88 protein-coding genes, 1 tRNA gene, 6 pseudogenes and 1 riboswitch (2 of these 96 only partly in view) are annotated in these 115343 nt (G+C 71.4%); of the genes and pseudogenes, 41 read left to right on the top strand and 54 right to left on the bottom strand.

Annotated features, from left to right (window positions below):
* The 6 genes and pseudogenes from ACIQM0_RS31195 to ACIQM0_RS31170 all read left to right on the top strand — a co-directional run.
* Nucleotides 1-884, top strand: the 3' portion of a protein-coding gene (locus ACIQM0_RS31195) for an ABC transporter permease (protein WP_401293057.1). Its footprint begins 283 nt before the window's first position; 884 of the gene's 1167 nt are visible here — the last part of the coding sequence; its start codon lies beyond the left edge, outside the window; its stop codon occupies nucleotides 882-884.
* Entirely contained in the window at nucleotides 881-1852 is a 972-nt protein-coding gene (locus tag ACIQM0_RS31190) for a carbohydrate ABC transporter permease (RefSeq protein ID WP_401293054.1), read from the top strand. The genes ACIQM0_RS31195 and ACIQM0_RS31190 overlap by 4 nt, the downstream gene beginning before the upstream one ends.
* Before the next feature lie 56 nt (nucleotides 1853-1908).
* A pseudogene (locus ACIQM0_RS31185) lies at nucleotides 1909-2917 on the top strand (WD40/YVTN/BNR-like repeat-containing protein).
* A gap of 15 nt (nucleotides 2918-2932) precedes the next feature.
* On the top strand, nucleotides 2933-4909 hold the full coding sequence (locus ACIQM0_RS31180) for a beta-galactosidase (RefSeq protein WP_401293052.1): 1977 nt from the start codon (nucleotides 2933-2935) through the stop codon (nucleotides 4907-4909).
* Complete coding sequence (locus ACIQM0_RS31175) at nucleotides 4906-7158, top strand: glycosyl hydrolase family 95 catalytic domain-containing protein (protein ID WP_401293049.1); 2253 nt, start codon at nucleotides 4906-4908, stop codon at nucleotides 7156-7158. Before ACIQM0_RS31180 ends, ACIQM0_RS31175 begins: the two co-directional genes overlap by 4 nt.
* A 38-nt stretch (nucleotides 7159-7196) precedes the next feature.
* Complete coding sequence (locus ACIQM0_RS31170; protein ID WP_401293047.1) at nucleotides 7197-7910, top strand: hypothetical protein; 714 nt, start codon at nucleotides 7197-7199, stop codon at nucleotides 7908-7910.
* Between the two features lie 63 nt (nucleotides 7911-7973).
* Here the strand turns inward: ACIQM0_RS31170 and ACIQM0_RS31165 are convergent, their stop codons facing one another.
* The 6 genes from ACIQM0_RS31165 to ACIQM0_RS31140 form a co-directional block, all read right to left on the bottom strand.
* Entirely contained in the window at nucleotides 7974-8981 is a 1008-nt protein-coding gene (locus tag ACIQM0_RS31165; protein WP_401293045.1) for a LacI family DNA-binding transcriptional regulator, read from the bottom strand.
* A 595-nt stretch (nucleotides 8982-9576) separates the two neighbouring features.
* Nucleotides 9577-9987, bottom strand: a complete 411-nt coding sequence (locus ACIQM0_RS31160) for an LLM class flavin-dependent oxidoreductase (RefSeq protein ID WP_401293042.1) — start codon at nucleotides 9985-9987, stop codon at nucleotides 9577-9579.
* Nucleotides 9988-10054: 67 nt separating this feature from the next.
* Nucleotides 10055-11311, bottom strand: coding sequence for a cytochrome P450 (locus ACIQM0_RS31155; RefSeq protein WP_401293039.1), 1257 nt, complete (start codon nucleotides 11309-11311; stop codon nucleotides 10055-10057).
* Nucleotides 11308-12603 (bottom strand): cytochrome P450, encoded by a 1296-nt coding sequence (locus ACIQM0_RS31150; protein ID WP_401293037.1) that lies wholly within the window; start codon nucleotides 12601-12603, stop codon nucleotides 11308-11310. The genes ACIQM0_RS31155 and ACIQM0_RS31150 overlap by 4 nt, the downstream gene beginning before the upstream one ends.
* 221 nt (nucleotides 12604-12824) lie before the next feature.
* The gene (locus ACIQM0_RS31145; protein WP_401293034.1) at nucleotides 12825-13217 is read right to left on the bottom strand and encodes a hypothetical protein; all 393 of its coding nucleotides are present in this window, start codon (nucleotides 13215-13217) and stop codon (nucleotides 12825-12827) included.
* Nucleotides 13218-13266: 49 nt separating this feature from the next.
* Nucleotides 13267-13376: riboswitch (SAM riboswitch) on the bottom strand.
* A 142-nt stretch (nucleotides 13377-13518) separates the two neighbouring features.
* Nucleotides 13519-15585 (bottom strand): phosphocholine-specific phospholipase C, encoded by a 2067-nt coding sequence (locus ACIQM0_RS31140; RefSeq protein ID WP_401293031.1) that lies wholly within the window; start codon nucleotides 15583-15585, stop codon nucleotides 13519-13521.
* Nucleotides 15586-15910: 325 nt separating this feature from the next.
* Here ACIQM0_RS31140 and ACIQM0_RS31135 point away from each other — a divergent pair, with 325 nt between their 5' ends.
* Entirely contained in the window at nucleotides 15911-16495 is a 585-nt protein-coding gene (locus tag ACIQM0_RS31135) for a hypothetical protein (protein ID WP_401293027.1), read from the top strand.
* A gap of 70 nt (nucleotides 16496-16565) precedes the next feature.
* Nucleotides 16566-17183, top strand: a complete 618-nt coding sequence (locus ACIQM0_RS31130; protein WP_363024961.1) for a hypothetical protein — start codon at nucleotides 16566-16568, stop codon at nucleotides 17181-17183.
* Between the two features lie 204 nt (nucleotides 17184-17387).
* Here ACIQM0_RS31130 and ACIQM0_RS31125 read toward each other — a convergent pair whose 3' ends face one another.
* Nucleotides 17388-18131 (bottom strand): TetR/AcrR family transcriptional regulator, encoded by a 744-nt coding sequence (locus tag ACIQM0_RS31125; RefSeq protein ID WP_401293023.1) that lies wholly within the window; start codon nucleotides 18129-18131, stop codon nucleotides 17388-17390.
* Nucleotides 18132-18304: 173 nt separating this feature from the next.
* Here ACIQM0_RS31125 and ACIQM0_RS31120 point away from each other — a divergent pair, with 173 nt between their 5' ends.
* From ACIQM0_RS31120 to ACIQM0_RS31110, 3 genes are all read left to right on the top strand, one after another.
* The gene (locus ACIQM0_RS31120; RefSeq protein WP_401293020.1) at nucleotides 18305-19201 is read left to right on the top strand and encodes an NmrA family NAD(P)-binding protein; all 897 of its coding nucleotides are present in this window, start codon (nucleotides 18305-18307) and stop codon (nucleotides 19199-19201) included.
* Between the two features lie 223 nt (nucleotides 19202-19424).
* Entirely contained in the window at nucleotides 19425-19904 is a 480-nt protein-coding gene (locus ACIQM0_RS31115; RefSeq protein WP_401293017.1) for a hypothetical protein, read from the top strand.
* A 113-nt stretch (nucleotides 19905-20017) separates the two neighbouring features.
* Nucleotides 20018-21832 carry a hypothetical protein gene (locus ACIQM0_RS31110; protein WP_401293014.1) on the top strand — a complete coding sequence of 605 codons (1815 nt, stop codon included), beginning with the start codon at nucleotides 20018-20020 and terminating at the stop codon, nucleotides 21830-21832.
* 6 nt (nucleotides 21833-21838) lie between these two features.
* On the opposite strand, the gene ACIQM0_RS31105 is transcribed toward ACIQM0_RS31110, so the two are convergent.
* Nucleotides 21839-24004, bottom strand: coding sequence for a tetratricopeptide repeat protein (locus tag ACIQM0_RS31105; protein WP_401293012.1), 2166 nt, complete (start codon nucleotides 24002-24004; stop codon nucleotides 21839-21841).
* 126 nt (nucleotides 24005-24130) lie between these two features.
* On the opposite strand from ACIQM0_RS31105, the gene ACIQM0_RS31100 reads away from it, so the two are divergent.
* Entirely contained in the window at nucleotides 24131-24892 is a 762-nt protein-coding gene (locus tag ACIQM0_RS31100) for an AAA family ATPase (RefSeq protein ID WP_401293009.1), read from the top strand.
* Nucleotides 24893-24921: 29 nt separating this feature from the next.
* On the opposite strand, the gene ACIQM0_RS31095 is transcribed toward ACIQM0_RS31100, so the two are convergent.
* Nucleotides 24922-25734, bottom strand: a complete 813-nt coding sequence (locus ACIQM0_RS31095; RefSeq protein WP_401293006.1) for a maleylpyruvate isomerase family mycothiol-dependent enzyme — start codon at nucleotides 25732-25734, stop codon at nucleotides 24922-24924.
* A 180-nt stretch (nucleotides 25735-25914) separates the two neighbouring features.
* Here ACIQM0_RS31095 and ACIQM0_RS31090 point away from each other — a divergent pair, with 180 nt between their 5' ends.
* From ACIQM0_RS31090 to ACIQM0_RS31075, 4 genes are all read left to right on the top strand, one after another.
* On the top strand, nucleotides 25915-26640 hold the full coding sequence (locus tag ACIQM0_RS31090) for a response regulator transcription factor (RefSeq protein ID WP_401293004.1): 726 nt from the start codon (nucleotides 25915-25917) through the stop codon (nucleotides 26638-26640).
* On the top strand, nucleotides 26627-28741 hold the full coding sequence (locus ACIQM0_RS31085) for an ATP-binding protein (protein WP_401293001.1): 2115 nt from the start codon (nucleotides 26627-26629) through the stop codon (nucleotides 28739-28741). The genes ACIQM0_RS31090 and ACIQM0_RS31085 overlap by 14 nt, the downstream gene beginning before the upstream one ends.
* Before the next feature lie 131 nt (nucleotides 28742-28872).
* Nucleotides 28873-29295, top strand: coding sequence for a sortase-dependent protein (locus ACIQM0_RS31080; RefSeq protein WP_401292998.1), 423 nt, complete (start codon nucleotides 28873-28875; stop codon nucleotides 29293-29295).
* A gap of 90 nt (nucleotides 29296-29385) precedes the next feature.
* Nucleotides 29386-30054 (top strand): class F sortase, encoded by a 669-nt coding sequence (locus tag ACIQM0_RS31075; protein WP_401292995.1) that lies wholly within the window; start codon nucleotides 29386-29388, stop codon nucleotides 30052-30054.
* 133 nt (nucleotides 30055-30187) lie between these two features.
* Here ACIQM0_RS31075 and ACIQM0_RS31070 read toward each other — a convergent pair whose 3' ends face one another.
* Nucleotides 30188-30379 (bottom strand): hypothetical protein, encoded by a 192-nt coding sequence (locus ACIQM0_RS31070; RefSeq protein ID WP_401292992.1) that lies wholly within the window; start codon nucleotides 30377-30379, stop codon nucleotides 30188-30190.
* Between the two features lie 78 nt (nucleotides 30380-30457).
* Here ACIQM0_RS31070 and ACIQM0_RS31065 point away from each other — a divergent pair, with 78 nt between their 5' ends.
* Nucleotides 30458-30715 (top strand): hypothetical protein, encoded by a 258-nt coding sequence (locus ACIQM0_RS31065; RefSeq protein WP_401292989.1) that lies wholly within the window; start codon nucleotides 30458-30460, stop codon nucleotides 30713-30715.
* A gap of 158 nt (nucleotides 30716-30873) precedes the next feature.
* Here ACIQM0_RS31065 and ACIQM0_RS31060 read toward each other — a convergent pair whose 3' ends face one another.
* The 5 genes from ACIQM0_RS31060 to ACIQM0_RS31040 all read right to left on the bottom strand — a co-directional run bounded on the left by ACIQM0_RS31060 (nucleotide 30874) and on the right by ACIQM0_RS31040 (nucleotide 43414).
* A complete protein-coding gene (locus ACIQM0_RS31060) occupies nucleotides 30874-31593 on the bottom strand; it encodes a DNA sulfur modification protein DndB (RefSeq protein WP_401292986.1) in 720 nt (239 codons plus the stop codon).
* Between the two features lie 21 nt (nucleotides 31594-31614).
* Complete coding sequence (locus ACIQM0_RS31055) at nucleotides 31615-33138, bottom strand: CBS domain-containing protein (RefSeq protein ID WP_401292983.1); 1524 nt, start codon at nucleotides 33136-33138, stop codon at nucleotides 31615-31617.
* Between the two features lie 86 nt (nucleotides 33139-33224).
* The gene (locus ACIQM0_RS31050; RefSeq protein ID WP_401292980.1) at nucleotides 33225-35582 is read right to left on the bottom strand and encodes a UvrD-helicase domain-containing protein; all 2358 of its coding nucleotides are present in this window, start codon (nucleotides 35580-35582) and stop codon (nucleotides 33225-33227) included.
* Nucleotides 35579-42805: a DEAD/DEAH box helicase gene (locus ACIQM0_RS31045; RefSeq protein ID WP_401292977.1), complete on the bottom strand. Its 7227-nt coding sequence runs from the start codon at nucleotides 42803-42805 to the stop codon at nucleotides 35579-35581. Before ACIQM0_RS31045 ends, ACIQM0_RS31050 begins: the two co-directional genes overlap by 4 nt.
* 147 nt (nucleotides 42806-42952) lie before the next feature.
* On the bottom strand, nucleotides 42953-43414 hold the full coding sequence (locus ACIQM0_RS31040) for an ATP-binding protein (protein ID WP_401292974.1): 462 nt from the start codon (nucleotides 43412-43414) through the stop codon (nucleotides 42953-42955).
* A gap of 185 nt (nucleotides 43415-43599) precedes the next feature.
* On the opposite strand from ACIQM0_RS31040, the gene ACIQM0_RS31035 reads away from it, so the two are divergent.
* Both ACIQM0_RS31035 and ACIQM0_RS31030 read left to right on the top strand, forming a co-directional pair.
* A complete protein-coding gene (locus ACIQM0_RS31035; RefSeq protein WP_401292971.1) occupies nucleotides 43600-44463 on the top strand; it encodes a Scr1 family TA system antitoxin-like transcriptional regulator in 864 nt (287 codons plus the stop codon).
* Nucleotides 44460-44663 carry a DUF397 domain-containing protein gene (locus tag ACIQM0_RS31030; protein WP_401292968.1) on the top strand — a complete coding sequence of 68 codons (204 nt, stop codon included), beginning with the start codon at nucleotides 44460-44462 and terminating at the stop codon, nucleotides 44661-44663. Before ACIQM0_RS31035 ends, ACIQM0_RS31030 begins: the two co-directional genes overlap by 4 nt.
* Nucleotides 44664-44797: 134 nt before the next feature.
* Here the strand turns inward: ACIQM0_RS31030 and ACIQM0_RS31025 are convergent, their stop codons facing one another.
* The 4 genes from ACIQM0_RS31025 to ACIQM0_RS31010 form a co-directional block, all read right to left on the bottom strand.
* Complete coding sequence (locus ACIQM0_RS31025) at nucleotides 44798-50494, bottom strand: Eco57I restriction-modification methylase domain-containing protein (RefSeq protein ID WP_401292965.1); 5697 nt, start codon at nucleotides 50492-50494, stop codon at nucleotides 44798-44800.
* 106 nt (nucleotides 50495-50600) lie between these two features.
* On the bottom strand, nucleotides 50601-53879 hold the full coding sequence (locus ACIQM0_RS31020; RefSeq protein ID WP_401292962.1) for an SNF2-related protein: 3279 nt from the start codon (nucleotides 53877-53879) through the stop codon (nucleotides 50601-50603).
* Between the two features lie 194 nt (nucleotides 53880-54073).
* Nucleotides 54074-55465 (bottom strand): serine/threonine-protein kinase, encoded by a 1392-nt coding sequence (locus tag ACIQM0_RS31015; protein ID WP_401292959.1) that lies wholly within the window; start codon nucleotides 55463-55465, stop codon nucleotides 54074-54076.
* 436 nt (nucleotides 55466-55901) lie between these two features.
* Nucleotides 55902-55989 (bottom strand) — tRNA-Leu (locus ACIQM0_RS31010).
* A gap of 235 nt (nucleotides 55990-56224) precedes the next feature.
* Here ACIQM0_RS31010 and ACIQM0_RS31005 point away from each other — a divergent pair.
* Nucleotides 56225-57529 carry a DUF2254 domain-containing protein gene (locus ACIQM0_RS31005; RefSeq protein ID WP_401292956.1) on the top strand — a complete coding sequence of 435 codons (1305 nt, stop codon included), beginning with the start codon at nucleotides 56225-56227 and terminating at the stop codon, nucleotides 57527-57529.
* Nucleotides 57530-57649: 120 nt separating this feature from the next.
* Here ACIQM0_RS31005 and ACIQM0_RS31000 read toward each other — a convergent pair whose 3' ends face one another.
* The 17 genes and pseudogenes from ACIQM0_RS31000 to ACIQM0_RS30920 form a co-directional block, all read right to left on the bottom strand.
* A complete protein-coding gene (locus ACIQM0_RS31000) occupies nucleotides 57650-58837 on the bottom strand; it encodes a sugar phosphate isomerase/epimerase family protein (protein ID WP_401292953.1) in 1188 nt (395 codons plus the stop codon).
* A gap of 49 nt (nucleotides 58838-58886) precedes the next feature.
* Complete coding sequence (locus tag ACIQM0_RS30995) at nucleotides 58887-60284, bottom strand: nucleotide pyrophosphatase/phosphodiesterase family protein (RefSeq protein ID WP_401292950.1); 1398 nt, start codon at nucleotides 60282-60284, stop codon at nucleotides 58887-58889.
* Entirely contained in the window at nucleotides 60281-61456 is a 1176-nt protein-coding gene (gene eboE, locus ACIQM0_RS30990) for a metabolite traffic protein EboE (protein ID WP_401292947.1), read from the bottom strand. The genes ACIQM0_RS30995 and eboE overlap by 4 nt, the downstream gene beginning before the upstream one ends.
* A gap of 4 nt (nucleotides 61457-61460) precedes the next feature.
* Entirely contained in the window at nucleotides 61461-62309 is an 849-nt protein-coding gene (locus ACIQM0_RS30985) for a TatD family hydrolase (protein WP_401292944.1), read from the bottom strand.
* Entirely contained in the window at nucleotides 62309-63007 is a 699-nt protein-coding gene (locus tag ACIQM0_RS30980) for an EboA domain-containing protein (protein WP_401292941.1), read from the bottom strand. Before ACIQM0_RS30980 ends, ACIQM0_RS30985 begins: the two co-directional genes overlap by 1 nt.
* 37 nt (nucleotides 63008-63044) lie before the next feature.
* The gene (locus ACIQM0_RS30975) at nucleotides 63045-63902 is read right to left on the bottom strand and encodes a sugar phosphate isomerase/epimerase family protein (RefSeq protein ID WP_401292938.1); all 858 of its coding nucleotides are present in this window, start codon (nucleotides 63900-63902) and stop codon (nucleotides 63045-63047) included.
* Complete coding sequence (locus ACIQM0_RS30970) at nucleotides 63899-64825, bottom strand: SCO3242 family prenyltransferase (RefSeq protein WP_401292935.1); 927 nt, start codon at nucleotides 64823-64825, stop codon at nucleotides 63899-63901. Before ACIQM0_RS30970 ends, ACIQM0_RS30975 begins: the two co-directional genes overlap by 4 nt.
* Nucleotides 64822-65940 (bottom strand): inositol-3-phosphate synthase, encoded by a 1119-nt coding sequence (locus tag ACIQM0_RS30965; RefSeq protein WP_401292932.1) that lies wholly within the window; start codon nucleotides 65938-65940, stop codon nucleotides 64822-64824. The genes ACIQM0_RS30970 and ACIQM0_RS30965 overlap by 4 nt, the downstream gene beginning before the upstream one ends.
* Nucleotides 65941-66059: 119 nt before the next feature.
* Nucleotides 66060-69776 carry a ThuA domain-containing protein gene (locus ACIQM0_RS30960; RefSeq protein ID WP_401292929.1) on the bottom strand — a complete coding sequence of 1239 codons (3717 nt, stop codon included), beginning with the start codon at nucleotides 69774-69776 and terminating at the stop codon, nucleotides 66060-66062.
* A 367-nt stretch (nucleotides 69777-70143) separates the two neighbouring features.
* Nucleotides 70144-71148, bottom strand: a complete 1005-nt coding sequence (locus tag ACIQM0_RS30955) for a sugar phosphate isomerase/epimerase family protein (protein WP_363024911.1) — start codon at nucleotides 71146-71148, stop codon at nucleotides 70144-70146.
* Between the two features lie 12 nt (nucleotides 71149-71160).
* Nucleotides 71161-72411, bottom strand: a complete 1251-nt coding sequence (locus ACIQM0_RS30950; RefSeq protein ID WP_401292925.1) for a Gfo/Idh/MocA family protein — start codon at nucleotides 72409-72411, stop codon at nucleotides 71161-71163.
* A gap of 68 nt (nucleotides 72412-72479) precedes the next feature.
* Nucleotides 72480-73520, bottom strand: coding sequence for a substrate-binding domain-containing protein (locus ACIQM0_RS30945; protein ID WP_401292922.1), 1041 nt, complete (start codon nucleotides 73518-73520; stop codon nucleotides 72480-72482).
* Nucleotides 73521-73591: 71 nt separating this feature from the next.
* Entirely contained in the window at nucleotides 73592-74641 is a 1050-nt protein-coding gene (locus tag ACIQM0_RS30940) for an ABC transporter permease (protein WP_401292920.1), read from the bottom strand.
* The gene (locus ACIQM0_RS30935; RefSeq protein WP_363024906.1) at nucleotides 74638-76164 is read right to left on the bottom strand and encodes a sugar ABC transporter ATP-binding protein; all 1527 of its coding nucleotides are present in this window, start codon (nucleotides 76162-76164) and stop codon (nucleotides 74638-74640) included. Before ACIQM0_RS30935 ends, ACIQM0_RS30940 begins: the two co-directional genes overlap by 4 nt.
* A 216-nt stretch (nucleotides 76165-76380) precedes the next feature.
* Complete coding sequence (locus ACIQM0_RS30930) at nucleotides 76381-77562, bottom strand: ROK family transcriptional regulator (protein WP_363024905.1); 1182 nt, start codon at nucleotides 77560-77562, stop codon at nucleotides 76381-76383.
* A 255-nt stretch (nucleotides 77563-77817) separates the two neighbouring features.
* Nucleotides 77818-78284: pseudogene (locus ACIQM0_RS30925) on the bottom strand (FCD domain-containing protein).
* A gap of 58 nt (nucleotides 78285-78342) precedes the next feature.
* Complete coding sequence (locus ACIQM0_RS30920; protein ID WP_401292915.1) at nucleotides 78343-79293, bottom strand: beta-ketoacyl-ACP synthase III; 951 nt, start codon at nucleotides 79291-79293, stop codon at nucleotides 78343-78345.
* Between the two features lie 208 nt (nucleotides 79294-79501).
* On the opposite strand from ACIQM0_RS30920, the pseudogene ACIQM0_RS30915 reads away from it, so the two are divergent.
* Both ACIQM0_RS30915 and fdhD read left to right on the top strand, forming a co-directional pair.
* Nucleotides 79502-79615 (top strand): annotated as a pseudogene (locus ACIQM0_RS30915) (Fe-S-binding domain-containing protein); the annotation flags it as partial.
* A gap of 11 nt (nucleotides 79616-79626) precedes the next feature.
* Entirely contained in the window at nucleotides 79627-80475 is an 849-nt protein-coding gene (gene fdhD / locus ACIQM0_RS30910; protein ID WP_401292912.1) for a formate dehydrogenase accessory sulfurtransferase FdhD, read from the top strand.
* 55 nt (nucleotides 80476-80530) lie between these two features.
* On the opposite strand, the gene ACIQM0_RS30905 is transcribed toward fdhD, so the two are convergent.
* Nucleotides 80531-81556: a bile acid:sodium symporter family protein gene (locus tag ACIQM0_RS30905; RefSeq protein WP_401292909.1), complete on the bottom strand. Its 1026-nt coding sequence runs from the start codon at nucleotides 81554-81556 to the stop codon at nucleotides 80531-80533.
* A 109-nt stretch (nucleotides 81557-81665) separates the two neighbouring features.
* Here ACIQM0_RS30905 and ACIQM0_RS30900 point away from each other — a divergent pair, with 109 nt between their 5' ends.
* From ACIQM0_RS30900 to ACIQM0_RS30890, 3 genes are all read left to right on the top strand, one after another.
* A complete protein-coding gene (locus tag ACIQM0_RS30900; RefSeq protein WP_401293087.1) occupies nucleotides 81666-82559 on the top strand; it encodes a LysR substrate-binding domain-containing protein in 894 nt (297 codons plus the stop codon).
* A gap of 333 nt (nucleotides 82560-82892) precedes the next feature.
* Nucleotides 82893-84692, top strand: coding sequence for an AMP-dependent synthetase/ligase (locus ACIQM0_RS30895; protein WP_401292906.1), 1800 nt, complete (start codon nucleotides 82893-82895; stop codon nucleotides 84690-84692).
* Between the two features lie 156 nt (nucleotides 84693-84848).
* Nucleotides 84849-85685, top strand: a complete 837-nt coding sequence (locus ACIQM0_RS30890) for an aldo/keto reductase (protein ID WP_401292904.1) — start codon at nucleotides 84849-84851, stop codon at nucleotides 85683-85685.
* A gap of 81 nt (nucleotides 85686-85766) precedes the next feature.
* Here ACIQM0_RS30890 and ACIQM0_RS30885 read toward each other — a convergent pair whose 3' ends face one another.
* From ACIQM0_RS30885 to ACIQM0_RS30870, 4 genes are all read right to left on the bottom strand, one after another.
* Nucleotides 85767-86672 (bottom strand): class I SAM-dependent methyltransferase, encoded by a 906-nt coding sequence (locus ACIQM0_RS30885; RefSeq protein ID WP_401292902.1) that lies wholly within the window; start codon nucleotides 86670-86672, stop codon nucleotides 85767-85769.
* A 138-nt stretch (nucleotides 86673-86810) separates the two neighbouring features.
* Entirely contained in the window at nucleotides 86811-86933 is a 123-nt protein-coding gene (locus tag ACIQM0_RS30880; RefSeq protein WP_401292899.1) for a hypothetical protein, read from the bottom strand.
* Nucleotides 86934-87119: 186 nt separating this feature from the next.
* A complete protein-coding gene (locus ACIQM0_RS30875) occupies nucleotides 87120-87488 on the bottom strand; it encodes a VOC family protein (protein WP_401292896.1) in 369 nt (122 codons plus the stop codon).
* A 32-nt stretch (nucleotides 87489-87520) separates the two neighbouring features.
* Nucleotides 87521-88294 (bottom strand): oxidoreductase, encoded by a 774-nt coding sequence (locus ACIQM0_RS30870; RefSeq protein ID WP_401292893.1) that lies wholly within the window; start codon nucleotides 88292-88294, stop codon nucleotides 87521-87523.
* Nucleotides 88295-88375: 81 nt separating this feature from the next.
* On the opposite strand from ACIQM0_RS30870, the gene ACIQM0_RS30865 reads away from it, so the two are divergent.
* Nucleotides 88376-88954 carry a TetR/AcrR family transcriptional regulator gene (locus tag ACIQM0_RS30865; protein WP_401292890.1) on the top strand — a complete coding sequence of 193 codons (579 nt, stop codon included), beginning with the start codon at nucleotides 88376-88378 and terminating at the stop codon, nucleotides 88952-88954.
* 43 nt (nucleotides 88955-88997) lie between these two features.
* Here the strand turns inward: ACIQM0_RS30865 and ACIQM0_RS30860 are convergent.
* Nucleotides 88998-89182: pseudogene (locus tag ACIQM0_RS30860) on the bottom strand (hypothetical protein); the annotation flags it as partial.
* Between ACIQM0_RS30860 and ACIQM0_RS30855 the strand changes: the two are divergent.
* From ACIQM0_RS30855 to ACIQM0_RS30840, 4 genes and pseudogenes are all read left to right on the top strand, one after another.
* Nucleotides 89120-89446: pseudogene (locus tag ACIQM0_RS30855) on the top strand (hypothetical protein); the annotation flags it as partial. The pseudogenes ACIQM0_RS30860 and ACIQM0_RS30855 sit on opposite strands and share 63 nt — an antisense overlap.
* Nucleotides 89447-89693: 247 nt before the next feature.
* The gene (locus tag ACIQM0_RS30850; RefSeq protein ID WP_401292887.1) at nucleotides 89694-90254 is read left to right on the top strand and encodes a TetR/AcrR family transcriptional regulator; all 561 of its coding nucleotides are present in this window, start codon (nucleotides 89694-89696) and stop codon (nucleotides 90252-90254) included.
* Nucleotides 90251-90616: a DoxX family protein gene (locus tag ACIQM0_RS30845; protein ID WP_401292884.1), complete on the top strand. Its 366-nt coding sequence runs from the start codon at nucleotides 90251-90253 to the stop codon at nucleotides 90614-90616. Before ACIQM0_RS30850 ends, ACIQM0_RS30845 begins: the two co-directional genes overlap by 4 nt.
* An 82-nt stretch (nucleotides 90617-90698) precedes the next feature.
* A complete protein-coding gene (locus ACIQM0_RS30840; protein ID WP_401292881.1) occupies nucleotides 90699-91658 on the top strand; it encodes a LysR family transcriptional regulator in 960 nt (319 codons plus the stop codon).
* Between the two features lie 17 nt (nucleotides 91659-91675).
* On the opposite strand, the gene ACIQM0_RS30835 is transcribed toward ACIQM0_RS30840, so the two are convergent.
* The gene (locus ACIQM0_RS30835) at nucleotides 91676-91981 is read right to left on the bottom strand and encodes a 4a-hydroxytetrahydrobiopterin dehydratase (protein WP_401292878.1); all 306 of its coding nucleotides are present in this window, start codon (nucleotides 91979-91981) and stop codon (nucleotides 91676-91678) included.
* Between the two features lie 63 nt (nucleotides 91982-92044).
* Here ACIQM0_RS30835 and ACIQM0_RS30830 point away from each other — a divergent pair, with 63 nt between their 5' ends.
* Nucleotides 92045-92851, top strand: a complete 807-nt coding sequence (locus ACIQM0_RS30830) for a helix-turn-helix domain-containing protein (protein WP_401292876.1) — start codon at nucleotides 92045-92047, stop codon at nucleotides 92849-92851.
* A 36-nt stretch (nucleotides 92852-92887) separates the two neighbouring features.
* Here the strand turns inward: ACIQM0_RS30830 and ACIQM0_RS30825 are convergent, their stop codons facing one another.
* The 5 genes from ACIQM0_RS30825 to ligA form a co-directional block, all read right to left on the bottom strand.
* Entirely contained in the window at nucleotides 92888-93631 is a 744-nt protein-coding gene (locus ACIQM0_RS30825; protein WP_401293084.1) for a YoaK family protein, read from the bottom strand.
* Between the two features lie 125 nt (nucleotides 93632-93756).
* A complete protein-coding gene (secD, locus tag ACIQM0_RS30820) occupies nucleotides 93757-96054 on the bottom strand; it encodes a protein translocase subunit SecD (protein WP_401292873.1) in 2298 nt (765 codons plus the stop codon).
* A gap of 46 nt (nucleotides 96055-96100) precedes the next feature.
* Nucleotides 96101-96667, bottom strand: a complete 567-nt coding sequence (locus ACIQM0_RS30815; protein ID WP_401292870.1) for a hypothetical protein — start codon at nucleotides 96665-96667, stop codon at nucleotides 96101-96103.
* Entirely contained in the window at nucleotides 96664-97482 is an 819-nt protein-coding gene (locus ACIQM0_RS30810) for a rod shape-determining protein MreC (protein ID WP_401292868.1), read from the bottom strand. The genes ACIQM0_RS30815 and ACIQM0_RS30810 overlap by 4 nt, the downstream gene beginning before the upstream one ends.
* Before the next feature lie 136 nt (nucleotides 97483-97618).
* Complete coding sequence (gene ligA, locus ACIQM0_RS30805; protein ID WP_401292865.1) at nucleotides 97619-99715, bottom strand: NAD-dependent DNA ligase LigA; 2097 nt, start codon at nucleotides 99713-99715, stop codon at nucleotides 97619-97621.
* A 278-nt stretch (nucleotides 99716-99993) separates the two neighbouring features.
* On the opposite strand from ligA, the gene ACIQM0_RS30800 reads away from it, so the two are divergent.
* The 3 genes from ACIQM0_RS30800 (at nucleotide 99994) to ACIQM0_RS30790 (ending at nucleotide 102771) form a co-directional block, all read left to right on the top strand.
* Nucleotides 99994-100944: a DUF1996 domain-containing protein gene (locus ACIQM0_RS30800; RefSeq protein WP_401292862.1), complete on the top strand. Its 951-nt coding sequence runs from the start codon at nucleotides 99994-99996 to the stop codon at nucleotides 100942-100944.
* A gap of 92 nt (nucleotides 100945-101036) precedes the next feature.
* Nucleotides 101037-101645 carry a DUF305 domain-containing protein gene (locus tag ACIQM0_RS30795; RefSeq protein WP_401292860.1) on the top strand — a complete coding sequence of 203 codons (609 nt, stop codon included), beginning with the start codon at nucleotides 101037-101039 and terminating at the stop codon, nucleotides 101643-101645.
* Between the two features lie 73 nt (nucleotides 101646-101718).
* Entirely contained in the window at nucleotides 101719-102771 is a 1053-nt protein-coding gene (locus tag ACIQM0_RS30790) for a LacI family DNA-binding transcriptional regulator (protein WP_401292857.1), read from the top strand.
* Nucleotides 102772-102795: 24 nt separating this feature from the next.
* Here the strand turns inward: ACIQM0_RS30790 and ACIQM0_RS30785 are convergent, their stop codons facing one another.
* The 3 genes and pseudogenes from ACIQM0_RS30785 to ACIQM0_RS30775 form a co-directional block, all read right to left on the bottom strand.
* Nucleotides 102796-104913: a phage holin family protein gene (locus ACIQM0_RS30785; protein WP_401292854.1), complete on the bottom strand. Its 2118-nt coding sequence runs from the start codon at nucleotides 104911-104913 to the stop codon at nucleotides 102796-102798.
* Nucleotides 104914-105011: 98 nt separating this feature from the next.
* Nucleotides 105012-105416, bottom strand: coding sequence for a hypothetical protein (locus ACIQM0_RS30780; RefSeq protein ID WP_123464126.1), 405 nt, complete (start codon nucleotides 105414-105416; stop codon nucleotides 105012-105014).
* Between the two features lie 140 nt (nucleotides 105417-105556).
* A pseudogene (locus ACIQM0_RS30775) lies at nucleotides 105557-105824 on the bottom strand (aldehyde dehydrogenase family protein); the annotation flags it as partial.
* Between ACIQM0_RS30775 and ACIQM0_RS30770 the strand changes: the two are divergent.
* The 3 genes from ACIQM0_RS30770 to ACIQM0_RS30760 are packed head-to-tail and all read left to right on the top strand — an operon-like array spanning nucleotide 105787 to nucleotide 108424.
* A complete protein-coding gene (locus ACIQM0_RS30770) occupies nucleotides 105787-106968 on the top strand; it encodes a helix-turn-helix domain-containing protein (protein WP_401292850.1) in 1182 nt (393 codons plus the stop codon). The pseudogene ACIQM0_RS30775 and the gene ACIQM0_RS30770 overlap by 38 nt on opposite strands.
* A 56-nt stretch (nucleotides 106969-107024) precedes the next feature.
* Complete coding sequence (locus ACIQM0_RS30765) at nucleotides 107025-107807, top strand: MBL fold metallo-hydrolase (RefSeq protein ID WP_401292847.1); 783 nt, start codon at nucleotides 107025-107027, stop codon at nucleotides 107805-107807.
* Nucleotides 107804-108424 (top strand): DedA family protein, encoded by a 621-nt coding sequence (locus ACIQM0_RS30760; protein WP_401292844.1) that lies wholly within the window; start codon nucleotides 107804-107806, stop codon nucleotides 108422-108424. Before ACIQM0_RS30765 ends, ACIQM0_RS30760 begins: the two co-directional genes overlap by 4 nt.
* Nucleotides 108425-108467: 43 nt before the next feature.
* On the opposite strand, the gene ACIQM0_RS30755 is transcribed toward ACIQM0_RS30760, so the two are convergent.
* On the bottom strand, nucleotides 108468-109733 hold the full coding sequence (locus ACIQM0_RS30755; RefSeq protein ID WP_401292841.1) for an aminotransferase class I/II-fold pyridoxal phosphate-dependent enzyme: 1266 nt from the start codon (nucleotides 109731-109733) through the stop codon (nucleotides 108468-108470).
* Between the two features lie 209 nt (nucleotides 109734-109942).
* Here ACIQM0_RS30755 and ACIQM0_RS30750 point away from each other — a divergent pair, with 209 nt between their 5' ends.
* The 3 genes from ACIQM0_RS30750 (at nucleotide 109943) to ACIQM0_RS30740 (ending at nucleotide 113196) form a co-directional block, all read left to right on the top strand.
* On the top strand, nucleotides 109943-111097 hold the full coding sequence (locus tag ACIQM0_RS30750; protein ID WP_401292839.1) for a mandelate racemase/muconate lactonizing enzyme family protein: 1155 nt from the start codon (nucleotides 109943-109945) through the stop codon (nucleotides 111095-111097).
* Entirely contained in the window at nucleotides 111094-112122 is a 1029-nt protein-coding gene (locus ACIQM0_RS30745) for a zinc-binding dehydrogenase (RefSeq protein WP_401292837.1), read from the top strand. Before ACIQM0_RS30750 ends, ACIQM0_RS30745 begins: the two co-directional genes overlap by 4 nt.
* A gap of 90 nt (nucleotides 112123-112212) precedes the next feature.
* On the top strand, nucleotides 112213-113196 hold the full coding sequence (locus ACIQM0_RS30740) for a hypothetical protein (protein ID WP_401292835.1): 984 nt from the start codon (nucleotides 112213-112215) through the stop codon (nucleotides 113194-113196).
* 51 nt (nucleotides 113197-113247) lie between these two features.
* Here the strand turns inward: ACIQM0_RS30740 and ACIQM0_RS30735 are convergent, their stop codons facing one another.
* Both ACIQM0_RS30735 and ACIQM0_RS30730 read right to left on the bottom strand, forming a co-directional pair.
* Nucleotides 113248-114099 carry an SMP-30/gluconolactonase/LRE family protein gene (locus ACIQM0_RS30735; RefSeq protein WP_401292833.1) on the bottom strand — a complete coding sequence of 284 codons (852 nt, stop codon included), beginning with the start codon at nucleotides 114097-114099 and terminating at the stop codon, nucleotides 113248-113250.
* Nucleotides 114096-114869, bottom strand: coding sequence for an IclR family transcriptional regulator (locus tag ACIQM0_RS30730; RefSeq protein ID WP_401292830.1), 774 nt, complete (start codon nucleotides 114867-114869; stop codon nucleotides 114096-114098). The genes ACIQM0_RS30735 and ACIQM0_RS30730 overlap by 4 nt, the downstream gene beginning before the upstream one ends.
* Nucleotides 114870-115122: 253 nt before the next feature.
* Here ACIQM0_RS30730 and ACIQM0_RS30725 point away from each other — a divergent pair, with 253 nt between their 5' ends.
* On the top strand, nucleotides 115123-115343 hold the start of the coding sequence (locus ACIQM0_RS30725; protein ID WP_401292828.1) for a bifunctional phosphatase PAP2/diacylglycerol kinase family protein. It continues 1285 nt past the right edge of the window; the window shows 221 of its 1506 coding nt (coding positions 1-221); its start codon is at nucleotides 115123-115125; its stop codon lies off the right edge, out of view.

The following is a 115343-nucleotide window of genomic DNA, read 5'->3' as shown; positions in this document are numbered from 1 at the left end:
ACCGCACTCTGGTGCTGATGACGCTGCCGGCCATCGCCCTGCTGCTGATCTTCAACTACGTCCCGCTGCTCGGGAACATCGTGGCCTTCCAGGACTACGACGTCTACGACCTGGGAATCACCGGCAGCCCCTTCGTCGGCTTCGACAACTTCACCCGGATCTTCGAGGACTACCGCTTCTGGGAAGTCCTCATCAACACCCTGGTCATCTTCGTCACCCAGCTCGTCCTCTTCTTCCCCATCCCGATCGCGATCGCCCTGCTGCTCAACACGATCATGAGCGCCCGGGTCCGGGCCTGGGTCCAGGCGGTCGTCTACCTCCCGCACTTCTTCTCGTGGGTGCTGGTCGTCACCGTGTTCCAGCAGATGTTCGGCGGCGCCGGTCTGGTCGCCCAGTGGCTGCGCGACCACGGTCACGAGGGCTTCGACCTGATGACCAACCCGGGCTTCTTCAAGTTCCTGGTCTCCGCCCAGGCGGTGTGGAAGGACGCGGGCTGGGGCGTGATCGTCTTCCTCGCCGCGCTCGCCGCCGTCAACACCGACCTGTACGAGGCCGCGGCCGTGGACGGGGCGGGCCGCTGGCGCCGCATGTGGCACGTGACGCTGCCCGCGCTGCGCCCGGTCATCGCGCTGCTGCTCGTCCTGCGGGTGGGCAGTGCGCTCAACCTCGACTTCGAGCAGATCCTGCTCCAGCGCGACCAGGTCGGTGCCGGCGCATCGGAAATCCTCGACACCTACATCTGGTGGACGGGCATCAAGACCGGCGACTTCGGCTACGCGGCCGCCGCCGGGATCTTCAAGGGGCTGTTCAGCGTCGCCATGGTGCTGGGTGCCAACAAGGTCGCCCACATGCTGGGTGAGCAGGGGGTGTACTCCAAGAAATGACGACTCTCCTGGAACACGAGAAGGACCCGGCGCGGCCCGTGACCCACGTGGAGACCCCGCTCCAGCGGGCCCTGCGCATGGAACCCCGCCCGGTGTGGGAGGAGGAGCCCACCAAGGCGGGACTCGCCTTCAAGGGCGTCGGCCTCGTCGCGATCTGCGCGGTCGTGATCATCCCGATCTGGGTGGTGCTGGTCACCAGCCTCTCCGACACGAAGACGATCAACGAGGCGGGCGGTCTGGTCGTCTGGCCCAGACACATCACCTTCATCGCCTACAAGGAACTGCTCAGCGGGGGCGCGGTGACCCGCGCGGCCGCCGTGAGCGTGGGCCTCACCGTCGTCGGCACGGTGGTGAGCATGGTGGTCTCGGTCCTGTGCGCGTACGGGCTGAGCCGCCGCGACTCGTACGCCCACCGCCCGCTGCTGATGACCCTGATGGCGACGATGTTCTTCGGCGCCGGTCTCATCCCGACGTATCTGCTGGTCACGGGCATCGGGCTGAGCGACAGCTACTGGTCGATGATCCTGCCCAGCGCGATCAGCGTCTTCAACGTGCTGGTCCTGCGCGGCTTCTTCATGGACACCGCGCCCGAACTCATCGACGCGGCCCGGATCGACGGCGCCGGCGAGTGGCGCATCCTGCTCCAGATCATCATGCCGCTGTCGCGCGCGGTGATCGCCGTGATCTCGCTGTTCTACGCGGTCGGCTACTGGAGCCAGTGGTTCAACGCGATGCTCTACATCCAGGACAGCGACAAGTACCCGCTGCAGATGATTCTGCGTCAGCTGGTCCTCCAGCACCAGGTGCCCCCGGGCGCCATGGGCGCGGCGGTCAGCAGCGGGGCGATCAACAGCCTGGCCGTGCAGATGGCGGTCATGATCCTCGCGCTGATCCCGGTCGCGGTGCTGTCGCCGTTCGTCCAGAAGCACTTCCAGAAGGGCATGCTCACGGGCGCCGTGAAGGGCTGACCCCCGGCGCCGGCTCCTGTTCCCTCCTCCCCTCCCCCGTCCGGAAGGTGTTCGCCATGCGCGCTTCCTCCGCACCCGTACCCGGCCGCCGTGCAATGCTCGCCGGAGCGGCCGCCGCCGCGGCCGTCGTGACCCTGCCCGTCGCGGCGCCCGCCACCGCGGCCCCGGCCCACCGGCACGACGAGAAGCACGAGCCGCACCGCTGGCGGACCGCGGCGATCGGCGGCACCGGGTTCGTCACCGGTCTGCTGTTCCACCCGGCCGTGAAGGGGCTGGCGTACGCCCGTACCGACATCGGCGGCGCCTACCGGTGGGACGGGACGAAGGCCGGCTGGACCGCGCTCACCGACCACACCGGCTGGGACGACTGGAACCTGCTCGGCATCGAGTCCCTGGCCGTCGACCCGGCGCACCCGGACCGCCTCTACCTCGCCTGTGGCACGTACGCCCAGGACTGGGCGGGCACCGGCGCGGTGCTCCGGTCCGAGGACCGGGGCGCGACCTGGCGGCGGGCGGATCTGACGGTACGGCTCGGCGCCAACGAGGACGGGCGCGGGGCCGGCGAGCGGCTGCTGGTGAACCCCCGGGACAGCGGTCGGTTCGGGCGCCGCCGGAGCCTTCTCGGAGGATGGCGGCCGGAGCTGGCGGCCGTTCGCCGCGCAGCCGGAGATCGCGGGCTCGGCCCCCGGCCCGGTCGCGGTCTCGGCGGACGGGGCGACGCTGCTCCGGTCCTTCGTCTCGACGGACGGCGGCGTGACGTTCGCGCCCGTGCCCGGCTGCCAGGCCTCGCACGCGCTGGGCTTCGGCCGGGCCGCACCGGTGAGGGACCGGAAGCGGCCCGGCGCCGGCTACCCGGCCGTCTTCCAGAAGGGGCGGGTCTCCGCGACGTACGACGGCGTGGCGGTGCTGCGCTCGGACGACGCGGGCGCCAACTGGGTCCGGATCAACGACGACTCCCATCAGTGGGGCTGGACCGGCGAAGTGATCACCGGCGACCCCCGCATCCACGGCCGTGTCCACCTGGGCACCAACGGCCGTGGCATCCAGTACGCGGAACCCGAGTAAGGAACGAGAGACGCCATGCCGTCCCTGCGCGACGCGGCCCGTGGCCGCATCCTCTTCGGAGGCGACTACAACCCCGAGCAGTGGCCCGAGGAGGTGTGGGAGGACGACGCCCGGCTGATGAAGGAGGCCGGGGTCAACTCCGTCACCCTGGGCGTCTTCTCCTGGGCGACGATCGAACCACGCCCCGGTGCACGGGAGTTCGGCTGGCTGGACCGGCTGATGGACCTGATGCACGCAAACGGCATCGGCGTCGTCCTCGCCACCCCGACCGCCTCCCCGCCCCCCTGGATGGGGGCGCGGCATCCCGAGACCCTGCCGCGCGCGGAGGACGGGTCGATCGTCTGGTACGGATCGCGCCAGCAGTTCTGCGCGAGCTCCCCCGTCTACCGGCGCTACGCCGCCGCCCTCACCGAGGACCTCGCGGCGCGGTACGCGGACCACCCGGCGCTCACCATGTGGCACATCAACAACGAGTACTGCACCCACTGCTGGTGCGACGAGACGGCCGCCCACTTCCGTCGCCGGCTACGGAGCCGGTACGGCACGGTCGACGCGCTCAACGAGGCCTGGGGCACCGCGTTCTGGAGCCAGCGCTACGACTCCTGGACGGAGATCCTGCCGCCGCGCAAGGCGCAGTACATGAAGAATCCGGCGCAGGTCCTGGACTTCAAGCGGTTCACCTCCGACGTGCTGATGGAGTGCTACGTCGCCGAGCGGGACATCGTCGCCCGGCACACCCCGCACATCCCGGTGACGACCAACTTCATGCCGCTGTGGTCGGGCCAGGACGCCTGGGCCTGGTCGGCCCAGGAGGACATCGTCTCCGTCGACATCTATCCGGACCCCAGGGACCCTCGGGGCGGCCAGTACAACGCGATGATCGCCGACATGACGCGCTCGCAGGCAGCCGGGCCGTGGATGCTCATGGAGCAGGCCGCGGGCCCGGTCAACTGGCGCGGGGTCAACCACCCCAAGCCCGAAGGCCTGAACCGGCTCTGGTCGCTCCAGGCGGTGGCGCGCGGCGCGGACGCCGTCTGCTACTTCCAGTGGCGCCAGTCCCGGCAGGGCTCGGAGAAGTTCCACTCCGGGATGCTCAGCCACGCCGGTGAACAGGGCCGCACCTTCCGGGAGATCAAGCGCCTCGGGGCGGAACTGGCTCTGATCGGCCCGGCCGTCGGCGGCAGCGACGTCCGCGCGGAGGTGGCGATCCTGCACGACTGGGACTCCTGGTGGGCGGGCGCCCAGGAGGGCAGGCCGTCCTCGCTGCTGGACTACACGGAGGTCGTGCAGCGCTGGCACCGGGCGCTGTGGGAGGGCGGGTTCGCCTCGGAGTTCGCCCGGCCCGACGCCGATCTGAGCCGGTTCAAGGTGGTGGCCGTACCCCACCTGTATCTGCTCACCGACACCTCGATCGACAACCTCGTGGCGTATGTGCGCGGCGGCGGCAGGCTGGTCTGCGGCTTCTTCAGCGGGATCGCGGACGTGGACGACCGGATCAGGCCGGGCGGCATGGACGCACGGCTGCGCGAGCTGTTCGGCATCAGGACCCTGCACGAGTGGTGGCCACTCGACGCGGGCGAGGCCGTGGAGTGCGACGGCTTCCGGGGCGGACTCTGGTCCGAGGAGCTGGAGGCGGAGGCGGGCACCGAGGTGGTGTCCGCCTACCGCGACGGCGAGCTGGCCGGGCTGCCCGCGGTGCTGCGCAGGGGCCGGGCCTGGTACGTGTCGACGCTGCCCGAACCGGAGTCGCTGCGCGCACTGCTGGGCGGGGTGGCACGGGAGGCCGGCGCGGAACCGGTGCTGGCGGGGCTGCCCGACGGGGTGGAGGCGGTCCGCCGCGGCGAGCTGCTCTTCCTGCTCAACCACGGGCGCGCCCCGGTCACCGTGGCCGTGCCCGGCGACCGGGAGGACCTGCTGACCGGCCACGCGGTGCACGGCCGCGTGGAGCTGGGCCGCCACGGCGTGGCCGTACTGAGAAGCGCCGCGCCGTGACCGGCCGCACCCGGGCCGACGGCACCTGGGAGCCGCGCCCCGCCGTCCGCTGGGAGGACGCCTTCCTCGGCGGCAACGGCCGGCACGGCGCCATGGTGTACGGGGATCCGGTCGACGACCGGGTCATCGTCAACCACCACACGCTGGTCCGGCCCAACGGCAGCGAGCACACCCGTCCGCCCGAGCTCGCGGACCGGCTGGACCGGCTGCGGGACTCCCTGCTGGCCGGGGACACCACGGCCGGTGAGCGGTTCGGCGCGGGCCGGCCACTGGCCTGGGTGCAGCCTTTCCACCCGGCGTTCCAGACCCGGATCCGCCCCACCCCCGCCACGGCACCCGCCCCCGGTGACGACACGGCGCTCACCGGCTACCGGCGCACGGTCGACTTCGCCACGGGTGAGATCACGGCCGTCTGCGAGGGCAGGCGCAGCCGGGTCCTCGTCTCCCGCGCGGACGACGTGATCGTCCAGTCCGTGTCCGGTCCGGGGCTCGCGGTGGATCTGACCCTGGACCACGCCCTGCCCGGCGCCCCGCCCCGGCTGGCGATCGGGCGCAGCACCGTGCTGACCCCGGGCGGCGGCCGACTGGCGCTGCGGGTGGGCTATCCGGACAGCGAAATCGCGTACACCGGGGTGACGGTCGTCCGGGCGGACGGCGGCAAGGTGTCGGTGTCGGGTGAGGGCATCCGCGTCGAGGGTGCGCGCGGTCTGCTGCTGCTCACCCGGGTGCGGCGGCACGCGGGCGACCTCGATCTCGCGGCGGAGTGCGCCGCACTGCCGGGGGACGGCTACCCGGAGCTGCTCGCCCGGCACCTCCCCCTGCACCGGCCGGCCTTCGAACGGGCCTCCCTGACCCTCGACGCCGATCCGTCCGACCGTGCCTTGCCCGGAAGCGAGTTGGTGCGCCTGCCGGGCAGTCCCGCCTTGCTGGAGCGGCTGTTCGCGGCCGGGCGCTACCACCTGCTCTCGTCCTCCGGAGTGCTGCCTCCCCGGCTGACGGGTCTGTGGACGGGCGACTGGGAAACCGCCTGGTCGGGGGCGTTCACCACCAACGCCAATCTCAACCTGCAGATCGCCTCGGCGGCGGCCGCGGCGCTGCCGGAGGTGTCCTCGGCCCATGCAGCCCTGGTGTACGGCCAGCTCGGCGACTGGCGGGACAACGCGCGGGCGATCTTCGGGGCGCGGGGGATCGTCGCCCCGTCCCACACCGACGGCGAGTCCGGCCACACCCGCCACTTCCAGCGCGCGTATCCGCTGCATCTGTGGACGGCCGGTGCGGACTGGCTCCTGGAGCCGCTGCTCGAACACGCCGAGACCACCGGGGTGACGGACCCGCGCCTGACCGACGCCCTGGACGAGGCCGCCCTGTTCTACGAGGACTTCCTGACCCGCACCGCCCCGGACGGGACCGTCGCCGTCGTGCCCTCGTACTCGCCGGAGAACCGGCCCGCCAACGCGAGCTGGGTGACGGTCAACGCGACGATGGACCTCGCGGCCGCCCGTCACGCGCTGACCGTGTCCGCCGACCGCTCCCCCACCCACCCGGCGTCCGACCGTCGGCGCACGCTCGCGGCCCGGCTCCCGGAGTTCTCCGTCAACAGGGACGGCGCGCTGGCCGAGTGGGCGTGGCCGGGCCTGGAAGAGAACTACGACCACCGCCACCTCAGCCATCTCTACCCGGTGTGGCCGCTGGACGCGATCAATCCGTACGACACCCCTGGCCTGTCGGCCGCCGCGCATCGCGCTCTGGAGCTGCGCGGATCGGAGAACGACTCCGCCCACGGGCATCTGCACCACGCGCTGATCGCCGCGCGGCTGCGGGACGCCGTCCGGGCCTCCGCCGCGGTGGACGCCGTCCTCACGGGTGACTTCTTCCACGACTCCCTGATGAGCGCGCACTATCCGGGGCGCGACGTCTACAACGCCGACGCCGCCCATGCGCTGCCCGCGGCGGTCATCGAGTCGCTCGTCCAGTCGACACCGCGACGGCTGGTCCTGCTGCCCGCACCGCTCACCGGCCGCGCCGGCGGTGAACTGCGCGGCATACGTACCCGGTTCGGCGCGGGGCTGGATCTGCGCTGGTCCGCCGACGGCACCGCGACCGCGGTGCTGCACCCCGCCCGTGACGCCCGTGTCGATGTCCGCACGGGAGACGGCAGCACACTCACCGGTTCCTCCGCCGGATCCACCGCCGCTCCGCTGGAGCTGACGGCCGGCGTGGACCGCGTCCTCGAACTGGGGCCGCGGTAGCACTCCCCCCACCCCATCCCCCCATGGAAGGGACAACCATGGCACCACGCACCCGCACGCTCAGCAGGTTCGTACTGGCCCCGGCAACGGCAGTGGCGGCTCTGATCGGCTTCGCCGCCGCCCCCGCCCAGGCCGCGATCTGGTCCTCCTCGGACCAGTGGGGCAACTACACCACCTCCGACGGATACACCCTGTACAACAACATCTGGGGTTCCGGCGCGGGTTCGCAGTCCATCTGGGCAAACTCAGCATCCAACTGGGGCGTTTCGGCCAACCACCCGAACACCGGCGGCATCAAGTCCTACCCGAACGCCAAGAAGGTCGTCGGCAAGCCCATCACCTCGCTGTCGTCGCTCACCAGCGACTACGACGTCACCGTCCCGTCGTCCGGTGCCTACAACACCTCGTACGACATCTGGGACACCGACTACGACTACGAGCTGATGCTCTGGGTCAACTACAACGGCGCCGTGGGCCCGCTCGGCACGTCGCAGGGGACGGTGACACTCGGCGGTCACTCCTGGACCGTGTACAAGGGCGACAACGGGGCCAACCAGGTCTTCTCGTTCCTGCGCACCTCGGACTCCGCCTCGGGCTCGGTGGACATCCTGCCCATCCTGAAGTGGATCAAGGACACCAAGGGCTGGTGGGGCAACGAGACCATCGGGGACGTCCAGTTCGGCTACGAGATCACCTCGTCCGCGGGCGGCCTGGACTTCACGACCAACGGATTCGGTGTCTCCACGAGCTGAGCCGTACGCACCAGGAGCCGGCCCCCACGAGGGGCCGGCTCGTGCGCGCGCCGCCGCCCGGTGTCACCTCGGGGCGGGGCCGGTGCTCTCCCGAACCGTCAGCTCCGGAGCCAGCAGCTCCACTTCGTCCGTCCCGCGGCCGGAGAGCTTGGCGACGACCTGTTCGACCGAGCGGCGCCCCATCTCCTGCGCGGGGATGGCCACCGAGGTCAGCCGCACCGATGCCTGGGTGGCCACCTGCTCGGGGCAGATCGCGACCACGGACACGTCCTCGGGCACGGCCCGGCCCTGCTGCCGCAGGAGGTTGAGCAGCGGCTCCACCGCCGACTCGTTCTGCACGATGAAACCGGTGGTGCCGGGGCGCTCGTCGAATATCCGCGAGAGGGTCTGGGCCATCGCCGGATAGCCGCCCTCGCAGGGCCGGTGCAGGACCCGCACCCCGGTCTCCCGCGCCTTGGCCCGCACTCCGTCGACGGTCCGCTCGGCGAACCCGGTGTGCCGCTCGTACACCGCGGCCGCTTCGCCGATCACCGCGACCTCACGGTGCCCGAGGCCGGCGAGGTGCTCCACGCAGAGTGCCCCGGTCGCCTCGAAGTCGAGGTCCACACAGGTGAGGCCGTCGGTGTCGGCGGGCAGTCCGATGAGCACGGCAGCGCGGTCGGTCTCGCGCAGCAGCGGCAGCCGTTCGTCGTGCAGTTCGACGTCCATCAGGATCATCGCGTCGGCGAGCGAGCTGCCGGCGATCCGGCGTACGGCGGCGGGACCCTCCTCGCCCGTCAGCAGGAGGACGTCGTACCCATGGGTACGGGCCGTGGTGGCGACCGCGATGGCGATCTCCATCATCACGGGAACGTACATGTCGGTACGCAGCGGCACCATGAGCGCGATGATGTTCGACCGGCTGCTGGCGAGCGCCCGCGCACCCGCGTTGGGGTGGTATCCGAGTTCCTTGATGCTCTGTTCCACCCGCTCCCGGGTGGGTACCGAGATGGACCGCTTCCCACTGAGGACGTAGCTCACCGTGCTCGCGGAGACTCCGGCGTGCTGTGCGACCTCGGCAAGGGTGACCATTCAGCTCTCCATCACAGAACGACGTCGGACACCGGCACGCATACCGGCCTGCACCGGCAGGCTCGGCCAGATGTGGCGAAGCGCTTCGACTTCCCATCATTTGGCTGTGACATACACAGATGGTGCGAGCCTAGACCCACACGCACAACGTGTCCATAGTTCAGTCGAAGCGCTTCGACTCGCTGGTTCACGCCCTGTTCCGCGCCGCTGCCGACCATGACGGCCGTCGTCCGGCTACCGCCACGATATGCCGGACGGCCGGCCCTGGACATCGGCGGGACCGGTGCGTCAGCGGTCCGGGAGGCCCGCGGGGGTCGCGGCGGTGCCGAGGGTGAGCAGTCCGGCGCCGAGCAGGAGCGCGGGCTTCGCGTGCCCGCTGCGCAGGACGGCGGTGGCGGTAGGCAGCGGGAGGAGCAGGAGGCCGGAGACGGTGGCGCAGTGGCCGCGGACGTACCGGAAGCACAGGGGAAGGAAGACGCCGCGCCGGGCAGAGACCGGCCGCCGGCCGCCCGATCCCCGCCACGTCGAGGCGGCCGGAGGGTGCTGAGGCGGGCCGTCGCGCCTGCGGGCGCCGCGACGCCGGTGCCCAGGGGCCTCAGTTCTGCCGGGGCAGCAGTTCCGTCTCGAACCGGTCCAGGGACTCGTCGAACAGCGCCCCGCGCCGCCCCTCCGGCGCGGGGAACAGCTCTCGTTCGCCGGGCCGGGCGGGCTGCAGCCCGAACACCGGCAGCACCCGCCGGGGCGCCAGGCCCGCCGGCGAGGCCAACTGCGCGGCGATCAGCACCGGGTGACGGCCCGGCAGCACCGTCACCGAGGTGCCGGCCTTGAGCCGGGTGGTCCGGGACAGGGCGTGGGCCATTACGATGAGGGGGTCGACGGCGTCCGAGCGGATGTGCTCGGACAGCCAGAGGGAATCCAAGCCGTCACGTTCGAGACGGTCGACGATCCGGCTGAAATCCGGCAGGGGCGACCCGGCGCCGAGTCCCGCTCCGAAGCGGACTTTCATGACGGCCACAGTACGCGCGCCGCCGGCCGGCCCCGGTGGGGATGTCGCCCCGCGGCGTTGCCCGGACTCAGGCGTCGAGCAGTACGGGGAAGGCCTCCATGTCGTTCTGCGTCATCACCGGAAGCTTGCGGATGTCCGCGTCCGGCACCGCGAGCCGCAGCCGGGGGAAGCGCCCGAAGAGAGCCGGCAGGGCTATCCCCGCCTCGACCCGGGATAGCGCGGCGCCGGGGCAGATGTGCGGGCCGTGGCCGAAGGTCATGTGCCGGATGGGGGTGGGGCGGGTGATGTCGAAGGCGTCCGCGTCGGCGCCGTGCTGCTCGAGGTCCCGGCCGATCACCCGGTAGGAGATGACCACGCCCTCGCCCTTGGCGATGACGTCGTCACCCACCTGGATGTCCTCGGTGGCGAACCGCATCAGCAGATGGGTGGTCGGGGTGTCCCACCGCAGCGTCTCCTCGATCACGGTCTCCCAGGAGACCTCCCCGTCGAGGACCATCCGCAACTGTTCCGGGTGCGCCAGGAGGGCTCGTACGGCGTTGAGGATGAGCCCGATGGTGGTCTCGTGGCCGGCCGCGACCATCGCCTTGAGGTTGCCCACCACCTCTTCCTCTGTGAGGGGCTCCCCGCCCTCCTCCGCGAGAATCAGCCCGGAGGTCAGGTCATCGGTGGGGCGTGCCGCCTTCTCCCGCACGAGCCCTGAGTAGAAGACGTCCAACTCGGCCAGCAGGGCGAGCCGTTCGTCCTGCGGGGTGAGCATCGAGAAGAAGGCCTTGTACTGCCTGGTCAGCATGGCGTTCTCGGCGGGGTCCACGCCCATCAGCATGCCGACGACCCGCATCGGCAGCGGCTGGGCGAACACCGACTTGAGGTCGACGACGGCCCCGTCCCTGCCGCCGTCGGCGAGTGCGTCCAACAGCTCCTGGGTGAACTTCTCGATGTCGGGCCTGATGGCCTCCAGCCGGCGGGGCGTGAGCGCCTGGGAGGTCTTGGTCCGCAGCCGCCGGTGCTCGGCGCCGTCCACGGTGAACATGGACCGCCCGGCGTCGATCATCCCGATGAGCGGCCACTCACGCGTCACCTCGCCGCTCTGCCACAGCCCCCAGGCGTCGATGTCCTTCACCAGCCGCGGGTCGACGAGGAGTTCACGTGCGTCGGCATACCGGGTGATGGTCCAGGCGGGTATGCCGAGCAGGTCGATCCGGGCGAGCCGCCCGGCGTCGCGCAGCCGCGCCGTCTCACCGTCCAGGTCCTGGACCATGGGGTCGATGACAACGGTCCCGCGGTCCGGGGCAGCTGTGTGCGCGGCGGCGTGAGGGCAGGTCACGAGAGGTCTCCTGTCGTACGAACGGGGGTGAACCGGACGGGGAGCGAGGTCGTCCCGCGCAGAAACGCGGAGGGCCGCCGTACGAGGTCCGCGACGGCGACGCCCAGCTCGAGGTCGGGCAGCCGGTCGAGCAGCACCTCGATGCCGGTACGCGCGATGGTCTCGGCGATCTCCTGAGCGGAGAAGGGGCACCGGTACTCGCCGTGGCTGAAGGCGAGATGCGCGCCGTTGCCCCCTTGGGCGGAGGCAGCGCTGCCGGACAGGCTCTGCCTGATCAGCGGATCGGTGTTGGCGGCGCCGAGCCCGAGCAGCAGCATGTCCCCCGCCCTGATCCGCTGCCCGCCGAGCTGGGTGTCCCGGGCGGCCCAGCGTCCGGCGAGGATCTGCGTCGGCGCGTCCTCCCAGAGCACCGCGTTCATGGCCTCGGCCACGCTGCGCCGCCCGCCCGCCATCGATTCGGCGAACTCGTCCTCGGTGAGCATCAGCCGCAGGGAGTTACTGATCCAGTCAGCGGTGGTGAGGTGCCCGGCGGCCGTGATGGCCATCAGGTCGAGCATGTACTCCTCGTCGGTGAACGCCTCGGGGAAGGCGAGCATCCGGGAGGTCACGTCGTCCCCGGGCTCGGCCCGCTTGGCGGCGACCAGCCGCCGCATGTGCTCCCCGAATCGCAGATGGGCCTCCTGTGCGCCCGGACCACCGTCGGCCAGGTCCTTCAACACCTGCGCGATATGGGCGCCTTCGTCATCGGGGAACCCGACCAGCCGTGCGAGGACGAGCACGGGTAAGGGCTCGCAGAAGTCGGCGACGAGGTCGGCGGCACCCCGGCTGCACACGGCGTCGATCAGCCGGTCGGCCAGCTCCTCGCAGTGGTTGCGGATCTCGAACGGATCGGCCCCTTCGAGGGCGGGTCCGACCATCCGGGCGTGGCGCCGGTGCTCGTCCCCCGCGCTGAAGTAGATGGACGGCAGCGGCCGCCCGACCATGGGCAGCAGCGGCCAGTCCTCGGGGATGTGCTCCCACTGGTTCCACAGACCGACATCGCGCGGGAACAGCTCGCCGTCGCTGGTGACTTGATGGAGTTCGCGGTATCCGATGACCAGCCAGGCGGGGAACCCGCCCGGCAGCTCCACGGGGACGACCGGCCCGTGATCACGGCGCATGGCGCGGTAGACGGCCTGTGGCTCGGTCTGGAACGAGGGGCCGCCGAGCGGCACGGCCCCGGGCCTCGTGTGTGCGGGGCACTCCGGAGGGGGCGAGGCGGGCTCGGGCCGTGCGGAGGATGGGCGCGTCATCGTCCTGACTCCTGTGGCGGAAGCTTCACGCGTCACGATCGTGCGATCAACGCACGCCCACTATAAGGATTTTATGTGATGCCACAGCGGTCAACGGCGATCAAATGTGCAGTCAGAGCGAAGCAACTGGCCGACATCTGCGCACAATTGACCAACATCTGCGGGTACCGCCCCGGCCACCCGGAGCCGGTGGGCGGCCAGCGCGCCCGGCCGGACCCGGACTACGACCGCCCGGAACCCTGGGCATCGCACAAATCGCCGCCCTCCAGGGCGACGTTGACGAGCGCGGCGGCCGGGTCTTCTCCGTCCACCAGCTTCAGCGCGTGCCACCGGGACAGCCAGTACACGCGTCCGCGATGACCGGCGAGTGTCTCCCGCAGCACGTCCGGAGAGTGCGTCCAGACCGCTGGAAGGGCGCCCGCGTAGTCGAACGCGGCACGCAGCTCGACCCACCCGTCGTCCCGGACGTCACCGGCGGTCAGCAGTATCTCGACGGCCTGGCCGGGCTCCTGCCGGCACTTCTTGGCATGGATCCAGTGCACCTGGTGGCCTGCGGCGTACCGGTCGCAGCCGTCGCTCCGCACGGAGCCGTTCTCGGTGAGATGACGCAGCATGGTGGGTCCCGCCTTCCGGGGATGATGGACCCCGAGCGCTCTGCACCGCGGTCCGCTGTTCCCCGCACCTCGCGCACGGGGCAGGTCGTCACCCGGAGCACCCGCAGCGGAGCGGGGTGCCGTCCAGCCAGCCGGGGCTGCGCGCTGGAACTCATGACCCGACGAAAACCCTAACGCACCCGTGGGACAGACCCCGACGGACGGCGCACGCACAGCCGACGGACGGTCAGGGGAGGCGCAGGCGCGGGCCGAACCCGACCCGCGCCCCCTTGCCCCTCACCTGCCACTCCGTCGGGCTCGGTCAGCAGGTGACGAAGCCCGGGTCGCTCGTTCCTGCCTTGCCCGTCTCGACGTGCCCGGCGAACCGCCGCAGGAACGTGGCGTCCGCGTCCGACACCACCGTGATGTCGTACCAGCGCCGGCTCCCTCGCAGGTCAACGGCGTGCTTCACGGTCGCCCCCGCACGCACCGCGAAGGTCTGCGCCCCGCCGCCATAGGTGTCCGCGTTCCGCACGGTCAACTGGACTGTCCTCGTACCAGCATGAGTGAAAGTCAGTTCGAGTCCTCCGCTCGACGGGTCATGACGTGCGGTCACCTCCGGCCCTGCCGCCTTTCCGGGCCCCCGGAAAGCGCGCAGGAACCCGTTCGGGCCGTGCACGGTGAGGTCGGTCACGTCCTTCGAGTAGGCCGTGTTCCAGCTGTCGGCGAGCGTCTTGCCCGCCTCTGTGGTGTAGGTCCAGGGTCCGTCGGTGCGGTTCGCCGACGTCACCAGGAACTGCGCCCCGGCCGCGTCGCCGCCACTGAAGGTCAGCCGGTACTTACCGGAGGCCGGGTCGGCCGCCCCGTCCACGAGGGGCGCGTACCGCAGCGGCCGGGTGGGCCGCGAGCCGGGCTCCTGCTTCGGCACACTGCCGGAGACCGGCGGCACCGGTACGTAGTCGGGGTGCCGGCCGTTGTCCGGCGGCGCGTATCCGTCCGTGGAGGGCAGCGAGACGGGCGCGGTGTCGGTACGGCTGAAGTCGAAGGCCGAGGTCAGATCGCCGCAGACGGTGCGCCGCCAGGGCGAGATGTTGGGCTCGTGCACGCCGAAGCGCTCCTCCATGAACCGGATCACGGAGGTGTGGTCGAAGACCTCCGAACACGAGAACCCGCCGGTGCTCCACGGGGACACGACCGTCATGGGCACGCGCTGGCCGAGGCCGTACGGCCCGGCCGCGTAACGGAGGTCGCCGGGGAAGTGGTCGGCGGAGGTGTCCACGGTGGAGAGCCCCTGCGCGGCCCCGGACGGGACGAACGGCGGCACGACGTGGTCGAAGAATCCGTCGTTCTCGTCGTAGGTGACGAAGAGCGCGGTCCGGCCCCACACCTCGGGGTCGGAGGTCAGCGCGTCCAGCACCTGCGAGATGTACCAGGCGCCGTAATTGGCAGGCCAGTTAGGGTGCTCGCTGTAGGCCTCGGGCGAGACGACCCACGAGACCTGGGGAAGCGTCCCGGCCCGGACGTCGGCCTTGAGGTCGTCGAGGAGCCCGTCACCGTTCTTGACGTCGGTACCGGTGCGCGCCTTGTCGAAGAGGGGATCGCCGGGCTTGGCGTTGCGATAACTGTTGAAGTAGAGCAGCGAGTTGTCGCCGTAGGTCCCCCGGTAGGCGTCGTCGATCCACCCCCAGGAGCCGGCGGCGTCGAGCCCGTCGCCGATGTCCTGGTAGACCTTCCACGACACCCCGGCCTCCTCCAGCCGCTCGGGGTAGGTCTTCCAGCCGTACCCCGTCTCGTCGTTGCCCAGCACGGGCCCGCCGCCGGTGCCGTCGTTGCCGGTGTACCCGCTCCACAGGTAGTAGCGGTTCGGGTCGGTCGAGCCGAGGAACGAGCAGTGGTACGCGTCGCAGACGGTGAACGCGTCGGCGAGCGCGTAATGGAACGGGATGTCCTCACGGTTGAGGTGCGCCATCGTCGTGGCGGTCTTGGCCGGCACCCACTGGTCGTACGCGCCCTTGTTCAACGCCCGGTGACCGCCGGCCCAGTCGTGGTTCAGGTCCTGGAGGAACTGCAGCCCGAGATCGTCGGCCGGCGGCCGGAACGGCAGCACTTCCTTGCCGAGAACGTCCTTCTGGTGCCACACCGGCTTCCCACTGGGCAGCGTGACCGGACGCGGGTCACCGAAACCGCGCACACCCTTCATGGTCCCGAAGTAGTGGTCGAAGGAACGATTCTCCTGCATCAGTACGACGATGTGCTCGACGTCCTTGAGCGTGCCTGTACGGCCCTTCGCGGGCAGTGACGCGGCACGGGCGATGCTGCTCGACAACGCGGAGAAGGCGACCGTGCCTCCGGCGAGCTGCAGGAGGCGGCGACGGTTCAGTTCTGCCATGAGTGAGGGCCTCTGTGGGGTGAGGGGACGTAAGGGCGAAAGCGACTGGAGTGTTCCAGAATCGGTAGGGGCCATGGAAGACCCTTGCAGTGTGCACGTGGTGGCGTTCGGCCGAACAATCGGAGACGGGTGGGTGGAGGCTCCCGCGCGCAGCCCGAACCCAGGCCTCCGCCGCCGCGGCCGGGTACGCACGGATGCTGCGGAGCCGGTGCCGGGCCGCGCGGTCGGCATGGTGGCGAGAAAGAGAGCGGCCGGGCCGGTTTGCCGTGAGCGATCCCGGAAAGGCGCGGGGAGCCAACTGACCCTCAGGAAAGCGATGTTGCCTATGCGTGCAAGATCCGTACGTACCTCCGGCATCCTGACCGCGGCCCTGCTGCTCTCGGCCGCCGCCGTCGCTCCGACAGCCGGCGCGGCCGTCCGGGACACGGCCGGACCACTGACCGGCGACGGTGGCGCCCCGCACTGCACGGTGCATGCGACGTACGGCAGTGAGCACTGTTACCGGACATTCACGGAGGCCATCGAGGCCGCCAGCGGCGGCCGGATCACCGGGGCACCACGCTCCGCGACCGAAGCGGTGCGCAGTGACGCGTTCCGGGCCCGAATGGCCGACCAGGCACAGGACGGAGTCATCCAGGGGACCTTCTTCGAGGAAGAGCAGTACGGCGGGGCGTCCCTCACCGTCTGGGGCGCCGAGCCGTGCGTGAAGGACGGCTGGGTCAACTTCCAGTTCGACCTCGGGGACGACTGGAAGAACCGCATCTCCTCCGTGCAGCCCTGGGGCGGCTGCGCGCTCTGGCTCTACCCGGAGCCCGGACTGAACGGTGACCGGGACGGCCCGTTCGAGGACAACAGCCCCGCCATCGGGTCGTTCATGAACGACCGCACCCAGTCCATCGGCTTCAGCTGACCGCCCGCCCCACCGGGCACTCCCGTCCCCCCTCCCCCCACAGGCACGATCACCCCCACGGAGATCACCCATGACAGTGAAAATCCGGCTCCCTCTGCTTCTGGCGGCGCTCGTCACCGCGGGCAGCGCCGTCCTGGTCGCTCCCGGCACCGCCCTCGCCGAGGATCAGCCCACCATCCGTGAACTGCTCGACAAGTGCGACAACGGGACCGACAGCTGCGTGTTCCACCCCGACGGGGCGCCCGAGATATCGATGGGCGAGGCCCACCAGGTGGGTGACTCCGCCTTCAACTGCACCCCGGACAGCCAGACCTCCACCGTCGGCTGGTCGGACACGACGGGCGAGTCCAACAGCGTCGGCGTCTCCCTGACCGCGGAGTACGGCTTCTCGCTCGTCTTCAAGATGAGCATCACGGCCACCTACGGGCACACCTGGGAGACCTCACACACCGAGTCGGAGCTGACGGCCGTGAACGTCCGGCCGGGCGAGGTCGGCTGGGTGACCCGCGAGGCCCAGATGCAGCACGTGAGCGGTACGTACGAGCTGCACTTCCCGGACCGCTTCTACGGCCACTACTACTGGTACGTGCCCTTCGACGCGACGGGCCCGATGCCGGACGCGCCGAGCACCAAGACGCAGCACACCCGGGCGATGACCGATGAGGAGAAGGCGGACCACTGCGGCTGACCCCACGCGGTAACAGCGGCCAGGCAGCACATCAGGCAGATGGGGCGCGCCGGCAGCGGTGACCACGGCTGAGTCACGGTCCGGCAGCCCGCCTTCGCGTCGAGGTTGCCCTCCCCCTGGCTGACGCGAGTCCCTCCTGACCGCGATCGGGAGGGACTCGCGGTCGGTCGGAGCCGACTGTTCCCCTGCCCCAGAGGTGCCGCGTCATCCGGGGCGACGGCGATGGGCCCGCTGCCGGCACGTCGCGCCGCAGTAGCGTGCCGGGCGCCCCGCGGTCTTGGCCTCGAACTCGGCCCCGCACTCCTCGCACCGCGTCCTCATTGCGTGACGCCTGCCGGGTCCGTAACGAAACGCATGCCCTTCCGTGACCGAAGCCGGCCCCCGCAGACCCTCCAGCGCCAGGTGGACCATGCGGACTCCCCCGGCGCTGTCCCGATGGGCGGCCCGCATCGTCGCGCACCCGACAATGAGTACGGCGACGTCGTCCGAGCCGATGTCGGCGCGGACTCCGCCGGCCCGCTGGGCCGCGCGGAGCAGCTCGGCCAGTGCCTGCTGGAACTGGTGACCCGACGCGGCGAGCAACGGACGCGGCCAGCTGGTGTCGGTGCTCACGAGGTCACAGACGTGCCTGCGCCCTGCGGACTTGTCGATGGTCTCCAGGAGGAACCCGAAGAATGCCGCGGTGGGAGGGGCCTGGGCGGCCCATCGCCGGGCGGCGGCGACCAGGTCCTCGAAGTGCTGGACGAGCACGGCCTCCAGCAGGGTCTCCTTGCTCGGGAAGTGCCGGTACACCGTGCCGGTGCCGACCCCCGCCTGCCGTGCGATCTCGCTGAGCGAGACGTCGAGTCCCTGCACGGTGAACGCGCCCACGGCGGCGACGAGCACCTTCGCGCGGTTGCGCCGGGCGTCCGCCCGGCCGGTGTCAGGGGGAGGGGGAGCAGGAGCCATGTCACGTAATCCCTTGTCCGTCCGACTCAACCGGGTGCAGGATTCCACATCGTCCCCGGGGCCGCCATGCCGACCGTGCCCCCGAAACCCCCGGGGCGGAGGATGACATGGCTGTTCACCCGTCAGACCCCGCGTCCGGTAACGGAGCTCGTCCCGATGACCGACTCGTCGCCGTGACCGGCGCGACCGGCAAGCAGGGCGGCGCCACCGCACGTCGTCTCCTGGCGGCCGGCAGACCGGTGCGTGCGGTCGTACGTGACACGACCGCACCCGCCGCCCTCGCGCTGCGGGCCGCCGGGGCCGAGCTCGCCCGGGGCGACTTCGACGACCCGTCGAGTCTGCCGGCGGCGCTGGAGGGGGCCTCGGCCCTGTTCGCCGTGCCGCCCGTCGCGTACAGGCCGGCCGGCACCGACGTGGAGCGTGAATTCGTCCGCGGCCGGGCCCTCGCGGATGCCGCGGCCGCCGCCGGAGTCGGGCACGTCGTGTTCACCGGCATCGCGTCCACCCGGGACGGGCTGGCCGCGGCTGAGGGCAAAGAACGAACAGAGCGCTACCTCCGCGAGCGGATCCCTCTGGTGACGGTGCTGCGGCCGGTGCGGTTCATGTCGAATTTCCTCGCGTCGTGGGACATCGGCATGGACGGCATCGTCGACGGTGTGCACCGCCACGTCTTCCCGCCGGACGAGCCCGTCCAGGTCATCGCACTGGAGGACATCGCGGAGTTCGCCGCGCTGGCATTCGACGACCCCGACCGGTTCGCCGGCCGGACACTGGAACTGGCCGGGGACGCCCCGACCCCGGCACAGGCGGTCGCCGCCATCACCGAAGCGACCGGCACGACCGTGCGCTACGAGCAGCTCACCCACGACGAGGCCGCCGCGCTCAGCCCCGGGATCGCGCACGTCAGGGAACGTTGGGCAGCCGGTGCGCGCTGGCACGCCGACATCGAGGTACTGCGCGTGGTGCACCCCGGGCTGCGCACCTTCGCGGACTGGCTCGCGGAGTCCGGCGCCACTGCGCTCCGCACCGGATTCCTTTCCTCCCACGTCCCGTCGGTGCAGGCGGGCTGACCCGTACGGTGCGTGCGCGAGGGACGCGGGGCCCGACTCGACCGCTCCGGGGAATGAGTTGTCGCCCAGGCCCCCATAGGCCCCCCTGAAGTCCCCATAGGTCCCCTGGGGGACAACCCCCAGGAAAGTCGGGGAGAAACCGGGTCGTGGGGAGGACGACGGGTCCGTAGGTTCTGGGGTGAGATCTTCGTATCGCCCCACACACAGCCTCCGGAGGCATTTCGTGACCGCCCCAACCCCTCAGCCGACGCGCACGCATCGCGCGCTTGTCGCGGCCTTCGTGCGCTTCGTGGTCTGCGGCGGTGGGGTCGGGGTCGCCTCCAGCGGGGTGCTGGTCCTGCTCCACGACCGGATGCCACTGGCCGTGGCGAACGCTCTGGTGACGGTCGTGTCCACGGTGATAGCGACCGAGCTGCACAGCCGGATCTCGTTCCGGAGCGGGCGCCGGGGATGGGGCGTCCACCTTCAGTCCGGGCTGACCGTCGCCGTGAGTTACGCCTTCACGACCGGGGCGCTGCTCTGCCTGTACGCGTTCCGGGCCGAGCCGTCGGCGCTGGTCGAGCAGAGTGTGTACCTGTCGGCGTCGGCGCTCGCCGGGGTCGGCCGGTTCGCGCTGCTGCGGGTGGTGGTCTTCGGGGAGCGGAGGGCCGGCCGGTCCCGGGCCGGGGCGCTCGGCAGGACTTCCGTGGCCATGGCCGCCTGACGCGGAAGGGCGGACCGTCTTCCCCGGTCGCGCCTGCCGTCGGCACCGATTGGCTATCGTGGCTGGTCGGCCGGGCATTCGCGCGGCCCGTGAGCCGAGGGGGCGGGGCGCAGGTGGCACAGGAGCGGGCCGGATGGGTGCGGGTGCCGGTCGGGGACGGTGCCGCGCGGTGGGCCACACGTGGGAAGTGTCTGCGGGTGCTGGTCGTCGTGCACAACGTGACCTCCGCCACCCGGCTCCTCGACGTGCTGCCGCTCTTCGACGGCGATCTGCGGATTCAGCTCCTCGCCACCTGCCCGGAGTCCTCCGCGTTCTCGGCCGGCACGGCCGAACTCCTGGCCGGCACCGGAGTGCCGGTGCTGCCCTGGGAACAGGCCGTCGAGACGCCGGTCGACCTGGCCGTCTCCGCCAGCTTCGGGGGCCAACTGGAGCTTCTACGTGGCAAGTTGACGGTCCTTTCGCACGGTGTCGGATACACTAAGAGGCTGGCTACACCGGACACCGGACACCGGACACCGGACACCGGATCGGGGGCGGGGGCGGGGACCGGGACGGGAGCCGATCCCGCGCCCGTGTTCGGGCAGGCTCCGCAGTGGGTCCTGGCCAATGGCGTGCCCATCGCGGACGCCCTCGTCCTCTCCCATCCCGAGCAGTGCGACCGGCTGCGCGCCGCGTGCCCCGAGGCCGCGCCGACCGCCGTGCTCGCCGGTGATCCCTGCTTCGACCGGGTACTCGGCGCCCGTCCCTACCGCGAGCGGTTCCGCCGGGCGCTCGGAGTGCGGGCGGGACAGCGGCTGATCGTCCTCAACTCGACCTGGAATCCGGAGTCCTTCTTCGGGGACGGCGGCGCGGGCGGCGACGACCTGCTGCCCGCACTGCTGCCTCGGCTGGCACGCGAGTTCCCCGTGGACGAGTACCGGTTCGCCGCCGTCCTGCACCCCAACATCTGGCACGGCCACGGTCCCGGTCAGGTCCGGGCCTGGCTCGACCGGGCGCGGCGCCGCGGGCTGGTGCTGATCGATCCGCTGGAGGGGTGGCGGCAGGCCCTGGTGGCGGCCGACGCGGTGGTCGGGGACCACGGGTCCGTCACCTTCTACGCGGCGGCGCTCGGCACTCCGGTACTGCTGGCGGCGGCTCCGCTGCACGAACTCGATCCCGGGGCACCGGTCTCCGACTTCATGCGGGAGGCGCCCCGGCTCGATCCCCGTGGGCCGTTGCGCGAGCAGATCGACCGGCTCATCGAGGACCATCGGCCGCTGCCGGGGCCCGCCGCGTACACGACCTCCGTGCCGGGCGAGGCCGCGGTCCGGCTGCGGACCCTGTTCTACTCGATGATGGGTGCGGCGGAGCCGGATTGGCCCGCCTCGCTGGACCCGTTGCCGCTGCCCGGCCATGAGCCCGTGTCCGTCACGGCTCCCCTCCATGTGCTGACCCGGGTGCCGCGGCCGGGCGAGGTCGTGGTGACCCGTTGGGCGGGTTCCCCGCCGGCCGCCGCGTGCGCCGGCGGGGAGGTGCACATCGCCGTGCACGAGGACACCCGCGACGTGGACCAGTTGAGGCTGGCCGATGTCATCTTCCGGGACGGCCTGCCCGACGATCCTCGCTTCGGGTCTCCGGCCGTCTGGACGGAGGAGGTGCTGCAGCGGCATCCCGGCTGTGCGCTGGCCGCCTTCACGGTCGGTCCTGCCGAGTGTGTCGTCCGGCCGCGGGGCGGGGAGCCGCTGCGTCTGCTGTCCTCGCCGGAGGCCGCGGTGGACCCCGCTGCCGCCGCCTCGGCTCTCCACGCACTGCTGGGGGCCGGGGAGGCCGGCGGCGATGTCACGGCGACGCGGCTCGCGAAGCTGGTGGCTGACGGCGGGTTCGCGGTCCGCGTCGGGGCCCGCCGGGTACGGGTACGAGTACGGGTCGCCGGCCTCCACCGCGGGTGACGCGCTTCAGCCGGTGCCGCACTCCTCGGCCGTGCAGCGCTCGCGCATGGACCGCAGATGGGCCACGTGGTACTCGGCGCTCTGACCGCTCAGCGTCGTGATCGCCGCCTCGATCAGCGGGCGGGCGGCCGAGGTGTCCGACGCGTCCAGCCAGGTCTCGGCCAGGTCGGTCAGGGTCCGGGCCGTGTTGTACGTGTCCCCCTGCTCCCGGAAGTGACTCAGTGCCGCCCCCAGCCGGTCCCGGGACTCCTCGAACCTCCCGAGGCCGCGCAGGGCCCGGCCCCGGTGGCGTTCCAGCAGGGCACGTGCGCGGGGGACGTCGGCGGTTCCTTCGTCCTCAGCGTCCATCGTGAGCAGGACGGCGTCCGCCGCCTCGAAGCACGCGTAGGCCTCCTCGAACCGCCACTGCCGCAGCCGCAGCAGTCCGAGGAACTCCGTCGCCGACGCGTGGCCCCGCTTGTGCCCCGCCGCCTCCTCGTCCCGCGCGGCCGCGAGTGCTTCCGCCTCCGCCTCGTCCCAGTGGCGCAGCTCGGTCAGGGTGTGCGCGAGTTGGGCGTGCAGTGCTCCCGCGTCCGCCGTTCCCGGCAGGTGGGTGTCGGCGAGCCGTGCTCCGATGCGCAGTGCGGGCAGCAGCGTCTCGTGGCGGCCGGCCTTGAGTTGGAGCGGCCACAGGGAGCGGCAGAGCCGTACGGCCGAGGCCGGGTCGCCCGACTCCTCGGCGCAGTGGACGGCCTGGATCAGGTTGCCGCACTCGGCGATCAGGGCGTCGAGCGCCTCGCCCCGGCTCCCGAAGGCCGGGGTTTCGAACGCCGGGGTTCCCTGGGCCGAGGGTGCCGGGACCCGCCAGCTCTCCGGCAGTGCCTGATGCGCCACGGACGTCGACAGGCGGACGTACCAGCGCAGGGCTCGGGCCATCGCGGCCGAGCACGCGGCGATGCCGTCCTCCTGTACGGCCACGGCCTCGGCGTGTCCGCGGACCGCGGGGCGGTAGTGGTAGCGGGCCTGGCCGTCAGCGGTGGTGGTGTGCTCCAGCAGGAGCCCTTCCGCCAGTTCGTCCAGTCGTCGGGCGGCGTCCTCGGGCGTCGTGCCGGTCGCGTGCGCGGCCACCGCGGCGTCGAGGGCGGGCCAGTCGCGTACGGACATCAGGCGGTACAGCTTCGCCGTCCCCGCGTCCAGCGAGCGGTAGGTGTCCTGCGCCGCCGCCCGTACCGGGTCGGCGCCGGCGGCCTGGCCGGACGCGGGTTCGGTGAGGCGGGGTGCCGCCGCGCGCAAGGCGTACGGCGATCCGCCGCACCGGGCGAGGACGGAGGGCAGGGTGGCGCGGGCCGCGTTGACGGCCGGCTTGTCCAGGAGCTGGGTCAGCAGACGTACCGCGTCCTTGTCCGTCAGCGGGCCGACGGGAACGCGGACCGCGTCGAGGCCGGGGAACGGACGACGGGCCACCACGATCATGAACACAGCGGGCGCGGAGGTGAGGAGCGGACGGATCTGGGCGGCCGAGTGCACATGGTCCAGGACGATCAGCAGTTTCCGGTCCGCCACGCAGCGGCGGAAGAACTCGCTCAGCTCTCCGGCCGAGGTCGGCATCTCCTCGTCCCGCACACCGAGTTGGCGCAGCAGGCTGCGCAGTACGGTGCCCGCGTCGCGTGCGGCAGCGGTGCCGCCGGCCAGGTCCGCGTAGAGCTGCCCGTCCGGGAACATGGCCGCTTGGCGCACTCCCCAGTGCACCGCCAGCGTGCTGGTGCCCATGCCCTCGGCGCCGTGCACCAGGGCCAGCCTCGGGGTTCCGTCCGCACGGCGCGACGCCTCGCGGTCGAGGCTCTTCAACGCCTCCTTGCGGTCGGTGAAGAACCTGATCGAGGCGGGGAGGCCCGGCTGTCCGGCGGCGGGTGGGAAGTCCGCTCCCGGCCCCCGGCCGTCACCGCTCACCCGGTTCGCGAACGCCGTCCACGAGGAGGCGAGTCGAGGGTCGCGGCGGAGCCGGTCGGACACCATGCGCGCCACCGCGTCCAGTTCGTCCGGTGCGGTGGGCGCCGGGACCTCACGGCCGGCGATGCGGCGGACGAATCCGCCCGTCGACTCCCACGCCCACCTTCCGGCCTCGTTGGCCATTCCCGAGCCGACCGCACCGAGCACCGCCGTAACGGCCGTCAGCGAGATGGGATCCAGCATGTCGCGCACTCCCCGTTCCCGGTGTTCCGCGCGGTGCGCCCTCCCCGGCACCGCCGCTGCCACCGTGCGCATGCAATCTACCGAGTCCGGCGGCGCCCCGTGCGACACCGCGCACCACGACCGGGGTTGGCTGTCCTGACGAACGTTCCAGGTGATCACGGTGGCGGCAAGACGACGGTGGCCCGCGTCATCGGCAAGGTCTTCGCCGGGCTCGGCCTGTTGCGGTCCGGTCATGTGATCGAGGCCCAGCGCGTCGATCTGGTGGGGCGGCACCTCGGGTCCACGGCCATCAAGACCACCCAGGTCATCGACGCCGCGCTGAACGGGGTGCTGTTCATCGACGAGGCGTACGCCCTGTCCAACAGCGGATACAGCGGCGGCGACGCGTTCGGGGACGAGGGGGTGCAGGTGCTCCTGAAGCGGGCCGAGGACGACCGGGACCGGCTCGTCGTCGTACTCACCGGCTACCGCGAGGAGATGGCCGGTCTGCTGGCGAGCAACCCCGGTCTGGTGTCCCGCTTCAACACGCGCGTCGACTTCCCCTCGTACTCCGCCGAGGAACTCGCCCGCATCGCCAGGTCCGTGCTGGCCTCCCAGGGCGACGAGCCCGATGCCGGGGCCGTCGATGTCCTCGGTTCCCTGTGCACGGCGATCGTGGACGGCAGGATGGCCGACACCGTGGGAAACGCCCGGTTCGCACGCGAGCTCTACCAGAAGGCCTCCGCGCAACGGGACCTGCGGCTGTACGCCGCACACGCCGGCAGCACACCGACCCGGGAGGAGCTGGTCACCGTACTCGCCTGGGACGTGGTCGCCGCACACGATGAGCTCATGGAGTCCCACGGCCTCGCGGGTGAGGCCGAGGGAGCAGGCGGCAGCGGCGGGTAGCCGGTGCAGGCCTGTCACCGCCCGCCGCGTCACGGCGCCGTGAAGTACTCCGGGAAGCGCGGCCCGAGCCACGGCTTGCGTCCCCAGGCGAGGACCCGGCCCCTGGCCATGGCGCCCACCGGGGAGATACGGCCGAGCGCCATCAGCAGGAACGTGACCGGCTCGATGGAGATCGTGCAGTCAGGGCGGTCCGGCGGCCGGTGGCCCACTGACACCGCGCCGTCGGTGAAGGTCACCCCGAAGCGGTCGCCGCCCCACAGCCGGACCGTGTAGCGGGCGGTGAGACCCGCCGTGGCCCCGGCGTCGGTCACCCGGGGCATGGCCAGGACGAGGAAGGGCAGGGTCAGCCCGGCCCGGGGCCGGTCGACCATGTGCGGGCGCCTCAGGGCCCGCGCCAGGTCGTAGCCGTGGCCCAGCATGTGCGTCAGGAGGTACGAGCCGAGGACCGCCCGGTTCATCGGACCCATCGGCGTCATCAGCTCCTCGTCCGCGGGGTGTTCGGCCACCGCGTCGAGGAACGCGGCGGTCTGCGCCACGATCATCGCGGCCAGCGGCTCGCCGTCGCGCTCGCCGAACGCCGCGAGTGCCCGCTCGTTGGCTGCGGCCAGGCCCTGCGGGGTGCCGTCCCCGTAGTCGCGTGCGTGCCCGGCGGCCACTTCCGCCATCAGCTGGTTGGCCTGCGCGAGATGCGCCGCCGCCTCCCCCACGGTCCACTCCGACCTGGGAACCGGCCGCCCGGTGTCAGGGGCGTCGCGCAGCAGCGCCGCGATCTCCGTGGCCGTCGCCCGTATCGCGTCGGCGAGCCCCTCGGGCAGCCTGCCCCGTATGTCGTGCTCCGCCACCGGCTCCACCCTGTTACCGCCCTCGTGAACGCCGTGCCTCGTACGTACGGATACTGCTCCGTGCACACGCGCACGGACCTGCCGCGCACACCTGTTACCTGCGGGTACACAAGAGCAGGTCGCGGGTACCGGGAGCAAGAGGTCGGCGTCCGCGGTTCGAACCCCTCTACGATCGAGCGCGTGTGCGCAAACGTGATCGTCGCTGAAGACGACGAGAAGCAGGCCGAACTCCTCCGCCGATACCTCGAACGGGAAGGTCATTCCGTCACCCTCGCCGGCGACGGCCTCGCGGCCCTCGACCTGGTCCGGCACCGGGAGCCGGACCTGCTGGTCCTCGATGTGATGATGCCCCGTGCCGACGGCCTGGATGTGGTGCGTGTCCTGCGCGCCGAGTGCCGGGAGCTGCCGGTACTGATGCTGACGGCCCGCACGACCGAGGACGATCTGCTGCTCGGACTTGATCTGGGTGCGGACGACTACGTGACCAAGCCGTACAGCCCGCGTGAGCTGATGGCCCGGGTCCGTACGCTGCTGCGCCGCAGCAGACGCGCCACCGGCGCCGAACCGGCCGATGCCGCACTGCTGACGGTCGGGACGCTCGTCGTCGACCCGACCCGGCACGTGGTGTCGGTCGGCGGCGAGGCCGTGGACTGCACGCCCGGCGAGTTCAGGATCCTCGCCGCGCTCGCGGCCGAGCCCGACCGGGTCTTCTCCCGGCAGCAACTGCTCGCGGAACTCCACGGCTTCGACCGGTACATCAGCGACCGGACGGTCGATGTGCACGTCATGAACCTGCGCAAGAAGATAGAACCCGCCCCTCGTCGGCCGGTCCGGCTGCTCACCGTCTTCGGCGTCGGATACAAGCTGACGGACCCGGCGAAGGCTGCGACACATGCGTCGTCATAGCGGAGCGCGTCTCCACGACGGGGCGCACAGCACCTCCCCCGGCTCCGAGCGGCGGGCGCGGCTGCCGTTGCGCAAGAGCCTCTTCGCCCGGCTGCTGACCGTATCCGCGCTGGTGGCGGCCTGTTCGGTGGCTGCCACCGCCTGGCTCGCCGTCCAGACGACGTCCGGCGCGATCCGGCAGGAGCAGGGGCAGAACCTCACCGCCGATGCCCGGATCTACCACAGCCTGCTCGGCTACGCGGCGGCTCACCCGACCTGGGAGGACGTCGGGGGGACGGTGCGTGAGCTGGCCAAGAGGTCCGGCCGGCGGATCGCGCTGACGACGGAGCGGCGGGATGCGCTCGCCGACTCGGCCGACCCGGCGTCGTCGCCCGCGCTGCCGGCGCAGGCCTCGGCGATCGTCGACCCGCTGTCGGTGGACACCGCGCTGGCGGCCGAGACCGCGGGCGCCTCCGGCGCTCCGGCCGACCGGGTCGATCCGCGAGCGGTCGGACCGTTCCGCCTGCCCGCCTCGGAACGCAAGGAGTTGCAGCAGATCGCCGACCGGAACGTGGCCTGCCTCAGCGACTCCGGGATCGCCTCGGACGTGGTCCGCAGCGCGAGCGGCCGCCCTCGGATCCAGGTGGTGGGCAACGACCCCGACCGTCTCCAGGGCACTCGCTGCACCACCGACGCCCTGGACAGCCCGACGGCCACCGAGAAGAAGGCGCTGAAGTCCCTCAACCAGCTGGCCGACGCCTGCCTGAAGCGCCAGAACCGCGCCGGCGTGGACCTGAAGCTCGATCTGTCCTGGGGGCAGGCGCCGGAGCCCCGGCCCGCGGACACGATCGTCAGCAAGGCGCCGAGCGAGGCGCCCAGTCCCGTGCCGACCTCCCCGCCCAGGACGGTCGCGCCCAGCGTCTCTCCGGAGACCCGTCCCTCGCCCACCGTCGGCAACGGCGAGGACGGCCGGGCCATCGCCTCGTGTGTCGGCACGGCCCGTCGTGAACAGCTCGGTTCGTACGTCGCCTCGCCCGCCCTGCTGTTCATCAGCGACACCGGTGGCACCACGGTGCCCGGTTTCGATCTCTCACCGGCCAACACCGCCAGGATCGCGGGCACCGCGGCGCTCGTCCTCGCGCTCACCGTCGGCGCGTCCGTACTCGTGGGCGCACGGCTCGTACGCCCGCTGCGCGCGCTGACGGGTGCCGCCCAGCGGATGCGGGACGGCGAGGACAGCGTGCCCGTGCTGGTCGCCGCGGACAACGAGATCGGGCGGCTCGCCGCCACCTTCAACGACATGTCCGCCCACCGCGCCCGGCTGGAGGCCCAGCGCAAGGCCATGGTCAGCGATGTCGCCCATGAACTGCGCACCCCGCTCAGCAACATCCGCGGCTGGCTGGAGGCGGCGCAGGACGGCGTGGCCGAGCCGGACCCGGCGTTCATCGCCTCGCTGCACGAGGAGGCCGTGCTGTTGCAGCACATCATCGACGACCTCCAGGACCTGGCCCAGGCCGACGCGGGCGCGCTGCGGCTGCACCCCGAACCGGTACGGATCGAGGACCTGCTGACCCAGGTCGCCGCCGCGCACCAGGCCCGCGCCGAGACGGCCGGGGTCGCGCTGACCGTCCTCCCCGCGCCACCGGGCCGCCCGGTCCCGGAGCTGACGGCCGATCCGGTCCGGCTGCGCCAGGCCATCGGCAATCTGGTCTCGAACGCCGTCCGCCACACCCCGTCCGGCGGGAAGGTCACCCTGCGTCCGTACGGCTCCGAGTCCGGGGAAGCGGTGCTGGTGGACGTCACCGACACGGGCAGCGGCATTCCGCCCGAGGACCTCGGTCATGTCTTCGACCGCTTCTGGCGCGGCGAGAAGTCCCGCAGCCGCCGTACCGGAGGCAGCGGGCTGGGCCTGGCGATCGTACGGAAACTCACCGAGGCGCACGACGGTTCGGTCACGGCGGTGAGCGTGCCGGGACAGGGGTCGGTGTTCACACTCCGCCTCCCGGCCGACCGCGGTGGCCCGCCCGGGGACGGTTCGACGGAGGCCGGCCCGACCGACGGCCTCTCAGCCGACTGCCTTTCGAGCGACGACCGCGACGGCGCCGGGAGCGGTTCCGGGTAGCCCTGATGCGATGACCACAGCGTTCTGACAGTCTCTTCATAACTTCGGGACAGCCTGTCGGCACGCCTCGCGCCGCGGTGCGATTCCGCATCGCGGCGCCGTCGGGGCCGACCTGGAACGGAGCCATATCCATGTCCCTGCGCTCGTCCTTGCGCACCGCAGTCCTTGCCGCTGTCGCGGCAGGCGCGGTATGTGTACCCGCCACCTCGGCCTTCGCCGACTCCTCCCCCACCGCCGCGCCCGCGTCGCCGTCACAGAGCGCCAAGCCGACCGAAGCACCCTCCAAGGCCCCCTCGACGGAGGCCCCCTCGTCGGCCCCCTCCGTCGTCCCGTCGGACGCGCCGCGCGGCCGCGTGGCCGCGGGCGACAGGCCCGCACCCGCGGTCCGGCCGGCGACCGTGCCGCGCGGCGGAGTCGCCGCGGGCGAGCGCCCGGCCGGTACGTCCGGTGACAACACCGCCCCGGTGATGGGTTCCGCCGTGGCGGCCCTCCTGGTCGCGGGTGCCGGAACGGTCGTCCTGCGCCGCCGCTCCACCGGCCGCAGCAACGGCTGACCACCCCTCAGTCGACAATCCGGCAGTGGCGCCGTCCTGCATCAGGGCGGCGCCACTGCCGTCGGCCGACCTCTTCTGGAGTCCCTCCTCATGCCCCGCACGCCCCAGTTCCTCCGCCGCACCGCGCTGCCGGTGCACGCCTGCCTCGCGCTGACGGCGCTGATCGCGCTGACCGGCTGTTCCGACGCCTCCCCGGCCAAGTCCTCGGCCGCGGCCGGGAGCACGGAGTCGGCCGCCACGACCGGGACTCCCGCCCCCGGCCCGGGAACCGCCTCCGCGTCCACGTCTACGTCCGGGTCCTCGTCTGCGAAGTCCGCCTCGCCGCCCGTCCATGTCTCCATCCCCTCCCTCGGGATCAACAGCGCGGTCATGCGCCTCGGGCTCAACCCCGACCGCTCGGTCGAGGTGCCGCCCGCCGACAAGGGCATGACGGTCGGCTGGTACACCGGCGGCTCCGTACCCGGTCAACCGGGCCCCGCCGTACTGATCGGCCACAACGACACCCGCTACGGCCGGGCCGTGTTCCACGACCTCAAGAAGATCGCCAAGGGCGCGGACATCGCCGTCCGCGACGACCGGGGCACCGAGATCCACTTCGAGGTCACCGGCCGGGAGACGGCGAGCAAGAAGGCGTTCCCGACCTCACGGGTCTACGGAAGGACCGAGGCCCGTGCGCTGCGGCTGATCACCTGCGACGGTTCGTTCGACGCCGCGGGGCACCCGGTGGACAACCTCATCGTGTACGCGACGAGGAAGTGACGGAATAGGGTCATCGTGTCCGGTGACCTGGACGGCGACTCCCGCTCCCCGAGTACGCCTGACTGAAAGGGCTGAAGGGCACCCCTGCCCGCTGAGCAGTCCCGCCCTCGTGGAGCACCCCGGTGCGGGCCGGTCAACCGGCTCGCTTCCACTCCGCACACCGACTCGTCTTGAAGTACTCCCCCTTGTTGAGCGTCACCCGGCCGGGGCCCTCCAGGTTGTTGTTGGCGATGATCGACCCGAACTCCCCGCTCGCGTCCTTGGCCCGTTCCCAGTAGCAGCCGAACGAGCCGTCGGCTCCGGCCGTCTTGTACGTCCCCGCCACGATGTCCTCGCCGACCAGGTACTCACCGTCACCGCTGAAGCTCGTGGACGGGCCGGGGCCTCGGTCTTCTTCGGGGGCTTGGGCTTCGCCGTCACCGTCTTGGTGACGGTCGGCGCCGGACGGGCCTTGGCCGCCCCGGTCACGGTCACGGTCGGCCCCGGCTTTGCCGCCCCGCCCGCCTTCGCGTCCCCCGGCTCCGCATCCGAGTCGCCGCTCGCGCCCATACCCACACCGATGAACAGCGCCACGAAGGCGGCCGTCCCGTGGGTCAACCACGCCTTGGCCCGCGAGGGCTTGCGGGGCGGGAGCGCCGGCGGAACGGCGGCGGTGGAGTAGGGACCCTGGTGGGATCCGGACGCCTGGTAAGGGCCGGGGCCCTGGAAGTCGGGAGTGTTCATGGCGTGCTCCAGTTGCTGGTGGGTGGCTGAGCAGTTCGTGGCCGTGCAGGAGTGCGCCCCGTCGCGGGGACGGGAAAGAGCCGGAACGCGAAGGGCTCACTGCCCCCGGATCCGGCGGCCCGCCTCCGTGCCCGGGTACAGGAGCGCGTCCGCGACGCGTCCGCCGGAGTCCTTCACGCCGCCGCTGAAGTTGAGGCGCCCGGACGTGCCGGCCTTCGCCGCTACGCCGTCCCAGTAGCGCGCTTCGCGCTGCCAGTGGATTCCGGCGAGAAGCCGGTCTAGCGTGTCCGCGCTCATGGCGTTCGAGGGGTCGGCCCACGGGGTGGTGTGGTGCACAGCGATGCCGAGACCGGCCAGTGCCGCGGGTGCGGTGAGGGCGCTGCGCGAGAGGAAGTGCTGGGCGTGCTCGGCGATCAGGCGGGCCAAGGCCGGGACGACGTACTGCTCCACCTGGTCGGCTGTCGCCGCCGCGGGCAACTCGTCCTCGTGGACGGTCTCCGCCGAGCGGGAAAGCCCGACCTTGCCGTAGATCGCCGTGATGACGAGTGCCCGCATCGCGGACAGCGTGACGACCTCGGGCTCGGCCTTCCCCACCTGCCGTTTGGTGGCGTTGATGAACTTGGTGAACGGGACGAGCCGGCCGTCGATGTCCACCTTGACGGCATCGGCGACGCGGTGCGCGAGGCGGGCGGCGAAGTCGCGCTGATCCATGGACATCGCCAGGTTCTTCGCGACGGCGACACCCTGCACGTTGCGGTCGTAGAAGATCTGCCGCGCGTCGGCGACGCTCAGGTCCACGTACAGCTCGAACGGCACGCGCACCTGAGCGATCGCCCTTCAGGCCACAAGTTGGAGCAGCCGAAGAAGTTGCCGGGTGGCATCCACCGCTTCGCGCTCCGCCTCCGGAGCATCGACGTCCCAGTGAGCCACACTGTCACGAAACTTCTTCACCACGTCCAGACGATCCAGAAAACTCTGCTGGTCGAAGGGCCAGTTGAGTTGCTTCCACAGGCCCTCCTCCTGGAAGACGTGGCGGTACTCCCCCAGGGTGATCAAACCCTTCTTTTCAAGGATGTTCTTCGTCCGGGTGGGGAGATCTTCGCGGCTGTAGCGGTTCAGAGTGCGGCGAAGACGAAGTTCGACCTCTTCGAGAAGGGTGAAGGGCTCGATGCGGAGCTTGAGCTGGTCGGCGATGTCGGAAGCGGTCAGGACGCCGGTGACGACGTGCTCGGAGTCGACGATGACGAGGAAGCCGTGTTGCCGGAGGTCCTGGATGCGGGAGAAGAGTTCTTCGTGTTCGCGAGCGGTCGGGGCGTCGTGGTCCGTGACCTCGGCGATAGTGTGACCGCGGCCTGTCAGCTTTGCCCGGGCGATCGACTGCCAGGTAACGACGCCCCTGGCGCGTCCGTTGCGGTCGACGACGGGGAGCTGGGAGAAGTCGGCTTCGACCATGTGGAGGTAGGCGAGTCCAAGATCGCCGTCGACGGAGACAGTGGTCACGTCCCGGGCGAAGGGAAGGGTTCCGATCCGCCAGCCAAGGTCCTTCTCGGCAGCCGGCTTTCGCGCTGAACTCGCGGAAGAAGAGTGGCTGTTGAGAGAGATGCTGTCCGGGTCGGCGCTTTCCTCGGTGGCAACGTCTTCGTCGGTGGCAGAGACCGTGACCAGGTCGTCGAGGCGGACGGAATTGAAGTGTGGCTCGACCGTCAGGCCGCGTGCGGCCAGCTCCTGGTCCACGAGTTCGGTGACGCCGACGGTTCGTCGGGACCAGCCCCACAGACCGATGAGGTCGCGAGCCGCGAGCTGCCGGGTGCCGGCGTCGGCGACGTCCGCTTCGAGTCCGGCGATATCGGCCGGCGGGTCAACAGCCCCGGTATATCCAGGATCACGCCCCTCCTTGGCAAGGGCCGTGACGCGGCGTACGGCGTCGCGGCGGGTGAGCTCGCTGATGGTGAGGTATGCCCCCATGCTGTCGCGGAGATCGCCCTTGACTGCCGCCCGGTCCAGGTCCCATACGAGCCAGTCCACTGTACGTACGTGCCGGTAGCTCGGCGGCTGGTCGGCCCGGTACTCGTAGGGGCCAGTGAGCCTGCCGATCGCGATGATCTGCTGGAACTTGCGGGGCATAACGACGAAGTCGTCGATGTCCATGGTCAGGAAGCGCCACAGCTGGTGCTTCCAGCTGGCCAAGGTTCCTGGACCTTCGTCGGGATACGTCTGTTCCAGGAGCGCACCGACGTCTTCGATCGCTTCGCAGGAGCCGAGGTCGCCGAGTTCCTCCCAGCCAGCAATGATCAGCCTTTGTTCGAGAGCTGCAGACTCCAGTTGCCCCTCGCGTCCGCCACGTATGGTCCATGCGCGCACGGTTTCGTCCTCTCGGTGAAGCACAAGCAGGTCGGGGCCCGTGAGGGCCCTGAGCCGGGTGGGTGCGGCTGTCGGATCGCAGTCGGTCAGGCGACCGAAGCGCTCGACGGAGGGCTGTCGGCCTTCAGCAGGCTCGCGGCGCTGTGCGCGATCTTGTGAACGTCTCGCGGCAGGAAGCGGCTCGGCCGCCCGTTCCAGGACACGACCAGTTCATCGCGGGCGCGGGTCGCCGCGACGAAGACGAGCGAGCGTGCTCGCTGCTCCTCCTGGCGGTAGCGGTCGGGGTTGTTCAGCCGGTACGGCTCGATACGCTGGTGCGGGACCTGGCCTTCCGAAACGCCGGCGATGAACACCCGCTGGAACTCCAGGCCCTTGAAGCGGTGCATGGTCCCGATGCGTACGCCGCTCGCGTTCTCCGGGACTCCGTCGCGTCCGATCTCAACCACTGGCACGGGGTGGTCCGAGGTGCCGAGGGTGTAGGCGATCTGGGCTGCCGCGGTGCCGTCGGGAACTGCCACGGCCATTGCCTCGTAGGGGGTGCCGTACTTCTTGTGGCGCTCGACGAGCAGGGCTGCCAGGGCGCGCTGTTCGCTCTGCCAGTCGGGAGCGTGCCAGTACTCGGGGGCCCGGCCGGTGAGGACGGAGCGGTAGCCGTCGAGGGTGTCGTCGCCGAGGTCCATATCGTCGAAGGGCTGTCCGGCCAGCAGGCCTCCGGCGCTGCCGAGGATTTCGCGGGTGGTGCGGTAGCTGAGGGTGAGGCGGCGGGAGGCGCGGCCCGGGGTGCGGATGCCGTAGTGGCTGAGGATCGAGCGGTGGGCGTAGATGCGCTGGTGGGCGTCGCCGACGAGGAAGATGTCGTTCGGTCCCTCGGGGGCCAGGGCGCGAAGCAGTCGCCAGTGGGATGCGGACAGGTCCTGTGCTTCGTCGACCACGATGTGCCGGAAGGGCAGGCGAGGGGCGCTGCCACCCATCAGGCTGGCAGCTTCTCGGTGGATCAGGTCCCGTCCCCCCTGCTCCTCCTTGTACTCCAGGAAGCGGTCGTGATCGCGCTTGCGTTCTCCTGCGATGCGGGCCGCCTCGGCGGCGACGAGATCGAACGTGGTCTGGCGGGGAGACGCTTTCAGATGCGCCCGGTACGCCTCGACCAACTCCCAGATCTCCCGCTTCTGCTTGACCGTGATGCGTGTGCGTCCGGGCCGGCCGACGCCGCGGTAATGGGTGTAGAGGGTGCACTGGTTGGCGATGATGACGTGGCGGAACTCGTCGTCGAGGAAGTCCGCGTCGTAATGGAGGTGTCCGGTCTCGGTGCGGACCGTGTGCCAGAGGCTCATCGCCGCGTCGTCCGGGAGTGGGTAGCCGAGGTCGACAGACCGTTCCTCGGCGACGATGCGCCGGGCGAGGGCCTCGACGGACTCGATACGCACCCGCTCCAGGACGTCGTCGCCGCCGAGCTTGCGCAGCCGCTGTCGCAGGTCCTCGGCGAGGCTGGTGTTGTACGTGGTGAGGAGTACCGGCCGGTCGTGGCCTGGCGGGAGCTGGGAGACGAGGTGGCGGACGCGGTGTAGGGCGACCACCGTCTTACCGGTGCCGGGGCCGCCGGTGACCTTGGCCGAGCCCTTGAAGCGAGTGGTGGCCAGGCGGCGCTGTTCGGGGTGGAGGAAGAGGCGCCAAGCTTCGAAGGAGTCGCCCAGTGCGTCGAGGACGGCGTCGTCGTCGGTGGAGACCAGAGCCGGGTGGCGTGCGGCACCGGCCCAGTCCTCGGGGTCGGCGCCGGGGGTGTGCCAGGCATCGGTGATGTCACGCCGGACGTCCTGGACCGGGACGTCCTCGGCGAGGGCGAGGAGAACGTCCCGAGTCAGCTCGGGGACGTTGTCGCCGAGCAGTGCGTCGAGCTGTTCCCGGGAGGTGATCCTGCGGATGGAGGTCAGGAGGGATCGGCTCACGCCGAGGCCCGTCAGGTCGTCGTCGCTGACGTCGGCGAAGAGCTCGCTGGGCAGCGGCGTCACCGAGGCGGGCGAGCGCACCTGCGGTGACCGCTCGGCACGGTCCTGCGGCCCGGACTGGGAGGAGAAGGCCAGGACGTTGTCGGACGCCCGTACCTGGTCGATGACCTCCGGGAGCCCGGACACGGGGTTGATGGAGACGGTGAGCCGGGACAGTTCCTCGTGTGCCGCAGCGCCTTCGCGTACCGCGAGGACAGTGAAGCGCCTCTCCTCCGTTCGCAGGAGGAGAGCTGCGTGATGAGGTGGAATGGCGGCGATCAGCAGTTCGCCGTTGGCACCAGCTGCACGCAGCGGCGCAAGGCGCAGGGAACGGTTAGCGCGATCCTCACGCAACCGGCGTACGAAATCGATGACTTGGTTGTTCGCCTGGTGGCCAAGCCTCTGCAGGTCCTTCTGGACCTGCATGTTCATGATGACCCGCGCGCCCGTACCGGATGTCATGCTTCCCCCTCCTGGCGGTTCGCAGAGGGGCTGAGCAGGCGACGGGCCAGCTCGTCCATCGCCCACCTGTCGACGGGGCGGACGTCCCATCCCAGTCGTGCGAACTGCGCCATGTCTTCCTCGTTCTCGGCCACCTCGGGGAGCACAATCCCGATCTTGTGCTGTGGCCAGGCGAGTTCCACTGCCATGGTCACCCCGTCCACGTCCCAGAGGACCTGGGCTACCGGCAGATTCGGATGCTTCCCCGCGTACGCGTCGATGAACCGTCCGGCGAACTGCTGCACCGCAGGGTCGCCGTCGCTGAGTTCGTCCTGGATGGCGCGCCAGACGGCGAGCTCGGCCGGGGTACGGTGCTCCGGCTCCGCCTGGCCGGCCCGAGGCTCAGGCGCTTGCTCCACCGCGTCAGCCGGCGAGGGCGTCCCGGCGGCCTCGGACCGTTTCTCCGCGACGGGTTCCGCGGCGGAGAGGCCGTGCCCGGCCTTCTCTTCCCGGAGCGCCGTGAGCAGACCGGCGGCCGGCCCTGCCGTGACCGCGAGGAGCGAGGCGTCGAAGTCGTCCAGGGCGGTACGGGCCAGGGCGATGCCGTCGGCCCGTCCCGCACCCGTGGGGTCGAGGAACTGGATGAGGTTGCCCCAGTTCAGCCAGGCCTTCCAGCGGCGCCGGTGGTCGGGGCGATCACCCCGGACGGCGTCCTGACGGTCGTCGAGCACGACGAGCGCGCTCCACACCTGCTTCTCGTGGCGACGGTCGACGACCAGCAGGAGCGGCAGGCCGGAACCGTCGTGAGCCTGGACGAGGGTCAGTCCCTGTCCGCTGGGCTGCGGAGGCCCCTGTCCGCGCAGGACGGACTCGATCCAGGGCACAGCGCTCCGGGGATCGGCGGGCACGGACACCGGCTTCGGGTCGGTGGTCAGGAGGCCGGTCAGGGCGCGTACCGACAGCGCCTGCCAGAGCGCCGGATTCGGGTGGCGCAGATAGCCGAGGAAGGAGGGGACGGCCCCGCTGTACACGTAGGAGTCGAGTACGGCGGGATTCTGCTTGGCCGCGGCCCACTTGGCACGGACCCTGCCGCCGGGTGACTGCTCGCCTTCGACGGGGTACGGCGGCCAGGCGGCATCGGCGGCCGGCCCGGCCACGACGCGGGCGAGGGGGTCGGGCACGACGACAGCCGGCGTTCCACGGCCCGCCGCCTTGCCTGCGGCCTGCTCGGCCAGTTGCTTTTCCCAGGCCATGACGTCGTCCCAGGTGATCTGCCAGACGAGCATGCCGTCGGCCCGGAGCCGGGCCCGCTTGGCCGCGTCGGAGGCGATCCGGTTGGTACGTGCCGAGGCGTGCCACCGGTAGCCGTCCAGGTAGACGGCGACGGGCAGTGGCTTGGGGCCGGCCTGGGCGTCCGCGCCGGAGGTGGGGCGGAAGAGCAGGTCGGGGCGGGTCCGGTAGCCGGTGAGGTCCTTCTGCGCTACGACTTCCCAGTTCACGGCCCGCCCTTCGGTCCGCAGCGCGAACTGCTTGCCCTGGCGCCCGGTGGGCGTGGTGCCGTGGTCGGCTCCGCCGTTGCCGGGGAGGGCGAGCCAGGTGTCTAGGCAGGTGATGAAGCGACGCTCCAGGTCGCTCTCCGCCTGTTCGGCGAAGCGGATGCGGTCCTGGGCGCTCCGGTAGGCGTCGCGAGACGGTCGGCGGTCGATCTGCCAGCCGCTGCGACCGTCGGGGCCGAGCAGTCCTTCGAGCATCCAGAGGGCCTCCTGCCGGTCGAGGTCCTTGTACTCGCGCTGGTTCTGCGCGTACGGCAGCAGGCAGCGGTGGCAGGCGCGGCGCCCGGACGTCTTCTGGCACGGGCAGGTGAGCAGGACGCGCTGGGCGGCGGCGAGGACGGCACGGAAGTCCTCGCCGTCGTTGTCGACGAGGCGCTGGAGGTAGCCGGTGCCGCCGGGCAGGGCGTCGTACAGGACGAGGTAGTGGCGGGTGAGTCCGGTGTCGCGGTCGGGTTCGGTGGCGGGGGTGGAGCGGATGTGGGCCGGGTCGCCGCCGTAGTGCCGGGCGAGGCCCAGATGGAGAGCGGCGGAGAAGGAGGCCAGGCGTTCGGGGACGTTCAGGGTGGCCGCGGGCAGCAGGATGCGCAGGGCTTCGGTGTGGTGTTCAGCGGCGGTGAGGACGCGGGTGAGGTCCCGGGGCGCGGTGCGACGGTCGCGGCGGCGCACGGCGCACCACGGGAAGTGGTGGGCGTGTTCCGGCGAGTTGAGGGCGGACTCGGAGAGCTCTTCCTGGACGGGTGCGTGCCCGGCCTCACGGTCGGTGGCCCCACCGCACAGAGGGCAGAGCACGAAGCCGGTGACGTTGGTCTCGGTGCCCGCGAAGAAGGTGTCCGTGCGGCGGCCGGGGCGGGCGCGGCCGAGGTTGAAGCCGCGGATGACGGCTTCGCGGACGTGGTCGACGCCGAAGGTGGCGCGGGTGTGCCGCCAGCTCTCCTTGACCGCGTCCGGGTCGATGTCGACGGCGGTGACGGTGGTGTAGTTGATCTGCTTACGGTTGTCACTGTCGTCGATGATGCGGGCGTCCTCGCGCTTGTCGCGGGAGAGGACCTTGCGGGGCACGACCACGGTGTACAGGGCGGTGCGCCCGCCGATGGATGTGCTCGCGCAGCGCGGGCAGGGCCGGGTGTTCTGCTCGGCGTCGTCTCCGGTGCGGACGTGGCCGCATTCCCCGCACACCCGCCAGGTGCGCAGGACGGGCGGTGCGGCGTCGGTGTCCTTGCCTTCGGCCGGCGTTCTCTGGGGGCCGAGGTCGAATCCCTCGACGACGTGCCGGTAGCCGCGCGCGTAGTACGAGTTGCCGGGTGCGAGTTCGCTGAGTGCGGCGGTGGCGGGCCGGTCGTAGGTGCGCACTTCGGGACGCCACCTGGTGCGCTCGGCCGCAGGGTCGGCCTCGCCGGCGCGGGCCCGGCGCGGCGGTCGCTTGTGGTTGAGCGTCGCTTCGAGGCGGACGCCTTCCTCGACGAGGCTGTAGTTGGGCAGCAGGCCCTGTTCGACGAGGAATCCCTGGGCGCCGGCGTTGGAGATCTCCTGGAGCCTGCCGCCCAGAGCGGCTGCTTCGCGCCCGAGTGCCTTCTTGTCGCGGGCCTCGTCCTCGATGTTGTCGTGCAGCGCGTCGGCAGCTTCGTTGATCTGCTTGCGGCGGGCCTGGAGGCTGTCGAGCTCCGCCTGCCAGGCCGTCTCGGCTTCACGCACAGCGGTGGCGAGCCCGGACTCCGCATACTCGAGCAGCGTCCGGCGAGCCTCGGCGGACACCCCGGAGTCACGCACCGTGTCGATCTCGGGGAAGAGGGCCAGGAACTGTTCGGCGTAGTCGGTCCGGCCGGAGGCGGCCCGGATGAGGGCCTTGGTCCAGCCGCCCTGTCCGAAGAGGTAGTTGGCGCGGTCGACGAGCGGCGGTACGTCGCGGAGTCGGCCTCGGGCCGCGAGGTCGAGGAGGTACGCCGTGTACTGGCGGCACAGGAGTTCACCGGCCGACAGGAAGCAGCCCGGCGGGGTGATGGGCCCGTCCATGAGGTGGCGGGGCTCGGACAGGTGGTACAGGGCGCGTGGGCTGTTGTCCGCGAGGGACACCATGAAGGCGTTGCCGGTGGCACGGCCCGCCCGGCCGACCCGCTGAACGTACGAGGCCGTGCTGGACGGCAGGGAAGCAAGGATGACCGCTTCCAACTGGCCGATGTCGATGCCGAGTTCAAGGGTCGGAGTGCAGGAGAGCACGTTGGGATCGGTGTGCAGGGTGCCGCGCCGGAACCCCTTCTCGATCTCCTCGCGCTCTTTGCGCTTGAGTACACCGGTGTGCTCGGCGGCGACCACGTTGTACGGCCCGGACTCGCGGTACAGGCGCCGGTAGTAGTCGTAGCGGTAGTCACGGCCGGCTCGCCCCGCCGCCGAGGCGGAGGGCACGGTCAGCAGGCCGTCGCACTGCTTGAGCGGGCAGCGCATGCCTTGCCACACGGCGGTCCGCTCGGGACCGACGGTCTGGGTCCAGCCGCAGTCCGGGCAGGTCACGGCGGCGTGCTGGGTCTCGGTGTCGGCCAGGGGCCGCACCCGGACGTGCCCGGCGGTCAGGCCGTACACGCCGGGGCCGCGCTGCTTGCCCTTCTTGGCTTCACCGGTCGGGCGGTGGGCGAGCGCGCCGATGTCAGGGTCGGTGAGCCGGAGCAGGAGCGACGAGACGAAGGCTGCGGCGCCTGCACGGTCCAGGCCGCCGAGGCAGCGCACGGTGTAGTCGGTGAACCAGCTTTCCGCGGAGTCGGCCCGCTCGAAGTCGGTACGCCCCGAGGCAGCGCCGAGCAGGACGAACGAGGGGGCCTGGGCGCCCCGGGGAAAGGCGGGCATGCCTTCGGCACGCAGGCCGGTGAGCAGGTAGCGGTTGCGCCCCTCGTCGGCGACGAAGGCATCGAGCCAGTGGTGGAAGATGCCGCCACCGGCCCGGATGTGTTCGAGCAGCATCCGTACGTATCCCTCGAAGCGGCGCAGCCGCTCCGGGCCGGAGGCGGGCAGTTCGCCCTCCGCGGCCCGTGCAGGACCTTCGCCGCCCTCGACAGCGGCCTCACCGTCGCCGGCAGGAGCGTCGTCGACGGTGGGCAGCATGGAGTTGAGCTGCTGCTCGTAGAGGGCCTGGGCGGTACGGGCCGCGAGCTCGGGGTCGGGCAGGTGGACCTCGGCGGCGACGGTACGGGTGAGCTCAAGGGTCCTGCCCCAGCGGGAGCTGAGGCCGAACTCCAGGAGGGTGTTGAACGCGAGGCGCTCGCCGACCAGGGACCAAGACGGCTCACCGGCCTGCCTGGATCCGGCAAGGAGCTTCTTCACACGGTCGATGTCGCGCATGTCCGGCGGCACGACGGAGGAGAGCAGCTTCTGCTCGTCGTCGGCGGCGCGCACGACCAGGTCGGCGATGACCTCGTTGAGCGGTACGCCGTCTGCCGCCACGTCCGTGTTCTCGGCGGCCCGGCCCTGGAGCTGCTCGTACAGCAGGGAGCGCAGCGAGAACTTCCAGGCGCGGCTGGCGACGAACCCGGCGCGGTGGGCGGCGTCCTGCACGGAGTCGTTGAAGATCAGGGTGCGGCGCCGGTCACGGCCCAGCTCGTCCCGTGCGGGCAGCTCGCCGCCGGTGAACAGCTGGGTCACCACCACGGAGGTCAGCGGGGCGATACCGGCACCGAGGAATCGGATGCCCTGGCTCTGGCCGCAGGCCGGACAGCGGTCCTGCTTCGCGAACTCGTCCTGGTCCCGGTTGTGAATCCAGGCCGTCACGAACACGCCGTTCTCCGGGGCCTCGGCGACCTTGTCCCCGTCGAGCAGGACCTCGTCCGGGTCCAGCGCCCGCAGTTCCTGGCCGTTGTCCTCAAGGACCATCACGGTCGCCTGGCCGCTGGTGCCGCGGCGTCCGCGCCGGGTCCGCTGGTCACGCAGAAGCCGGGCCTGTTCGGCGGCCTCGGCCGGGGTGGCTTCGATGAGCGCCCGGACCCGGCCCTTCGCCGCGCCGCCTGAGACGCTGCGCCGGTAGATCTCCTCGGGGGCGTGCTCCAGTTGCAGCGGATTCCGCTCGGGGCACACAGCCGCCCAGCCGGAGCGGCCGCAGTGCCGGCAGTACGCGGCCGGCAGTCGTCCGGACCGCTGGACGCGGCGTCGACGTTCGGCCTGCGCCGCGACCGTCACGATCGCGAGGTCGGCAGGGGTCGCGGTACCGACCGGCGCCCCCGGGCCGCTGCTCGGGTTCGGGGCGGTCAGTGCGGCCTGGTCGGCATCGATCCAGGAGAAGACCGGTTCCGGTGCGGTGAAGCGCAGGACGCGGGAGAGCGACCGCACCCACAGGTGCGTCTCGATCATGACGAGCGGCCGCTCCTTGATCCCGGGAGCGTAGGGGTCCCGTGCTGCTGACAGCAGCGCCACGAAGCGAGCGAGCGCGGTCTCGGCTTTCGCCGGGTCGGCGAGGGCGGCCAGGCGCCAGGCGGAGGTCGGATCGGAGGTCGGATCGAATGCGCTCAGCGCCTCCAGCGCGGAGACGGGGCGGTGTACGTCCGCCCGCAGCAGGGCGTGGGTGAGCGGGTGGGCAAGCAGCCGCCGCCCCAGCTCGCGGGGGCTGAGATCCGCGCTGCCGAGGACCGCGCGTGCCACGTCGGCGAGGGCGTTCTTCTCGCGCGAGGGGTCCGGGAGCTTCGCGAGTTCGACGGGTGTCGGCACGGGCAGCGACGGGTCCACGGCCGCCAGGAACGTCTCGACCGGGAGCCGGTCCTCGCCGACCACCGCGTCGTCGGGAAACCTCGTCCCGAAGACCTGCGAGGCGAAGTCCAGCATCGGGCGCGGACCGGACTCCTCACCACCGGGCCCGGTGGTGGTCGTGGTCTCCCCGCCGGCCGTGCCGAGCGTCGCGGATGTGGCGACCGGGCAGATCCGCCCCAGCGGCCTGCCCGGCTCGTCGGCACCGGCGGCGACCGCGAGGCGCCGCAGCAACATCGCGACGTCGGTGCCCTGCGCGCCGTCGTACGTGTGGAACTCGTCGATGACGATGTACGCCAAGTCGGCGTCGCGCCACAGTGAGGCGTCCTGCTGCCGCTGGATCAGCAGGTCCAGCATCTTGTAGTTGGTGATCAGGATGTCCGGTGGATTCCGCCGTATCTCGGCCCGGTCCACCATCACCCGCCCGTACGGCGACTCGGTCCCGGACGCGGACGCCTCGCCGATGTAGAGACCGGCCGTCACCCCTGCGTCGAGCAGTCGCTCGTCCTCCAGGAGGTCACCGAGACGGGACGCCTGGTCACCGGCGAGCGCGTTCATCGGATACAGCAGTACGGCCTTCACACCGTGCTTACCGGCGGCCTTCTCCCGACGGCAGTGGTCCACCACGGGGAACAGGAACGACTCGGTCTTGCCCGACCCGGTACCGGTGGTCACCAGCGTCGGACGCGGCGTCCGACCGTCCTTGGAGGACAGCCGGGCGAACGCCTCCGCCTGGTGTGCGTACGGCGTGAAGCCCGTCTCGAACCAGTCCAGGTGCTGCCGCCAGCCGTCGGCCGCGGGCCGGAACGGTCTCCGGATACGGAGGTAGGGGCCGCGGAAGATGCCGTCGGCGGGATCGGTGAGGAACTCGGTCAGCGCGTCCTGGGTGTCTGGCTCGGCCAGCGCGAACGTGGTCGTGAGGTACTCGACCGTGGTGTCGCGCAACTGCTGCGCGGCGAGGGTGGGTCTCATGACGCGCGGTGGCCCCTGTTCTCCCGTGAACTGTCCGGGCCCGGCGGGCCGGTCGGCCGACTGGCCGACCGACCGAATGCCCGGACCTCTCACACTGCTCCACGAACTCTACGAGAGGCCACTGACATCCGTACACCCACGTTTGGATCACTCGGAGCGAATACCGAGGACCGCCCAGACCGTCTTGCCGCCGGGATGGTACGGGCGCCACCCCCAGCTGTCAGCAAGCGCCTCCACCAGGAGCAGACCGCGCCCGTGCTCGCTGTCACCGGCGTCGCCGTCCGGGGGAGGCGCGGGAAGGCGGTCGCCTCCCGCGTCGGTCACTTCGACCAGCAGGCACGTGGGGTCGAGCGTGAGGCCGAGGCGGGCCTTGCGGCCACGCACCCGGCCGTGCAGGGCCGCGTTCGCGGTCAGTTCGGCGATGAGCAGACGGGCGGTGTCGGCGGCCCCGGTGTCCGGCGGCAGGTGCGGGGCGAGGGCGCGTTCGGCGGCCAGCCGGGCGGTGTGCGCACCGTATTCCGTGGTGGCGAAGAGAACGCTGAAGTCGAGCTTGCCGGTCGGCGTGGACGGTTCGCGTGTCGCGACGGCTGATTCCGTTTCCTTGTTCACCTCACCGAGCCTGCTGCCCCGGCCCTACGTTGGGGAGTATGCGCAACGGTACGGAGAGTGACTGTCCGGCCGTCCGGGCAGGCTGTACGGGTCACCGCCGCCGCTGTCCGGGCGTACGGCCGTGACCTCCGGCGACTGCCGCCGGTTGGGCACGTCGGCGACAAGTACGGGACGGGTGGGACGCGATGACGACACGGCCGGAGTGGGAGGCCCGGGACCAGGCAGGCTCGGAGGAGACTGCGGAGCTGTTCCGCACCATCGGCCGCATGGTCAAGGCGGCCCGGGAGCGGGCCGGCATGAGCCAGAAGGAACTGGGCGAACGGGTCGGGTACAGCGAGGAGCAGATCTCCTCGATCGAGCGGGGGCGGCGGACACCGCAGCCGGAGTTCCTGATCGCGGTGGACGAACTGCTCGGGTGTGGTGGGTTGCTGGCGGTCGCGGCGGAGGACGTGCAACGGGCGAAATCGCGGCGGCGGGTGCGGCATCCGGAGTGGTTCCGGGATTACGCGCGGCTGGAGGCGGAGGCGGTGGAGATCTGCTTCTACTCCACGTTGACTGTGCCGGGGTTGCTGCAGACGGAAGGGTACGCACGGACCGTCTTCACCGCGCGGCGCCCGCTCCTGGACGATGACACCATCGAGCAACGCGTAGCCGCCAGGATCGACAGGCAGCAGATCCTGGCCCGTTGGCCCCCTCCGGCGGTGACTGCTGTGATCGAGGAATCGGTACTCCGTCGAACGATTGGAGGGCGGCTGGTTCAGCACGAGCAGCTTGAGCGGCTAGTGGAACTGGCCCAGCTCCGCAACGTGGAAATTCAGGTGCTGCCGCTGGATTGCGAAGGCCATGCCGGCATGGAGGGCCCCTTCATCCTGCTTACTCCGCACGGAAGACCGCAGATGGGTTACGGAGAGTTCCAGAGCATCAACCGACTCATCACGGACCCGGACGAGGTCCGTATGCTGGCCGCACGCTACGGGAGCATCCGAGGTCAGGCGCTCAGCCCGTCTGACTCCCGGACCCTTATCGAGAAGCTGCTGGGAGAACGATGAGGCACGAACAGGCCGAGCCGACGCGTTGGATCAAGAGCACTTACAGCGGAGGGGACGGCGGAGAGTGCGTCGAGGTCGCTGCCGACCGCTCCGCCGTCCGCGTACGGGACTCCAAGGAACGCTGGGGCCCTCAGCTTGCGTTCGCGCGCGACGCGTGGACCGGGTTCCTCTTCGACCTCGGGCAGGGCGGGTCTTACTGAACGGCCCGGCCCGAGGTCGCACCGCTCACTCGGGGTGACGCGCCCTCTCGCCCGGCGGCGCCAGGAGTTTCTGCACGCCGCCCGCCCCGCATGCCTCTGGCCGCAGCTGCCGAAGGCGATGCCCAAGGCGCGGTTCACTCCGCAGCCGGGGCGGCCTGGTCCCGGGCCGCTTGGGTATCGGCTTTCGTCTGCCCCGGCACCCAACCGACGGCGGCCATGCGGCGTACGAACTCGGCGTGTGCGGCGCGGAGTTCCGTCCGGCGATTGGCCTGGTAGAGCGGGCTGGTGTAGCCCTCGGGAACGTTGGCACCCCCTTCAGGGAAGTCCGGGAGGGCACTGAGCTGCTTCCAAGCATCGCGGGGCTGGCTGTAGCCGTGGACCTGGTGGGCCTTGGTGATACGGCGACCGGTGGCGTCGAACCACATGTTGTCCTCGTACTGCTGGAGGACCGGGAAGCGGGCGTCGTACATGGCGACCAATTCGTCCGCGCTGATGCCGAGCCAGACCGCGACGAGTGCGTCGATCTCTACGAGGGCGGCTCGGCGGGAGAACTCGGAACGGAGAGGGGTGGTGGGGGCCCAGTTGGGAGCGATGCCGTCCGTGAGAAGCGTTGCAGCATCCGGCCACGTGGTGGCCCAGCAGTCTTCACTCCAGGTCGACTCGTAAAGCGTCGCCCAAAGGCCAGCGTACGAGTCGCTCTGCACATTGAGGCGGAGTGTGCGGAGGAGTAGGGCATCGGCGAGCGGGTGCCCCGCCGTGGGAGCCGGGAAGTTGGAGGCTTCGCCGATCCTCAGATGCCTGATGTTCGCCAAGCGAAGGTAGTAGTCGCAGGGAAGGGCTGACCAAAAACCCGCCAATAGCGTCGTCGCCATAGGCGACGCCAGGGCCATCGAGTTCATAAGGTCGATATGCGTCGGCCCTGGCGGGATGATGGCAGCGGTCAGGCTACGTTCCGTGTTGGATGCAATCATGACGCGCCAGGCCACTCGGAAGAACTCTGAGTATGGCCGGGAAGCGACAGCCTGGAGCAGAACATCTACCGCCCGCTCAAGCGACCCACCTTCCAAGCCAGGTGCGGCAGCGAGGACGTCTACCTCGGCGGTCTCGACAGCCTGCGGATCGTCGCGGATCTGAGCGAGCCGATCGTGGTCAACCCAGCGATCCTGCGCCGCAACGAACCGCTCTTCGGACGCGGCCCGCCGATAGTTCGTGCGCGGAACTGCGTCATCCGCCATATTCCGGTGATCCCACGGCTCGTAGTCCCGCATGCTCTTCGAGCCGCCTGTGGGCGGCTGCTTATGCAGCGGCGTGGCGACGCTGATGAGGGGCCCCTGTAGGATTACGTCGTCCCACGATTCCGCTTTCCCTGGCGCCCAGGAAATGTAGCCCGCCGTGCGGTCGTTCTTCTCGTGAAAACCCGGGCTGATGCGTGGCCGCAGAGCTGCCAGGCGGTGCGGCCAGCGCGCCAGCGCGGAGATGGCCGCCTCCTCGGCGGTGGTGACCGGGTACAGAAGCTTCGCGCTCTCGGCCGGACCGGCATCCGATTCGGCCGTAAGCTTCTGCCACGCCCCCAGCTTCTGCGGGTTCACGTGAACAATGCGCTCTCGGTGAGGGCGCAGGTCCCACTTTCCGCCGTTCTTGACTCCCGGAAGCGGCCCCTTGCCATTGTGACGTACGGATTCCAGAAGGACGTCAGGGTGCAGGAGCCAGCTCATGTGCTGGAACGCGATCTCACGGTCGCGCCCGTACACATTGATGCTGAAGTGGCTGCTGTTTCCCACAGGGTTCGCGAAAAGCAGCAGTTCATTGGTGAAGTCCGCATGGAAGCGTAGGTGTCGATACGCGGCCTTCCGTAGCTCGACTTCTTTCCCGCCGGTCAGGTGTGTCGACGGGTGGATGAGACCAGCCGTCCCCCGCTCACCAACCGCTCGCCACGATCTCAGCATGAACGCCCGGTACAGATCCGGCTGCGTCCCCACCAGCTCCGGGTACATATCCACCGACGCCAGGAACTCTGACACCGCCGCATGCGTAGCCAGCTCCCCGAGGAACGCACCGCGCGCCTTCGGCCGCGCCAAGAGCCCGTCCTTGCGCTCGTTCCACTCCTCCGTCGAGGCATGCTCCTCAAGCTCGAACCACGGCTCGAACTCCGCGAGGACCCCGCTCTCCTTCCACTCCTGCTTCACCCACGGTGGATTCCCCACCATCACATCGAACCCGCCGTCCGCGAAAACATGCGCGAAGCTCAACTCCCAGTGGAAGAAGCCCCGTTCCTGAGCGATCTTCTGCGTACCCTGGAACCACGGGAAGTAGTCCCCAAGACTCGACGCGTGCGTCCACGCCGACTGCCCGGTCATGAACTTATCCAGCTCATGCTCCTTCTCGTCCAGCTCCCGAAGGCTCGTCACCCCGCTGAACTGGACGAGCGCGGCCTGCCCGCCGTCCCCTTCCCCATCCTCGACGTCGATGCGCCCCACCACAGCCTCGGCGAACTCGATCCAGTCCTCAAGGTTTCGCAAGGGCACCCGCCGGTTCCCGGACCCCTTCGGCGCTCGCGTGAGGTCCATGCCGTTCTCCATGTAGTCCGGCGCCGACCCGTCGAGCAGCCCGATCTGCTCCAGCGGCCAGAACCACAGCGCGCACCAAGCGTCCATGACCTGCTTGACCCGCCAGTACGGCGTACCCGGGAAAGTCAGCGCCTCGCGCACCGCGTCGCGGTCCATGACCGGACCGCGAGCGGACACGTCCTCCGGAGCCGTCGTCTCCTTCAGCCCCCACACGTCGATCGACCGCGCGATCTCCTGCTCCGACAGCTCAAGCCGCAGCGTGACGAGATCCCACAGGTACTCGACCCGCTGGGCGAGCCGCCGCAGCCGTGTCGTCTGCGCGAGCTGCTGCTTCTTCTCGTCGCGCTCCCCCTGCTGCACCGCCTGCTTCGCGGCCCGCAGGCCACGCCCGCCCCCACCGCTCCCCGCCGCACCGAGCGTCAGCTGCAGCGGGTCGGCCGCGAACCCGTCAAGGGTCCCCTGCTCAGGCTCGACGGCGCCGAACAGATCCGCCGCGAACAGCGTCTTTCCCTCCTCGTCCGCCTGCCGCGCCTTTTCCAGCTTCTTCGCCGTCTCGGCCCGCACATCGCGCGTCTTGCGCTCCCCGCCGCCCTTCGGTGCTCGCCGCATGGCCCCGCGCCACTTCTGCAGGCGCTCGATCAGCTCAGGATCGAGCCACTCCGCGACCTTCCCGTCGACGACCGCGCGTACCGTCTGATCCGCCGCGCCCTTCTTGGGCTTCCGGAGCGACACCTTCTCGCCGATCGATCCCCACCCCAGCGCCGGCATCAGGAACTGGTGGACGGACCCACCCGGGATCGGCGTCCCCATCGGCACGGTGCGCGGACGCTGCTGCTCCTTCGCGTTGAGCCAGCCGCCGTCCTTCAGGCCGTCCCGGCCGTAGACCCGACGGACCGCACCCACCAACGAGTTGCCCCGATGCAGGTGGAGCCCGTACCAAGGGGCTCGCATGCCCGGGTACATGGTGTTCAGCCAGAGCGAGACCTCGGCGAGCTCGACGGCGGTGTCGTTGAGGTCGATGCCGTACGCGTTGTGCAGCGCGATGTACGCCTTCGCCTTCTGCAGTTCGCGCTGGTACTTGTCCGGCTCGATCTCGACGCCGCGTTCACGCTCGGCGAGCTTGAGGTACAGCTCGGCGATCTGGTTGACCGCCTCGTTGAGGAACGCGCCGGACCCGAGAGCGGGTTCGCATACCCGCCACTTCAGCACCTCGGCCGCCGTCACGCCGGACTGACGCAGCAGCTCCGGGGCATCCTTGTCCGCCCGGTCCAGGAGCTTCGGGTCGATGCGGCCGTCCTCGTCAAGGCGGAACCTCAGCGTCTGCTCCACCGTCGCCTTGGTCAGCGACTCGGGCGTGTAGTACGAGGCGCTGGTCTGCCGATCGCGGCCGGCCAGCCGGTAGACGTACGAACCAACCGGATACGGGACGGCCTTCGGGTCGCCCGTCTCACTGTCCCTGCCGGTCTTGACGAAGACCGTTCCGTCGGGGCCGTCGGCGTAACGGCCGGAATCGACCTGCTCCTTGCCGATCAGCCAGGAACCGTCCTTGGGGTCGCCGCCCTTGGCTACCTCGTACAGCGGGGTCTCGGCGATGAATCCCGTGTACGACATCAGCCGCTCGTACACCGAGCCGAGGTGGTTGATGCTGAGGTTGGCGTAGCTGATGAACCCGCCACGGCCCCGCGGCCCCTGGCCCTCGGTGAGGGTGAGGCGGCGCAGCACCTTGTGCAGGACGGAGTTGCGCAGGCGGAGGTCGAGGTCGGCCGGGGCGGGTGAACCGTCGGCGAGTGTCGGGTACGGGTAGGCGATGCACTGGCCGACGAGCTTTATCGACTCGGGGTCGAACAGCTTGGAGCGCAGGGCCTCGATGCGTACGCCTTCGCCCCCGTCGTCCGCGACGAGCTTCGCGCGCTCCGCCGACGCAACGTGCTCCGCCCTCTTGGCGGCCAGCTCCTCGCGGCTGCGGACGGTGTCGGCGACCGGGTGGCCGGAGAAGACCTTCTCGAAAAGCAGGGCGAGGGATTTATGGAAGTGGAGGCCGCCCCGCGAGCTGGTCGGCAGCTTCTCGCGGACGACGAGTTCGCGGAGCCGGGCGACGCTGTAGCCGGTGGCGTATTCCTCGCCCTTGACCGGGAGGATCTCCAGCTCGGGGCGGGCCTCGGCATAGAGGAGGAACAGGATGCGGTAGAGGTAGCGCAGGGCCTCGGTGGTGAGGACGCGGGGCAGGTCATCGCGTTCCTTCAGCACGTGCGGCAGCCATTCCTGGAGGTCCTCGGGGCGGACGTCCCGGCTGCGGGCGCGGTCGAGGATCTCGTTGGCGATGAGCTGGACGGCTTCCTGGAGGCCGGTCCGCAGGTCCTTGGTGACGCCCTCGGAATGGTCCCGGGACTGTGTGAGCAGCCGGGTCATGTCGTCGTCGCCGTCTTCGCGCGGACGCAGCGAGGGGGCGCCGAACAGCCAGGCCGTGACGTCGAGTTCACCGGCGGTCGTCGCGGACTTCTCGGCCTTCCGGGACAGTGCGGTGTCCAGGTCGACCGCGAGGTGGCGGCCTCGGGAGAAGTCGCCCTGGGAGGCGAGGACCATCACGCCGCCGAACAGCAGGACGGCGTATTTGGGGGCGTCGTCGCAGGACAGCAGCCAGGCGGCGAGGTCGGTGACGGTGCGCAGGGTCTTGGCCGGGCCGACCTTCACCGGGGCGGGAAGCTGGTTGGCGTGTCCGTCACCGACGGTGTGGTCGACGTCGTCGGCGAAGCCGCCGGTGAGAACGACGACGCCTGGCTCGCTGTGCGCCACGGGGACGGCGACCGGGCCGGCCGCGCCGAACAGGGTGAGGTGGCCGGGGTTCGGCTCGAAGCCGAGCGCGGTGAGCACCTGCCGGTGCCAGGTGTCGAGGGCGGCCCGCCACTCCTCCTCAAGGGTCTCCGGCTCCCCGTCGTCGGTCGACGCCACGCGCGTGAGCGGCTGGAACGCCGGAAGTTCGGTTCCTTCGACGGAGGCCAGGCCCGCCGCTGCCGTCTGCAGCTCGGCAACGGCTTGCGCGTCGGGCTGCTCGGCGTATTTCTCGGCGCCCGAGGCGAGCAGGTCCCGGACCTTGAAGTACGGGCCGCTGAGGTCGCGGAGCCCTTGGCGCGGGGTGTGCTCGCCCTGCCGTTCGGCGGCGGACCAGCGCTTGAGAGGGCCGTCCTTGAGCTCCTTCGGCAGAATCTCGTCCAGGTAGAAGGTAGGGAAGTACTGGCCCGCGTTGACCAGGGAGTCGAACGTCACGCCTGCTGCTCCTGCCGGTGTTCGTTGCTGTGGATGCCTGTGTGCCGCGCAGGGGCGGGACGGCGGAGATCGGGGAGGGCCGGGGACACACACCCGGCTGCGTCCGTCATGAGCTGGGTTCCAGTACGGCCAGGACGCGGACCATCGGGTCGCCGGTGGTCCGCAGCCGCTCGGCGGTCTCGCGGAGCAGTTCGGCCTGCGAGGCGCGTTCCTCGCGGCGCTTGCCCGTTTCGGTCCCGGGGAGCTCCTCCTGCTGCCACCGCGCGACCTCCGTCCCGTACTTGCGCAGTGGCGCGTCCACCCGGGCATCGGCGACGGATCGTAGCGCGCCCATGGCCTTCCGGGTCGCGTCCACAGCTGCCGGGACCAGAGGCTGCAAGGCGGTGGGATCGCTTGGGCCGAAGTGGTCGTCCATCGGGTTCTCGGGGTCTATGCCCAGTTCGGCCAGGGACACCAGATCGGGATCGGCCGCCTGCTCCTGGTCGTGCGTCTCGCGGATGATGTGCCTCACGCGTGGTGTCCCAGCGGCCAGCCGGTCCACGGCGAACCAGCCCACGGCGGTGGGACGGCCCTCGGCGTTGGACCACACGCCCTGCGTGAGGAACACCGGCTCCGGAACCAGCTCACGGTCCACCTGCAGGACCAGCGCCTGCCGCCGGCCGAATTGGACGAGCACCTTGTCGGTGATCCACTCAATGACAGGGTGCAGCTCACCCACGTAGTGGACGTCCGGCCACAGTGACAACGAGCCCTTGGACTCGCGGGCGCGCTTGAGCGCGTCCGCGCCGTGGTGGCGGCTGAAGGTGAGCTTCACCCGTGCGGCGATGTTCTGCTCGCGCAGGTATCCGGGCGGCAGGACGTCGAGCCGGTCCGCCAGGTCCTCCGGCGTACGGAACGACAGGTCCTCTCCGTCCACGGCGGTCTCCAGGTGGAACGCCTCGACGTGCGCCAGCTCTTCGAGCCCGGCCGTCACGTAGGAGGATCGGTCGGGGAAGAGGCGCAGTTCGTGGTGGAGCGGAATGGGGCCGGTGTCCGGGTCCGCGTCGGCGCGCGCGGAGCCGGAGGGGCCGTCACCGGGCGTGGCAGCGGAACCGTGTCCGGCACCGGCGTCGTCGGCCGCCTCCGACGGGGTCTCGAGGTCGTCGAGAAGGTCGTCGTGGCCGTCCTCGAACCCGAGGTCGTCATCGCTGAAGCCGTCGAGTCCGCTGAAGTTACCGCCCTCGGCGGCGTACTCGTATCCCGGTCCGTCCGTACCGAACTCGCCGTACAGCTGTTGCTCCAACGGTCGGTCCGGGCCTGCCGAACCAGGCGCGGCATCGAGCGCCTCCGGGGCCGTTTCCAGTCCGGCGACCGCCTGCTCCGGGGGCTCGCCCTGGAAAAGCGACTCCATCAGTCGCTTCTCCTCCAGCTCCCAGTCGTTCTCCACGGTCGCGGCCTCCACCGCGCCGAGGATGGAGTGCACCTTGTGCTCCCGGGCCATGACCTTCTCGGCGACGGTCGTGTCGTCCAGTGCCCCGTCGACGGCCGTGGTCAGCAGCATGGCCCGGAACTGGGGTTCATGGACCTGCCCGTAGCGGTCGATACGCCCGTTGCGCTGCTCGACCCGGATCAGGCTCCACGGCAGGTCCCAGTGCAGGAGGTGGTGACACTGCCGGTGCAGGTTCACGCCCTCGGAGGCGCCGTCACCGGTCAGCAGGACGCGTACGTCGGTGCCGGCTCGGGCGAACTCATCGACGAGTTCCTGCTGTTGGGCGTCCGATGCCGAGCCACTGAACATGGTCCGCACCGCTGCCGCGGCCGCTTTCTCGGTCTTCCACCCGAGGAGCGGCGGCAGGACCGCGCCGAGCCACTTCAGAGTCTCGTGACGCTCGGAGAACACCACCGCGCGGGTAGGACTGCCCGAGCGCACGTCGATCCGCCGCAACTCGGCGACCAGCCCCGCCAGCTTGGAGGCGGTCGACGGCCCGGCGGAGGCGGACAGTTCGTCGACGGTCGCTCGCTCGATCGCCCGGGCCAGATCGGCCAGCCGCAGCAGGGACGCCACCTCGCCGACAGCTCCTTCGGCTCCGGTGTCCGGGCCCTGGATCTTGTCCTGCCCCTCCGGCAGCTTCGCACCGCGTTCGGCGAGCCGGCTCCTGACCGTCGTGAACAGGGCGCGGTGGGAGGAAAGGAACGACTTCAGCAGCACGTACGGAAAGAGGTGGTCCGACCCCTTGCCCCGCTTCTTCGCCCCGCCGCCGTCCACCAGACCGACCGCTCCGTCCGCCGCTTCCTGGCCGCCGCCGAGCCAGTGCTCGGCGATCTCGGCGAAGACCCGCTCCTCCAGCTCGCTCGCCGGGCAGCGCACCGGGTAGGAGTCACCGCGCGGGGCCCAGTGGCCGGCGAGCTGTTCCTTGACCTCACGGCTGGCCTTGGTGCGGCGCAGCATCACATGCCGCAGTTCCTCGGCCTCCGGCTTCTTCGGGTCCTTGACGGCCATCGGGTCCAGGAGCCGGATCAGGCCGGTGAACGCGGGCATGTCGCCGTTGTGCGGGGTCGCGCTCGCGAGGATCAGGGCGTCGGACTGCCGGGAGAGCAGTTCGGCGACGCGACGCCGGTCCGTGCCCTTGTTGATGAGGTTGTGCGACTCGTCGATGACGACCGCGTCCCAGCGGACGTCCTTCAGCCAGGACTCGTAACGGCCACTGTTGCGCAGCATGTCGATGGAGACGATGACGCGCTGGTAGTACGTGAACGGGTTACGCCCCGCAGGGACCTTCCGCTCGATCCGGGCGATGCCCGCACTGTCGAGGCGCACGAGCGGGATGGAGAACCGGGTCCACATCTCGTGCTGGAACTGCTCCAGGACGGCGGCCGGTGTCACCACCATGATGCGCTCCCCGCGCCCGCGCCGGATCAGCTCGCCGAGCAGGACACCGATCTCCAGCGTCTTGCCGAGGCCGACGACGTCACCGATGAGAAGGCGGGGGCGCAGCGGGTTGGCCAGGGCCTTGGCCGCCGGACGCAGCTGGTAGTCCATGCGGTCGAGCAGATAGCCGTCGGTGAGGGCGAGACCGTGCTCGCCCTGGGACAGCGGCGTCTTGCGCAGCACCGCCTCCAGGAGCAGCCGGCCACGGCGGAAGCCCGGGGACAGATCCGCCACCAGCTCGGTGTCCTCGGGGAGAAGGACCTTCGGCTCGTCGAGGGAGGTCAGGAAGACCGCCTCGTGGCCGCGCACCAGCTCCGACGCACCGACCGCCCTGATCAGGTACTCCCCGGACCGCACCTCGTGACTGTTGCGTACCAGCCACTCCTCGTCACGGACCTCGATCACCGTCCCGGCAGGCGGGGCGCCGTCGGTGAGAGCGACGGAGCGGTACTGCGGACCGCCGGAGGTGTCGGGCATGAAGGGACTGTTCCTTTCGGACGGGGTACGGCGGATCGGTGAGCCGAAACCCGTGCGGTGTGTGTGGTTCGAAGCCTATGGCTGGTGATGGCAGGCAGTCCCGCCGGGCGACAGGATCCGGCGCGGAGGGCCCGGATGTCCCTGGACGTCGGTCTGGGCTTGGCTCGGTCTACCGTGCCAGGGGTGTGACCTGCCTAGAGACTCCCGCTGTGCGCGTAGGTGCGCCGGAGGCGCTCGGCCACCTTGAGCGCCGAACGTGGGACGACCGGACGTCGACGGCTTTCCGCCGGGGGGTCTGCAGGCGGCGTCGGCCGTGCGTCTTTCTGAGCGGGGTCGGTCGTCTCGGTGGAGTACATCTTCGTCAGTCCGGGCGGTGCGAGCTGGTCTGTCTGCGCCTCGCCCTGGCCAGGAACAGTGGGGGTGTACGGGGCAGAGTGTGCATCGTCGTGCGGAACGACGTTCGCTTCCTCATCCAGGTCAAGATCCACGTCCGGGGACAGCTCGTCGAAGAGCCCGTCGTCGAGCCACGGGGCGTCCGGCGCCGCGCCGTGATCGACCGCGCGCTGTGCTTGCTCGCGAACCTCCGGATCGGGACCTTCGGAGATCGCCTTGGCCGGCAGCCTTGGTGTCAGGTGTGCCGCGGCCACGATGTCCGCGAGTCGCTGAGCGGCCGCCTCGTACGAGAGCCCGTTCCTCGCCAGCATGGCGTACAGCTCCTGGCGTACGTCAGGCAGCTGGGGGCGCTGTGCTTCGGTGGAGGCGAACAGCCGACCCAGCAAGGGCAGGAACCCCGCCGGGACGTCCTTCCAGTCAGGAGCCCACGGAGCCGGGGCCCCGGTGTACGGGGTTCGTCCGGCCGCCGTGAAGAAGAGCGTGGACCCGATCGCGTACACGTCCACCGACGCCTTAACGTGCTTGCTGTCCTCGTACTGTTCCCACGGCATGAAGGCGGGGGTGCCCAGCGCCCATCCCGTCTTGGTCAGCGCGTTGCTGAAGTCCTGCCGCTCGGCAAGGACCGCGAGACCGAAGTCGAGAACGACCGGCCCGTTCGGACCGAGCACCACGTTCCCCGGTTTCAGGTCCCGGTGCAGGAGGCCCGCTCCGTGGACAGACTCCAGCGCGTCCACCAGACCGAGCCCCAGGGCTGCCCACGCTCCCACGTCCGTGATGGGTCCGCCTTGTTTCACCTGCGTATCGAGGGACGGGCCGGCGATGTACTCCATCGCGAGCCACGGCTCGGCGGCCTCGGGTGCGGCCCCGAGGAACGCCGGAATCCTCGGCCCGACCACGGTGCGAATCGCATCAACCTCGGCCACGAACCGGGCCCGGTTCCGTTCAACCTTGCCGGCGTCCTCGTCGGTCAGCAGCTCGGTCCGAATCGTCTTCAGCACAGCCAGCGAGTTCTCGCCCGGGGAACCGGCGTCAGCATCGGCTATCCGGTACGCGGTCTCCCAGGATCCGTCCCAGCCCTCCAGCGGAAGCCGTCGCGCGAGATACGCCCGTCCCATGCCCCCCTGCCCCAGGAGGGCCAACGTCTCGAAGGGCCCGCGGACGCGGGGGTCGCGGTCGTAGTCCAGTGGCTCCATCGGCGCTCTCGTACCCCCGGCGAGTCGGCTTCTGATCACCGATGGCCTGTGTCCGGCTGCTCCCCACCTCATGAGTCGGGGCGGCGCGGACCAGCGGGCACCCGCCTGGCCGTGCGGCTCAACGAGCAGTCTACGGCGCGTGCCCGTCGGCGATGGCCCGGTATGGGAAGGAGCTGTTGCGTGACACCGATGGCAGCGGTCAGGGGACGCGGGTCGGGCAACCAGGTCTGCGCAGCGCGGTCAGCTTCGCGGAATGCGAAGCGGGTGAGCACGATCAAGTTCGGCCGCGTAGCGGCGGCGGATTGCCAGTAGCTGGGCGTCGTTCCTGGCGACGCGATCCCTGGCCGACCAGAAGGTCCAGCCACGGTCGGTGATCCTCTCGAGGCCACGTCACAGCAAAAGAGCCAGGGTATTCAGTGAATACCCTGGCTCTTCTTGGTGTCCGAGGGGGGACTTGAACCCCCACGCCCGATAAAGGGCACTAGCACCTCAAGCTAGCGCGTCTGCCATTCCGCCACCCGGACCGGGTGATCAGCCGCGGTCTCCCGCGGCGACAAAGAAAACAATACCAGGGGTTTGGGGTCCGTCTCACCTGCGTATTCGGTGGTCAGCGGGGTGCGGGCTCACCTCGGAGACGTTCCCGCCGGCACACCTCCGCTTCCGCGCACGGTCCGTCGCCGGTCGCGTACGCACGGTGTGCCCGGAGGGTCGGCGGCGGGGTCCACGAGGGTAAGGACGGGGCGGGTTACGTTCACCGGCATGAGTGATCGCGGCTATCGGCCACCCCGCGCGCTGTCACCGTTGCGTGAGCATCTGCGCGAGACCTTCTGGTTCGCCCCGACCCTGACGCTGGTCTGCGCCGTCGTGCTCTGGTTCGTGGCCTCGGCGCTCGACGAGCAGCTCGTCGCCTACCTCCATGACGAGCAGGCGTACGACGAGATCAAGGACCTGGTCTCGGTCGCCGAGGACACCAAGACGATCGTCGTCACGATCAGCTCGGCGATGATGACCTTCATCGGTGTGGTCTTCAGCATCTCGCTGGTGGCCGTGCAGATGGCGAGCGGGCAGCTCACGCCCCGGGTGGTGCGGATCTTCGTGCGGAGCCGCATCAGCAAGCTCACGCTGTCGGTCTTCCTGGCGACCTTCGTGTTCTCGCTGCTGGTCCTGAGCTCGTACGAGAGCGAGAGCGATCCGCGCCGGGTCGTGTCCGTGCCGTTTCTGCAGAGTGTGCTGACCGCCGGGCTCGTCGGGCTCAGTCTGCTGCTGTTCATCGCCTATGTGAGCTCCACGCTGCGTCTGATGCAGGTCGGCCCCGTCGTCGACCGCATCACCCGGGATTCCTTCCGGGTGCTGGGGCGGATGCCGGGCGGCCGGCCACAGGAGGGGCCGCTCGCGGACGAGACCGGGCAGCTCGTGCACGAGGGGCGGGCCGGGGTGCTGCGGGACGTGAACGTGGCCCGGCTGGTGCGGGCCGCGCGGCGCCAGGGCGTCGTTCTGCGGCTGATCCCGCGGCTCGGGGACTTCGTGGTGCCGGGCACACCAGTGCTGGCGGTGCACGGCGGGGCCGCGCCGCCCCGGCGCGCGCTGCGGTACACGGTGTCCGTCGGGGTCGAGCGCACCCTGCACCAGGATCTGGCGTTCGGGCTGCGCCAGTTGTCGGACATCGCGCTGCGGGCCCTCTCGACGGCCGTGAACGACCCGACCACCGCCGTGCAGTGCCTGGACCGGATCGTGCAGTTCCTCGCGGCCGTCGTGGATCTGCCCCTCGGCGCCGTCCACCACCGGGACCGCGAGGGCGTCGTACGGCTGGTGCAGGACGTGCCGGGGTGGGCGGATCTGGTGGATCTCGGGTTCGAGGAGGTCCGGCGGTGTGCCGCGGACTCACCGCAGGTCACCCGGCGGCTGCTGGCCGGGATCGACGATCTCCTGCTGCTGGCGGCGCCCGAGCGGCGGAAGCCGCTGGTCCGGCACCGTGCGCTGCTGGTTCAGGCGGTGGAGCGCGAGGTGCCGGACGCGGCCGAGCGGGAGTTCGCGCTGCTTCCCGACCGGCAGGGCATCGGGTGAGCCCGGCCGCCCCCTCCACGGCATGAGGTGGTGGTCCGGGAAGTTCCCCGGCGGGCCGCCCCGCACGTGTGCGAGGAGGCCCGCCGGAGAGGGGGTACGGGGCCGGTCACGCCGGTGGGCCTACTTGCGCAGCGCCGCCAGGCCCTCGTAGCTGATCCGGGCCTGCTTCAGGGACTGCGCGAGGTCCGTCGAGCTCGGCGCGGTGTCCTGCTCGATCATCGGGTTGCGGTAGTTCGCCTCGCCGACGCGGCGGAAGAACGTCCGGTAGTCGATGACCCCGGTGCCGAAGGGGACCATCTCGTAGCCGTCGCCGTTGGTCGTGCTGACCACCCCGTCCTTGGCGTGGAACAGCGGGTAGCGCTTGTTGTGGCGGCTGACCAGTGCCGCGGGGTCGAAGATGTTCTCGCGCTGCGCTCCGTCACGCGCGGTGTAGGTGTGGAACTTGTACTGGGCGACGTGCGCCCAGAAGATGTCCATCTCCAGCCACACGGTCTTCGGGTCGGTGACTTTGAGGAAGTACTCGAGCTTGCGGATGCCCGAGCTGCGGGTGGGCCGCCCCTGTGCGTCCAGCGGTCCGCTGTCGAGCAGGAAGCCGTAGGCCGCGTCGTGGTTGTGGGTGTACAGCTTGACGCCCGCACGGTGAGCGATCTTTCCCAGGGCGTTCCACTTGTCGGCGGCCACGTCCCAGTCGGCGCGGTAGGCGCTGCCGGTGGGGTCGCCGCCGGTGCCCATGTGGTCCATGCCGAGGATGTTCGTTATCTCGAGGTGCCGCTTGAACTCGTCCTGGTCGCTCTGGCTCAGCGGCCAGGACGACGGGATGAAGCCGTGGTTGCCCTGGGCCCGCAGACCGTAGTCGTCCAGCCACGAGCGCAGCAGTTTCGCCCCCTGCACCGTTTCGAGGTTGCTGCCGCCGGGTGCGTTGGCGTGCTGGCCGTATCCGGCGAACTCGACCTGCTTGTAGCCGTAGCGGGCCAGCTCCTTGAAGACGGCGCGGAAGCCCGAGGGAAGGGTGGTGCTGAGCGGGTCCCGGGCCGTGGCGTCGCGCACGGTGTACAGGATGATGCCGCGCTTCGCCGCCGGGACGAGGGTCTGGCCGTGACCGTGCCCGTGCTCGTGGTCGTGACCGTGCCCCTGGCCGTGACCCTGGTGGGAGGCGGGCTGGGCGAAGGCCGGCGAGGCGCCGATGACGGGCGCGGCGATCGCCGTCGCCGCGGCGGCGGTGCAGGTGCTGAGGAAGCGGCGGCGGTTGACGCCGAGGCTGCGGCGCAGGGCGCCGTCCGTTCCGGATTCGTCGTTGTACTCGGTCACGGTCTCTCTCTTTCTCGAAGATGTTCGCAACGCGGTGCACGGACCGGTCTCACGCGAGGCCGGCCAGCGTGAGCAGCAGGGACTTCACTTCGGTGGCCCGGACCGGGCCGGTGAACGCATGGGGGGTGGAGCAGAGGATGAGCGGACCTTCCTCGTCGCTCAGGGGGAGGCGGCCGTGGCTGCCGCGGATAGGTGACGGGTCCAGGGGGACGACCGCCATGCGGTAGCGCATGCCGAGCTTCTTGCGGGCGACCGCCGTGGCCGCCTTGACCCGGACGTAGGGGTCCTGGGGGTCCAGGAAGAGTTCGACGGGGTCGTAGCCGGGTTTGCGGTGGATCTCGACGAGCTGCGCGAAGTCGGGTGCGCGGTCGTCGTCGAGCCAGTAGTAGTACGTGAACCAGGCGTCCGGGTCCGCGACGGCGACCAGTTCGCCGGAGCGCGGATGGTCGAGTCCGTGTGCCTTCTTGCCCTCGTCGTCCAGGAGCTGCTCGATGCCCGGGAGGCCGGCCAGGGCTTCGCGGGCCGCTTCGAGGTCCTCGGGGCGGCGTACGTAGATGTGCGCGATCTGGTGGTCGGCGACGGCGAAGGCCCGGGAGGTCATCGGGTCCAGGTACTCCATGCCGTCCTGGGTGTGGACCTCCAGGAGTCCGGCCCGGCGCAGGGCGCGGTTGATGTCGACGGGCCGCTCCACGCGGGTGATGCCGTACTCGGAGAGGGCCACGACGGTACGGCCCTCGCGTCGGGCGTCCTCCAGGAGCGGGGCGACGGCCCGGTCGAGGTCGGCCGCGGCCTTGAAGGCGCGCGGGTCGTCGGGGCCGTAGCGCTGGAGGTCGTAGTCGAGGTGCGGGAGGTAGCAGAGGGCGAGGTCGGGGTGGCGGGTGTCGAGGATGTGCCGGGTCGCGTCGATGATCCACTGGGAGGAGACGAGGTCGGCGCCGGGGCCCCAGAAGTGGAAGAGGGGGAAGGTGCCGAGTTTCTCGGTGAGTTCGTCGTGGAGGGCCGGCGGGCGGGTGTAGCAGTCGGGTTCCTTGCGGCCGTCGGCGTAGTAGACGGGCCTCGGGGTGACGGTGAAGTCGGTGTCGGCGCCCATCGCGTACCACCAGCAGATGTTGGCGACGGTGTAGCCGGGGTGGGAGCGTCGGGCCGCGTCCCAGAGCTTGTCGCCCTCGACGAGCCCGTTGTGCTGACGCCACAGGAGGACGTCCCCGAGTTCGCGGAAGTACCAGCCGTTGGCGACGATGCCGTGTTCGGCGGGGGTGGTCCCGGTGAGGAAGGTGGACTGGGCGGCGCACGTCACGGCGGGGAGCACGGTGCCGAGCGTGGCGCGGGCGCCGGACTGGCCGAGGGCCTTGAGGTGCGGCATGTGGTCGAGGAGGCGGGGGGTGAGCCCCACGACGTCGAGGACCAGGAGCGGGGTGGGCGAGCTGGTCGTCCCGGCGGTGGTCATGGCAGCTCCTTGAGGCCGAGGTCGACCAGGAGGTCGCGGGCGAGGGTGAGTTCGGCGGCGATGCCGTCGGCGAGCTGGGCGCGGGTCCGGGGGCGCAGCTCGGCAGGGAGCGCCTGCCAGGTGTACGTCTCGACCTCCAGGTGCCGGGTCAGCGGCTGCGCCCCGCCGACCAGCCGGGTCAGCGTGGACCGGAGCACGGGAAGGGTGGAGGTGAGCGGTGGTGCGGGTGGTGCGTGCAGGGGGACGTGGAAGTGGGCGCGCCAGGGGCCGCTGTCGGGCAGGGTGTCGCCGGTGACCGCTTCGTCGAGGTCGTCGGTGCCGCGCAGTCCCGCGGCGGTGGAGAGGCGGGTCTGGTGGAGGAAGCGGGGTTCGGCGAAGGCGGCGAGCGCGGTGCGTACCTCGGGGAGGTGGGGTTGTTCGGCGTGCAGGGCGGCGGAGAGCTGCGCCTTGACGGTGGGGATGCCCGCGGCGGCGAGCGCGTCGAGTGCGCCGTCCGGGTCCTCGAAGGAGGTGGCGAGATGGCAGGTGTCGATGCAGACGCCGATGCGTTCGTGGCCGATGGCGGTGAGGGGTCCGATGGCGTCGGCGGTGGTCTCGACGGTGCATCCGGGTTCGGGTTCGAGGCCGATCCTGATGGATTTCCCGGTGAGTTCGGCCAGCGCGTCGAGGCGTTCGCCGAGGGTGGTGAGCGCGGCGAGTGCGGTGCGGGCCGCCTCCGGGTCACCCGTGTACGGGGTGCGCCAGGCGATGGGCAGGGTGGAGATGGTGCCGTCGGTGACGTCGTCGGGGAGGAGGGTGGCGAGGAGCCGGGCCAGGTCGGTGGTGTGGGCGAGCCGTTCGGGGTCCGTCCAGTCCGGCTTGTACACCCGGTACTTGACCTCTTCGGCACCGAATCCCTCGTACGGGAAGCCGTTGAGGGTGACGACCTCGAGTCCTCTGCGGTCCAGTTCGGTGCGCAGGGAGCGCAGTTGCGCGGGGTCGTTGACCAGGGTGCGGGCGGCGTCCCTGGCGAGCCAGAGTCCGATGCCGAGGCGGTCGCGGCCGAGCCGTCTGCGTACCGGTTCGCAGTGGTCGCGCAGTTGGGCGCGGACGCCTTCGAGGGTTTCCGCGGGATGGACGTTGGTGCAGTACGCGAGGTGGACGACGGTGCCGTCGGGGTGGCGGAAGCGCATGGCCTCACTCCCCGCCGCGGAGGATGGAGTTGCCCTCGTGGAGCGGTTCCGGTTCGACGGTGTCCAGGTGGAGGCGGCCGCTCTGGCCGTAGAAGGCGACGGGGTTGCGCCACAGCACCTGGTCGACGTCGTCCTCGGTGAAGCCGGCGGCCAGCATGGCGTCGGCGACGCCGCGGGTCTTCAGCGGGTCGCTCTTGCCCCAGTCGGCGGCGGAGTTGACCAGGATCTTCTCGGTGCCGTGGAGCTTGAGGACGGCGACCATGCGGTCCTCGTCCATCTTGGTGTCGGGGTAGATGGAGAAGCCGGCCCAGCAGCCGCTGTCGAGGGCCTCCTTCACCGTCGTCTCGTTGAGGTGGTCGAGCACGACCCGTTCCGGGGCGAGGTGGGACTCGCGGACGACGTCGATGGTGCGGCGCAGGCCGGCGAGCTTGTCGCGGTGCGGGGTGTGGACGAGGGCGGGAAGTCCGTGGTCGGCGGCGAGCTGGAGCTGGGCGGACAGCGCGGTGTCCTCGGCCGGGGTCATGGAGTCGTAGCCGATCTCGCCGACGGCGACGACGGAGTCCTTGACGAGATAGCGCGGCAGGGCGTCCAGGACGGGGGTGCAGCGCGGGTCGTTCGCCTCTTTGGGGTTGAGGGCGAGCGTGCAGTGGTGGGCGATGCCGTACTGGGCGGCGCGGAACGGCTCCCAGCCGAGCAGCGCGTCGAAGTAGTCGAAGAAGCTGGCGGGCGAGGTTCTGGGCTGGCCGAGCCAGAAGGAGGGTTCGACCAGCGCCCGGACCCCGGCGTCGTACATCGCCTGATAGTCGTCCGTGGTGCGGGACGTCATGTGGATGTGGGGGTCGAAGATGCGCATCAGGACTCCTCCGATGGGGCCGTTGAGACCGTGGGGGCGGCAGGACCGGGGGCGCTCGGGCCGGGGGCCGTGAGGGCGAGTACGCGGTGCAGGTCGGCGGGGACGGGGCGGCTTGCCGCGATGCGCTCGGCCGCGTAGTCGCCCAGCATCCGGGCGAGTTCCGCATCGCCGCGGGACCGCCGGGCCAGTTGGTCGACGGCGTCTACGGGGACACCGGTGAAGAGGCATTTGAGGACGGCGTGGCGCCAGTTGTGCGGATCGAGACGCTCACCGGCGTACGGGCCGACGGCGGCGGCGATCAGTGTGGTGTCGTTGGCGCGCAGGGCGTCCTCGACGAGGGGCACGGCGCCGGTGCCGAGGTCCAGGGCGGGCAGTGCGAGCAGGACGGCGCGCCGTTCGGCGGCGGTGCCCTGCTCGTAGAGCCGGGTCACGGCGGCCAGCCCGGCGCGGGCCTCGGTGAGCAGCAGGGCGCGTACGGAGTCGGCGTGTCCGAGTCCGCAGTGGCGGCCGGCCGCGGCGTACCGCAGTTCCCACGGGGGCACCGCGTAGGCGTTGCCGGAGGGTTCGGTGTCCGGGTGGGCGGCGGCGTGGGCGGCCTCGGCGAGGGCTTCGTCGAGCCAGGCGCGTGCGGCGCCGCCGAGCTGTGCGTCGAGCTCCTTGCGGGTCAGCAGCGGGGCATCCGGCGAGGTCATCGGCATGGCGTTGCTCCCTTCGGCGGTCGGGTGGCGCGGCGGTCTAACGGCTCGACGGTCCGTGCGCGCGGAGGAACTCGATGGAGTTCCTGGCGACTTCCGGTCCGGCGTGGGAGTGGCGGGGCAGCTCGACGACGGTGAGCCCGTCGTATCCGGTGTCTCCGAGGGCGTCGAGTGCGGCGAGCACGGGCGGGAAGTCGATCTCGCCCTCGCCGAAGGGAAGGTGTTCGTGGATGCCGCGGCGCATGTCCTCGATCTGGACGTGTCGCAGCCACGGGGCGGCTTCGGTCACGCAGTCGACGGGCGAGGCGGTCTCCAGGCACTGGCAGTGCCCGATGTCGAGGGTGAGTCCGAGCGGTTCCGGGTCGCCGCACAGTGCGCGCAGGTGGTGGAAGTCGGAGAGGTGGCTGAGGAGGTGTCCGGGTTCGGGCTCGATGGCCAGCGGCACCCCCGCTCGTTCGGCCGCGTCGATGACCGGGGCGAGGGCGCCGGTCAGCCGCTTCCAGCCGGTCCCGGCATCGGTGCCCAGCGGCATCACCCCGCTGAAGCAGTGCACGGCGTGGGCGCCGAGTTCGGCGGCGACGTCGACGGCCCGGACGAGCAGCCCGGTCCGGGCGGCCCTGGCCTCGGGGTCCGGGTCGAGCAGCGAGGGGCCGTGCTTGCTGCGCGGGTCCAGGACGTAGCGGGCCCCGGTCTCCACGGTGACGCCGAGCCCCAGCTCCTGGAGCCTGGCGGCGACCTGGCGGGTGCGGGCGAGGAGGTCCGGGCCCATCGGGTCGAGGTGCATGTGGTCGAGGGTCAGCCCGACCCCGTCGTAGCCGAGGTCCGCGAGGAGACCGAGGGCGTCGCCGAGGCGGAGGTCGGTGAGCCCGTTGGTGCCGTAGCCGAGGCGGATCGTCATGTGGGGCTCACCTTCCGGGCGAGACTGCGGGCGAGCGGGACGAGACCCATGACGGCGAGCGCCGTGCCGGAGGCGCCGGCACGGGCGGCGAGGGCGGCCTGGAGCGGGATCATCGCCCGGATCCCGCTGCCGACGGCGCGCTGGGTGAGCGGCGGCGACGGGTTGAGCGCGGCGTGGACGAGCGGCCGGCCGGCGGTGCGGAGGTAGGTGCCGGTGAGCGCGGTGAGGAGGAGCCGGGCGGGTGCGGTCGCGCGCTTCCCCTCCCCCGGCCGTTCCCGCATCGCCGCACCGCCGAGCGCGGCGACCGCCGTGAGGGCGGCGAGGGGTGCGGTGGTGGAGCCGCCCTGTGCCTCGTGGCGCGAGACGGCGGTGACCGCGTAGGTGTGCGCCGTGAGCAGTGCGGCGGCGGGGAGCGCGGCCGGTACGGCGGAACGGGCCGGGGTCGCGAGGGCCGTCGCGGAAGCGGTCGTGGGTGCCGTCGCAGTGGCTGTCGCGCCCAGGAGCAGGTCCAGCCCGCGGGCCGCAGCCATCGCCGCCGGGCCCGCCGGCGTGTGCTTCAGGCGGAGGTCGTACGCCCAGACCGTCGCCGCGAGGCCGGTGGCCACCGTCAGTGCCGGGCGGCCCGCTCGGGCGGCGAGGGCCAGGCCCGCCGCGGTCAGCGCACCGGCCGCGGTGAGCGCCGCGCGGGGCGTGATCCGGCCCGAGGGGATCGGGCGGTGCGGGCGGTCCACGGCGTCCTCGTCGCGGTCGGCCCAGTCGTTGAGGGCCATGCCCGCCTCGTACAGGCAGAGCGAGGCGCCGACGGCGAGGGCGGTCGAGCGGTTGGGGCGGCGGCCGACGGCCGCCGCGCCGGCGAGGGCGTCGCCCGGCACGGTGAAGAGCGCGGAGACCCTGAGCAGCTCCGCCCAGGCGCGCACCGTCACTTGTCCCCCCGCAGCCGCTCGGCGAAGTCGAGCAGCGACAGGTACTGCGCGGACAGTGCGGCAGGTCCGCCGTCCGGGTCCTTGAAGTAGAAGCCGAGTTCGGGACGCGGACCGGTCAGACCCACTTCGTGGGCACGGGCCAGCAGCCGTGCCAGGTCCAGCACCAGGGGTGCGGCGAGTGCCGAGTCGCAGCCCTGCCAGGTCGTCTGGAGCACCATGCGCGCGCCGAGGAAGCCGTCGAACGCGATGTGGTCCCAGGCCGTCTTCCAGTCGCCGAGTGCCGGCACGTCGTCGATGTGGACCTCGCCCTCGGGGGCGGCTCCGAGCGTGTCGGCCAGGACGCGTTCCTTGCCCGCGTTCTTCGCGGCGGCCGCGGCCGGGTCGGCCAGTGCCGCCCCGTCCCCGCCGCCCAGCAGATTGGTGCCGGACCAGGCCCGGACCGGCAGGGCCCGCTGGACGAACATCGGGGCGAGTACGGAGCGCAGCAGCGTCTGGCCGGTCTTGCCGTCGCGGCCCGCGTGAGGAAGGGCGCAGGCCGCGACGGCGGCCTGGAGGGCCGGGGTGCGCAGCCCGGTGGAGGGGGTGAAGTTGACGTACGGACAGCCGGCCCGGAGCGCGGCCGCCGCGTAGAGGGAGCTGGCGGGCAGCCGCTCCGCACCGGGGGCGGGCGCCGGCTCTGTGGAGGCGACGTTGACGACGACGCTCCTGGCCAGGCCGTTGCGCCGGGTGAAGTCCGTGAGGTCGGCGGCGAACGCGGTGACGAGTTCCTCGTCCGTGCGGGTGTCGCCGGGGAGCGGGCCGCCGGGGCGGATCTCCTCGTCGGCCGCGGCGAGTTCGGACCGCACCGCGGAGGGGAGGCCGTGCGGCAGCACTCCCCCGGCGGCGAGTACCTCGGCCCGTTTGGGGAGTGGGCAGTCCAGGGTGTCGTGTCCGCCGAAGACGAGCGAGGCCACGGGTGGCAGACCGCTCTCGGCGAACGGCGCGGTCTCGGTGACCATGCCGGCGGCCGGGTGGAGGCCCGCCGCGACCGCTGCGCACCCCGCCGTGGCGGTGGTGGCGACGGAGCCGCGTGCTCCGATGAACCAGACTCCGGTACGAACGGCGTGTGCTGACACGGGCTGCCTCCCTGGCTGGGGGTCCTGGCTGGGTAGAGCTGGTGGCGCTGTGCGTGCGGAGGGACGGGCTCGGACGGCGGGCGGGGCGTGCGGCCCCGCCCGCCGTCCGGGCGGTGGCCCTAGGTGGAGGGCAGTTCCTTCAGCTGGATGTTGCGGAAGGACACCTGGTCGTCGGCCCCGTGGTTCTGGAGGCCGATGTAGCCGTCCTTGAGGCTGCGGGCCGGGTCGGTGTTGGTGAAGTCGTTGATCTTCACTCCGTTGAGGAAGATCTGGAGCCGTTCACCCTTGACCTTGATCTCGTAGCTGTTCCACTGGCCGGGCGGCCTGAGGACCTGGTCGCGGGCCTTGATGTTGGCCGACTTGAAGGTGTAGACGGAGCCGGTGGTGCGGTCGGGGGCGTCGGTGGCGTCGATCTGGACCTCATAGCCGTTGTTCACCGCGGACCACGGGTCGTCGGACTCCGGGAAGCCGACGAAGACGCCGGAGTTGTCGTCGCCCGCCAGCTTCCAGTCGAGCTTCAGGGAGTACGACGTGAGCTCCTTGGCCTGGTAGGTGAGCAGGCCCATGCCGCCTTCGGAGCGCAGCTCGCCGTCGACGACGTTGAACTTGCCGGGGCCCGCCTGCTTCCAGCCTTCGAGCGTCTTGCCGTTGAAGATCGACCGGTAGCCGGTGTCCGGCTTGCAGTCGGCCTTCACCTGCCCGGCCGCGTACCGCAGCCCGCCCGAGAGGACCTTGCGGAAGTCCGGTTCGGCGTAGGACTCCTTGGTGTGGCCGAGGCCGGTGTAGAAGGAGCGGCCGCCCTGGTAGGTCTGGCACCAGGTGATCGGGTGGTCGCCCTTCATGTTGCCGCCGGTGTAGGTCGTCTCGTCGAGGGTGGCGAGGACCTTGACCTTGTCGCGCGGGTTGGTGCGGTAGTTGTACAGCTCGTCGGTGCGGTCCCAGGCGTCGCCCAGGTGGGCGGTGGCCGGGTTCTTGTGGTCCTCGACGCGGACGGTGACGGGCTGGATGGCGGGGTGGCTGTCGAAGTACGCGCCGACGAGTCCGCCGTAGAACGGCCATTCGTACTCGGTGTCGGCGGCGGCGTGCACGCCGACGTATCCGCCGCCGGTGGTCACGAAGTTCTCGAACGCCTTCTGCTGGTCGGCGTTGAGGACGTCACCGGTCGTCGACATGAAGACGACGGCGTCGTAGCGGGCCAGGTTGGAGGTGGTGAACTGGGCTGCCTCCTCCGTGGCGTCGACCGTGATGTTCGTGTCCTTGCCGAGTTCCTTCAGTGCGGCGATGCCCTCGGGGATCGCGTCGTGGCGGAAGCCGGCGGTCTTGGAGAAGACCAGGACGCGCTTGGCGGTCTTGTCCGGCGGGGTGTTGGAGAGTTCGAAGTCATCGAGGTCGTAGAGCGCGCCGTCGCCTCCCTTGAAGACCAGGAAGAGCTCGGTGGCCTTCTTCGGAACGCCGCGCAGGGGGACGTCGATGTCCTGGAAGACCTCCCAGCCGCCGGTCACCGGGACCGGTGCGGAGCCGAGGATCTTTCCGTCGGCCGAGCCCGAGCGGACTTCGAGGAAGCCGCCCGCGCCGCCGGAGGCTATCCGGGCGGTCAGCTTGGTGGAGTCGCCGAGGATGTACGGCTTGAAGGAGATCCAGTCGTCGTTGTCGATGTCGCCGACGGTCTTGCCGCCCTCGGCGTTCGCCTTGTCGTAGATCTTGATGCCGGACGAGTCGTTGAAGTGCTCGGCCTGGCGGTGGCGCGGCTGGAGCTGCGACTGGTCGTGGCCGGTCAGCGCGGCCTGGCCACCGCCCCCGCCGTCGGTGTACGAGGCGTCGATGACTCCGAAGATGTTGGCGTTGGGGTCGTGCCCGCCGTCCATGTCGGTCTTGATGGTGCCGGTGCAGCCGTGCGCCGAGGTGATCGGGTGGCCGTGGCTGTCGTGGCCGAGGACGAAGCGGACTTCGATCTTGGAGCAGTCGATCGTGCCGTCCTCGGGATCGGTCACGTTCACCTTGAACGGGATCTCGTCCCCGAAGGTGAACAGCTGGCCGTCACCCGGGAGTTCGAGGCTCACGGTCGGTGCCGTGTTGCCGACGGTCACATGGACGCTCGCCTTGCCGGTGCGTCCGGTGGGGTCCTTCGCGGTGACGGTCGCGGTGTAGGTGCCGTTCTTCTTGTACGTGTGGGTGGGGTTGGCGTCCGTGGAGGTTCCGCCGTCGCCGAAGTCCCAGGCGTAGGTGAGGGCGTCGCCGTCAGCGTCCGCGGTGCCGGCCGAGGAGAACTTCACCTTCAGGGGCGCGGTGCCCGAGGTCTTGTTGGCCGCTGCCACCGCGATCGGGGAGCGCCCCCCTGTGGCGTTCTCGATGCGGTAGAGCGCGGAGTTCTCGTCGCCGCCGAACCAGGAGAGGCCGTAGTCCAGGACGTACAGCGCCCCGTCGGGTCCGAAGGCCATGTCCATGATCTGGGTACCGGACCACGGGATGTCGTTGATCGACTGGACGTTGCCGTCGGCGTCCTGCTCGATGCGCTTGATCCACTGGCGGCCGAACTCACCGGCGAAGAAGTCGCCGTCGTAGGCCTCGGGGAACTTCACGGGCGAGTCGAGGTCGGCGTCGTAGTGGTAGACCGGTCCGCCCATCGGGGACTCGGATCCGGTGCCGAACTCGGGGACGGAACCGCCGTCGTACGGGATCCAGGCGGCCTGCGCCGGGGGCAGGTCGACGATGCCGGTGTTGTGCGGCGAGGTGTTCTTCGGGGCCGCGCAGTCGAACGCGGCGCCGGAGGTCTTGGTGGCGAAGTCGTAGTCGATGAACGGGTCGTTGTCGCCCGTGCAGAACGGCCAGCCGAAGTTCCCGGGCTTGGTGACCCGGGCGAACTCGACCTGTCCGGCAGGTCCGCGCTTGGGGTCGGCCGCGCCGGCGTCCGGCCCGTAATCCCCGACGTAGAGGACGCCGGTGGCCTTGTCGACGCTGAAGCGGAACGGGTTGCGGAAGCCCATCGCGTAGATCTCGGGGCGGGTCTTGTCCGTGCCCGGGGCGAACAGGTTGCCGTCCGGGACGGTGTACGAGCCGTCGTCGGCGACCTTGATGCGGAGGATCTTGCCGCGCAGGTCGTTGCTGTTGCCGGCCGAGCGGCGGGCGTCGAACGCCGGGTTGCGGTCGGGGCGCCCGTCGATGGGGGTGAAGCCGTCGGAGGCGAAGGGGTTGGAGTCGTCGCCGGTCGACAGGTACAGGTTGCCGTCCGCGTCGAAGTCGATGTCGCCGCCGACGTGGCAGCACATGCCGCGGGACGTCTTGACGTCGAGGACCTTCTTCTCGCTGCCCATGTCGAGCGTGCCGTCCTCCTTGAGGACGAAGCGGGAGAGCCGGTTGACGCCGTCGAACTTGGCGAAGTCGGCGGCGGTGCCGGTCTCGGGGGCGTCGCCGTCGGGGGTGTCCAGCGGGGGTGCGTAGTAGAGGTAGATCGCCCGGTTCTCGGTGAAGTCCGGGTCGACGCCGACGCCCTGGAGACCTTCCTCGTCGTGCGAGTAGACGGGGATGGTGCCGGCGACGCTGGTGTTGCCCGAGCTGTCGGTGAGCCGCAGCTCGCCGCTGCGCGAGGTGTGCAGCACGCTGAGGTCGGGGAGCACGGCGAGGGTCATGGGCTCGCCGGTCTCGGCGGCGCCCTTGGCGAGGGTGACCTGCTGGAAGTCCTCGGAGGCCGGGGCGGGTGCGGGTTCCTCGTGGGCGGCGGCCGTTCCGGGCATCGCCCCCAAGGTGAGGGTGGCGGCGGCGAGCAGGGTGCCGGTGAGCAGGGCGAGGGATTTACGGACGCGGAGCCTGGCTCTGGTCCTGCTTCGGGTTCTGTGCACGAGTGTCCTCCGGAAGTGCCGGTTGTACGGGCGGGTGCGGGTGCTGCCGTGCCGTTCCGCGCGGGGACTGCCGCGCAGGTCAGTCGGGGCCTGTGCGGCTCCGGTGACGGGGGTTATGTCGTGTACACGTTCTGGACGGTAGACCTGTTCGTCCGGGACGGAAAGCCCTTGTGCAGCGTTGTTGTTGAACTTTTTCCTTGGTCAGGACAAAGGGGGGTCTGGGCAGGGGGTGCCGGCCCGGCGGCGTTCGCGCTCTGCCGCCGGGCGGGGGCGGATGACTTCCCCTACCCGCCCCTTCCCGAACCCGGGGGTCCGGGGGCGGAGCACCCGAGGTGCGCCCCGCCCCCGCTCCCCGCCCCGGAAACGGTCAGTCCTTGCCGCCGAACGCCGCGTCGAACGACGCGCTCGGCGGGTCGAAATCGAACCGCTTCAGCGACGCCAGCGCCTCGGGCGCGCCCGTCAGGCGGTCCATGCCCGCGTCCTCCCACTCCACGGAGACCGGCCCGTCGTAGTCGATGGACCGCAGCATCCGGAACACGTCCTCCCACGGCACATCGCCGTGCCCCGCGGAGACGAAGTCCCAGCCGCGCCGCGGGTCGCCCCACGGCAGGTGGGAGCCGAGCCGGCCGTTGCGGCCGTCGAGGCGCTTGCGGGCCTCCTTGCAGTCCACGTGGTAGATCCGGTCCCTGAAGTCGTACAGGAAGCCGACCGGGTCCAGGTCCTGCCAGACGAAGTGGCTCGGGTCGAAGTTCAGCCCGAACGCGGGCCGGTGGCCGACGGCCTCCAGCGCGCGGTGCGTGGTCCAGTAGTCGTACGCGATCTCGCTCGGATGCACCTCGTGGGCGAACCGCACCCCCTCGGCGTCGAACACGTCGAGGATCGGGTTCCAGCGCTCGGCGAAGTCCTCGTACCCCCGCTCGATCATGTGCGGCGGAACCGGCGGGAACATCGCCACCAGGTGCCAGATCGACGAGCCGGTGAAGCCGATGACCGTGTCCACACCGAAGGCGGCGGCCGCCCGCGCGGTGTCCTTGATCTCCTCCGCGGCCCGGCGGCGCACCCCCTCGGGCTCCCCGTCGCCCCAGATCCGGGCGGGCAGGATGCCCTGGTGGCGCTCGTCGATCGGATTGTCGCAGACGGCCTGCCCGACCAGGTGGTTGGAGATCGCCCAGCACTTCAGGCCGTACTTGTCGAGCAGTTGGTGGCGCCCGTCCAGGTACCCCGGGTCGGCCAATGCCTTGTCGACCTCGAAGTGGTCTCCCCAGCAGGCGAGTTCCAGCCCGTCGTAGCCGAAGTCACGGGCGTACCGGCAGACGTCCTCCAGTGGCAGGTCGGCCCACTGACCGGTGAAGAGGGTGAAGGGACGGGGCATGCGCAGGACCTCCTAGAGCTGTGCGGTGGTGTGGACGGGGATGTGCACGGAGTTCTTCGCGGCGCTCTCCTCCACCGCCGCCAGCACCCGCTGGACCTGGAGCCCGTCCGCGAACGACGGGGTGGGTTCGGTCCGTTCGGCGATCGTGCGGACCACGTCACGGGCCTGGTGGATAAACGTGTGCTCGTAACCGAGCGCGTGGCCCGGCGGCCACCAGGCCTCCAGGTAGGGATGCTCGGGCTCGGTGACCAGGATGCGCCGGAAGCCGGCCGTGGTGGCGGGCTCGGTGTGATCGTGGAAGGAGAGCTCGTTGAGCCGTTCCAGGTCGAAGGCGAGCGAGCCCAGTTCCCCGTTGATCTCCAGCCGCAGCGCGTTCTTCCGCCCGGCTGCCATCCGGGTCGCCTCGAAGGAGGCCAGTGCGCCGGAGGCGAGCCGGCCGGTGAAGAGCGCCGCGTCGTCGACCGTCACCGCCCCCCGCGCACCGGCGTCCGCCACCGCGGCCAGACCCGCCGACGGCCCCGCCTGCAGGGGCCGTTCGCGTACGAAGGTCTCGGTCACCGCCGACACCCCGACCAGCAGCTCCCCCGCCAGGAACTGGGCGAGGTCCACGATGTGCGCCCCGAGGTCGCCGAGCGCGCCCGAGCCCGCGTGTTCCCGCTCCAGCCGCCAGGTGAGCGGCGACCCGGGGTCGACCAGCCAGTCCTGGAGGTAGGTGGCACGGACGTGCCGCAGGGTGCCGAGCCGCCCCTCGGCGATCAGCTTCCGGGCGTAGGTGATGGCGGGCACCTTGCGGTAGTTGAAGCCGACCACCGCCACCTGACCGCGGGCGGCGGCGCGCTCCGCCGCCTCGGTCATGGCCTCCGCCTCCGCGACCGTGTTGGCGAGCGGCTTCTCGCACAGCACGTGCTTGCCCGCCTCCAGTGCGGCGATGGCGATCTCCGCATGACTGTCGCCGGGGGTGCAGATGTCGACGAGCTGCACGTCGTCCCGGGCGATCAGGGCCCGCCAGTCGGTCTCCGCGGCCGCCCAGCCGTGCCGGTCGGCGGCGGCCTCGACCGCCCTGCGGTCGCGTCCGCAGATCGCGGCGAGAGCCGGTCTCATCGGCAGCTCGAAGACATGGCCGGCGGTGCGCCATCCCTGCGAGTGGGCGGCGCCCATGAACGCGTATCCGACCATGCCGACCCCGAGCGTGGGTGCGCTCCGCATCGGCCGGTACGTCGGCGGCGCCGCCGCCTCCTGCTCCGTCTCTTCCCTACGGGCCATCCGGACTTCCTCCTCATCGGTGGTTCGGTGGGTGCGGCAGGAGGGTCAGCACCCTCCTGCGGGGCCGGTCAGTTGAAGCCCGTCGGCAGGTACTGATCGACGTTGTCCTTGGTGACCACCGCCGAGTACAGCGTGAGGTTGGTCGGGATCTCCATCTCGGAGAGGCCGGCGACACCCTTGCCCTGGCCGAGCGCGCGGGCCAGGTCGACGGCCGACGCCGCCATGGTCGGCGGGTAGAGAACAGTGGCCTTCAGCACGCTGTTGTCGGCCTTGATGGCGTCCATCGCGGACTTGGCCCCGGCGCCGCCGACCATCAGGAACTCGTCCCGGCCGGCCTGCTGGATCGCGCGCAGCGCGCCCACGCCCTGGTCGTCGTCGTGGTTCCACAGGGCGTCGAACTTCTTCTGCGCCTGCAGGAGCTGGGACATCTTCGCCTGGCCGGACTCGACGGTGAAGTCCGCGGCCTGACGGGCCACCAGTTTGATGTTGGAGTAGTTCTTCAGCGCGTCCGCGAAGCCCTGGCTGCGCTGCTTGGTGAGCTCCAGGCTGTCGATACCGGCCAGCTCGACGACCTTGGCGTTCGACTTGCCCTTGAGCTGCTCACCGATGTACGTACCGGCGTTGAGACCCATGCCGTAACTGTCCCCGCCCACATAGCAGCGGTAGGCCTGCGGGGAGGCGAAGATGCGGTCCAGGTTGACGACGGGAATGCCCGCTCGCATGGCCTCCAGTCCGACCTGGGTGAGCGCCTTGCCGTCGGCCGGGAGGATGATGAGGACGTCGACCTTCTTGTTGATGAGGGTCTTGACCTGGCCGATCTGCGCGGCGGTGTCGTTGGAGCCCTCGGTGGTCTCCAGGGTCACCTCGGAGTACTTCTTCGCCCGCGACCTGGCGTTCTCGTTGATGGCGTTGAGCCAGCCGTGGTCGGCCTGCGGACCCGCGAAGCCGATGGTGATCGGCTTGCCCGGCTTGTCGTCGGCGGCGGGCGCGTTGCTCTGCGCCGCGGTGTCCTTCTCCTTCGGGCTGTTGCTGGTGCAGGCGGTCAGGAAGGCGCCCGCGGAGACTGCTGCGGTACCGAGGAGCAGTCCTCTGCGGCTGGTTTCTGGCATGGCTGTCAAACCCTTCATCCGGTGCGTGGGCATACGGAACAGGCAGGAGATGAGCGGGAGGTGACCTGGAGTCAGGTCTCCCGGTTGACCGACGTGCGGCCCTGGACCAGAACGGCGGCGACGATGATCGCGCCCTTGGCTATCTGCTGGACGTCGCTCTGCAGATTGTTGAGCGCGAAGATGTTGGTGATCGTGGTGAAGACGAGGACGCCCAGCACGGAGCCGACGATGGTGCCGCGGCCGCCGGTGAGCAGGGTGCCGCCGATGATCGCGGCGGCGATGGCGTCGAGCTCGTACAGATTGCCGTTGGTGTTCTGACCCGAGCCGGACAGGATGATCAGCATGAAGGCGGCGATGCCGCAGCAGAGTCCGGACAGCAGGTAGAGGTAGAGGCGCTGGCGCCGCACGTCGATCCCCGCCAGCCGGGCCGCCTCCGCGTTGCCGCCGACGGCGACCGTGCGGCGGCCGAAGGTCGTACGGTTCAGCACCAGCCAGCCGACGACGGTGACCACGGCGAACATCATGACGAGCGGCGGGATGCCGAGGACGTACGAGCCGGGCAGGCCCAGGTCCAGGACGGACTTGACCGTGACGATCTGGGTCTTGCCGTCGGTGATCAGGAGGGCCATGCCACGGGCGGAGGCGAGCATCGCCAGCGTCGCGATGAACGGCACCAGCCGGCCGTACGCGATGAGCACCCCGTTGACCAGTCCGGCGCCGAGGCCGACGAGCATCGCGGTGAACAGGATGCCGACGAAGCCGTACTCCTGGGTGGCGAGTGTGGTCGCCCAGACCGACGCGAGGGCCACCATGGCGCCGACGGACAGATCGATGCCGCCGCTGGTGATGACGAAGGTCACCCCGACGGTCACCACACCGATGACGGACGCCTGGGTCAGGATCAGCTGGAGGTTCCCGGTGTCCAGGAAGGCGTCGGGCTCGGTGATGCCGCCGACGACGATCAGTGCGGCGAGGACGCCGAGCAGCGAGAGGCTGCGCAGGTCCACCCGGAGCCCGAGGGCTCGCGGGGACCTGTCCTTCTTCGGGGACACGGGGACGGACGCGGGCGCGGCGCCCTTGTCCGGCCCGCTCTGCTGTGCCGAGGAGACGGGCTGCGTCATGACGTCGGGCTCCCTTCCATCACGAGGTCGAGTACGCGGTGCTCGTCGAGCTCCCTGGCGTCCGCCGTATGCACGACGTGCCCCTCACGGAGCACCAGCACCCGGTCGGCGAGGCCCAGGACTTCGGGCACTTCGCTGGAGACGAGCAGTACGGCGAGGCCTTCGTCGGCCAGCCGGCGGATCACGGCGTAGAGCTCGGCGCGGGCGCCGACGTCCACCCCGCGGGTCGGTTCGTCGAGCAGCAGCACCCGGCAGCCGCGCAGCAGCCAGCGGGCCAGGACCGCCTTCTGCTGGTTGCCGCCGGAGAGGGTGCGGACGGGGGTGTCCGGGTTGTCGGGGCGCAGCGAGAGTTCGCGGGTGGCGGCGCGGGCCGCCTTGCGCTCGGCGCCCCGGTCGAGCCAACCAGCTCTGGAGAAGCGGGACATGGAGGACACGGAGACATTGCGGGTGACGGATTCGAGCATCAGCAGGGCCTGCGCCTTGCGTTCCTCGGGGGCGAGGCCGATACCGGCCGCGACGGCGGCGCGGACGCTGCCGGGCCGCAGGGGCCGGCCGGCGACGGTGACCTGTCCCGCGGTGGCGCGGCGGGCGCCGTAGATGGTTTCCAGGATCTCGGAGCGCCCGGAGCCGACGAGTCCGGCGAGGCCGACGATCTCGCCGGGCCTGAGTTCCAGGTCGACGGGGGCGAACTCGCCCTTCCTGGTGAGGCCTTCGACCTTGAGCACGGGCTCGGCACCGGTGCCCGCGCGGCCGGCTTCGGGTCTCGGCGGGAAGACGTACTCGACGTTGCGGCCCGTCATCATGGCAACGATGTCGCGCGTGGGTGTGGACTCGGCGGGAAGGCCGACCGCGACGGCCCGGCCGTCCTTGAGCACGGTCACCCGGTCGCCGATGCGGCGGATCTCCTCCAGCCGGTGGGAGATGTAGACGACGGCGACCCCGTCGGCGGTCAGGGAGGCGACGATCCGGAAGAGGTTGGCGACCTCGTCGGGGTCGAGCGCCGCGGACGGCTCGTCCATCACGATGAGCCGTACGTCGTGGGAGAGCGCGCGGGCCATCGAGACGATCTGCTGCTGGGCCGCGGAAAGTTCACCGACCGGGCGGGCCGGGTCGATCTCCGGGTGCCCGAGGCGTTTCAGCAGTGCGGCGGCCGCGGTGCGGCCCTCGCGGGTGCGGACGACGAAGCCGGCGCTGGTCGGCTCGTGGCCGAGGAAGACGTTCTCGGCGACCGACAGCCCTTCCACCAGGTCGAGTTCCTGGTAGATGGTGGCGATCCCGAGACGCATCGCGGTGATGGGTGTCTTGAGCACGGTCGGTGAGCCGCGCCAGGTGATCTCGCCGCCGTCGGGCTGGTGGGCCCCGGCGAGCACCTTGATGAGCGTGGATTTGCCGGCCCCGTTCTGGCCGAGCAGGCAGTGGACCTCGCCGGCCTGTACCTCCAGGTCGACGCCGTCGAGGGCGCGCACGCCGGGGAAGGACTTGGTGATGCCGGACATGGTGAGCAGGGGTGGTTCTGGAGCCATGGCGAATCCCCTCGGCGGGTGCCGGTGAGCGGGCAGGGCGAAGTGCAGTCCCGGGGTGTCCCCGGACCCCGGCCGCCGGCGCGGGGACAGTGCCTTGTTGCTGGCCGGCCGAGGATCGGTCCGGCGGGAGGCGGATCGGACGGGAGAACGATCAGGCGGCTGGTACGCGGCTCTTGCACGGTGCTGCGGCCCGGTGGGCGGGCCGGTGGTGCGGGGTCAGGCCGGTGAGAAGAGGTGGTCGCTGATGAGCCTGGCCGCGCCGATCACTCCGGCGGCGGGTCCCAGCTCGCCCAGCACGATGGGGAGGTTGCCGGTGGCCAGCGGCAGCGACTGCCGGTAGACCTGGGTCCGGACGCTGGCCAGCAGCGTGTGACCCAGTCCGGTCACCCCGCCGCCGATCACCACCAGACCGGGGTTGAAGAAGCTGACAAGCCCCGCGATGACCTGTCCGACCCGGTTGCCGCCTTCGCGGATCAGGTCGAGCGAGGTGGCATCGCCCGCGGCAGCGGCCGCGGCCACATCGACGGCGGTGAGTTTCCCGGACGCCGCCAGCCGGGCCGCGAGCTCCGCGGACTGTCCGGCACGGGCCGCGTCCTCGGCGTCGCGGGCCAGTGCGGCGCCGCTGAAGTGTGCTTCCAGGCAGCCCCGGTTGCCACAGGCGCAGGGGCGCCCGTCCGGTTCGACCTGGATGTGGCCGATGTCGCCCGCACTGCCCGTCGTACCGCGGTGGACCTCTCCGCCGACGACGATGCCGCAGCCGATACCGGTACCGATCTTGACGCAGAGGAAGTCGCCCACGGAGCGGGCGACGCCCGCGTGCTGCTCCCCCATCGCCATCAGGTTCACGTCGTTGTCGACCATCACGGGGCAGCCCAGCTCCTGGCTGAGCGCCTCGCGGACCGGGAAACCGTCCCAGCCGGGCATGATCGGCGGTGCGACCGGAATTCCCTCGGGGAAGCGGACCGGTCCCGGTACGCCGATGCCCGCGCCGTCGAACCCTTCGGCGAGCCCGGAGGCCCGGAGCTTGGCCGCCATGGACAGCACCTGCTCGAAGATGGCGACGGGGCCTTCGCGTACGTCCATGGGGTGGTTGAGGTGGCCCAGGACCTCCAGCTCCGCGTTGGTGACCGCCACGTCGACCGAGGTGGCGCCGATGTCGACGCCGAGGAAGCGCAGTGCCGGGGCGAGCCGGATGTTGTGCGAGCGACGCCCGCCGCGGGATGCGGCGAGTCCGTCGGCCACCACAAGGCCGGTCTCCAGCAGTCTGTCCACCTCGACGGCGAGCTTGGAGCGGGAGAGATCGACCTGATCCCCCAGCTGTGCCCGTGAGTTGGGCCCGCCGTCGCGCAACAGCCGAAGCAGTCGCGCCTGATGCGCATTCGCGGGTCGTGCCGTCATACGTCTCACGCGCCCCTCCCCGCCACATCGGCCTGTCCGTCGGGCTTTGGAGGGGAACGTAGCAGCGCTCGCCCGGAGTGGGAAGAAGTTGCGCAGGAATCCACCACAACTTTCTCCACCCTGAGGACAAAGGGGTGCGGAGAGTGGCGCCCGAGGACCGGGCCGGGCGCCGTCGGCGGCGAGCACGACAATGCCCCCGATCGCCGGACGGGCTGACCTCTCAGCCGGCGTTCGAGGGCGGGGGAAGCGGGGGGATCAGCTCTCTTCGCGCTCGTGGTACGTCCGGCGGGTGTGCTCCGTGTGCGCCCGCATGATCGCCGTGGCCTGCCGCTCGTCACGCGGGGAGATCGCGGCGATCAGGGAGCGGTGCTCGATCCAGGACCCGGTGCCGCGCCGGCGGGCGACCGGGGTGCAGTACCAGCGGGCCCGGCGGTCCACCTGGCCGGCGAGCCGGCGAGTACGACGTTGCCCGCCGGCTCCATGACCTTGGCGTGGAAGGCGGCGTTGGTCGCGACGGCCAGGTCCACGTCGTCGTCGGCGACGGCCTGCTCGCCCTTGGCGCACAGCTCCTCCAGCGCGGCGATGCCCGCCGTACCGGAGTTGGCGGCGAGGCGGGCGGCCTCGGCCTCGGCCTCAAGGAGCGTACGGACCGAGAGCAGTTGGTCCGCCTCGCCCTCCGTGGGCTCGTGGACGAAGGCGCCCTGGGCGGGCCGCAGATCCACCCAGCCCTCCGAGACGAGCAATCGCTTATCGTCTACAGTCCACCGAGCACAAGGCCCCTCAGGGACAGCGGATCACCTGACCCGCGTAACTGAGGTTCCCGCCGAAGCCGAAGAGCAGCGCCGGAGCCCCGGTGGCGACCTCGCCCCGCTCCACCAGCTTGGACAGGGCCATCGGGATCGAGGCGGCCGACGTGTTGCCGGAATCCACGACGTCCCGGGCGATGACGGCGTTGACCGCGCCGATCTTCCTGGCGACCGGTTCGATGATCCTCAGGTTGGCCTGATGCAGCACCACCGCGGCGAGATCCTCGGGGGTGATACCGGCCTTCTCGCACACCTTGCGGGCGATGGGCGGCAGCTGGGTGGTCGCCCAGCGGTAGACCGACTGCCCCTCCTGGGCGAAGCGCGGCGGCGTCCCCTCGATCCGTACCGCGTCCCCCATCCCGGGCACGGAACCCCACAGCACCGGCCCGATCCCCGGCCGGCCGGCCGCGCCGGAGTCGGCGACGACGACCGCCGCACCGGCGCCGTCCCCCATCAGCACACAGCTGGAGCGGTCGGTCCAGTCGACGATGTCGCCCATCTTGTCGGCGCCGATCACCAGCGCACGGGTGGCTGCGCCCGCGCGCACGGCGTGGTCGGCGGTGGCGAGGGCGTGGGTGAAACCGGAACAGACCACGTTGATGTCCATCACCGCGGGCGAGGTCATGCCGAGGCGGGCGGCGACCCTGGCCGACATGCTCGGCGACCGGTCGATCGCCGTGGAGGTGGCGACCAGGACCAGGTCGATGTCCGCGGGCTGGAGCCCGGCGGCAGCGAGGGCCTTGGCCGCCGCGTGCGCGGCAAGCTCGTCCACCGGCTCGTCGGGGCCGCCGAGGTGGCGGGTCTTGATGCCGACGCGGCTGGTGATCCACTCGTCACTGGTATCGACCATGGCCGCCAGGTCATGGTTGGTGAGCACCTTGGCGGGCTGATAGTGGCCGAGCGCCACGACACGTGTGCCGGTCATATTCAGGTTCCCCTCGCTACATATGGCAGGAACCATCCAGTCTTGGTCGCTACCGACCGGTACAGAGACACGTGATCCCACAGGATTACCGGCCGACGATTGGAGGCTTGACAACAGCCTTGACCGTCCGGACGGCATACTGTCGACAATATTCTGTCGACTTGGCAGTGTCTCCTGCTCCCTCCCCGCACTCCTCCCCCGTGTCGCGCTCCCCATGCAGGACAATGAGAGCGTCAAGGTCACCTCGCCGCACGACAGCCCGGTGACCCACGGCATCCTCCGTATCAAGGGCCGCTTCGGCTCCCACCACGTACAGAATCGGGTCCAACGGTCATGGGACGGGTCACCGAGCGCCGCCGCACCATCCGCATCCGGGACGGGGTCGTCACCACCCGCCCCGACACGCTCGTCGCCGAGGAGCCCCTGGAGATCCGGCTGAACGGCAAGCCGCTCGCCATCACGATGCGCACCCCGGGCGACGACTTCGCGCTGGCGGCGGGGTTCCTGGTGAGCGAGGGCGTGCTCGGCGAGGGCCACGAGGTGCAGTCGATCGCGTACTGCGCCGGGGCGACGGCCGACGGTGTCAACACGTACAACGTGGTGGATGTGCGGCTCGCGCCCGGCGTCGTGGTCCCCGACATCACGCTGGAGCGCAACGTCTACACGACGTCCTCCTGCGGACTGTGCGGCAAGGCCAGTCTGGACGCGGTCCGCACCACGACCCGGCACCCCGTCGCCGACACTCCCCCGGTCCGGGTCGAGCCGGCGCTGCTGTCCGCCCTCCCCGACCGGCTGCGCGCCTCGCAGCAGGTGTTCGACCGGACCGGCGGTCTGCACGCGGCGGCGCTGTTCTCCGAGACGGGCGAGCTGATGGACGTACTGGAGGACGTGGGCCGGCACAACGCGGTCGACAAGCTGGTCGGCCGGGCCCTCACCGACAACCGGCTGCCGCTGTCCCGGTCGATCCTGCTGGTCTCGGGGCGGGCCTCCTTCGAGCTGGCGCAGAAGGCGGTGATGGCCGGCATCCCGATGCTGGCGGCCGTCTCGGCACCGTCGTCCCTCGCCGTCGACCTGGCGGCGGAGACGGGCCTGACGCTGGTCGGCTTCCTGCGCGGCCCTTCCATGAACGTGTACGCGGGTGAGCACCGCATCGCCCTGGAGGCGACGGCCGTCCGGGGCTGATCCCGCCCGCCGCACGGGTCCAGGACGGCCTCAGCCCACACCACGACGCTTCCGGTCAGGTCACCGTGAGGGGCTCCCGCGCCGCCGCGCCGTCCGCACCCGCCTCCTGCGGGTCCCGGGCGCGCCGCTTCGCGATCACCGCGCACACCATGAGCTGCATCTGGTGGAAGAGCATCAGCGGCAGTACGGCGAGGCTCGCCTGCGCGCCGAACAGGACGCTGGCCATCGGCAGGCCGGAGGCCAGACTCTTCTTCGAACCGGCGAACTGGATGGCGATGCGGTCCTCCCGGCCGAAGCCGAGCCGCTTCGCCCCGTACCAGCTCAGCGAGAGCATCAGCGCGAGCAGCACCGCCTCCGCGCCGAGCAGCGCCCCGAGCCGGGCCGGAGTGACCTGGTGCCAGATGCCGGCGACCATGCCCTCGCTGAACGCGGTGTAGACGACCAGCAGGATCGAGCCCCGGTCGACAAAGCCGAGGATCTTCTTGTGCCGGGCGAGGAAGCCGCCGATCCAGCGGCGCAGCAACTGCCCCGCGACGAACGGCAGCAGCAGCTGGACGCCGATCCTCAGCAGCGCGTCCCCGGAGAACCCGCCGCCGCTGTTGCCGAGCAGCGCGGCCGCGAGCAGCGGGGTGACGAAGATCCCGGCGATCGAGGAGAAGGAGCCCGCGCAGATCGCCGCGGGCACGTTGCCGCGGGCCATCGAGGTGAAGGCGATCGACGACTGGATGGTCGAGGGGACCAGGCAGAGGAAGAGGAAGCCGCTCTGGAGCTGTGGTGTCAGTACGTACGGCACCAGCCCCCCGCTCGCCAGCCCCAGCAGCGGGAACGCGACGAACGTGCAGGCCAGGACGGTGAGGTGGAGCCGCCAGTGGCGCAGGCCGTCGAGTGCCTCGGCGGTGGAGAGCCGCGCGCCGTAGAGGAAGAAGAGGAACGCGACCGCGCCGGTGGAGGCGTCGCCCGCCACCTCGGCGGCCGCGCCGGAGGCCGGCAGCAGCGCCGCGAGTACGACAGTGCCGATCAACGCCATGATGTACGGGTCGATCGGCAGCCAGGACGGCAACTGCAGGGTGCGGCGGCTCATATGCTCCACGTGTTCTCTCGTTCATGGTCGTGCCATCCCATCCTGCTCCTGATCACCGACATCGGGAATCCGGCATACCACTCTTACTGTGATCACGGTTCGCGATAACGTGTCGGCCATGTACGACCCCGTGCAGCTGCGCACCTTTCTCGCCGTCGCCCAGACACTGAGCTTCACCCGGGCCGCCCACCGGCTCGGGGTGCGGCAGTCCACGGTGAGCCAGCACGTGCGGCGGCTGGAGGAGGCGGCCGGGCGGCAGCTGTTCACCCGTGACACGCACCGGGTCGATCTCACCGTGGACGGCGAGGCGATGCTCGGTTTCGCCCGGACGATCCTGGCGGCCCACGAGCGGGCGTCGGCGTTCTTCACCGGCACCCGGCTGCGCGGGCGGCTGCGGTTCGGGGCCTCGGAGGACTTCGTGCTGACGCGGCTGCCGGAGATCCTCCAGTCGTTCCGCCGGGACCATCCGGAGGTCGAGCTGGAGCTGACGGTGGAGCTGTCGGGCACGCTGCACCAGCAGCTCGCGGCGGGCCGTCTCGATCTGGTGCTGGCCAAGCGGCGGACCGGTGACACCCATGGGGAGCTGGTCTGGCAGGACGCGCTGACCTGGATCGGGGCGCCGCGACTGCGGATCGACCCGGACCGGCCGGTGCCGCTGATCCTCTTCCCGCCGCCGGGCATCACCCGGGCCCGCGCGCTGGAGGTGCTGGAGGGCCAGGGCCGCTCCTGGCGGGTGGCGTGCACCAGCGGCAGCCTCAGCGGACTGATCGCGGCCGCCCACGCGGGGCTCGGTGTGATGGCGCACAGCCGGGGCCTGGTACCGCCCGGACTGGTCCCGGTACCGGCAAGGGCGGGGCTGCCGGAACTCGGCGAGGTGGACTTCGTCCTGCTGCACGGCCGCCGTCGGGACGGTGCGCAGCAGGCCGCGGACGCGCTCGCGGCGGCGATCCTGGCGGGTGGCGACCGGTTGATCCGCCCGCCGGGGATTGCGGGACAGCCCTGAGGGGGAGAATGAACGCTGAGCGGCGGTCGCCGCCGGGGCGGCCCAACCCGGTCAGGCCCGGCAGGTGCGGATCAATCCCCCGTAACCGCACGGAACGGCAGTGATCGCGGCGTACAGATTCGGTGGAGATTCCCGCGCGAGCCACTTACTCCTTGGTCGGAAGCACGCCCGAGCCTTGCCCATCTGGCCGGATTTCATCCCCTGACCAGTGCAGACGCCATCTTGTACGGCCCGCTTCGGGCCCTCCCGCGGCCGCGCCCGGTGGGGTAGCGTCACGGCGCTGTGCGGAGCGCCACAAGGAGCAGGTCATTGCGCGAGTTCACTGTCCCACCCATGGCGGCCGCGCCCCACGTGGGCGGGCTCGCTGATGTGGTTTTCGACTATGCCGAGGAGGATCCGCACCGGGTCGCCCTCGGTCGCAAGGACACGTCCGGGCAGTGGCTTGATGTCACCTCTGCGACGTTCCGCGACGAGGTGCTCGCACTGGCCAAGGGGCTGATCGCGCACGGCGTGCGGTTCGGCGACCGGGTCGCCCTGATGTCGCGCACCCGTTACGAGTGGACGCTCTTCGACTTCGCCCTGTGGGCGGTCGGCGCGCAGTCCGTGCCCGTCTATCCGACGTCCTCGGCCGAGCAGGTCCTGTGGATGCTCCACGACGCCGAGGTCTCCGCGGTGATGGTCGAGCACGAGGACCACGCGATGACGATCGCCTCGGTCATCGACCAGCTGCCCCAGTTGAAGCGGCTGTGGCAGCTGGACGCCGACGCGGTGTCCGAGCTGTTCTCCGCGGGCGTCCATGTCGGGGACGAGGTGGTGCACCGGCACCGGCGGGCCGTGACGCCCGACTCGGTGGCGACGGTCATCTACACGTCGGGCACGACGGGGCGGCCCAAGGGCTGTGTGATCACGCACGCCAACTTCATGTTCGAGACGGACACGATGGCGTCGCGCTGGGAGTCGGTCTTCCACTCCCGGCGGGGCGACGAGGCCTCGACCCTGCTCTTCCTGCCGCTGGCGCACGTCTTCGGGCGGATGGTGGAGGTCGCGGCGGTCCGCGGCCGGGTGAAGCTGGGCCATCAGCCGGAGCTGTCGGCGAGGGCGCTGATGCCGGACCTGGTGACGTTCCGTCCCACGTTCATCCTGGCGGTGCCGTACATCTTCGAGAAGGTCTTCAACGGGGCCCGCCGCAAGGCCGAGACCGAGGGCCGGGCCGGCCCCTTCGACAAGGCCGTGGACGTCGCGGTGAAGTACGCGGAGGCGATGGAGGCGCGGGCGTTCGGGACCGGCCCCGGCCCGTCCGCCGGGCTGCGGATGCAGCACCAGTTCTTCGAGAAGGCCGTGTACAGGAAGGTGCGCGAGGCGATGGGCGGCCGGATCCGGCACGCGATGTCCGGCGGCTCGGGGATGGAGCGCCGGCTCGGGCTGTTCTTCGCGGGGGCCGGTGTCACGGTGTACGAGGGGTACGGGCTGACCGAGTCGACCGCCGCGGCCACCGCCAATCCGCCGGAGCGCACCCGGTACGGCACGGTCGGGCAGCCGATCCCCGGCACCACGGTGCACATCGCCGTGGACGGTGAGATCTGGGTGTACGGCCGCAATGTGTTCTCCGGGTATCTGGGCGACCCGAAGTCCACCGACGCGGTGCTGAACGACGGCTGGCTGGCCACCGGGGACCTGGGGGCGCTGGACGACGACGGCTATCTGACGATCACCGGGCGCAAGAAGGAGATCCTGGTGACGTCCGGCGGCAAGAGCGTCTCACCGGGCGGCCTGGAGGAGCGGGTGCGGGCGCATCCGCTGGTGGCGCAGTGCATCGTGGTCGGCAACGACCGGCCGTACATCGCGGCCCTGGTCACCGTGGACCAGGAGTCCGTGGAGCACTGGCTCGCCATGCAGGGACGCCAGCAGATGACACCCGGCGAACTGGTGCGGGACCCGGATCTGGAGATGGAGGTCCGGCGGGCGGTGGTGGCCGCGAACACGGCTGTGTCGCAGGCCGAGTCGATCCGGACGTTCCGGATCCTGGCGCATCAGTTCACCGAGGAGCACGGACTGCTTACACCGTCGCTGAAGCTGAAGCGCAAGGCGATCGAGACCGCGTACGCGGCCGAGGTGGACGCGCTGTACCGCTGAGCCGGCGGCCGCGCGCACGGGTCGCGGGGAGTGCCCCACCTGCGGATCCCTCGGGGGGTACCGTTCCGGGAGAACCGGCCCGGAGACGGGAATGTGCGGGCCGTCTTGATCGTTGAAACGTGGAGTCCCACCCCCCGACGTAAGGATCGACCGCTCGTGAGCCAGGTCCCCTCCCTCACCCTCAACAACGGCGTCGAGATGCCCCAGCTCGGTTTCGGAGTCTGGCAGGTGCCGGACGACGAGGCCGCGCAGGCGGTCACCACAGCCATCGAGTCCGGGTACCGGAGCATCGACACCGCCGCGATCTACGGCAACGAGGGTGGCACCGGCAAGGCCATCGCCGCCTCCGGTGTCGCCCGCGAGGAACTCTTCGTGACCACGAAGCTGTGGAACAGCGAGCAGGGCCACGACTCGACGCTGCGCGCCTTCGACGCCTCGCTGGACAAGCTCGGTCTCGACTATGTCGACCTGTATCTGATCCACTGGCCGGTCCCGGCCAAGGACGCGTACGTGGACTCGTACCGGGCGTTGGAGAAGATCTACGCCGACGGCCGCGCGAAGGCCATCGGCGTCTCGAACTTCCTCCCCGAGCACCTGGAGCGGCTGATCGGCGAGACGTCCGTCGTGCCGGCGGTCAACCAGATCGAGCTGCACCCGCAGCTCCAGCAGGCCGAGTCCCGCGCACTGCACGCCAAGCACGGCATCGTGACCGAGGCCTGGTCGCCGCTGGGTTCCGGCAAGGGCCTCCTGGAGGTCCCGACGGTGGTCGCGGTCGCGCAGAAGCACGGCCGCACCCCGGCTCAGGCGGTGCTCCGCTGGCACCTCCAGACCGGCCATGTGGTGATCCCCAAGTCCGTGACCCCGTCGCGGATCGCGGAGAACATCGATGTGTTCGGCTTCGAGCTGGACGACGACGACCTCGCCGCGTTCGCGGCGCTGGACGAGGGCAAGCGCCTGGGCTCGCACCCGGGTCAGATGAACATCGGCGCCTGAGCCGCGGCGTTCCGTCGCCGATCCCCCCGTATCCGCCGTCCGGCCCCTGGCCGGGCGGCGGTTCGCCGTTTCGGCGCCTGCTCAGGCCCTCCGGCCGAGATGGAACGTCCGGGCCAGCAGCAGGAACGTGTCGGCGCGCCGGTGCAGCCCGGCCGGGTCCGCGGGGTCGGTCAGCCGGTCGAGCACCGCGTTGTCCGCGGCGTCGAGCTGCTCGCCGAGGCCCGCGCGGCGGCGGGCGAAATCGGCGATGACGTGGTCCCGTGCCACGTCGGTGAGGGGTGCGGGCAGGTCGAGCAGGAAGCTGCGGGTGCCCTGCGGGGCGAGGCCCACCGCGGTGAACAGGGCGGCCCAGTTCTCGGTCTCCCGCTTGGCGCCGGGCAGGTCCGCCCGCATCCGCTCGAAGGCCTCGGCCTGGACCGCGTCGAGCCGCTCCTCCAGACCGGGCCGCCCGAAGCCGATGTCGCGCGGGAGATGGCGCGGCTGGAGCCCGCCCTCGACGAGTGCGACGGTGCCGCCGGGACGCAGCAGCCCGGCGAATCCGGCCAGCACGGCGCGCTGGTCGCCCATGTGGTGCAGGGCGTTGCCCGCCCAGATCAGGTCCGCCTCACCCGCGCGTCCCAGCTCGCCGGGAAGGTCGGCGTGCAGGGTGGTGACGCGGTCGGCGAGCCCGAGCCGCTCCGCACGGTCGCGGGTGCGTTCCAGCAGGGCCGGGGTGCCGTCGACGGCGACGACCTCGGCCTCCGGGAACACCTCGGCGAGCAGGCAGGCGATGACACCCGGTCCGCTGCCGATGTCCAGGACGCGGCGGACCTTCGGGGCGTCCGGCAGAGCGGCGATCCACCGGGCCGCCTCCGTGTACTGCCCGGCGCTGAGCTCGGCGTTCTGTTCCAGCAGGGGGCCCATGACGTCCCAGTCGGGATCGGCGGGGTCGTGGTGGTGACCGTGGCTGCTGTCGTGGTGATGACCGTGACCGGTGTCGTTGCTCATGCGGACAGCCTCACCACACATCAAGACACAGGCAAACTTTCTTGCCGATCCGGCAAGCCTCGACCAGTGCGGTAGTTCTGCGGGCCGACTCCGGCCCCGGGGAACATCGGTACAGCGGTTATGACGCTGAGCCCGTGATCATGGCCGCGGATCGTCGAGGTTGCGTGTGCGTTCCTCGATCCTGGCCTCCTCCAGGAGGAGGTACTGCCGGGCGGTGGACAGCTGGTCCGCCGGGACCCGCTTGTGGACCAGGTTCGCCACCGAGGGCCCCTACCGTACGAGGGACCAGACCCTATCTGTCGTCAAACCCCGTCAGCAATCACCGTCGGGTCTGATTGGATTCGCGCCGCCGCGAACCCTCGGATTGCACGGGTTCATTGGACGCGTCGCCCTCCTGTCGTCAAACGACCGTTTGACGACAGGAGGGCTCGGTGGACAGCGACCGGCTCAGGTCGAGCGCAGGCAGAAGGGGTGCCCGGCCGGACTGGCGTAGACGCGGCTACCGGTGCGGGTTTCCGCGGTGACCGCGTCGGTGGGCCGCAGTCGGGTGGCGCCGGCGTCGGTGGCCGTGTGGTCGGCGGCTGCGAGGTCGTCGACGCCGAAGTCGAGGTGCATCTGCTGGGAGGTGCCGTCCGGCCAGTTCGGGGCGGTGTGTCCGGGAGCGGACTGGACGACGATCACCGGGAGGCCGGGGGCCTGAACGAAGTGGTGGGTCGGCGTGGGGGTGAGTGAGCCGCCGAGCAGCCGGTGCCAGAAGGAGCTCTCCTTCTCGATGTCGTCGGCGTCGATGATCACAGAGGTCAGGGTGATGGGCATGGGGGTGTCCTGTTCGTGCTGTCGGTGGTTGCTCAGACGGTCGGGATGATGCCGCCGTCGACGCGGAACTGTGCTCCGGTGAGCCACTTCGCTCGGCCGGAGGCGAGGAAGGCGATCATCTCGGCGACGTCCTCGGGATCTCCGGGGCGGCCCATGGGGACCTTCAGGTGGTCCACGATCCGCCGCGTGACTTCCTCGGTGGTCACGCCCTGCTCCTCGGCCATGTGCCGGAGGTGGGCGGTGGCGCCCTCGGTGACGACGAAGCCGGGAAGGACGCAGACCACACGCACCCCGTGCTCACCGACCTCGGTGGCCAGTTCGCGGCTGTAGGTGTTGAGCGCGGCCTTGGCGGCGGCGTAGGACGCCTCGGTGCGCTGAGGCAGTTGGCTCGCGATCGAGGAGACGTGCACGACGACGCCGGAGCCCCGCTCGACCATTCCCGGCACCAGGGCCCGGTCCAGGCGCACGGCGCTGAGGAGGTTCATCTCCAGGTCCGCCTGCCAGGACTCGTCCGACCGGCTCAGGGTCGGCGCCGGGGCGCTCGCCGCGCCCGCGTTGTTCACGAGCACGTCCACTCCGCCCACCTGCTCGACGACGCGGCGGCCGAGTTCGGCCACACCCTGCTGGGTGGAGAGGTCCGCAGCGAGGAAGGTGGCACCGCTGTCCTCCTCGGGCCGGCTGCGGGACGCCGTCAGTACGGTCGCGCCCGCGGCGACGAAGCGGCGCACGGTGGCCGCGCCCAGGCCTCGGCTGCCGCCGGTGACCAGCACTCGCAGGCCGGCCAGGCCCTCGTCGGTGTTCGGCATGGGAAGTCTCCTCCGTAAGATGAACCTGACTCCGGAAACGGTACACGTAAACGGAACCAGACTCACCTTATGGAGGTTTCCTTGCCGCCCCCACGCCCCCTGCGCGCCGATGCCCGGCGCAACCGCGAGGCACTGCTGTCCGCGGCCCGCCAGGCGTTTCTCGGCGGCGACACCGACGCACACGTCGAGGACATCGCCCGCAGCGCCGGCGTCGCCGTCGGAACGCTCTACCGCCACTTCGAAACCCGCGAAGCGCTGATCGAGGAGGTCTACCGCAAGGAGGTCGACGACCTGTGCGCCGCGCCCGGCGTCCTACTGGAACAGCACGCACCGCAGGAGGCACTGCGGCGCTTCCTGCTGCTGCTCGTGGACCACGCGGCCGTGGGCAAGGGAATGTCCAGTGTGCTGGAGAGCATCATGGCGACGGACTCACCGGTCTTCGACGACGCACGCACCCGTATGGCAGGCGCCCTCTCCCTGCTGCTCGAAGCCGGCAGCGCGGCCGGCACCGTCCGCGACGACATCACAGGCTCCACCCTGTTGCGCGCCCTGGGCGGCATCTGCGGAATGCGTGCCACGGAGGGCTGGTTGACCGAGGCCCGGCAGATCACCGCTCTCCTCTTCGACGGCCTGCGACACGGCACCCCGCAGTCACCCTGAGTCGGCGGCCACGCGCCGCGCGCCGCCGGCCAGGCCCTGCCCGTCACTTCCGACCGCTCCCGTCGTCGCCCTCGTCCAGCTCCGGCGAGTCAGGGTCGCGCAGCGGGTGCCGGCGGCCGGCGTGGAGGCCGTGAAGCTGTAGCGGCGGCGCAGGTTGAGTTTTTGGTGCTTGAGCGGGGAGAGCCGGTCGATGCCCTCGTCGCGGATCTCGTGGCCCTCGGCGTGGAGCGGCTCGCCACGCGCGGGGTCCCGGTGCGGGCCGGATCACACGGCGGTGAGGCGCTTCGACTGGGCGGACGAGTCGGGCCGGGAGGCCGCGCTGCGGGGTGCGGACACGGCGCACATCGGGTACTGCCCCGATCTGGCGGCGCCCCGGAGGCGATGGCGGCCTTCGGGCGGATCGCGCGAGGCTGCGGGGTGCGTTGACTGGTGCTGCTGTCGGGGCGCGGCGAGCCGCGGGTGGTGGTCGCGGAGGAGGCGCCGCACGGAGCGGGCCGGGCCTTCCGCGATCCACTCGGTGACCCGTCCGGTGCCGCAGCCGATGTCCGGCGGGCAGCGGGCACCGGGCGGGATCAGGCCGAGCACCGCGCCCGCGGCGGCCTCAGCCCGGGGCACGACGGCCGCGCCCGTATCACCGGCACACCCCTTGCCTGTGCGGGGCTCGCGCCCTAATATCCCGAACATGTTCACTGAACGCGTTCAGTCAAGGGCTGAGCAACGGAGGGCGACACGGAGCAGGGTGCTGTCATCGGCCGAACGGCTCTTCCGCGAGCAGGGGTTCGGCTCCAGCACGATCCGTCAGATCGCCACCGACGCCGAGGTGAGCACGGGCACCGTCATGTCGGTCGGTGACAAGGACGCGCTGCTCGTCGCCATCTTCGACACCTGGATCGCCGCCGTGCACCACGGCCGGGAGAGCCAGCAGGAGCAGGGCGACGCGACACCGCTGTCCGCCGACGCGGCGGCCCGGCAGGTCATGAATCTCGTCGAACCCTTCATCACCTACTTCGCCCTCGACCTCGAACTGTCCCGGGAGTACGCCGCGGTCATCGTCCGCGGCACCCATGAGTCAGAGGTCTTCCAGGCCCTGGCCCAGGCCTTGCTCACCGAACTCGAGACCCTGCTGGCCCGCACACCGCTCGCCGCCGCCGGGGCGGGCGCCGGTGCGCGCACCCTCTACTTCGCCTACCTGGGCATCCTCATGACCGTAGGCAACGGCGCCCTCGACCAGCGGGCGGCCATCGCCCAGTTCCAGGAAGTCATCCATTTCGTCGTCCACCACGGAGGAACCCACCGATGATCAGTACTCCCGACCCCTGGTGGCCGACCGCGCTGCTCGCCGCGGTGCTGTTCTCCGACGCGATCCTGTCGGTGCGTCCCCCGATGTTCATTCAGCAATGCCTGGACGGCGTGCACTTCCCCCGCGACTGGTGGTGGGTGCTGGTGGTCGTCAAACTCCTGGCGGCGGCAGGGCTGGTCGCCGGACTCCGGTACACGGGTGTCGGTGTGACGACCAATGTCGCGGTGATCGCCTACTTCGTGTGCGCCGCCTGCGCCCACTACCGGGCGCGGTACCTCAAGCAGGAGTTCTGGCTGAACTGCCTGGGCATGCTCGTGCTGTCGACAGCCGTCCTGTTCCTGTCGCACACCTCCGCGCTCTGACCGGGGCCACCCCGGAAGCGATCGGGGGCGGGTCCACCCGGTGACGATTGCCAGCGAGCCACCTGGGCCATAACTTGCGCTTATGGAGCTGGAGTTGCGCCATCTGCGAACCGTCCGTGCCATCGCCGACACCGGAAGCCTCACCAAGGCGGCCGCCGCGCTCGGGCTCGCGCAGCCCGCCCTGAGCGCGCAGCTGCGGCGGATCGAGAAGGCGCTCGGGGGCCCGTTGTTCGACCGGGACCACACGGGCGCGCGGCCGACGCCCCTGGGTGAGCTGGTACTGGAGCGGGCCCGGGTGGTGCTGCCCGCGGTCAGCGAGCTCCAGGAGGAGGCGGTGCGGTTCGCCAACGCGCGGGGGGCCATGGAACGGTTCCGGCTCGGCGGCACGCACGGACCGCTGCTCGGCGGTCTCGTCGACCGGCTGGCCGAGGCGCACCCGGCCGCGCTGGTGTCCACGTACACCTCCTGGTCGGTGGCCGAGCTGGCTGCCCAACTGTTCGACGGACGGCTGGACTTCGCGCTCATCGGCGCCTGTGGCGAGAGTTCGCCGCCGATCGCGGACCGGCTGACGTGGCAGGTCGTCGGGATCGACCCGGTCTTCGTGATGCTGCCGGAGAGCCATCCGCTGGCCGGGGAACCCGAGCTGGAGCTCTCCGCGCTGGCGGACGAGTGCTGGACCGACGTGCCCGGCGAGGGCTGCTTCGCGGACTGTTTCGTGGCGGCCTGCGCGCGGGCGGGCTTCAGCCCGGCGTCGGTGTACGAGACGGACACCGCGTCCGTCGTCCACCTGGTGCAGGTGGGGCGTGCCGTCGGGCTGTGCCGGGCGACGTTCCCGCCGACGCCCGGCGTGGTGACCCGTCCGATCACCGGGTCACCGCTGAGCTGGCGCCACCTGCTGGGCTGGCATCCGCGCTCGGCGGCGTCGGCGGCGGCCGGAGCGGTGAGCGGACACACCCGCGCGGCGTACGCCGAGGCGGTGGAGCGCAGCGACAGCTGTACGCGCTGGCTGGCCGCGCATCCCCGCTTCGGCGCGACGCCCTGACGGTCCGTCGGCCGGGTCTACCGCGCCCCGTGGCCCGGAGCGACGGCCGCCACCCTGGCGGCGAGGGTCAGATCCTGCTCGGTGACCTTCCCGCCCGCGTCGTGGGAGTTCACCGAGAGCGCGACGGTGTCGTACCCGAGCGTCAGATCGGAGTGGTGGTTCAGCTCGTCCTGGATCTGGGCGACGTGGACGGTGAGCCCGGCGGCGGCGAAGTGCGTCGGGAGCCGGTAGGTGCGGGTGATGCGGTCCCCGTCCAGCGTCCAGCCGGGCAGTTCGCGCAGCCGGTTCTCGATCTCGTTCTGCGGCAGCGGTACGGCGGGCATTCGGTGACTCCCTCACTCGTGGTCGGTACCGGTCGGCGGTGCCGGTGACGTTACGGTCTCCGTATGACAACTGTCGCGCTTGACACGGGGGTAGGGCCGCTGCTGCGCAGCTGGCGGGAGCGGAGCCGGATCAGCCAGCTGGAACTCGCGTTGCGGGCCGACTCCTCGGCCCGGCACATCTCCTTCATCGAAACGGGCCGCGCCCGCCCCAGCGAGGAGATGGTCCTGCGGCTGGCGGAGCACCTGGACGTGCCCGTGCGGGAACGCAACGCCCTGCTGGTGGTCGCCGGTTACGCCCCCCGCTACACGGAGACCGCGCTCGACGACCCCGCGATGGGCACACTGCGCGAGGGGATGGACCGGCTGCTCCAGGGGTACGACCCGTATCCGGCGCTCGTCGTGGACGGCATGTACAACGTGGTGGCGGCCAATCAGGGGATCGTCCGGCTGGCGGAGGGGGTGGCGGAGCATCTGCTCGCCCCGCCGCTGAACGCGATGCGGCTCACCCTGCACCCGGAGGGGCTGGCCCCCCGGATTCACAATCTGCGGGAGTGGCGCGCCGATCTGCTGGCGCAGATGGAGCGTCAGATCGCGCTGGTCCGTTCGGCGGAGCTGCGTGAGCTGTACGAGGAGGTCGCGGGCTATCCGGTGCGGCCGAGGGCCGACGGTCAGGAGTGGGACGAGCCCTCGTCGTCGGTGCCGTTCGCGCTGCCGCTGCTGATCGAGCAGGACGGGCGGCTGCTCTCCTTCATCTCGTCCATCGCCACGTTCAACACACCGATGGACGTGACGGTCGCGGAGCTGGCCATCGAGACGTTCCTGCCCGCCGACGCGGAGACCGCGGCGTACCTGCGGTCGCTCGTTCCCTGAAGACGTCCGTCGGTGACCACTCGCTCCCCCTGTCCGTCATTTCTTGACGACGGGCAGGGTCCACGGGCCGTCCGCCCGCGCCAGGACCTGCGCGGCCAGGCACACCACCGCGAGGATCGCCGCGGCCAGGACCAGCGGCAGGGTCGGATGTCCGTGCAGCACGGCGACGGCTCCGACCAGGGCGCCGGCCAGCATGGCGGCGGCCGAGAGGATCCGGCGGCCGGCCCTGCTGCCGCCGCCCCCCGCGAGCCGTCCGTCGGAGGCGATGCCGGTGATGGTCAGGGTCAGCACGGTGGTGGTGAGGTCGGGTACGGCGAGCGCCCGCGAGACGGCGTTCTGCACACCCAGGCCCAGGGCGAGGAGCACGATGAGGGCGAACCGCACGCCACCGTCGTACGGGCTGCCGGAGATCAGCGTGACGACCAGGGCGGCCAGTACGCACAGGGTCTCGACGCACAGCGCGTGCAGCAGCATGCGGCCGCGGTGGGCGTGGGAGTGGTGGACGATCAGGCCGCCGGCCAGCGCCCCGGCCACGAACGCGCCGAGCGCGACGAGCGAGGCGGCCAGGGAGAAGCCGGGGGCTCCGGCGAACGCGAAGCCGGAGAAGACCACATTGCCGGTCATGTTCGCGACGAAGACCCGGCCCAGTTGCAGGTAGCTGACGGCGTCGACCAGTCCGGTGACGACGGTCAGGGCGAGCATCAGCGGCGGCAGCGGCCCGTGCCGGTCGTTCATGTCCGGTACGAGGGTGGTCCATGCCTCACGCAGCACGACGGGCACAGGCACGCTCCGATCACGGGGTGGTTGATCAGGATTGTGCCGTTGTACCCGGTGCGAATGCCATGACCGACGCGCGTCGCCCCCGCGCCGTTCGGCGGCGCGGGGGCGACGGGGCGGCGACCGGGTTACACGCGCGCCCCGTTGTCGAGCGGGTCCCGGCGCCCGGCGCCGGACTTGCCGCTCCGGGCGCTCTTGCGGACGGGCGGCGGGGCCTTGCTGCCGCGCTCCAGGAGAAGCGCGGCCGGTACCGCGGTCATGACCGAGGAGTACGTCCCGACGACGATGCCGATCAGCAGGGCGAGCGCGAAGTCCGCGAGCGAGTCACCTCCCAGGACGGCCAGCGCGACGAGGATGAACAGGGCGCCCATCCCGGTGTTGACGGTTCTGGGAACCGTCTGCAGCACGGCCCGGTTCGCCACCGTCCCGAGTGGCTCCCGGCGGGCCTTGGCCCAGAGCTCCCTGACCCGGTCGAAGACCACCACCGAGTCGTTGACGGAGTACCCGATGACGGTGAGGAGCGCGGCCAGGAAGATGCCGTCCACGGTGCGTCCCAGCCAGGCGAAGGCGCCCACCAGGATGATCACGTCGTGGACCAGTGCCCCGACCGAGGCCACCGCGAACGTCCAGCGGAACCGGACAGCCAGATAGACCAGCTGGACGAGGACGGCGATGGCCAGCGCGATCAGGGCGTTGCGCCGCAGTTCGTCGCCCAGGCTGGGTCCGATGAGTTCGTCCCGGACCTTGGTGGTCTCGCCGCCCTCCTCTGCCAGGGCGGCGCGCACCGCGTGTTCGCCGGCGTTGTCGAGCTCCCCGGTCCGTACCGAGATGTCGCCCGCACCGGCCGTGGTGACCTCGGCGTCGGCGAAGCCGGCGCCGGCCAGCGCGGAACGGGCGGTCTCGACGTCGACGGGGCGGCTGGTCGCGTACTCGACGAGGCGGCCCCCGGTGAATTCGACGCCGAGGTTCACCCCGCGCACCAGGATGCCGGTCACCGCCACGGCGATCAGCACCGCGGAGACCATCAGCCAGCGGCGCGGGGACCGCATCAGCTGCGGATCGCGGCGGTTCAGCCAGGTCCGTACCCGGCCGGGGCTGGCGATGCCGTTGATGCCCCGGTAGTCGCCGACGAACTTGGAGCCCGCGGCGATCTCGGTGAGGGCACGGGCGATGACCAGTGCGGAGAACATCGACGCGAGGACACCGATGCCGAGCGTGACGCCGAAGCCCTTGACCGGGCCGGAGCCGAGGAAGAAGAGCAAGCCCGCCGCGATCAGTGTCGTCACGTTGGAGTCGGCGACCGCGCTCCAGGCGTGCCGGAACCCGGCGGTCAGCGAGGTACGCAGGGAGCGGCCCGGATACTGGGCGTGTTCCTCCCTGGCCCGTTCGAAGACCAGCACGTTGGCATCGACCGCCATGCCGATGGCCAGGACGAATCCGGCGAGTCCGGGCAGGGTGAGGGTGACGCCGAGCGCGACGAGCGCCGCGTACGAGATCACTCCGTAGGCGCCGAGGGCGACGGCGGCGAGCGCGCCGAAGAGCCGGTAGACGACGGTGATGAACAGTGCCGTGGCCGCGGCGCCGATGAGGGCGGCGCGGGCGCTGGCGTCGATGGCGTCGGCGCCGAGCGTCGGGCCGACGGTCCGCTGCTCGACGATCTCGACGGGCACCGGCAGCGCGCCCCCCTGGATGAGCAGGGCGAGTTCGCGGGCCTCGTCGGCGCTGAAGGAGCCGGTGATCTGGGTGGAGCCGGAGGGCAGACCGGTGCCGCAGCCGACGGTCGGGGAGACCTGCGGCGAGGAGATCACCTGCTTGTCCAGGACGATGGCGACGCGGCGCCGCTCGTCCTGGACCGGGTGACAGGCGGCCTCCCCGGTCAGCCGGGTCCAGTCCCGTCCGGCGTCCTTGTGGAAGTCCAGGGAGACGGACCAGCCGGCGCCCTGCTGGGCGTCGAACGAGGCGGAGGCGTCCTTGACGCCCGCGCCGGAGAGCGCGGCAGGTCCCAGAGCGAGGCGGCTGCCCTGCTCGTCGGCGAGCGTCAGCCCGTCCTCGGTCCCGGAGCCGGCGGGTGCTCCGGGGCCCTGCACGGCGTGGAAGGTCAGCTGGGCGGTTCTGCCGATGACCTCGGCGGCCTTGCGCGGGTCCTGGACGTCCGGGAGTTCGACGATGATCCGGTCCTCGCCGGAGCGGGTCAGGGTCGGTTCGGCGACCCCGAGGGAGTCGATGCGTTTGCGCAGCACCTCCAGGGTGCGGTCGGTGCTCTCGCGGTCCGCCTTCGCGGTACCGGAGTCCTTGGCCTGGAGCACCATTCTGGTGCCGCCCTGGAGGTCGAGGCCGAGTCTGGGGGACATGGTCAGCGTGATGAGCACGGCGACGAGCAGGACGGCCGCAGCCAGAACCGCCCGCACCGTGGTGGCGCGAGTCATGGGATTCCTCCGAGGGGTGCCGGGGCCCTCGGGCTCTCGCCTTGGATCAGGGCGCCGCGGCAGGGGTGCGGGACGGGACCGGTGACAGGTCCCACGGCCGGTGAACGGCCTCACCCGGAGGCCCGCGCACACCGGGGAGAACCGCGCGGAAGCGGTCGGCGGCGGCCGGGGGGCCGGCCAGGGCGCATCCGGGGACGGGGTGCGGCAGCGGGAGGCCGGGCGGGCACGGGAGCGGCGACCCGGGACCGGGCGGCGGGAGGTGCTGAGGGGGACGGGGGTGTTCTGCGGCGGCCCATGGCTGGGGCGCGGTCTCCGGCCCCGGCCGCACGCTCCCGGCCGCGGCGCGGGTATGGCCGGGGAGGACGTCGTGGGCGCCGTGGATGTCGTGGATGTCGTGGATGTCGTGGGCGCCGAGGGACGCCGGGCCGGCCGTGGACCGGGCGGGGAGTCCGGCTCCGGCGGCCGCGGGCGCGCCGCCGGCGACGGTGAGGACGGCGAGGAGCAGCGCGGCGAGGAACTGCCGCGCCGAAGCCGCGCGTCGGCGGTGCGCCGGGGTGTCCGGCCGGTCCCGCGGGTGCGCGTCGCCCCGGGCCGCCCCCGGGAGGGGGGTCACCCGGCTCGGCCGGGCAGGGCCGGTGCGACCGCGGCGTGGCGGAGCACGGAGCTGAGGAACAGCCCGGCGCCGCGCACCACGGTGGTCGCCGGGTCGTCCGGGAGACGGACGGGTACGCCGAGGCGGACCTCGATCCGGTTGGTGACGTCCGGGCGCAGCGCACCGCCTCCGGCGAGCAGCGGGCCCTTGCGCAGGGCGCCGAGCACCGCGCCGTGGCGGTCCTGCTGCCACATCGCCATGATCATGTCCAGGACGACCCGGACGACGGCGGTGGGCGGATCGCCGGGTTCCAGATCACTGAGCCCGGTCTCGGCCAGCCGCGCGTCGCGGACCAGCCCGTCGACCAGGAGCGTGGCCTCGGTCAGTTCGGCGCCGATGTCGACGACGAGCAGCGGGCCGCCGTCCTGCGGGCCGGCGTATGCGGCGGCGGCCCTGGCGCTGTCCAGGACGATGACGCTCGAAGGGCCGAGCGCGGCGAGGATCTCCCGTGCGGCGGCGCGGTGTTCGGCGCCCGCGAGCACGGGGTGGCTGAGGACGATCACGGTGTCGCTGCGGTCGGCGCCCAGTGCCGTATCGGCTATGCGGCCGAGCATCCGCCCGCAGGACTCGGTGTCGACGATGCGTCCACGGCGTACCGGGCCGCCCTGGCCGTACTCACCGCCGGGACCGTTTCCGGTGTCGGCGACGACGCCCTGCCCGGGGACCCAGGCGCGGGTCCGGGAGCTGCCGAGGTCGAGCGCGAGCCCCCGGGTCACTCCCCGGTGCTGCCGGTGAACGGAGCGAACGTGTCGCTTTCCGTCGCGCAAAGAACGCATCGCCCCTCACCCCCGGTCTGCTGTCGCAGCCGTGCACACACCCATTGACCCGCTGATAGCGAGGCATGACCGAGCCCTCACTATGCAATAGGTAGGCAAAGAAAGCCACTCCCACGCAAAATCCAAGGGATGGGCCTCACTCCTGCGACGGCAGGAAGTCCTCGATCAGCTCGGCGAACTCCTCGGGGGCGGCGATCCGGATGCCCAGATCCTCCGCCTTGGTGCGCTTGGACCCGGCCTTCTCGCCGGCCACCAGCAGCGTGGTGCGCTTGGAGACGCTGGAGGAGGCCTTGCCGCCCGCCCGCTCGATCAGCTCGTTCATCTCATTGCGCGAGAGCTTCTCCAGCGCGCCCGTCATGGCCCCGGTGACCACCACGGTCATCCCGGCCAGCGGCCGCCCGTCCGCGCCCTCGCCGTCCGTCTCGGCCTCCTCGCCCGGCTCCGGGGGCGGGGTCGCGCCCGGCTCCGTCATGTTGACCCCGGCGGCGACCAGCTTCTCGATCAGCGGGGCCAGCTCCACCAGCTCCGCGACGACCCCCGCGGCCTTCTCCTTGCCGATGCCGTCGACGAGCTGGAGCGTCTCGGCGTCGGCGGCCCTGATGCGGTCCATCTCCGCGAAGTACCGGGCGATCCGCCGTGACATGGAGCGTCCGGTGCCGCGCACCCCCAGGGCGCAGAACACCCGTGAGAGCGGCTGGGTGCGTGCCGCGTCGATCGCGGCCAGCAGATTGTCGGTACTGGTGTCGCCCATCCGCTCCAGTCCGAGCAGCTGCTCGCGCTCCAGCGCGAACAGATCGGCGAAGTCGGTGACCAGACCGGCGTCGACGAGCTGGACGACCCGGGTCGCGCCGAGGCCCTCGATGTCGAGCTGGTCGCGCCCCGCCGCGTACGAGACGGAGGCGACCAGGCGGCAGTTCCGGCCACGGACGCAGCGCCAGCGCTGCTCGCTCGTGTCGATCTCGGAGCCGCACTGCGGGCAGGCCTCGGGGAAGACGACCGGCTGCTCCTCACCGGTGCGCAGATGGGCGACGGGGGCCTCGATGCGGGGGATGATGTCGCCCGCCTTGTAGACCATCACGTGGTCGCCCAGACGCAGATCACGGCGGGTGATGTCGGCCGGGTTGTGCAGGGTGGCGTAGCCGACGGTCGATCCGTCGATCTCGACCGGCTCCAGCACCGCACGCGGCGCGATGATGCCGGTCCGGCCCACGTTCCACTCGACATCGAGGAGCCGGGTGACCTTCTCGACGGCCGGCAGTTTGTACGCGATGGCCCAGCGCGGTGCGCGGGTGCCGGAGCCGGCGTCGTGCCGGTCGGCGGCGAGATCCGCCTTGATCACGATGCCGTCGATCCCGAAGGGCAGGGAGGCGCGCAGCGCCGCGATCTCCTCGACCCTCAGCTGGACGTCCTCGACGGTGGTGACGGTGCGCGGCGCCACGTCCGTGCCCGCCGCGGTGTTCACGCCGAGCTCCGCCGCCCGGGCGAGGACCTCGCTGTGGGGCAGCTCGGCCAGGGTGCCGGCCAGTTCGCCGGAGTCGGGCAGCGGCAGGGCGCCGTACGCGAAGAACGTCATCTCCACGGTGTAGGGGCGGTCCTTGGCACGCAGGGTGCCCGCCGCGCCGTTGCGCGCGTTGGCGAAGGGGGCGCCGCCGTGTTCGGTGCGGACCGTATTGGCCTGCTCGAACTGCTCGGTCGTCATCAGGATCTCGCCGCGCATCTCGATCGTGACCGGCTCGGCGAGCTGCCCGGGAAGCCCGACGACGGTGCCGATCGCGTGCGAGACGTCCTCGCCCGCCGTGCCGTCGCCCCGGGTGATCAGCTGCTCCAGCCGGCCCTCGCGGTAACGGGCGGCGACCGCCAGCCCGTCGAGCTTCGGCTCGACGCTCCAGGCCTCGACCGGTCTGCCTATCCGGCGCTCCAGCGACGCGGTCCAGGTGACGAACTGCTCCGCCGAGAAGACGTTGTCCAGGGAGAGCATCGGTACGGTGTGCGGCACGTCCCCGACGGCCGCGCCGCCCGCCACCTTGCCGGTCGGCGAGTCGGCCAGCACCTCCTGCGGGTGGGCCTGTTCGTACGCGGCGATCCCGCGCGCCAGCCGGTCGTACGCGTCGTCGTCGAGCGTGCTCTCGCCCGTGGCGTAGTACGCGGCGGCGGCCTGCGACGCCTCTTCGACCGCGACGGCGTAGGCAGCGGTATCGGCGAGCACAACAGCTGAGTTCGTCATGCCCTCCATCCTGCCGCCCACCACTGACAACGCCCCGGCAGCGGGTGCGTCCGCCGCACCGCGAACCCTCTCGGACCGCCGCCCATCCCTGTATGTGACGGCTTCCGTGGAAACCGCACGCGAGAGAGCGCTCCCCCAAGCGCGAGGCACCTCAACTAGCTGCAAACAGCAGCAAGTTGCACCCCCGCGCACTCTATTGACATGCCCGGGACACCCTTTTACGTTCCTACGAGAGAGCGCTCTCTCGCACGATCAAGGAACCCCCACTTCCTCCGAACAGGAGTGCCGTGCTCTTCTTCCGTCATCGACGCACCGGCGAACAAACCCACCGCAGACCCCTGCCGCCCCGGCGGTACCGCATCGCGGGGCTCGTCGCCGCCGCGCTCGCCCTGTCCTTCCTCCAGTCCACCACCGGCAACGCGTCCGCCGCGCCGGACGCGGGCACGAACGCCTCAACGGCCCCCAGGGCCGCCGCGGACGTCGTCCGGGTGGCCGAATTCCTCGCCGAGTGCCCGTACACCCACCGGGCACCCGACGACCCGATCGTCTTCCCGGGCCTGCCCGGCGCCTCGCACATGCACAGCTTCTTCGGCAACGACTCGACGAACGGCAACTCCGACCTGGCCTCGCTGGAGAAGGCCAGGAGCAGCTGCTCACCGGACACGGACCTGTCGTCGTACTGGGTGCCGACCCTGTACGACGGCGACAAGGAGGTCGAACCCACCGGCACCACGTTCTACTACCTGGGCGAAGGGGTCCGGGACGACGTCATCCAGCGGATCCAGCCCTTCCCCCGCGGGCTGCGCATCGTCGCGGGGAACGCGAAGGCGACCGGTCCCGACGACAACACGATCTCGCGCTGGTCCTGCCTTCACCACGGCGAGGTCAACCCGTCGCACGACTTCGTGAACTGCCCGGCGGACGCGATGCTGGAGTCGTACCTGGACTTCCCGCAGTGCTGGAACGGCCGGGATCTCGACTCCGCCGACCACAAGAGCCACATGGCGTATCCGGTCGACGGCGCATGCCCGTCGACCCACCCGGTCCCGGTGCCCAAGCTCCGTCAGGTGCTCCGCTACCCGGTCAACGGCGACCCGGCCCGATTCCGTCTGGCGTCAGGTCCCGGCTACACCATGCACGGTGACTTCTTCAACGTGTGGCCCGAGGCCGAGATGGCCCAGCGGGTCCGCGACTGCATCAACGCCATCGTGAAGTGCGGGGCCGACGGCACCCCCTGACCGGCGACTGCCCACCCGAGAGCGGTCGTTGTCCGCCCGACGCCTGTCCGGGGCCCCACGCCCCGGGCGGGCCTTCCCCCGAGGATCTCGTCATGAAGGCGGCCCGCAGCACCGCAGCGCTGTCCCTGCTCCTCCTCATCGCCGGGCTCCTGGCCGGGTGCGCGGTCCCGGCGGACGCGGAGCGCCCTGCCGCGGCGGCCCCCTCCGTCTCCGCCGCACCCTCCATCACCGCGGCCCCGGCCGATCCGACCGATGCCGCCTGGGCCCAGCTGATGACCCCGATGAACGAGCAGGCCGTGGCGCTGCTGTCGCTCGCCGGGCAGCGCGCCGGCGATCCGCGGGTGCGGCGCTGGGCGGCCGGACTCCGTACCGCGCAGAACGGCGAACTCGACCGGCTGCGCCCGCTGCTGGCCCGGATGGGGCTGCCGGACACCAATGTGCACGAGGGACACGAGATGCCGGGGATGGTGACGGAGCGCGTCCTCGAACAGGCCCGCGCCGTCGAGGGCCGCGCGTTCGACCACCTCCTCACGGCCCGGATCCGTGACCATCTGCGCCAGTCCGCCCAGGTGTCGCGTTCCGAGACGGAGTCCGGGACCCGGTCCGACGCCAAGCGGCTCGCCACGGCCCTGGTGACGGCGCGCAAGGCCGAACTCGCCGAACTCGACCTGCTTCCGGACCCGTCGGGAAGCGCCGGCTGACGCCCCGCCCCGTACGGGCACGGGGCTCCGTACTCGTTTCCGGACCGGTCGTACCCCCCGGTATAAAGGCTGCATGACTGCCGACGCACCGCTGCCCGCCCGCCCCGCCACCTTGGAGGACGTGGCCGGTGTGGCGGGAGTGTCCCGGGCCACGGTCTCCCGGGTGATCAACGGTGCGACGACCGTGGACCCGGCGCTGCGCCGGATGGTCGAGGAGGCCGTGAACGCCACCGGGTACGTGCCCAACCGCGCCGCCCGTTCGCTGGTGACCCGGCGCACCGACTCGGTCGCGCTCGTCGTCTCGGAACAGGAACGGCGCCCGGTCTCCGAGCCGTTCGTCGGCCGGATGTTCTCCGATCCGTACTTCGGGCGGGTGGTCAGCGGGCTGCTCGAAGTACTGCGCCCGGCCGGCATCCAGCTGGTGCTGATGCTGGCCGACGACCGGCCGTCCCGCGACCAGTTGCTGTCGTACCTGCGCCACGGCCATGTCGACGGGGTGGTGCTGATCTCCTCGCACGCGGACGATCCGCTGCCGGGGCTGCTGCACGACACCCGGCTGCCCGCCGTGCTCGCGGGAGAGCCCCGCCGGCCCACCCCACTCACCTATGTCGAGGCCGACCAGCGGGCGGGTGCGCAGCTGGCCGCCGACCACCTGGCGTCGCTGGGCCGCCACCGGATCGGCACGGTGTCGGGCCCGCAGGACATGCCGGCCGGTCAGGCGCGGTTGTCGGGTTTCCTGGACGCGCTCGCGGTGCACGGTATCGGCGACGTGGCGACCGCGGAGGGCGACTTCACCCACGCGGGCGGCGCGGCGGCGATGAAGCGGCTGCTCGGTGAGCGGCCGGATCTGGACGCGGTGTTCATCGCCTCCGACCTGATGGCGCTGGGCGCGCTTCCGGTGCTGCTGCGGGCCGGCAAGGAGATTCCCGAGGACGTCGCCCTCGTCGGGTTCGACGACAGCAGCGCGGCCACGGCCTGCGATCCGCCGCTGACAACGGTCCGGCAGCCGGTGGAGGAGATGTCCGCGGAGATGGCCCGGCTGCTGCTGAAGCAGATCGGGAGCCCCGGTGAGCCGGTGCCGTCGGTGATCTTCCATCCGACGCTGGTGCGGAGGCGGTCGGCCTGAAGCCGCCACCGCTGTCGGGGGCGGTCAGCCCCGCGCGCCGGTGCCCGCGTCGGCGCCGTCCGCCCCGTCCCGCTGCCCGACGGGTACCTGCGGACCGGAGACGTCGTTCAGCCAGCGTCTCAGGACCCGGTGCACGGTCTCCGCGCCGACCAGTTCGGCCGGCGGCTCCTCCCCCTCCGCGGCTGCCGCGTCGAGCGGGTCCGTCATCCCGCGCGGCCAGAGCAGGAAGGGCCGGGACTGTTCGCCGCCCAGGCCCCCGTGCGAACCGATCTGCTCCTCGAAGGCGTGCACCGTGCCCGTTTCCGGGTCGTGCATCGAGTTGACCATCACGTCGGCGACGTGCGGGAAGGTGTCGGTGCGCCGGACCGCGGCCGCCGCGCCCGCGCCGAAGGGGGCCAGCGGTCCGTGTCCGTCCCGCAGTTCCACCACCGGGATCCGGGTGCCGCCGTGCCCCAGCACCACCGATCCGTGGGTCTCGCTGCGCACCAGCAGGAATCCGATGCCGGGGTGGTTGGCGAGCGTGCTGAGCAGCGCGGGGTGGCGGTGGTCGAGCTGCTCCACGGAGGCGCGTCCCGCGATGTCGGGGAAGGAGATCAGGCCGAGGTTGCCGGAGGCGAGAACGACCGGGTCCGAGGGGTTAGCCAGGTTCTCCCGCCGGTCCCCGTCGACCGGCCGGTGGAGCGCGATCCGTACCGCGTCACGTGCCTCGGAACCGCTGCGGGTGCGCTGCGCCCGGCGGGGCACCGGCAGTCCGCTGCCCGCCCGCACCAGATCCTTCAGCGTCAGTCCGTACACCCCCGCGAAGGTCTCCCCCGGGCTCTGGCCGTGGTCGGACAGGAGCACGATCCGGTACGTGCGCGGGGTGTGTTCCGCGACCTTGACGATCAGGGCGAGTGAGCGGTCCAGCCGGGCGAGGACCTTCTCCGCGTCCCGGCTCCGCGGCCCGGAGTGGTGGGCCACCTCGTCGTAGGCGACGAGGTCGGCGTAGACCGCGGTCCGCCCGGCGAACATGTCCCCCATGACGGCGGCCACCACCACATCGCGTTCGACGACGGTCGCGAAGGCCCGGATGAAGGGGTAGAGGCCGCCGCGCTTGATGCGGGGCGTGTCCTTGCGGATACGGGCCCGGGTCGACTGGCCGATCTCCCTGCCGACCTCGGCGACGAAGGACAGCGCGGTGCGGACGGCGTTGGCCGGGTCGGAGAAGTAGGCGAAGTACCCGGCCCGGGAGCGGCGTCCCTTGCCGCGTCTGGCGGCCATCGACAGGACGAGCGCGAGCTGGTGGGCGCCGCCGCTGAAGAGGTTGCCGCGGCCGGCCCCGTCGAGGGTGAGCAGTCCGCCGTCGTGGGTGCGCGCGACGGCCCGGCGCTGCATTTCGAGGGCGCTCGCCGGTCTGCTGGAGACCATGACGTCGCCGGTCTCCTTCTCGTACCAGCGGAATGCGGGGACGTCGAAGTTGGTGCCGTGCAGGATGCCGAGCTGGCTGGCGCCGGTCTGGCTGGACCAGTCGGTGCGCCACGGGGTGAGCCGGTGGCCGGCCCCGTCGGCCAGCCAGTGCGCGACGGTCGGCATCAGGCCGTCGGCGGCGGCCTGTGCGAGGACGTCGTGGCCGACTCCGTCGAGCTGGATGAAGACCGTGCCGGGCGATCCCCCGTCCGCGTCGCCGCGCCTGCCGCTGCGGCGGCGCCGCCGGTCCGCGAGGCGCGACAGCCGGCGTCGGTAGGCGTTGTCGTCACGGACGGCGAGCGCGGTGGAGGTCGCGGAGGCGACGGCGGACATCACGGCCGCGACGACGACCGCCATCTGCGGGTCGGCCGCGCCGCGGCCGTCCGGTATGAGCCGCAGCGCTATCAGCAGCAGCGAGCCGTTGAGGAAGAAGACCAGCATCCCGAGGACCAGGGCCGGCACGATGAGCAGGGCCCTTACCAGCACCGGCCAGACCAGTGCGGAGAGCAGACCGAACGCGCCCGCACCCCATGCCGCGGTGAACGCGGTCTTGGTGATGCTGTCGCCGTCGTTCGACTGGAGCTGGAAGTCCGGCAGAATCCCGGCGAGCACAAGCATGGTGAGCGTCGAGACCGCCCACACCACAATCACTCGCATCAGGGCGCTGCCGGCTGTTCGCCATCGCCCGTCACCCACGCCGCTGCCACCTCACGTCCGGGCCCCGCCGTTCCGGGCCCTGCCCCAGTTTTTCACAGCGGGGCGGCGGGCTACGCCGGGGAGCTCCGGCCGGGCAGTCAGCAGCCGTCGTAGCCGGCGGTCGGCATGGAGAGCCTGCGGTGCACGCCGGCTTTGGTGCGGGAGCTGTAGAGCGGCTCGTCGAGGCCGGCGATCTCCAGGCGTACGCCGCGCCGCTCGCACTCCTCGGTGAAGCGCGGCACCGACGCGACAGCCCGTGCGAGCACCCGGTCGTTGGGCGCGACGAAGAGTTCGACCTCCCCGCCCTCGACATCGGCCCAGAGCGCCTGGTGGTCGGGGCGCAGTCCGTACAGGCGCAGCTGCCGGGTGACGACGTAGCCCTTGTCGGCGGCCCAGCGGGCGCACATGTCGTGCTGACTGCGGGTGTCCACGAGGAACGGGTCGCTGTCGAGTTCCTCCAGCGGCGTGAGACTGGCGATGGCCGCCACCCGTACGTCCCCCATGGCCGTTCTCCCCCTGCTAGACGTTGTCCGACCCTACGCCCCCGGTTCCCCTGCAAGAAGGCGCATGTCAGGACGGGAGGGGGCGCACGGAAGCAGGTGTGCCCGGCCGCCGGGGCGGAGGGCGCACCTGCCGGTGGGGGTCAGCCGTCGAGCGAGGTCATGACGTGCTTGATGCGGGTGTAGTCCTCGAAGCCGTAGGCGGAGAGGTCCTTGCCGTAGCCGGACTTATTGAATCCGCCGTGCGGCATCTCGGCGACCAGGGCCATGTGTGTTGATCCACACACAGCCGAAGTCGAGGTTCTTCGCCATCCGCATGGCGCGGCCGTGGTCCCTGGTCCACACCGAGGAGGCCAGGGCGTAGTCGACTCCGTTGGCGTACGCGACGGCCTGGGCCTCGTCCGTGAACCGGGCGGCGGAGGAGCGCGGCTTCCCGGTGCTGGAGGTGCCGCTCGCGGTGCCCTTCATCGCCGTGTCCCAGGAGGTGGCCGCCTCGGTGCAGGAGGACGCCCGGCACCGGCTGGGCGCCCAGTTGCAGGTGTTCGGTTCGCTGCGCTGGCTGGTCGCCGAGGATCTGGACACCCCCACGCTGCTGCGCCGCCTGGAGCGGCTGTCGGGGTACGACGTCTATCTCTGCACTCCGCAGGGGCGTCCGCTGCTGCCCGGGGTGCCGGTGCCGGATCCGGGGGTGCTGCCCGCCTCTGCGGACGCGCCGCCGACCGTTCCGGGCGGTTTCGTGCTGCCGGTGCCGGCGCCGGGCGGTCCGGCGGGCTTCCTGGTGGCGTACGAGCGGGAGGGCGCCCAGCCCGCGGGGCTCGCCGTCGTCCAGCACATCGCCACGGTGGCGGCGCTGCGGGTCGCGATGGTGCGCACCGAGCGCGAGACCCTGCGGCGCGAGGGCGCGGAGACGCTGGCCGAGCTGTTGCAGGAGGTGCTCGACCCCGAGACGGCGCGGCGCAGGCTGGCGCGGCACGCGATCGAGGGGGACACGGTGCTGATCGTGGTGCGCGGCGCCACGGACGAGGCGCTGCTGCGCTGCCTCCAGGACCAGCCGCATCTGCTGCTGACCTGGGGCGAGGACCGTTATGTGCTGGGTTCCGGGGAGCTGGCCGCGGAGATCGGCGGGCTGCCCGATGTGGCGGCCGGGATGAGCCGCCCGTTCCTGCCGGGCGCGGCGCTGCGGGAGGCGCTCTGGGCGGTGTCGAAAGCCGTCGAGTCCGGGCGGCCCGTGGTCCGCTACGGCGACGACTCGACGGGCCGCTGGCTGCCCGACGATCCGGCGGTGCTGACGGCGCTGGCCGAGCACGTGCTCGGTGAGGTGCTGCGCTACGACGCCGCCCATGACTCGCAGCTGCTGGTCTCGGTCCGCACCTGGATGGAGCGCGACCGCCGTACGGAGACGGCGGCGGCCGCCCTCCACATCCACCCGAACACCCTGGCGTACCGGCTGCGGCGCTTCGGTACGCTGGCGGACCGGGATCTGGGGTCGACGGGCGCGCTGGCCGAGGTCTGGCTCGCCATCCAGGCGGCGGGCACGCTGGGCCTCACGGACTGAGCGCGCGACGACTGCCCGTAGGCTCGACAGCGGGTCCGGGGAACAGGAGGCGGCGCGTGCCGGTGGAAGTCACCTGGTGGGGTCATGCCACCTGCACGATCGAGGACTCCGGGGTCCGGGTCCTGACCGACCCCCTCTTCGTACGGCGCATCGCGCATCTGCGCCGCCGGCGCGGTGAGCTGCCCGGCCCGGCGGCCGCTGTCGCCGATGTCGTCCTCATCTCGCATCTGCACTCCGACCATCTGCATCTGCCGTCGCTGGCCCGCATCGCCCCGGGCGGCCGGCTGATCGTGCCGCTGGGGGCGGTCCGGGCGGTCCCCGGGCTGCGGCTGCTGCGCAGGGTGCGCGGGCTGCGGATCACCGAGGTGGCGGCCGGTGACGAGGTGCGGGTCGGTGAGGTGCGGATCCGGGCGGTTCCGGCGCTGCACGACGGGCGGCGCCTGCCGGTGGGCCCGCACCGCTCCCCCGCGCTGGGGTACGTCGTCGAGGGCGCGTCGCGCACCTACTTCGCCGGTGACACCGGCCTGTTCGACGACATGGCGCGGGCGGTCGGCCCGGTGGACGTGGCGCTGCTGCCGGTCGGCGGCTGGGGGCCGTATCTGGGCCACAGCCATCTCGACGCGGGGCGCGCCGCCGAGGCGCTGGCCCGGCTGTCGCCGCGCTCGGCCGTGCCGGTGCACTACGGGACCTACTGGCCGATCGGGATGGACGGGGTCCGGCCGCACGAATTCCATTCGCCGGGTGACGAGTTCGTCCGCCAGGCGGCGCTGCTGGCGCCGCAGGTGGCGGTGCACCGGCTGGAGCACGGCGAACATGTCCGGCCGGAGGCCGACGGGTGATCCACGAGGTCGTGAGCCGGCTGCCCGCTGAGTCGACACAGCAGGCGGTGGGCTATCCGTCGCTGTTCCTGCTGGTGGCGCTGGGCGCCCTGGTGCCAGTGGTGCCGACGGGTGCGCTGGTCAGCTCGGCGGCGGTGGTGGCGTTCCACCAGTCGTCACCGTTCTCGCTGCTGTTCGTCTTCGCGGTCGCCTCCGCGGCCGCGTTCCTCGGGGACATCTGCCTGTACTGGCTGGGTCAGCGCGGGGTGCGGTCGAAGAACGGTTCCAAGTGGCTGCGGGTGATCAGCGAGCGGGCCGCGCCGGAGCGGCTCGCGCAGGCGCAGCAGAAGCTGGACGAGCACGGTGCGATGGTGCTGGTGCTGTCCCGGCTGGTGCCGGCCGGGCGGATCCCGGTGATGCTGGCGTGTCTGCTGGGCCGGGTGCCGATGCGGCGGTTCGCCCGCGGGGACGTGCCGGCCTGTCTGGCGTGGGCCGCCACGTATCAGCTGATCGGCATCCTGGGCGGCTCGCTGTTCCCCGAGCCGTGGCAGGGCGTGGTGGCGGCGGTCGGTCTGACGCTGCTGATCAGCGGGGCCCCCGCGGTGTGGCGCCGGCTGCGGGCGCGGTTCAGCCACTGACGGGCGGCCGGACCGTCGCCCCGGCGGATCGGGCCGGGGCATGTCAGCGGAGGTCGTCGAGCACCGCCCGGAAGGTGCTCAGGGCTGCCGCGACATGGGGGAGTTCGAGGGGCTCCGCCGCGCTGAGGGACTCCATCTGCTGTTCCGGGGTCGATCCGAGCAGCGGACCGGTGCCCAGCCTCACCCGCAGGGCCCCGAGTTCGTCGCCGAACCGGTGGCCGCCGGGGACGGGTGCGCCGAGCCGCTCCGTGAGGTATTCCTCCAGCTCCAGCGAGTCCGTGACGCCGCGGGCGGCGAGCCGGGACCTGAGCGGGCCGAGGTCCGCGTACAGGTGGCGGCCGGCCTGCGGGGGCCGGGCCAGTGCGCCCGTGGCGAGTACCGCCCGGTGGGCCGCGGCGGCGATCCGGGCCTGCATCGCGGCGGCCCGGCGGACCCGCTCCGTGACGGCGTCGGGTTCGCGCAGCGCGTGCGCGGCGGCCGCCGCCACCGGTCCGGCGACGAAGGCGCCGAGCGCGGTGAGGATGTCGAGGGTACGGGCGTGGCGGACCGCTGCCCGGCCGGTGTCCGGGAAGCGGGCGACCGCGACCGGCCAGGCGGACGGGGTCAGCGCGCCGGCCAGGTCGGAGATCACCGTCACGTCGTCGGGGCACATCTCGGCGGGGCTCAGCAGCACCGTGTCGTGCGGCCGGTGCAGGGTGTCGCGCCAGGTCTCGTCGCTGACGATGTGCAGCCCCTCGGCGACGGCGGCCTCGCAGGCCTCGCGCACGAGTTCCGGCGGGGCGACGGTGGCGGTGGGGTCGTCGACGACGGAGATCAGCAGCAGCCTGGGGCGGCCGCCCTCGGCCCGCACCCTGCGCACGGTCTCCAGCAGCGCGTACGGGTCGGGCACGCCGCCGCACTCGGCGGGCGTCGGCACGTGGTAGGCGGGCCTGCCCAGCAGCCGGGCCTGCGGGATCCAGGCGGCGGGGCAGGGGCGCGGCATCAGCACGTCGCCGCCGTGCGCGGCGATCAGGGCGAGCAGCAGCGCGGAGGTGCCCGGCGCGGCGGCGATGTGTTCGGGACCGCCGCGCAGTCCGCGCCGGTCCCAGTAGGCGCGGGCCGCCTCGCGCAGGTCCGCCGAACCGCCGGCGGGCTGGGGCAGGCCGCTGCCGGCCGCCGCCGCCAGTACCTCGGCCAGTTCGGGCAGGACCGGCAGACCGGGGCCGGGCGCGGGCGGCCCGTACCGTACGGGCCCGCGGTCCTCCCGGACTCCGGGTGCGCCGGGCCCGGCCCGCCCGCGTCCCTGACGCCCGGTCCGCTCCTGGCCCATCCGGGCCTCCTTCGCCGCCGCTCGGTCACCCGGCCGTCGACCGGTGCGTGTCCGCCCCTTTATACGAGGGAATGGAGCGGGGCGCCCGGCGGGCCGGGAACCGTACCGGCCGTGACGGCCCCATTGACACCCGCCCCGCCGCGTCATTACGGTCGCGCCAGGATTTCGAACGAGTGACGAGATATCGAACACGTCGAGGGGCAACTTCCTTGCGCATCACCGGAATCACTACACACGTGGTCGGAACGCCCTGGCGCAACCTCACCTATGTGCAGGTGCACACCGATGAGGGGCTCACCGGTGTGGGCGAGACGCGGATGCTCGGCCGCACCGATGCGCTGATCGGCTATCTGCGCGAGGCGGAGGCCAATCACATCGCCGGTTCGGACCCGTTCGCCGTGGAGGACCTGGTACGCCGGATGAAGTACGGCGACTACGGACGGGCCGGCGAGATCGTGATGTCGGGCATCGCGGTCGTCGAGATGGCCTGCTGGGACATCAAGGGCAAGGCGCTCGGCGTCCCGGTCTGGCAGCTGCTCGGCGGAAAGGTCACCGACCGGGTCAAGGCGTACGCCAACGGCTGGTACACCACGGAACGCACCCCGGAGGCTTACCACGCGGCGGCGTCCGCGGTCCTCGCGCGTGGCTACCGGGCGCTGAAGATCGACCCGTTCGGCACCGGCCACTTCGAGCTGGGCCAGGAGGAGACCCGGTACGCGGTGTCGCTGATCGAGGCGGTCCGGGACGCGATCGGCCCCGACACCGAGCTGATGCTGGAGATGCACGGCCGGTTCAGCCCCTCGACGGCGGTGCGGATCGCGCACGAGATGGCGCCGTTCCGGCCGGCCTGGCTGGAGGAGCCGGTACCGCCGGAGAACCTCAAGGCGCTCGCCAAGGTGGCCGGCCGGGTCGACGTGCCGATCGCCACGGGCGAGCGCATCCACGACCGCGTCGAGTTCCGTGAGCTGTTCGAGTCGCAGGCCGCCGACATCATCCAGCCGGACGTCGGTCACATCGGCGGCATCCTGGAGACGCGGAAGCTCGCCGCGACCGCCGAGACCCACTACACGCTGATCGCCCCGCACAACGTGGGCGGCTCGGTGCTGACGGCGGCCAGCCTCCAGGTCGCGGGCTGCACCCCCAACTTCAAGATCCTTGAGCACTTCAATGACTTCGCCGACGCCGACATCAAGAAGGTCGTGCGGGGCGCCCCGCAGGTCGACCCCGCGACCGGCTGCTTCGAACTCTCCGACGCGCCGGGCCTCGGGGTGGAGCTCGATGTGGACGCGGCCGCCGAATTCCCCCAGCAGCAGGCACGGTTCGACCTCTGGGCCGACGGCTGGGAGAAGAGGCAGCCCAAGTGAGCGGCGGACCCGCCCGCTCGCGGGCGATCACGGTCGACCGGCCGGGCGAACACCGGCTGACCGACGGCCCGGTTCCGGAGCCCGGCCGGGGCGAGGTCCGGGTGCGGGTCGCGGCGGCCGGGATCTGCATGAGCGACCGGGAGGTGTACGACGGTCATCGCGACCCCCGCTACGTGCGTTACCCGGTGGTGCCGGGACACGAGTGGTCCGGGGTGGTCGAGGCCGTGGGCGCGGGCGTCGATCCGGCCCTGGCCGGCCGCAGTACGGTCGCCGAGGGGTTCCGCTCCTGCGGCAGCTGCGAGCGGTGCCGCGCCGGAGAGACCTCGCTGTGCACGGCGGGGTACGACGAGACGGGGTTCACCCGGCCCGGGGCGTTCGCCGACCATGTCGTGGTACCCGCACGGCTGCTGCACCCGCTGGCCGACGACGCCGACCTGCGCGCGGCCGCGCTGCTGGAACCCGCCGCCGTGGTCGCGGCGGCGGTGCGGGCGGGCACCCCCGAACCGGGCGAACGGATCGCGGTGGTGGGCGCCGGCACGCTCGGGCTGCTCGCGGTGCAGCTGCTGGCGGCGGTGTCGCCCGGTCAGCTGACGGTGATCGACCCGAGGAACGAACGGGCGGGTCAGGCAACGGCGTTCGGGGCGAGCGAGGCCGTGAGCCCCGAGGAGGCCGCGGAGATGCGGGGCCGCTACGACCTGGTCGTGGAGACTGCGGGGGCCCCGACCACCGCCGCGGACGCCTGCCTCCTCGCGCGGCGCGGCGGCCGGGTGGTGCTCACCGGGATGTTCGCCCCCGGGGCCACCGGCATCGACCCGGTGCACCTGTCGCTGAGCCAGCTCACCGTGCGGAGCGTGTTCGGCGCGTCCTCCGCGTCCTGGTCCTACGCGGTACGGGCGTTCACCGCGGGGCTGCTCGATCCGGCCACGCTGATCACGCACGAGTTCCCGCTGGAGCGGTTCGCGGACGCCGTGGGGCTGGTCGGGGGCGGCGCCCCGGGGACGGGCAAGGTGCTGATGCGCCCCTGAGAGCTGTCGCGTGATCCCCGGCGGGCGGCCGGCCCCCGCATCGCCCATTCCCCGAACCTCGTCCGACCCACCGAACACGAAAGGCCGCTCATGACCTCCGCTTTCCCCGCCCCGTCCGGATCCCGCCCCGGCGTCCGGCGTCCGGGCGAGCCCGCGCTCAGCGCGCTCGGGCTCGGCGCCCCGGCCGCGGACCCGGCCGACGCCTCCCCGCACACCTTCCCCGACGGCGGCACCTGGCGGACCGAGATCCCGTCGGTGGAGGGGCCGGAGGCACTCTCCGTCGTACTGCAGGAGAGCGCGCGGCTCGACGTCCCCGTCCACCGGATCAGCCAGGGCAGCGGGATCTGGATGCTCGGTGACGCCGAGATCGTCGAGATGGCCGAGGGCTGCGCCGAACGCGGCATCGAGCTCTGCCTGTTCACCGGTCCGCGCGGCAGCTGGGACACCGGCGCCTCGTTCCGCACCGACTCGGGCGGGGCCGGGCTGCGCGCCCGCGGCCATGACGCCCTGGCCGGCTGCGTCGAGGACGCCCTGCGCGCATCGGAGCTGGGCGTGAAGTGCCTGCTCGTGGCCGACGAAGGGGTGCTCTGGACCCTGCACCGGCTGCGCGTCCAGGGGGTGTTGCCCGCCGACACGACGTTCAAGGTGTCGGCCCAGATCGGTCCGGTGAACCCGGCCTCCTACGCCGTCCACGAGCAGCTCGGCGCGGACTCGGTCAACATCCCCTCCGATCTGACGCTCGCTCACTTCACCGAGATCCGGCGGGTGTCGGCCGCGCCGATGGACCTGTACATCGAGGCTCCGGACGACCTCGGCGGCTATGTGCGGATGTACGAGGCGGCCGAGCTGATCCGGCGCGGCGCCCCGCTCTATCTGAAGTTCGGGCTGTCCAGGGCCCCCGGCATCTACCCGTACGGCGCCCATCTGCGCGATGCCGCCCTGGACACGGCCCGCGAGCGGGTCCGGCGCGGCCGGCTCGTCCTGGACCTGCTGGCCCGGCACGGCGCCGACGGGAACATGTCGCCGCTGGGCTCCCGGCTGCCCGGCACGCTGCGCCGCTTCCCGACGCCGTGAGCCGCCGCCGGGCGGGTCCGCGCCAGGACCCCGCCCGGCGATCCGGGACGCTCAGCCCGCGAAGGCCGTCCCGGGCATTCCCTGGCCCGCGTCAGGCAGGACCAGCAGTGAACCGGAGAGCGGGTGCGGGGCGTCGAGGCCCGCGCGGGCCGTGGAGATGTACAGGTCGCGCAGCTCCCGGCCGCCGAAGGCACAGGACGTCGGCCGCCGTACCGGCAGTTCGACGGTGTGCGCCAGCGCACCGTCCGCCGTGTAGCGGCGCAGCGCGGCCCCGTCCCACAGGGCGACCCAGACGGCCCCCTCCGCGTCCACCGTCAGCCCGTCGGGGAAGCCGGCCCCCTCCTCCACGGTGGCGAACGGGCGCCGGTTGACGACCTGTTCACCGTCCACGTCGAAGACATCGATCCGGCGGGTCGGCGTGTCGACGTAGTACATCAGCCGGCCGTCCGGGCTCCACCCGGTGCCGTTGCTGCATGCCACCAGGGGCAGCACCCGGGTGGCCGTGCCGTCGGGTGCGACGCGGGTGAGGCTTCCGCCCACCTCCGTGTCGTCGTAGCGCATGGTACCCGCCCACAGCGACCCGTCCGGCGCCACCGCCGCGTCGTTGCCGCGCCGTCCCGGATCGGCGTCGTGGACCAGCCAGCGGAAGGCGCCGTCCGCGTCGTACAGCCCGATGCCGTCGCGCAGATTGACGACCAGGCCGCCGCCCGCCCGCGGCTTGGCCGCTCCGACGTGCTGTTCGGTGGCCATGACCGTACGCCGGCCGGTGGCCGGGTCGTAGGTGTGGATCCGGGCGGAGAGGATGTCGACCCAGATCAGCCGGCCGGTGGCCGGGTCCCAGGTCGGGCCCTCGCCGAGGGCTGCGTGCTCGCGGACGGCGACGTCGGGACGCGGGCGGCTCACTCGCGCCCCCGGTGGTGCCCGAGCCGGCCGGAGAGCGCCTCCGCGCCGTCGGCGGCGAGGGAGGCCAGCTCCTGTTCGCGCTCGTCGCTCCAGCGGATCATGGGGACGGAGATGGAGAGCGCCGCGACGACCCGCCCGGTCCGGTCCCGTACGGGCGCGGCCACACAGCTCACGTCGGGGTTGGACTCCCGGTGCTCCACGGCGACGCCCCGCTCCCGGACAGCGGCGAGCGCGGTACGCAGCTCCCCTTCGTCGGTGATGCTGTCCGGGGTCATGCCGGTGAGTTCGACGCCGTCGAGACGGGCGTCGAGTTCCCGGTCGGGCAGGGCGGCGAGCAGCATCTTGCCGACGGACGTGCAGTGGGCGGGCAGCTTGCGGCCGGCCGCCGAGACCATCCGGACCGCGTGGGTGGAGTCCACCTTGGCGATGTAGATGACGTCGGTCTCCTCCAGGATCGCCACGTGGACGGTCTCCCCGCACGTCTCCGCGACCTGCTGGGCCACCTGCCGGCCCTCGGCGGCGAGGTCGAGCTGTTCGGCGTACCGGCTGCCGAGCTGGTAGGTGCGGACGCCGAGGCGGTAGCGGCCGGGCTGGTCGGGGGTGGTGACCAGGTAGGAGCGGGCGGCCAGCGTGGTGAGCAGCTCGTGGACGGTGGTGCGGGGGAGCTGGAGCTTGCGGGTGACCTCGGGCGCGGAGAGCGTACCGTCGCCGTCGAGGAAGAGTTCGAGTACGTCCAGCGCCCTGGTCACCGCTGGGACAAGTCGCCCCATGGTCGTGCACCACCCTCTCGCGTTCGACATTCCGGCCAGTGACCGGCATCACGAACACAGGCTAAGGGCGGCGCGCTTGTCCGGGCAATGACGAAGTGACGTCCGGCACCCGGACCATGTGCATTTTTATACTCAATTCTCCCGTTATGACATGGAGTGAGGGGTGGATGGAGTCGTCCGGCGGGCCGCCCGGACCGTGCCGTCCGGGCGCGCTAGTTGATTCGGGGCGGTCGGGCAGGGTATTCGGTGTTCCATGTCGTCACCGAGCAACCCTTCACACCTGCCGAGCTCCGCCGGACTGCGGAGCCTGCTGCACCGATGCGATCTCGCCGTGTTCCAGGATCTGGCCCGGCGGCACTGGCCTGCGGCCGCACCCGTGCTGCCCCGGCTCAGCCGCAGCGCCAATCACGGGCTGCTGTGGGCAGGCGCCGCGGCGGGCATGGCCGCGTTCGGCGGCAGCGCCAGGGCCCGGCG

The organism is Streptomyces sp. NPDC091387 (assembly GCF_044756945.1).
GTDB lineage: Bacteria > Actinomycetota > Actinomycetes > Streptomycetales > Streptomycetaceae > Streptomyces.
The sequence above is the reverse complement of the archived record's forward strand: the minus strand, read 5'-3'. Positions and strand labels throughout refer to the sequence as shown.

Excerpts from the sequence above, each read along its gene's own strand:
- ACIQM0_RS31190 (WP_401293054.1), top strand. The coding sequence starts at position 881 with ATGACGACTCTCCTGGAACACGAGAAGGACCCGGCGCGGCCCGTGACC.
- ACIQM0_RS31180 (WP_401293052.1), top strand. The coding sequence starts at position 2,933 with ATGCCGTCCCTGCGCGACGCGGCCCGTGGCCGCATCCTCTTCGGAGGC.
- ACIQM0_RS31170 (WP_401293047.1), top strand. The coding sequence starts at position 7,197 with ATGGCACCACGCACCCGCACGCTCAGCAGGTTCGTACTGGCCCCGGCA.
- ACIQM0_RS31165 (WP_401293045.1), bottom strand. The coding sequence starts at position 8,981 with ATGGTCACCCTTGCCGAGGTCGCACAGCACGCCGGAGTCTCCGCGAGC.
- ACIQM0_RS31160 (WP_401293042.1), bottom strand. The coding sequence starts at position 9,987 with ATGAAAGTCCGCTTCGGAGCGGGACTCGGCGCCGGGTCGCCCCTGCCG.
- ACIQM0_RS31150 (WP_401293037.1), bottom strand. The coding sequence starts at position 12,603 with ATGACGCGCCCATCCTCCGCACGGCCCGAGCCCGCCTCGCCCCCTCCG.
- ACIQM0_RS31145 (WP_401293034.1), bottom strand. The coding sequence starts at position 13,217 with ATGCTGCGTCATCTCACCGAGAACGGCTCCGTGCGGAGCGACGGCTGC.
- ACIQM0_RS31140 (WP_401293031.1), bottom strand. The coding sequence starts at position 15,585 with ATGGCAGAACTGAACCGTCGCCGCCTCCTGCAGCTCGCCGGAGGCACG.
- ACIQM0_RS31135 (WP_401293027.1), top strand. The coding sequence starts at position 15,911 with ATGCGTGCAAGATCCGTACGTACCTCCGGCATCCTGACCGCGGCCCTG.
- ACIQM0_RS31130 (WP_363024961.1), top strand. The coding sequence starts at position 16,566 with ATGACAGTGAAAATCCGGCTCCCTCTGCTTCTGGCGGCGCTCGTCACC.
- ACIQM0_RS31125 (WP_401293023.1), bottom strand. The coding sequence starts at position 18,131 with ATGGCTCCTGCTCCCCCTCCCCCTGACACCGGCCGGGCGGACGCCCGG.
- ACIQM0_RS31105 (WP_401293012.1), bottom strand. The coding sequence starts at position 24,004 with ATGCTGGATCCCATCTCGCTGACGGCCGTTACGGCGGTGCTCGGTGCG.
- ACIQM0_RS31085 (WP_401293001.1), top strand. The coding sequence starts at position 26,627 with ATGCGTCGTCATAGCGGAGCGCGTCTCCACGACGGGGCGCACAGCACC.
- ACIQM0_RS31080 (WP_401292998.1), top strand. The coding sequence starts at position 28,873 with ATGTCCCTGCGCTCGTCCTTGCGCACCGCAGTCCTTGCCGCTGTCGCG.
- ACIQM0_RS31075 (WP_401292995.1), top strand. The coding sequence starts at position 29,386 with ATGCCCCGCACGCCCCAGTTCCTCCGCCGCACCGCGCTGCCGGTGCAC.
- ACIQM0_RS31050 (WP_401292980.1), bottom strand. The coding sequence starts at position 35,582 with ATGACATCCGGTACGGGCGCGCGGGTCATCATGAACATGCAGGTCCAG.
- ACIQM0_RS31045 (WP_401292977.1), bottom strand. The coding sequence starts at position 42,805 with ATGAGACCCACCCTCGCCGCGCAGCAGTTGCGCGACACCACGGTCGAG.
- ACIQM0_RS31035 (WP_401292971.1), top strand. The coding sequence starts at position 43,600 with ATGACGACACGGCCGGAGTGGGAGGCCCGGGACCAGGCAGGCTCGGAG.
- ACIQM0_RS31030 (WP_401292968.1), top strand. The coding sequence starts at position 44,460 with ATGAGGCACGAACAGGCCGAGCCGACGCGTTGGATCAAGAGCACTTAC.
- ACIQM0_RS31020 (WP_401292962.1), bottom strand. The coding sequence starts at position 53,879 with ATGCCCGACACCTCCGGCGGTCCGCAGTACCGCTCCGTCGCTCTCACC.
- ACIQM0_RS31015 (WP_401292959.1), bottom strand. The coding sequence starts at position 55,465 with ATGGAGCCACTGGACTACGACCGCGACCCCCGCGTCCGCGGGCCCTTC.
- ACIQM0_RS31005 (WP_401292956.1), top strand. The coding sequence starts at position 56,225 with ATGAGTGATCGCGGCTATCGGCCACCCCGCGCGCTGTCACCGTTGCGT.
- ACIQM0_RS30995 (WP_401292950.1), bottom strand. The coding sequence starts at position 60,284 with ATGACCACCGCCGGGACGACCAGCTCGCCCACCCCGCTCCTGGTCCTC.
- eboE (WP_401292947.1), bottom strand. The coding sequence starts at position 61,456 with ATGCGCTTCCGCCACCCCGACGGCACCGTCGTCCACCTCGCGTACTGC.
- ACIQM0_RS30985 (WP_401292944.1), bottom strand. The coding sequence starts at position 62,309 with ATGCGCATCTTCGACCCCCACATCCACATGACGTCCCGCACCACGGAC.
- ACIQM0_RS30980 (WP_401292941.1), bottom strand. The coding sequence starts at position 63,007 with ATGCCGATGACCTCGCCGGATGCCCCGCTGCTGACCCGCAAGGAGCTC.
- ACIQM0_RS30975 (WP_401292938.1), bottom strand. The coding sequence starts at position 63,902 with ATGACGATCCGCCTCGGCTACGGCACCAACGGGCTCACCGACCTCCGC.
- ACIQM0_RS30955 (WP_363024911.1), bottom strand. The coding sequence starts at position 71,148 with ATGCCCCGTCCCTTCACCCTCTTCACCGGTCAGTGGGCCGACCTGCCA.
- ACIQM0_RS30950 (WP_401292925.1), bottom strand. The coding sequence starts at position 72,411 with ATGGCCCGTAGGGAAGAGACGGAGCAGGAGGCGGCGGCGCCGCCGACG.
- ACIQM0_RS30945 (WP_401292922.1), bottom strand. The coding sequence starts at position 73,520 with ATGCCAGAAACCAGCCGCAGAGGACTGCTCCTCGGTACCGCAGCAGTC.
- ACIQM0_RS30940 (WP_401292920.1), bottom strand. The coding sequence starts at position 74,641 with ATGACGCAGCCCGTCTCCTCGGCACAGCAGAGCGGGCCGGACAAGGGC.
- ACIQM0_RS30935 (WP_363024906.1), bottom strand. The coding sequence starts at position 76,164 with ATGGCTCCAGAACCACCCCTGCTCACCATGTCCGGCATCACCAAGTCC.
- ACIQM0_RS30930 (WP_363024905.1), bottom strand. The coding sequence starts at position 77,562 with ATGACGGCACGACCCGCGAATGCGCATCAGGCGCGACTGCTTCGGCTG.
- ACIQM0_RS30920 (WP_401292915.1), bottom strand. The coding sequence starts at position 79,293 with ATGACCGGCACACGTGTCGTGGCGCTCGGCCACTATCAGCCCGCCAAG.
- fdhD (WP_401292912.1), top strand. The coding sequence starts at position 79,627 with ATGGGACGGGTCACCGAGCGCCGCCGCACCATCCGCATCCGGGACGGG.
- ACIQM0_RS30905 (WP_401292909.1), bottom strand. The coding sequence starts at position 81,556 with ATGAGCCGCCGCACCCTGCAGTTGCCGTCCTGGCTGCCGATCGACCCG.
- ACIQM0_RS30895 (WP_401292906.1), top strand. The coding sequence starts at position 82,893 with ATGGCGGCCGCGCCCCACGTGGGCGGGCTCGCTGATGTGGTTTTCGAC.
- ACIQM0_RS30885 (WP_401292902.1), bottom strand. The coding sequence starts at position 86,672 with ATGAGCAACGACACCGGTCACGGTCATCACCACGACAGCAGCCACGGT.
- ACIQM0_RS30875 (WP_401292896.1), bottom strand. The coding sequence starts at position 87,488 with ATGCCCATCACCCTGACCTCTGTGATCATCGACGCCGACGACATCGAG.
- ACIQM0_RS30870 (WP_401292893.1), bottom strand. The coding sequence starts at position 88,294 with ATGCCGAACACCGACGAGGGCCTGGCCGGCCTGCGAGTGCTGGTCACC.
- ACIQM0_RS30845 (WP_401292884.1), top strand. The coding sequence starts at position 90,251 with ATGATCAGTACTCCCGACCCCTGGTGGCCGACCGCGCTGCTCGCCGCG.
- ACIQM0_RS30840 (WP_401292881.1), top strand. The coding sequence starts at position 90,699 with ATGGAGCTGGAGTTGCGCCATCTGCGAACCGTCCGTGCCATCGCCGAC.
- ACIQM0_RS30835 (WP_401292878.1), bottom strand. The coding sequence starts at position 91,981 with ATGCCCGCCGTACCGCTGCCGCAGAACGAGATCGAGAACCGGCTGCGC.
- ACIQM0_RS30830 (WP_401292876.1), top strand. The coding sequence starts at position 92,045 with ATGACAACTGTCGCGCTTGACACGGGGGTAGGGCCGCTGCTGCGCAGC.
- secD (WP_401292873.1), bottom strand. The coding sequence starts at position 96,054 with ATGACTCGCGCCACCACGGTGCGGGCGGTTCTGGCTGCGGCCGTCCTG.
- ACIQM0_RS30810 (WP_401292868.1), bottom strand. The coding sequence starts at position 97,482 with ATGCGTTCTTTGCGCGACGGAAAGCGACACGTTCGCTCCGTTCACCGG.
- ligA (WP_401292865.1), bottom strand. The coding sequence starts at position 99,715 with ATGGAGGGCATGACGAACTCAGCTGTTGTGCTCGCCGATACCGCTGCC.
- ACIQM0_RS30795 (WP_401292860.1), top strand. The coding sequence starts at position 101,037 with ATGAAGGCGGCCCGCAGCACCGCAGCGCTGTCCCTGCTCCTCCTCATC.
- ACIQM0_RS30790 (WP_401292857.1), top strand. The coding sequence starts at position 101,719 with ATGACTGCCGACGCACCGCTGCCCGCCCGCCCCGCCACCTTGGAGGAC.
- ACIQM0_RS30780 (WP_123464126.1), bottom strand. The coding sequence starts at position 105,416 with ATGGGGGACGTACGGGTGGCGGCCATCGCCAGTCTCACGCCGCTGGAG.
- ACIQM0_RS30755 (WP_401292841.1), bottom strand. The coding sequence starts at position 109,733 with ATGGGCCAGGAGCGGACCGGGCGTCAGGGACGCGGGCGGGCCGGGCCC.
- ACIQM0_RS30740 (WP_401292835.1), top strand. The coding sequence starts at position 112,213 with ATGACCTCCGCTTTCCCCGCCCCGTCCGGATCCCGCCCCGGCGTCCGG.
- ACIQM0_RS30730 (WP_401292830.1), bottom strand. The coding sequence starts at position 114,869 with ATGGGGCGACTTGTCCCAGCGGTGACCAGGGCGCTGGACGTACTCGAA.